The organism is Paenibacillus thalictri (assembly GCF_004307995.1).
Taxonomy (GTDB): Bacteria; Bacillota; Bacilli; order Paenibacillales; family NBRC-103111; genus Paenibacillus_AF; species Paenibacillus_AF thalictri.
The window spans coordinates 1-115,343 of sequence record NZ_SIRE01000010.1 but is presented as its reverse complement, the minus strand read 5'-3'; the positions used below and the strand labels follow the sequence as shown (position 1 = coordinate 115,343).

107 protein-coding genes, 1 other RNA gene and 1 other annotated feature (1 of these 109 running past the window's edge) are annotated in these 115,343 nt (G+C 51.2%); of the genes, 15 read left to right on the top strand and 93 right to left on the bottom strand.

Annotated features, from left to right (window positions below):
- The 7 genes from EYB31_RS15075 to EYB31_RS15045 form a co-directional block, all read right to left on the bottom strand.
- A protein-coding gene (locus tag EYB31_RS15075; protein ID WP_131014180.1) for an extracellular solute-binding protein crosses the window boundary here: on the bottom strand, positions 1-1,285 show its 5' portion. The gene continues 452 nt to the left of window position 1, outside the view; only the first 1,285 of its 1,737 coding nucleotides appear in the window; it begins with the start codon at positions 1,283-1,285; its stop codon lies off the left edge, out of view.
- Between the two features lie 235 nt (positions 1,286-1,520).
- Positions 1,521-2,414, bottom strand: a complete 894-nt coding sequence (locus EYB31_RS15070; protein ID WP_240762441.1) for a carbohydrate ABC transporter permease — start codon at positions 2,412-2,414, stop codon at positions 1,521-1,523.
- 15 nt (positions 2,415-2,429) lie between these two features.
- Positions 2,430-3,320 carry an ABC transporter permease gene (locus tag EYB31_RS15065; protein WP_165452442.1) on the bottom strand — a complete coding sequence of 297 codons (891 nt, stop codon included), beginning with the start codon at positions 3,318-3,320 and terminating at the stop codon, positions 2,430-2,432.
- Positions 3,321-3,429: 109 nt separating this feature from the next.
- Complete coding sequence (locus EYB31_RS15060; protein WP_131014179.1) at positions 3,430-4,398, bottom strand: Gfo/Idh/MocA family protein; 969 nt, start codon at positions 4,396-4,398, stop codon at positions 3,430-3,432.
- Between the two features lie 101 nt (positions 4,399-4,499).
- A complete protein-coding gene (locus tag EYB31_RS15055) occupies positions 4,500-5,291 on the bottom strand; it encodes a sugar phosphate isomerase/epimerase family protein (RefSeq protein ID WP_165452435.1) in 792 nt (263 codons plus the stop codon).
- Between the two features lie 234 nt (positions 5,292-5,525).
- Positions 5,526-6,575, bottom strand: a complete 1,050-nt coding sequence (locus EYB31_RS15050; RefSeq protein ID WP_131014177.1) for an aldo/keto reductase — start codon at positions 6,573-6,575, stop codon at positions 5,526-5,528.
- Entirely contained in the window at positions 6,572-6,997 is a 426-nt protein-coding gene (locus tag EYB31_RS15045) for an RbsD/FucU family protein (protein WP_131014176.1), read from the bottom strand. The genes EYB31_RS15050 and EYB31_RS15045 overlap by 4 nt, the downstream gene beginning before the upstream one ends.
- 215 nt (positions 6,998-7,212) lie before the next feature.
- On the opposite strand from EYB31_RS15045, the gene EYB31_RS15040 reads away from it, so the two are divergent.
- The 3 genes from EYB31_RS15040 to EYB31_RS15030 all read left to right on the top strand — a co-directional run bounded on the left by EYB31_RS15040 (position 7,213) and on the right by EYB31_RS15030 (position 10,071).
- Positions 7,213-8,361, top strand: a complete 1,149-nt coding sequence (locus EYB31_RS15040; protein WP_240762437.1) for an ROK family protein — start codon at positions 7,213-7,215, stop codon at positions 8,359-8,361.
- A gap of 43 nt (positions 8,362-8,404) precedes the next feature.
- The gene (locus EYB31_RS15035) at positions 8,405-9,139 is read left to right on the top strand and encodes a class I SAM-dependent methyltransferase (RefSeq protein WP_131014174.1); all 735 of its coding nucleotides are present in this window, start codon (positions 8,405-8,407) and stop codon (positions 9,137-9,139) included.
- A gap of 392 nt (positions 9,140-9,531) precedes the next feature.
- Positions 9,532-10,071, top strand: coding sequence for a DinB family protein (locus EYB31_RS15030; protein WP_165452434.1), 540 nt, complete (start codon positions 9,532-9,534; stop codon positions 10,069-10,071).
- A 545-nt stretch (positions 10,072-10,616) separates the two neighbouring features.
- Here EYB31_RS15030 and EYB31_RS15025 read toward each other — a convergent pair.
- Positions 10,617-11,264, bottom strand: a complete 648-nt coding sequence (locus EYB31_RS15025; protein WP_240762435.1) for a TetR/AcrR family transcriptional regulator — start codon at positions 11,262-11,264, stop codon at positions 10,617-10,619.
- 123 nt (positions 11,265-11,387) lie between these two features.
- On the opposite strand from EYB31_RS15025, the gene EYB31_RS15020 reads away from it, so the two are divergent.
- Positions 11,388-12,251, top strand: a complete 864-nt coding sequence (locus tag EYB31_RS15020) for an SDR family oxidoreductase (RefSeq protein ID WP_131014171.1) — start codon at positions 11,388-11,390, stop codon at positions 12,249-12,251.
- Positions 12,252-12,368: 117 nt separating this feature from the next.
- Here EYB31_RS15020 and EYB31_RS15015 read toward each other — a convergent pair whose 3' ends face one another.
- The 10 genes from EYB31_RS15015 to pyrR form a co-directional block, all read right to left on the bottom strand.
- A complete protein-coding gene (locus EYB31_RS15015; protein WP_131014170.1) occupies positions 12,369-13,166 on the bottom strand; it encodes an SDR family oxidoreductase in 798 nt (265 codons plus the stop codon).
- Positions 13,167-13,590: 424 nt separating this feature from the next.
- A complete protein-coding gene (locus EYB31_RS15010; RefSeq protein ID WP_131014169.1) occupies positions 13,591-14,469 on the bottom strand; it encodes a sugar phosphate isomerase/epimerase family protein in 879 nt (292 codons plus the stop codon).
- A gap of 21 nt (positions 14,470-14,490) precedes the next feature.
- On the bottom strand, positions 14,491-15,546 hold the full coding sequence (locus EYB31_RS15005; protein WP_131014168.1) for a Gfo/Idh/MocA family protein: 1,056 nt from the start codon (positions 15,544-15,546) through the stop codon (positions 14,491-14,493).
- 234 nt (positions 15,547-15,780) lie between these two features.
- A complete protein-coding gene (gene pyrE, locus EYB31_RS15000) occupies positions 15,781-16,425 on the bottom strand; it encodes an orotate phosphoribosyltransferase (protein WP_131014167.1) in 645 nt (214 codons plus the stop codon).
- A complete protein-coding gene (gene pyrF, locus EYB31_RS14995; protein ID WP_420819443.1) occupies positions 16,426-17,181 on the bottom strand; it encodes an orotidine-5'-phosphate decarboxylase in 756 nt (251 codons plus the stop codon).
- An 87-nt stretch (positions 17,182-17,268) separates the two neighbouring features.
- A complete protein-coding gene (carB, locus tag EYB31_RS14990; protein ID WP_131014166.1) occupies positions 17,269-20,481 on the bottom strand; it encodes a carbamoyl-phosphate synthase large subunit in 3,213 nt (1,070 codons plus the stop codon).
- On the bottom strand, positions 20,468-21,646 hold the full coding sequence (carA, locus tag EYB31_RS14985; RefSeq protein WP_131014165.1) for a glutamine-hydrolyzing carbamoyl-phosphate synthase small subunit: 1,179 nt from the start codon (positions 21,644-21,646) through the stop codon (positions 20,468-20,470). The genes carB and carA overlap by 14 nt, the downstream gene beginning before the upstream one ends.
- A 36-nt stretch (positions 21,647-21,682) precedes the next feature.
- Positions 21,683-22,969, bottom strand: a complete 1,287-nt coding sequence (locus EYB31_RS14980; RefSeq protein ID WP_131014164.1) for a dihydroorotase — start codon at positions 22,967-22,969, stop codon at positions 21,683-21,685.
- A 252-nt stretch (positions 22,970-23,221) separates the two neighbouring features.
- Positions 23,222-24,130 (bottom strand): aspartate carbamoyltransferase catalytic subunit, encoded by a 909-nt coding sequence (locus tag EYB31_RS14975; RefSeq protein WP_131014163.1) that lies wholly within the window; start codon positions 24,128-24,130, stop codon positions 23,222-23,224.
- The gene (gene pyrR / locus EYB31_RS14970; RefSeq protein WP_240762468.1) at positions 24,127-24,654 is read right to left on the bottom strand and encodes a bifunctional pyr operon transcriptional regulator/uracil phosphoribosyltransferase PyrR; all 528 of its coding nucleotides are present in this window, start codon (positions 24,652-24,654) and stop codon (positions 24,127-24,129) included. The genes EYB31_RS14975 and pyrR overlap by 4 nt, the downstream gene beginning before the upstream one ends.
- 519 nt (positions 24,655-25,173) lie before the next feature.
- Here pyrR and dapD point away from each other — a divergent pair.
- Both dapD and EYB31_RS14960 read left to right on the top strand, forming a co-directional pair.
- The gene (gene dapD / locus EYB31_RS14965) at positions 25,174-25,884 is read left to right on the top strand and encodes a 2,3,4,5-tetrahydropyridine-2,6-dicarboxylate N-acetyltransferase (RefSeq protein WP_131014161.1); all 711 of its coding nucleotides are present in this window, start codon (positions 25,174-25,176) and stop codon (positions 25,882-25,884) included.
- A gap of 192 nt (positions 25,885-26,076) precedes the next feature.
- Positions 26,077-27,210, top strand: a complete 1,134-nt coding sequence (locus EYB31_RS14960) for an N-acetyldiaminopimelate deacetylase (RefSeq protein ID WP_131014160.1) — start codon at positions 26,077-26,079, stop codon at positions 27,208-27,210.
- Positions 27,211-27,375: 165 nt separating this feature from the next.
- Here EYB31_RS14960 and EYB31_RS14955 read toward each other — a convergent pair whose 3' ends face one another.
- From EYB31_RS14955 to lspA, 3 genes are all read right to left on the bottom strand, one after another.
- Positions 27,376-28,542, bottom strand: a complete 1,167-nt coding sequence (locus EYB31_RS14955; protein WP_131014159.1) for an aminotransferase A — start codon at positions 28,540-28,542, stop codon at positions 27,376-27,378.
- A gap of 71 nt (positions 28,543-28,613) precedes the next feature.
- Entirely contained in the window at positions 28,614-29,555 is a 942-nt protein-coding gene (locus tag EYB31_RS14950) for an RluA family pseudouridine synthase (protein WP_131014158.1), read from the bottom strand.
- A 3-nt stretch (positions 29,556-29,558) separates the two neighbouring features.
- On the bottom strand, positions 29,559-30,044 hold the full coding sequence (lspA, locus tag EYB31_RS14945; RefSeq protein WP_131014157.1) for a signal peptidase II: 486 nt from the start codon (positions 30,042-30,044) through the stop codon (positions 29,559-29,561).
- A gap of 179 nt (positions 30,045-30,223) precedes the next feature.
- On the opposite strand from lspA, the gene EYB31_RS14940 reads away from it, so the two are divergent.
- A complete protein-coding gene (locus EYB31_RS14940) occupies positions 30,224-30,931 on the top strand; it encodes a TraR/DksA C4-type zinc finger protein (RefSeq protein ID WP_131014156.1) in 708 nt (235 codons plus the stop codon).
- Positions 30,932-31,587: 656 nt separating this feature from the next.
- Here the strand turns inward: EYB31_RS14940 and ileS are convergent.
- From ileS to EYB31_RS14870, 14 genes are all read right to left on the bottom strand, one after another.
- Positions 31,588-34,359, bottom strand: a complete 2,772-nt coding sequence (ileS, locus tag EYB31_RS14935; protein ID WP_131014155.1) for an isoleucine--tRNA ligase — start codon at positions 34,357-34,359, stop codon at positions 31,588-31,590.
- A 53-nt stretch (positions 34,360-34,412) separates the two neighbouring features.
- Positions 34,413-34,675 (bottom strand) — a binding site (T-box leader).
- A gap of 65 nt (positions 34,676-34,740) precedes the next feature.
- A complete protein-coding gene (locus EYB31_RS14930) occupies positions 34,741-35,223 on the bottom strand; it encodes a DivIVA domain-containing protein (protein ID WP_131014154.1) in 483 nt (160 codons plus the stop codon).
- 91 nt (positions 35,224-35,314) lie between these two features.
- Positions 35,315-36,100: a YlmH family RNA-binding protein gene (locus tag EYB31_RS14925; RefSeq protein WP_131014153.1), complete on the bottom strand. Its 786-nt coding sequence runs from the start codon at positions 36,098-36,100 to the stop codon at positions 35,315-35,317.
- A 5-nt stretch (positions 36,101-36,105) separates the two neighbouring features.
- Entirely contained in the window at positions 36,106-36,375 is a 270-nt protein-coding gene (locus EYB31_RS14920; RefSeq protein WP_276322048.1) for a YggT family protein, read from the bottom strand.
- A 28-nt stretch (positions 36,376-36,403) separates the two neighbouring features.
- Entirely contained in the window at positions 36,404-36,832 is a 429-nt protein-coding gene (locus tag EYB31_RS14915) for a cell division protein SepF (protein ID WP_131014152.1), read from the bottom strand.
- Positions 36,833-36,853: 21 nt separating this feature from the next.
- The gene (locus EYB31_RS14910) at positions 36,854-37,573 is read right to left on the bottom strand and encodes a YggS family pyridoxal phosphate-dependent enzyme (RefSeq protein WP_131014151.1); all 720 of its coding nucleotides are present in this window, start codon (positions 37,571-37,573) and stop codon (positions 36,854-36,856) included.
- Positions 37,563-38,426, bottom strand: a complete 864-nt coding sequence (gene pgeF / locus EYB31_RS14905) for a peptidoglycan editing factor PgeF (protein WP_131014150.1) — start codon at positions 38,424-38,426, stop codon at positions 37,563-37,565. The genes EYB31_RS14910 and pgeF overlap by 11 nt, the downstream gene beginning before the upstream one ends.
- Before the next feature lie 103 nt (positions 38,427-38,529).
- On the bottom strand, positions 38,530-38,865 hold the full coding sequence (locus tag EYB31_RS14900; RefSeq protein WP_420819442.1) for a YlmC/YmxH family sporulation protein: 336 nt from the start codon (positions 38,863-38,865) through the stop codon (positions 38,530-38,532).
- A gap of 110 nt (positions 38,866-38,975) precedes the next feature.
- The gene (gene sigG / locus EYB31_RS14895) at positions 38,976-39,758 is read right to left on the bottom strand and encodes an RNA polymerase sporulation sigma factor SigG (protein WP_131014149.1); all 783 of its coding nucleotides are present in this window, start codon (positions 39,756-39,758) and stop codon (positions 38,976-38,978) included.
- 167 nt (positions 39,759-39,925) lie between these two features.
- On the bottom strand, positions 39,926-40,648 hold the full coding sequence (gene sigE / locus EYB31_RS14890) for an RNA polymerase sporulation sigma factor SigE (protein WP_131014148.1): 723 nt from the start codon (positions 40,646-40,648) through the stop codon (positions 39,926-39,928).
- A 31-nt stretch (positions 40,649-40,679) separates the two neighbouring features.
- Positions 40,680-41,606, bottom strand: coding sequence for a sigma-E processing peptidase SpoIIGA (spoIIGA, locus tag EYB31_RS14885; protein WP_131014147.1), 927 nt, complete (start codon positions 41,604-41,606; stop codon positions 40,680-40,682).
- 400 nt (positions 41,607-42,006) lie between these two features.
- A complete protein-coding gene (gene ftsZ / locus EYB31_RS14880) occupies positions 42,007-43,143 on the bottom strand; it encodes a cell division protein FtsZ (protein WP_131014146.1) in 1,137 nt (378 codons plus the stop codon).
- Positions 43,144-43,229: 86 nt separating this feature from the next.
- Positions 43,230-44,477, bottom strand: a complete 1,248-nt coding sequence (gene ftsA, locus EYB31_RS14875; protein WP_131014145.1) for a cell division protein FtsA — start codon at positions 44,475-44,477, stop codon at positions 43,230-43,232.
- 186 nt (positions 44,478-44,663) lie between these two features.
- Entirely contained in the window at positions 44,664-45,623 is a 960-nt protein-coding gene (locus tag EYB31_RS14870; protein ID WP_131014144.1) for a cell division protein FtsQ/DivIB, read from the bottom strand.
- On the opposite strand from EYB31_RS14870, the gene EYB31_RS14865 reads away from it, so the two are divergent.
- Entirely contained in the window at positions 45,604-45,918 is a 315-nt protein-coding gene (locus EYB31_RS14865) for a hypothetical protein (protein WP_131014143.1), read from the top strand. The genes EYB31_RS14870 and EYB31_RS14865 overlap by 20 nt on opposite strands.
- Here the strand turns inward: EYB31_RS14865 and murA are convergent.
- The 27 genes from murA to EYB31_RS14730 form a co-directional block, all read right to left on the bottom strand.
- On the bottom strand, positions 45,908-47,176 hold the full coding sequence (murA, locus tag EYB31_RS14860; protein WP_131014142.1) for a UDP-N-acetylglucosamine 1-carboxyvinyltransferase: 1,269 nt from the start codon (positions 47,174-47,176) through the stop codon (positions 45,908-45,910). The genes EYB31_RS14865 and murA overlap by 11 nt on opposite strands.
- A 15-nt stretch (positions 47,177-47,191) precedes the next feature.
- Positions 47,192-48,097, bottom strand: a complete 906-nt coding sequence (gene murB, locus EYB31_RS14855; protein WP_131014141.1) for a UDP-N-acetylmuramate dehydrogenase — start codon at positions 48,095-48,097, stop codon at positions 47,192-47,194.
- Positions 48,098-48,193: 96 nt separating this feature from the next.
- Positions 48,194-48,379: a hypothetical protein gene (locus EYB31_RS14850; RefSeq protein ID WP_131014140.1), complete on the bottom strand. Its 186-nt coding sequence runs from the start codon at positions 48,377-48,379 to the stop codon at positions 48,194-48,196.
- Between the two features lie 47 nt (positions 48,380-48,426).
- Positions 48,427-49,494 carry an undecaprenyldiphospho-muramoylpentapeptide beta-N-acetylglucosaminyltransferase gene (locus EYB31_RS14845; protein WP_131014139.1) on the bottom strand — a complete coding sequence of 356 codons (1,068 nt, stop codon included), beginning with the start codon at positions 49,492-49,494 and terminating at the stop codon, positions 48,427-48,429.
- Positions 49,495-49,505: 11 nt separating this feature from the next.
- A complete protein-coding gene (gene spoVE / locus EYB31_RS14840; protein WP_131014138.1) occupies positions 49,506-50,603 on the bottom strand; it encodes a stage V sporulation protein E in 1,098 nt (365 codons plus the stop codon).
- Between the two features lie 71 nt (positions 50,604-50,674).
- Complete coding sequence (gene murD, locus EYB31_RS14835; protein WP_131014137.1) at positions 50,675-52,066, bottom strand: UDP-N-acetylmuramoyl-L-alanine--D-glutamate ligase; 1,392 nt, start codon at positions 52,064-52,066, stop codon at positions 50,675-50,677.
- A gap of 17 nt (positions 52,067-52,083) precedes the next feature.
- The gene (mraY, locus tag EYB31_RS14830) at positions 52,084-53,037 is read right to left on the bottom strand and encodes a phospho-N-acetylmuramoyl-pentapeptide-transferase (protein ID WP_131014136.1); all 954 of its coding nucleotides are present in this window, start codon (positions 53,035-53,037) and stop codon (positions 52,084-52,086) included.
- On the bottom strand, positions 53,027-54,430 hold the full coding sequence (locus EYB31_RS14825) for a UDP-N-acetylmuramoyl-tripeptide--D-alanyl-D-alanine ligase (protein WP_131014135.1): 1,404 nt from the start codon (positions 54,428-54,430) through the stop codon (positions 53,027-53,029). The genes mraY and EYB31_RS14825 overlap by 11 nt, the downstream gene beginning before the upstream one ends.
- Positions 54,427-55,917, bottom strand: a complete 1,491-nt coding sequence (locus EYB31_RS14820) for a UDP-N-acetylmuramoyl-L-alanyl-D-glutamate--2,6-diaminopimelate ligase (protein ID WP_131014134.1) — start codon at positions 55,915-55,917, stop codon at positions 54,427-54,429. The genes EYB31_RS14825 and EYB31_RS14820 overlap by 4 nt, the downstream gene beginning before the upstream one ends.
- Positions 55,918-56,103: 186 nt before the next feature.
- Positions 56,104-58,077 (bottom strand): stage V sporulation protein D, encoded by a 1,974-nt coding sequence (locus tag EYB31_RS14815; protein WP_131014133.1) that lies wholly within the window; start codon positions 58,075-58,077, stop codon positions 56,104-56,106.
- A gap of 84 nt (positions 58,078-58,161) precedes the next feature.
- Positions 58,162-60,540, bottom strand: a complete 2,379-nt coding sequence (locus EYB31_RS14810; protein ID WP_131014132.1) for a penicillin-binding transpeptidase domain-containing protein — start codon at positions 60,538-60,540, stop codon at positions 58,162-58,164.
- 59 nt (positions 60,541-60,599) lie between these two features.
- Positions 60,600-60,926 carry a cell division protein FtsL gene (gene ftsL, locus EYB31_RS14805; RefSeq protein ID WP_240762433.1) on the bottom strand — a complete coding sequence of 109 codons (327 nt, stop codon included), beginning with the start codon at positions 60,924-60,926 and terminating at the stop codon, positions 60,600-60,602.
- Between the two features lie 156 nt (positions 60,927-61,082).
- Entirely contained in the window at positions 61,083-62,033 is a 951-nt protein-coding gene (rsmH, locus tag EYB31_RS14800; RefSeq protein WP_131014130.1) for a 16S rRNA (cytosine(1402)-N(4))-methyltransferase RsmH, read from the bottom strand.
- Between the two features lie 23 nt (positions 62,034-62,056).
- Entirely contained in the window at positions 62,057-62,494 is a 438-nt protein-coding gene (gene mraZ, locus EYB31_RS14795) for a division/cell wall cluster transcriptional repressor MraZ (protein WP_131014129.1), read from the bottom strand.
- A gap of 128 nt (positions 62,495-62,622) precedes the next feature.
- The gene (locus tag EYB31_RS14790) at positions 62,623-67,119 is read right to left on the bottom strand and encodes an S-layer homology domain-containing protein (RefSeq protein WP_131014128.1); all 4,497 of its coding nucleotides are present in this window, start codon (positions 67,117-67,119) and stop codon (positions 62,623-62,625) included.
- 199 nt (positions 67,120-67,318) lie between these two features.
- Entirely contained in the window at positions 67,319-68,368 is a 1,050-nt protein-coding gene (locus EYB31_RS14785; protein ID WP_131014127.1) for a DUF4349 domain-containing protein, read from the bottom strand.
- Positions 68,369-68,541: 173 nt separating this feature from the next.
- Positions 68,542-69,804 (bottom strand): adenosylhomocysteinase, encoded by a 1,263-nt coding sequence (locus tag EYB31_RS14780; RefSeq protein WP_131014126.1) that lies wholly within the window; start codon positions 69,802-69,804, stop codon positions 68,542-68,544.
- 28 nt (positions 69,805-69,832) lie between these two features.
- On the bottom strand, positions 69,833-71,464 hold the full coding sequence (gene bshC / locus EYB31_RS14775; RefSeq protein ID WP_131014125.1) for a bacillithiol biosynthesis cysteine-adding enzyme BshC: 1,632 nt from the start codon (positions 71,462-71,464) through the stop codon (positions 69,833-69,835).
- A gap of 363 nt (positions 71,465-71,827) precedes the next feature.
- Positions 71,828-72,787, bottom strand: coding sequence for an ABC transporter ATP-binding protein (locus EYB31_RS14770; RefSeq protein WP_131014124.1), 960 nt, complete (start codon positions 72,785-72,787; stop codon positions 71,828-71,830).
- A complete protein-coding gene (locus tag EYB31_RS14765) occupies positions 72,777-73,799 on the bottom strand; it encodes an ABC transporter ATP-binding protein (protein ID WP_131014123.1) in 1,023 nt (340 codons plus the stop codon). Before EYB31_RS14765 ends, EYB31_RS14770 begins: the two co-directional genes overlap by 11 nt.
- Before the next feature lie 1,129 nt (positions 73,800-74,928).
- Positions 74,929-75,846, bottom strand: a complete 918-nt coding sequence (locus EYB31_RS14760; RefSeq protein WP_131014122.1) for an ABC transporter permease — start codon at positions 75,844-75,846, stop codon at positions 74,929-74,931.
- Complete coding sequence (locus EYB31_RS14755) at positions 75,846-76,778, bottom strand: ABC transporter permease (RefSeq protein ID WP_131014121.1); 933 nt, start codon at positions 76,776-76,778, stop codon at positions 75,846-75,848. The genes EYB31_RS14760 and EYB31_RS14755 overlap by 1 nt, the downstream gene beginning before the upstream one ends.
- A gap of 131 nt (positions 76,779-76,909) precedes the next feature.
- Entirely contained in the window at positions 76,910-78,577 is a 1,668-nt protein-coding gene (locus EYB31_RS14750; RefSeq protein ID WP_131014120.1) for a peptide ABC transporter substrate-binding protein, read from the bottom strand.
- Between the two features lie 96 nt (positions 78,578-78,673).
- Positions 78,674-78,961, bottom strand: a complete 288-nt coding sequence (locus EYB31_RS14745; RefSeq protein WP_131014119.1) for a late competence development ComFB family protein — start codon at positions 78,959-78,961, stop codon at positions 78,674-78,676.
- A gap of 17 nt (positions 78,962-78,978) precedes the next feature.
- On the bottom strand, positions 78,979-79,374 hold the full coding sequence (locus EYB31_RS14740) for a DUF3397 domain-containing protein (protein ID WP_131014118.1): 396 nt from the start codon (positions 79,372-79,374) through the stop codon (positions 78,979-78,981).
- A 23-nt stretch (positions 79,375-79,397) separates the two neighbouring features.
- The gene (locus EYB31_RS14735) at positions 79,398-80,351 is read right to left on the bottom strand and encodes a ketopantoate reductase family protein (RefSeq protein ID WP_131014117.1); all 954 of its coding nucleotides are present in this window, start codon (positions 80,349-80,351) and stop codon (positions 79,398-79,400) included.
- Positions 80,352-80,574: 223 nt separating this feature from the next.
- Entirely contained in the window at positions 80,575-81,225 is a 651-nt protein-coding gene (locus EYB31_RS14730; protein ID WP_131014116.1) for an RsfA family transcriptional regulator, read from the bottom strand.
- 320 nt (positions 81,226-81,545) lie between these two features.
- On the opposite strand from EYB31_RS14730, the gene EYB31_RS14725 reads away from it, so the two are divergent.
- A complete protein-coding gene (locus tag EYB31_RS14725) occupies positions 81,546-81,776 on the top strand; it encodes a DUF2626 domain-containing protein (RefSeq protein WP_131014115.1) in 231 nt (76 codons plus the stop codon).
- Between the two features lie 44 nt (positions 81,777-81,820).
- Here EYB31_RS14725 and EYB31_RS14720 read toward each other — a convergent pair whose 3' ends face one another.
- The gene (locus tag EYB31_RS14720) at positions 81,821-82,927 is read right to left on the bottom strand and encodes a class I SAM-dependent methyltransferase (protein WP_131014114.1); all 1,107 of its coding nucleotides are present in this window, start codon (positions 82,925-82,927) and stop codon (positions 81,821-81,823) included.
- Positions 82,928-83,041: 114 nt separating this feature from the next.
- Here EYB31_RS14720 and EYB31_RS14715 point away from each other — a divergent pair, with 114 nt between their 5' ends.
- From EYB31_RS14715 to EYB31_RS14700, 4 genes are all read left to right on the top strand, one after another.
- Positions 83,042-83,959, top strand: coding sequence for a hypothetical protein (locus EYB31_RS14715; RefSeq protein WP_131014113.1), 918 nt, complete (start codon positions 83,042-83,044; stop codon positions 83,957-83,959).
- A 154-nt stretch (positions 83,960-84,113) separates the two neighbouring features.
- Positions 84,114-84,971, top strand: coding sequence for an alpha/beta fold hydrolase (locus EYB31_RS14710; RefSeq protein ID WP_131014112.1), 858 nt, complete (start codon positions 84,114-84,116; stop codon positions 84,969-84,971).
- 192 nt (positions 84,972-85,163) lie between these two features.
- Entirely contained in the window at positions 85,164-86,285 is a 1,122-nt protein-coding gene (locus EYB31_RS14705; protein ID WP_131014111.1) for a coiled-coil domain-containing protein, read from the top strand.
- Positions 86,286-86,317: 32 nt separating this feature from the next.
- Entirely contained in the window at positions 86,318-86,794 is a 477-nt protein-coding gene (locus EYB31_RS14700; protein WP_131014110.1) for a hypothetical protein, read from the top strand.
- An 18-nt stretch (positions 86,795-86,812) separates the two neighbouring features.
- Here the strand turns inward: EYB31_RS14700 and EYB31_RS40230 are convergent, their stop codons facing one another.
- The 6 genes from EYB31_RS40230 to EYB31_RS14675 form a co-directional block, all read right to left on the bottom strand.
- Positions 86,813-86,965: a hypothetical protein gene (locus EYB31_RS40230; RefSeq protein WP_165452433.1), complete on the bottom strand. Its 153-nt coding sequence runs from the start codon at positions 86,963-86,965 to the stop codon at positions 86,813-86,815.
- 49 nt (positions 86,966-87,014) lie between these two features.
- The gene (locus EYB31_RS14695; protein ID WP_131014109.1) at positions 87,015-87,467 is read right to left on the bottom strand and encodes a hypothetical protein; all 453 of its coding nucleotides are present in this window, start codon (positions 87,465-87,467) and stop codon (positions 87,015-87,017) included.
- A gap of 36 nt (positions 87,468-87,503) precedes the next feature.
- Positions 87,504-88,040 carry an NAD(P)H-dependent oxidoreductase gene (locus EYB31_RS14690; protein WP_131014108.1) on the bottom strand — a complete coding sequence of 179 codons (537 nt, stop codon included), beginning with the start codon at positions 88,038-88,040 and terminating at the stop codon, positions 87,504-87,506.
- 26 nt (positions 88,041-88,066) lie between these two features.
- The gene (locus tag EYB31_RS14685; protein ID WP_131014107.1) at positions 88,067-89,641 is read right to left on the bottom strand and encodes a DHA2 family efflux MFS transporter permease subunit; all 1,575 of its coding nucleotides are present in this window, start codon (positions 89,639-89,641) and stop codon (positions 88,067-88,069) included.
- 12 nt (positions 89,642-89,653) lie between these two features.
- The gene (locus tag EYB31_RS14680) at positions 89,654-90,301 is read right to left on the bottom strand and encodes an efflux RND transporter periplasmic adaptor subunit (RefSeq protein ID WP_131014335.1); all 648 of its coding nucleotides are present in this window, start codon (positions 90,299-90,301) and stop codon (positions 89,654-89,656) included.
- A gap of 353 nt (positions 90,302-90,654) precedes the next feature.
- Complete coding sequence (locus EYB31_RS14675; RefSeq protein ID WP_131014106.1) at positions 90,655-91,986, bottom strand: PhoH family protein; 1,332 nt, start codon at positions 91,984-91,986, stop codon at positions 90,655-90,657.
- Between the two features lie 188 nt (positions 91,987-92,174).
- Here EYB31_RS14675 and EYB31_RS14670 point away from each other — a divergent pair, with 188 nt between their 5' ends.
- Positions 92,175-92,708, top strand: a complete 534-nt coding sequence (locus EYB31_RS14670; protein ID WP_131014105.1) for a YhcN/YlaJ family sporulation lipoprotein — start codon at positions 92,175-92,177, stop codon at positions 92,706-92,708.
- Between the two features lie 46 nt (positions 92,709-92,754).
- On the opposite strand, the gene EYB31_RS14665 is transcribed toward EYB31_RS14670, so the two are convergent.
- The 13 genes from EYB31_RS14665 to EYB31_RS14605 form a co-directional block, all read right to left on the bottom strand.
- Positions 92,755-93,207 (bottom strand): pyridoxamine 5'-phosphate oxidase family protein, encoded by a 453-nt coding sequence (locus EYB31_RS14665; RefSeq protein WP_131014104.1) that lies wholly within the window; start codon positions 93,205-93,207, stop codon positions 92,755-92,757.
- 242 nt (positions 93,208-93,449) lie between these two features.
- Positions 93,450-93,725, bottom strand: a complete 276-nt coding sequence (locus tag EYB31_RS14660) for a hypothetical protein (RefSeq protein WP_131014103.1) — start codon at positions 93,723-93,725, stop codon at positions 93,450-93,452.
- Between the two features lies 1 nt (position 93,726).
- Positions 93,727-94,161, bottom strand: coding sequence for a hypothetical protein (locus EYB31_RS14655; RefSeq protein WP_131014102.1), 435 nt, complete (start codon positions 94,159-94,161; stop codon positions 93,727-93,729).
- A gap of 22 nt (positions 94,162-94,183) precedes the next feature.
- Positions 94,184-94,456, bottom strand: coding sequence for a YlaH-like family protein (locus EYB31_RS14650; protein WP_131014334.1), 273 nt, complete (start codon positions 94,454-94,456; stop codon positions 94,184-94,186).
- Positions 94,457-94,559: 103 nt separating this feature from the next.
- Complete coding sequence (typA, locus tag EYB31_RS14645; protein ID WP_131014101.1) at positions 94,560-96,407, bottom strand: translational GTPase TypA; 1,848 nt, start codon at positions 96,405-96,407, stop codon at positions 94,560-94,562.
- 113 nt (positions 96,408-96,520) lie between these two features.
- Complete coding sequence (locus tag EYB31_RS14640; protein ID WP_131014100.1) at positions 96,521-97,003, bottom strand: hypothetical protein; 483 nt, start codon at positions 97,001-97,003, stop codon at positions 96,521-96,523.
- A gap of 133 nt (positions 97,004-97,136) precedes the next feature.
- Positions 97,137-97,808, bottom strand: coding sequence for a TerC family protein (locus EYB31_RS14635; RefSeq protein ID WP_131014099.1), 672 nt, complete (start codon positions 97,806-97,808; stop codon positions 97,137-97,139).
- A gap of 92 nt (positions 97,809-97,900) precedes the next feature.
- Positions 97,901-99,103, bottom strand: a complete 1,203-nt coding sequence (thiI, locus tag EYB31_RS14630; RefSeq protein ID WP_131014098.1) for a tRNA uracil 4-sulfurtransferase ThiI — start codon at positions 99,101-99,103, stop codon at positions 97,901-97,903.
- A 3-nt stretch (positions 99,104-99,106) separates the two neighbouring features.
- Positions 99,107-100,273, bottom strand: a complete 1,167-nt coding sequence (locus EYB31_RS14625) for a cysteine desulfurase family protein (RefSeq protein ID WP_131014097.1) — start codon at positions 100,271-100,273, stop codon at positions 99,107-99,109.
- A gap of 87 nt (positions 100,274-100,360) precedes the next feature.
- A complete protein-coding gene (locus EYB31_RS14620; RefSeq protein WP_131014096.1) occupies positions 100,361-101,050 on the bottom strand; it encodes a lytic transglycosylase domain-containing protein in 690 nt (229 codons plus the stop codon).
- A 137-nt stretch (positions 101,051-101,187) separates the two neighbouring features.
- Positions 101,188-101,565, bottom strand: a complete 378-nt coding sequence (locus EYB31_RS14615) for a hypothetical protein (protein WP_131014095.1) — start codon at positions 101,563-101,565, stop codon at positions 101,188-101,190.
- Positions 101,562-101,876 carry a DUF1540 domain-containing protein gene (locus EYB31_RS14610; protein ID WP_338119944.1) on the bottom strand — a complete coding sequence of 105 codons (315 nt, stop codon included), beginning with the start codon at positions 101,874-101,876 and terminating at the stop codon, positions 101,562-101,564. Before EYB31_RS14610 ends, EYB31_RS14615 begins: the two co-directional genes overlap by 4 nt.
- A 74-nt stretch (positions 101,877-101,950) precedes the next feature.
- Entirely contained in the window at positions 101,951-102,451 is a 501-nt protein-coding gene (locus EYB31_RS14605; RefSeq protein WP_131014094.1) for a YpuI family protein, read from the bottom strand.
- 244 nt (positions 102,452-102,695) lie between these two features.
- On the opposite strand from EYB31_RS14605, the gene EYB31_RS14600 reads away from it, so the two are divergent.
- Complete coding sequence (locus EYB31_RS14600; protein WP_131014093.1) at positions 102,696-104,570, top strand: S8 family peptidase; 1,875 nt, start codon at positions 102,696-102,698, stop codon at positions 104,568-104,570.
- Between the two features lie 205 nt (positions 104,571-104,775).
- On the opposite strand, the gene EYB31_RS14595 is transcribed toward EYB31_RS14600, so the two are convergent.
- From EYB31_RS14595 to EYB31_RS14545, 11 genes are all read right to left on the bottom strand, one after another.
- Positions 104,776-106,158: a glycosyltransferase family 8 protein gene (locus tag EYB31_RS14595; protein ID WP_165452432.1), complete on the bottom strand. Its 1,383-nt coding sequence runs from the start codon at positions 106,156-106,158 to the stop codon at positions 104,776-104,778.
- A 236-nt stretch (positions 106,159-106,394) separates the two neighbouring features.
- An RNA gene (gene rnpB, locus EYB31_RS14590) (RNase P RNA component class A) lies at positions 106,395-106,805 on the bottom strand.
- Positions 106,806-106,872: 67 nt separating this feature from the next.
- The gene (locus tag EYB31_RS14585) at positions 106,873-107,988 is read right to left on the bottom strand and encodes a Nif3-like dinuclear metal center hexameric protein (protein ID WP_131014091.1); all 1,116 of its coding nucleotides are present in this window, start codon (positions 107,986-107,988) and stop codon (positions 106,873-106,875) included.
- Positions 107,955-108,722, bottom strand: coding sequence for a tRNA (adenine(22)-N(1))-methyltransferase (locus EYB31_RS14580; protein ID WP_131014090.1), 768 nt, complete (start codon positions 108,720-108,722; stop codon positions 107,955-107,957). The genes EYB31_RS14585 and EYB31_RS14580 overlap by 34 nt, the downstream gene beginning before the upstream one ends.
- A gap of 1 nt (position 108,723) precedes the next feature.
- Positions 108,724-109,554: a hypothetical protein gene (locus tag EYB31_RS14575; protein WP_131014089.1), complete on the bottom strand. Its 831-nt coding sequence runs from the start codon at positions 109,552-109,554 to the stop codon at positions 108,724-108,726.
- Positions 109,555-109,679: 125 nt separating this feature from the next.
- The gene (gene rpoD, locus EYB31_RS14570; protein ID WP_131014088.1) at positions 109,680-110,804 is read right to left on the bottom strand and encodes an RNA polymerase sigma factor RpoD; all 1,125 of its coding nucleotides are present in this window, start codon (positions 110,802-110,804) and stop codon (positions 109,680-109,682) included.
- Between the two features lie 67 nt (positions 110,805-110,871).
- Positions 110,872-112,701, bottom strand: coding sequence for a DNA primase (dnaG, locus tag EYB31_RS14565; protein WP_131014087.1), 1,830 nt, complete (start codon positions 112,699-112,701; stop codon positions 110,872-110,874).
- 21 nt (positions 112,702-112,722) lie between these two features.
- A complete protein-coding gene (locus EYB31_RS14560) occupies positions 112,723-113,205 on the bottom strand; it encodes a YaiI/YqxD family protein (protein ID WP_131014086.1) in 483 nt (160 codons plus the stop codon).
- A gap of 97 nt (positions 113,206-113,302) precedes the next feature.
- Positions 113,303-114,142 (bottom strand): pyruvate, water dikinase regulatory protein, encoded by an 840-nt coding sequence (locus tag EYB31_RS14555; protein WP_170318233.1) that lies wholly within the window; start codon positions 114,140-114,142, stop codon positions 113,303-113,305.
- Between the two features lie 12 nt (positions 114,143-114,154).
- Entirely contained in the window at positions 114,155-114,901 is a 747-nt protein-coding gene (gene recO / locus EYB31_RS14550; protein WP_131014085.1) for a DNA repair protein RecO, read from the bottom strand.
- 34 nt (positions 114,902-114,935) lie between these two features.
- Positions 114,936-115,079 carry a YqzL family protein gene (locus EYB31_RS14545; protein ID WP_131014084.1) on the bottom strand — a complete coding sequence of 48 codons (144 nt, stop codon included), beginning with the start codon at positions 115,077-115,079 and terminating at the stop codon, positions 114,936-114,938.
- Between the last annotated feature and the right edge of the window lie 264 nt (positions 115,080-115,343).

Sequence of the window (115,343 nt, the reverse complement as noted above, 5' to 3'; positions counted from 1 at the left end):
CCGGTTCCCATGAAGATCCCTTTACACCGAAATTGGAGTACAGGTTCGCTTCAAAATCGTACATCGCGTCGGCCCATCTCATCGTGGCCTCGGGGTATTTGTTGGCGCTGGTCATGATGAAATGGCCGCCGCGAATCTTATCGTACGCAAGCCATGTCGACTTCTGGTAGCCGCTTGGCCCTTTCACCGGCGCGATCGGCTGATAATCGAGCCAGCGGTTGCTTTTGCCTTCGACGATCGTAATGTCGGATGGAGAATGCGCCGGAATCGCTCCGCCGATGGCGATATCGGGATTTTCCGCGATTTTCTTCAATCCGTCCTTGTCTAACGTAAACGACTCCTTGGACAACAAGCCGTCTTTGTACAGACGATTCAAATACTTGAGGCCCTCTTTCCACTCGGGCTTATTGTACACCACGTCGATTTTGCCGTCCTTAACCAGCATCCGCTTGTCGCCGTCGTCGTAAATAAATGAATTCATCAAAAATACGTCGATCGCCGATTTGGAAGGACCGCTTGCGGAAATGCCGCCGACGAGCGGAATTTCGTCCGCCTTGCCGTTACCGTTCGGATCTTTTTCCTTAAACGCCTTGAGCATCTCGTAAAATTCTTCCGTAGTGGTCGGTTCCTTTAGCCCCAGCTTGTCGAGCCAAGGCTTAAATACATACATTTTGTAGTCAAGCGAGCAGTGGTAGCAGTCGTTGATATAAGGCAGGCTGTAGATTTTGTTGCCGGGCGCTGTAACGGCATCCCTAGCCTCCGGCATCTCCTGGAATATTTTTTTCGTGAGATCGCCGTATTTGTCAATCAAATCGGTAAACGACACAAACGTTCCTTGATCGCCGTATATCATCTGCTGCTCGGGAGAAACGCCCGCGTTCATAATAACGTCCGGCAGATCGCCGCTGGCCAGCGCAAGATTAAGCTGATCCTTATAGTTCTTCACATCGGCGACTATCCACTTCACATGAATATTGGTTTTGTCCTCCAGCCATTTCGTATACCCGTTTGTATCAAAGTTTTCAACCAGCGCGTTGCCTGCAATAAACACTTTGAGCGTGATCTTGTCATTGACGATCGGAAACTTGCCCGGCGGATTGACCTTGGCGGCATTGGCACTTTCCTTTTTGCCGGCATCGGCCGAAGCCGGAGCCGATGGCGTCGTGGACGAAGGCGCTGACGGCGCCTGGGACGCTGTAGGAGCCGAAGCATCCTTCGAACAGGCGGACAGCAGCAGCGATGCGGCGAGCATCGCCGAAATCAGCGTCATTGCGGTCTTTTTCATTATTGGACCTCCTTAGAGCTTTCCGTAGGAAAGCTGGCATCGTAAGCATTACCGGGCTTTCCGATAGGAAAGCCAGCATCGTAAGCGTTACTAAGTTTTCCGAAGGAAAACTAGCATCGTAAGCATCTACCGGGCTTTCCGTAGGAAAGCTGGCATCGCAATCTCTTGGGCTTTCCAGCGGAAAGCCTTCTGCGCAAGTTTACTAACCCCTTCAATGTGCAACGTCATAACGTCCTTACCCTTTTATCGAACCAATCATCACCCCTTTGACAAAATGCTTTTGCACAAACGGATAAATAATCAGCACAGGGACGGTGGCAACCACAATCAGCGAATATTTCAGCAGATCGGCCAATCCCTGGCGCGCTACCAGGTCCTCTTCGCTTACCACCATACTCGGGTCGATCTGGTTTTGCACCAGAATGCTGCGCAGCACAAGTTGGAGCGGATATAAACCGCGGTCCTTCAAATAAAGCAATGCGTTAAAATAAGAGTTCCAATGACCAACCGCGTAAAACAGCGCAATGACCGCAACAATCGGACCGGATAAAGGAATGACTATGCGGGTCAGGAACTTCCAATCGCTGCAGCCGTCCACCTGCGCAGCCTCAAGCATTTCATGCGGAATGTTGGTTTGAAAATACGTCCTTGTAATAATGACGTTAAATACGCTCAGCGCCGAAGGCAAAATCATCGCCCAACGGGTATCGAGCATACCCAAGCTTTTGACAAGTAAATAGTTCGGGATGATGCCGCCGGAAAACATAATCGTAAACACAAAGATAAACATGATGCTGCCACGGAACACAAAATCTTTGCGGGACAACGGATACGCCGCAATAATCGTCAGCACGACGTTGATGACCGTGCCGACTACCGTGTAAATCAGCGAGTTCCCGAAGCCGATCCAGATAGCGTTGTATTCAAAAACCGCCTTATACCCCTTGAGCCCCGGGTCAACCGGCCACAGCCACACTTTGCCCGAAATAACCGCATCGGACGAACTGAAGGAAGCGCTCACAATATACACAAGAGGATACATCACGGTGATGAAAAACAGGCTGAGCACGGCGTAATTGACTACATTGAATATCCGGTCGCCGGTTGCTTCTTTTACGCTGTTATGCACATCGTCTCCTCCTCTTTACCATAAGCTGCTCTGGCCGAGTTTTTTGGCGATCCGGTTAACGACAACCAGCAAAATCAAATTAATGAAATTTTTAAACAAACCGATGGCGGAGGAATACGAGAAGTTAACGACATTGGATGCAAGCCCCACCTTATATACGTAGGTGTCGATTATTTCTGAGGTGCTGAGATTCAGCGGATTTTGCATGAGGAAAGACTTTTCAAAACCGATTTCGAGCATACGCCCAACATCCAGAATCAGCAGGATGACTGCGATCGGCAGTATCCCGGGAAGATCGATGTGCCACATCCGGCGCATCTTGCTTGCTCCATCGACGACCGCCGCTTCGTGAAGCGACGGATCAATGCCGGCCAGCGCCGCCAGATAGATGATACAGCTGAAGCCGACGTTCTGCCAGACGCCCGACCAGACATAGATGCTGCGGAAATAGTCGGCGTCGCCCATCCAGTTGACGGCGTCGAGACCAACCGCCTTTAACAGCACGTTGACGATCCCGATTCGTGGATCAAGCGCCTGCATGATGATGCCGACCATGACGACAACCGATATAAAATGGGGAGCATAAGTCACCATTTGCACCCATTTTTTAAACTGTTCATGCATCACATAGTTGAGGCTTAACGCCAGAAGAATGGGAAACGGAAAGCCGGCCGCAAGCTGGTAAAAGCTGAGCGCAATCGTATTCCACATAATATTCCAAAACTCGTAGGATTCGAAAAACCGGATAAATTGCGATAACCCGACCCACTGGCTGCCCCATATGCCTTTATTGGCCACAAAGTTCCGGAATGCGATCTGAGCTCCATACATAGGAAAATATTTAAAAATAATGATGTAGGCAAAAGGCAGCGCCATCAGCGCATACAACTGCCACACCCGAAGCATGTCGCGAAACAGCTTCTTTTTACTGCCGATGCCGGCCACGGCTTTTGCCGATTGCTTCTCGCTTACCGCTTCCACATTTCCACACCTCCCGTACTGCTGGTCACCGCAGCTATTTTCCCGCGAGCAGCGCCTGCGCCAATATGATTTCAGCCACTTCCATCGTTTTCAGCGCATCGCCAAAATGAGAAGGCGGTAAAGTCCGGTTTTTCACACCATCGATAAACTCGCGATTTTTCGCTTGGAACCCGCCGTATTGGAACAGCTCGCTGCCACCGCATATTTCATGTGCGTCATATTCGATCCCGGCCGTATCCCCGTCGGCGTACAAATAACCCTTCCGCTCATGCTCGGCTTCGGCGCAAATATTGGGTGCGTGCATCTCCACTTCGAAGATCCGTCTGCCGCTGGACCAGCTATTAATCAAATAACCGGTAGATCCGTTGTCAAAATGCATCGTCGCCGAAATGTAGTTGATATCCGGCACGCCGACCCGCTTGGTGGTGCTTTCGACTTTGACCACTTCTCCCCCGCACATCCAGCGTACGGTGTCGATCGAATGCACCGTGTCGTCCATCATCCGGTCGCGGGCGTGGAGGTAAGGCTCCATCTCCGATTTATAGAAGCGGCACACCGCGTGGGTAATCGGCCCTTTTTTGAGGCATTCCTCGCGCAGTTTGACAACCATCGGCGAGCTGCGGCGCTGAAAGCTGACCTGTGTGATGCACCCGTTTTTTTCAGCGGTGTACGCAAGCGCACGGGCCTGGTGAATCGTGATCCCCAGCGGTTTCTCGATACATAAGTTGATTCCGCGCTGCAGGCACCACATCCAAATATCAAACATAATGTGCGGCTGTCCGACCGCATAAACGGCATCGGGCTTCGTTTCTTCGATCATTTGACGGTAATCGGAATACCGCCCGGCAATACCGTATTTATCGGCCGTCGCCTGCAGCGCCTGCGGCGAAAGATCGCATACCGCCGCAATCTCCACATCCTCAAAGGAAGCCAGCGACGGATAATGTACTGAATTGGCCATCCTTCCGGCGCCGATCATTGCTATTTTCACTTTCTCAGTCATTGTGAAATCCCCTCTCTAAAAGAGCCTTTCTAAAATAAGCTCCATTCGCAAAATGTAGGTTTCTGTTCAATTTTCTGAAGCTTGCTTGGTTATGCCCCTATTCACGCAAACAACGATTTGGCGTATTGAATATCTTCACGGATCAATCGTTCCGTCTCCTGCTCGTTTGTGTATTCGGCCGTCAAGCAGATGACGCCTTGGTAGCTGCGTTTGTTCAAATACGCCGCAGCCCGCGACCAGGATGCAAGTCCCTGCCTGCCCGAGGTAAAGTAACGTTTCCATTCGGCCTGCTCCGCTTCCGGACCGCTTGTTCTTTTGTAATAGGCGTTTTTAAAATTAACCATGCACAGGTACGGCCACACGATATCCAGTCCGTATTCCGGCTGCTGTCCGGCCAGCGCATCGTGCGCGGTGTCCCAGATCGCGCCGACCTTGCCCGGGTCAAGTCCGTCCAGCAAATGCAGCAGGCCCATCGAGTCGATGATATGGTTGCCGTAGTGCTGCTGGTTTCCGATCTTGACACCATATTTCTCGCATAGCGGCAGCAGCGATTCCAAGTGGCGGCGCGCTTTTTGCTCGGACAACATGTAGCCGTCTTCTTGATTGATCGACGGCATAATCCGGATCATCGGAATTCCGGCTTCCGCGCAGCCGGCAAATACATGTTCATCCGGAGTGCTGGCGATGCTGAATATAGAAAGGCCGTGATCGGCAAATTGCTTTACGAGCTGAGGCAGCTGGCTGGCTTGGGCCGGCTCCAGCTGATAGCCGTCACGCAGCGGAAATTCAACCCCGTCAAAGCCCATCTCTTTCACCATTACGCACAAATCCCAAACCGACGGCGACTTCCACGGCTTAGTAAATACGGAAAACGATATATCGCGGTCAGACATGAATAAGCACATCCTTTTCACCAAAAAATGGGTATTTTCTATAATAGTAAACGCTTCCATTCAGTTAATATCATCTTAGTTCAATTCAATCATTTACGTCAATATTTAAATTAAGTTTAATTATAAAAATATTTTTAACTGGATCATTTCATCTAAATACGATAAATTTCGACGCAGAATCATACCGGAGGCGGAGACATATGTCATTATTAAAACTAATCTGGCTGCCGTTTTTTAAAACACTCTGCTGTTGTTTCTGTTCTCGTAATAATCGGGATTATCGCCCAATTTGCGCAGCACCGGATCGGTGATTTCGTTTAATTTGTCCATCGTTTCGCGGCTGATCTCATACGATGCCGCAGCCGCATTAAGCTGAAGCTGGGCCGCATTCCGGGAACCGACAATCGTTGTTGTGACCGCCTCATTGGCAATAGCCCAAGCCAGCGACAACGTAATCATATGCACGCCAAGCTCGCCCGAAAGCGCCTTAATATCCCGCAGCGCTTGAATCATTTCAGCTTCTGCGCCTTCCTCGCCATGCCGTGTCCCGGCTCCCCGGCTGTGATGAAAATGCCGTGTCCGCGCCTGCTGCGGACGAATCTCGTCCAGGCTGCCGAACTTGCCGGCAAGCAGTCCCTGCTGCAGCGGCATGTAGCCGATGATGCCGATGTTGCGTTCCCTGCACAACGGCAGCACTTTCTCTTCAATGGCCCGCGACAACAGGTTGTAGGCCAACTCGTTGGCCACTACCGGAACGCCGGTATGAGCGACCTCCTCCATCTGCTTGACGCCGTGATTGCTGATGCCGATATGGCGGATTTTTCCTTCCTGCTGGAGCGTCCGCAGCGTTTCAAACACCTCCTGCACGTTCGGAGGACTGGCGATCATCTCGGGATCGTTTGTAAAATGCTTGACGGCAAGCGGATTGATCGGCCAATGCAGCATGTACAAGTCGATGTAGTCGGTTTGCAGCCGCTTGAGGCTCGCCTCGCAATGCGCCTTGAGGACGTCCGCACGCACGTGGGCGGTGCTGATTTTGCTGCCGATGACCGCTTGATGTCTAATTCCCTTTAGCGCCTTCCCAAGCGAGATTTCACTGTCTCCGTCATTGTAAACTTCGGCCGTATCGAAGTAATTAATGCCTTGCTCCAAAGCCAGATGTACGACCTCGTCCACGTCCTTCTGGTCCTGCTCCCCCCAGTAGCTGCCTCCGCCGAACTGCCAACACCCCAGACCCAGCACGCTGACCTCCAAGCCGGACGAGCCCAGCTGACGTTTCTTCATCGAACCACGCCTTTCTTCAAAATAAGATTCCCTTTAAAAGCCCGATCGCCGGTCGCCACGATGGCGAAAGCGTTCCGCGCCCGCTCGTAGAACGCAAACCGCTCCACATAATCGTAATCCCGGAAATCGCTTTCAAAGCTTTGAATCGTTTGCTTGTACAGCTCCCACACAGGCGGCTGCTGATCCCCGTCCTGCAATGCCATGACGACAGCAGGGCGTTCGACTCTGTAATCCAGCGGAAAAAAAGGAATAATCGCCTCCAGCAGCGCGGCAATCGTATGCCCGTCGCTGCGGATCAGCCTTTGTGCGTTGCTGGCTGCCGGAAAATTGCCGTCGGCCAGTACAATTTCGTCGCCATGCCCCATCTCCATCAACGTTTTAAGCAGCTCCGGCGACAATATCGCCGGGATTCCCCTCAGCATCGACTCGCCTCCCTCTCTGACTTCCGCCCAACAAGCGGATGATCTGGGAACATTTTATCACTAGACGCAATCTTTTGTAAATATTTAAATTATGTTTATGAAATGGATTGTGCATCCAGCTATTTATGTTATAATCGTTGTACTTAATAAATAATTAGGGTGCTAAAATGACACTTCTCGAATTAAAGGATCAAAAAGGCAGCAAACTTGCAATTTTGCAAACGCTTCGAGTGCATGGCAGCATGTCGCGCATCGAACTGACCCATTTGACCGGCCTCAGCCGGGCGACCATTTCCATATCGATTGCCGAACTGATCGAATGCAATCTCGTGTATGAAACCGACAACCGCCTATCGACTAAGGGACGGCCGGCGACAACGCTGGAGCTAGTACCGAATTCCGCTTACATCATAGGGGCCGATCTGGACAATAAATCATGGACGCTGGGAGCTTTCGATTTATTGGGCAACGTCGTCAAATCGGCTAAAATTCCCGTTCAGACATTCGATCCGGAGGATTCGTTCCGGACGCTTGCCGAGGAAATCACCGTTTTTGCCGAAGGACTTGACAAAAGACCCGTCCCGCTGCTGGGGCTCGGCGTTCCCGGACTTGTCGACGCCGGACATAGCATTATCCGCAGCGCCGCCGATTTGGATTGGCAGCATGTAAATGTGGCCGAATTGATGAAGAAAGAAACCGGCTGGCCGACTGTCGTCGTCAACCGCCACCGCGCCAGAGGACTGACCGAATGCAGATATGGAGCGGGCCAGCAGTTTCGGAACATGATCTATATCGGAGTTGGGATGGGGATCGCCGCCGGACTTTATATCGACCGCCAGCTGCTTTCGGGTTCGCTTGGCGGCGCGGGCGAGATTGGCCATACGACGATCGAACCTAACGGCCCGCTGTGTCCCTGCGGCAATCACGGTTGCCTGCAGATGTTATCGGCCGGTCCTGCCATCGAACAGGAATACCGCAAGATGGTGCGGGCTTCCGACGATGACAATTACTCCGGCCAGATTGTGGATTTGCAATCGCTGAAAGCGCAGGACGTCTGCGCCGCGGCAGAGGAAGGAGACGTGCTTGCGGTTCAAGCCGTCCGAAATGCCGCAAGTTATTTGGGCATTGCCATGGCCAATCTGCTAAATACGTTTAACCCGGAAGCGGTGATTTTGGGGGGAACGGTGCCAAATGCCAGCCCGCTTTTTGTCGAGACGGCCACCAAGGTGATGAGGCAACGCGCAATGCGTCCTCTAGCGTCCGATACCATTGTCGCCACCTCACAGTTCAAAGATATCGGCGGGGCGCTTGGGGCGGCCAATTTTGCATTCGATAAAAATATATCGCTGTCCTTTTTTGCTTAAGCAAGAGGCGCGAACAATACGTTAGGAGATCACTTTAAGAGACATGAGAGAGAATAAATACGACAACCACGATTTTTTCACCAAATACAGCGCGATGGCTCGATCTGTCGACGGACTGAAAGCAGCCGGAGAATGGCCCGCCTTTCGCGCGTTGCTGCCCGATCTGAACGGCAAAAAAGTGCTTGATCTGGGCTGCGGTTTCGGCTGGCACTGCCGGTATGCGCGGGAGCAGCATGCGCGTTCGGTCGTTGGCGCCGACATATCGGAGAATATGCTGGAACGCGCCAGAGCGGCGACCGACGATGAGGCCATCGAATACCTCCGCCTGGCGATCGAGGACATCCGTTTTGCCGAAGCCGAATTTGACGTTGTGATCAGCTCGCTGGCGTTTCATTATATCGAACGTTTTGATCAAGTGTGCAAGGAAGTACATCGCTGTCTTACACCGGGCGGGACATTCGTATTTTCCGTCGAGCATCCGATTTTTACGGCGCTGGCGGCTCAAGATTGGCACTACGGCCCGCAGGGCGAACGGCAGCATTGGCCGGTTGACCATTATCAGGATGAAGGTCCGCGTTTGGCCAGATTTTTGGACACCGATGTCGTCAAATACCATCGGACGTTGGCAACACATCTGAACATCCTGACGGAATCGGGATTTAGCATCCGCAACATTTCCGAGCCGGGTCCAACCGAAGAGATGCTGGCAGCCATTCCGGAAATGAAAGACGAGACCCGCCGGCCGATGTTCCTGCTCGTTTCCGCGATCAGAGATTAGCGCCCCAATCTAAACAACCCGCCTTGGTGCAAGGGAGGCCACTGAAAAAGTGAACGCTGCATAAGCGAATCATGCTTACGATCGCCAATTGTCCCCGAATTTCTTGAATTTATCTGCTTGCGGCAGGTGAAATTCGGGGACAAAAGCGAACGCTGGCGCTTCTCCAGCATGATTTCGCTCACTTCGCTACTTTTTCAGTGGCCTCGGTGTGCAAGGCGGGCTTACATTTTGGCAGCCGGAATCTCCACGATCCGTCCTCCCGGAGTCGCGAAAGCATTCCCTCACTCTCTGGCGGAGCAAAGCGGCTTCGGATAAAGTACAATGGAATTATATCAACCCCTCAAAGTTGAGCCGCTTTGGGGAGCCAATTGCGGGGTATGGGAGGAACGCGGATGAACAATTTAGTCGCATTCACGTTGCAAATGATGGATGGAGATTTACAGAAGATAAGCGCTTCACTCCAAGGTTTGTCGGATGAGCTTGTTTGGAGGCGCTTCCGTGAATCTACCAATAGCGTCGGTAACTTAATCTTGCATTTGGCGGGAGCGGAATACCAGCGCGTCTCAAGCGCGATCGGCGGCAAAGAGTTGGTCCGCGAGCGGACGCTGGAATTCACAACCGAAGGCGGCTTAAGTGCGGCTGAGCTTTTGGAAAAGCTGCGGCTTGTAAGGACACAATCCAAAGAAATATTGGCGGCAGTCACCGACCAAGAGCTGGACCAAGAAATTCCTATGTATTTCAAGCCGGATGATTGGCAGCGTATGCTGCAGCACAGCCCGAACTATAACCCCGATCCGACCTACAAACCGCAAAAAACGCTGTTTGTCTTGTTTGGCCTAGCGAACCATTACAGCTATCATACGGGACAAATCGTTATGTTGGCCAAACAGTTTCAACAGAGCAATGAGCAAATTTTGCAGTTCAAGCACTGATCCGTTTTCGGATCAAGCATTCCAAGCTGTTCGCTTGTGCATTAAACCTGCGCTTGATTTCGAAGCAATAAAAACACGTCACAGAAGGAATATTTTGTGACGTCAGAATGTTGACAAAGCCCTGTTTTTGGGGCTTTTGTTTTTTTGGAGGGCAGAATAAGGTTAAACATGAAGAATTCTGAACTTTCCGGATAAATAACGAAAATCGCCTCTCATCTTGTTTGCTTGGCAAGATGGTTGACGATTTCAGATCACGTACATTCCGAAAGCAGTGGATATATGTAGACGTCCCGCTTGGCATTGTACTTAAATCTCCATTTTTAATAAGACCTTTGACCGATATAATGCCCTGGCACCAATCACCGTATAAATGTGCTTCCATGAAGCATCTTACAAATCGCCGAGGTAAGATATCCCGAATCTAAAGCAACGGCTTCCAGCGACGTCTCAAATCTGAATTTTTGAACCTCGTGCTCCAAACGTTCAAGATACGGCGTGGAATCGTGTGGCGGTCAAGGAGGTTCAGACCTGCTTATCCGTTCGAGTCATATTACTGGCTCTAATACCGTAGTAGCTACGGCCAGTACGTCCCGCGTCATTGCCTCAGCCGTACGCTGCCCAGGGTTGCGGCTCCACTGCACGGCTGATCCGAATATCCCCCAACTAATCACTTCCGCAGTCGTCTCGATCATCTCTTCTGCAACAGAAGCCTGCACCCTCTCCTTCTCACGGAGCCATCGGAGCAGCAGCCGTTCGATCTCCTTCTGAATTGCAACCTCGAACATCGGCTCGAATTGGACGTCACCTGGTGTCATATACTTGCGTAAACGCGCCAGAAATTCGAAAGTAACTTGAATTAGCGTTCGCAAATCGCCCGTTCCTGTAAGGGTGTAATCCGGCAAGCGCATCTCCACGATCTTGCGAAACTTGTCGCTCATCCAGCATTCCAGGAACGCGTATTTGTCTTGGAAATGAGCATAGAAGGTGGCCCGATTAACCGTCGCATGAGATGCAATATCTTGTACCGAGATAGAATAGATACTTTTCTTCTGCTCGAGCAAGTCCATAAAAGATTGCAGCAGCAGCTGACGCGTCCGCTTCACTCGAGGATCGTCTAAGTTGACTGGCATATTCGACATCGCTCCTTCCGGCGTTACAAACCCGACAAATCGGCATTCATGTCGTTTAAGCAACGGAACCGTTTAAATGCTGGTTGTTCGGATACCGCAATCCTATTACCATTTATAAAGTATAACATATCCGAAATTGACGGTTAACCAACACTGTCGAATAAAAGACAAAGAAAGGTGATTGACATGATTATTGTAACAGGAGCGAGCGGACAGCTCGGACGTATGACGGTGCAGAAGCTGCTAGAACGCATGCCAGCCGAACAGATCGGCGTAAGCGTGCGCGATCCGCAGAAAGCTTTGGAGCTGCAAGGGAAGGGCGTACGCGTACGCCAAGGTGACTTCAACGACGCCGACAGTCTCACATACGCCTTCGAAGGCGCGACACAAGTATTGATCGTCTCCGCTGATGGCTTTGGTGATGCTCTCGTTCAAAGTCATCGCACGGCGATCGAAGCAGCCAAAAAAGCCGGCGCGAGCCGAATTGTCTATACGAGCCACATGGGCTCGTCTCCGTCGTCGCATTTCGCGCCGATGAAGGATCACGCCGCCACCGAGGAGGCGCTCCAAACCTCAGGCGTGCCCTTCATATCGCTGCGCAACGGCTTTTACACGGCATCGGCACTGATGTTTCTCGGCGACGCCATCTCGACCGGCGTGCTGGCCGTTCCAGAGGACGGTCCAGTCTCCTGGACCGCACACCTTGACCTTGCCGAAGCGGCAGCCATCGCCCTGAGCGAACAGTGCTTTGACGGTTTGACGCCCGGACTCACCGCGACCGAGGCCATTGATTTCACAGGTATCGCCGCCATCGCTTCAGAGTTGTCCGGCCGCCCGATTCAGCGCGTGGTTGTTTCTGACGACACATATCGCGACACGCTTATGTTGCACGGTGTCCCCGAAGCGCACGCCAACATGCTGCTCGGCGTCTTCCGCGCCAGCCGTGAAGGCGAATTCGCGCACATCGATCCGACGCTCACCAAATTGCTCAACCGCTCGCCGCTTTCCGTGCGTGACGTCCTGAAGACGTCGATTGCCGCTGCGAATTAACCCAGGCTGACTCTAACGCCCAAAATTTGCGTCATTTATACTACGGTTCTCTGCGCTGTCGTTCTCATTTGATCCCTTACGTTCCTAAAATGGTTCCATATTATTTCCCTGCACTATTTAAAAGCCACCTCTGGAATGAATGATTTGGCCGGTAATCCATTGGGAATCGTCGCTTGCGAGAAAAGTGATTAAACGTGCTGCATCTTCAGGAAGACCGATTCGGCCCATAGGAAATCGCGGCAGCAGAGCTTTTTTTACCTCTTCGGACATCCAGCCCGAGTCGGTAGGACCGGGATCAACAGCGTTCACTGTTATACCAAGCGGTGCCAGCTCTGCGGCCAACGATTCGGTAAAAACAGAGATGGCACCTTTTGTCGCAGCGTAGGCAAGATTTCCAGGCATGGGGCCTTTACCCTGACCGGAAGTGAGGTTGATGATTCGTCCACCGAATTTGCTATGGGAGGAATGAATATTTTTCTCTGCCTCAATCATGCGGGCGAATTCAGCGGATAACATGAATGTCCCCCTAACGTTCACAGCACAATGTGCGTCGATGAGAGCCTCGTTTAATTGACGAAAATCTGCATCGACGCTATACGTAGCGTTATTAACGAGGATGGTCGGAAAACCAACCACTTTCCGTACTTCTTCCAGTAGTAGGGACCTTGAACCCGGTAAGGTAAGGTCCAACTTCATATGTCCAACTTTTATACCCAGTTGACGCAGTTCCTCAGCGAAAAGATCAGGCCAACTTTCGTCGGCATCAATTGGGTTAATGTTTTTATCGTAATCATACAAATGTGTAAAAAACAGGCTGGCGCCTTCTGCGGCAAATGCCCGGCAAATAGCAACTCCGATTCCACCGGGACGACTCGCCCCCGTGACTATGGCGATTTTTCCTTGCAATCTGGTCATTATATATTTACCTCCCGTTATGAGAAAACGAGAGCACCGTTCATCGTATGGAGATGGATTAATTCCGCCGCATATATAAAAAAGCGGATACATCAAGTATCCGCGCAACGGGTTGATCAAACGGTTGCTCGCATCCCTTGAATGGTTGAGGATCAGCATGACGAACCGGACCATTGGCAAATAACCATGACCGAGTCACGCGATCTGATACAATCAAACCATTACAAGGTAGTCCACATCGGCTAGCGAGCCCCCTTTCATTCATCTCCAATATATTTAGATTATAAAATAATTCCAACGTTAGTCAAGATGCAGCCGTTATTAGCCCAAACCTGCCAGTCAGTCTAATACTAACCCTTACATAACGCTAAAAGCCGAACCATATGCAGGTTCGGCTTTTTAGCAGGTAATTCTCTAAAGCAGTTTAACGGTAACGTTTGATAAAATCGACGGCCAGCTGAATATCCGCTTCCGGATGCTCGCCCGCTTCCCTCTCTATGGTCAAATACCCTTGATAGCCGATCTCCTGCAGCGCGGCGAAATACGCGTCAAAATCAACCTTGCCTTGCCCCAGCGGAACTTCTTCGAAAAACTTGCCTTCGTTTGCGATTTGCGCCAGCTTTTCATGACTCATTTTGGCATAACCCAGCGCCCCGTAAATTTCGCGCGGATCGACGGCCGCTAACCGGATGCCGTCTTTTACATGCGTATGTACGACATAGTCCTTCAGCAGCTTCACACCTTGCACGGGATCGTCGCCGGTCACCATCACCATGTTGGCCGGGTCAAAGTTAACCGACACTCCGCGGCTGCCCAGCGTGTCCAGAAACGCTTTCAGATGCGCCGCCGTTTCCGGTCCCGTTTCAATCGCAAAAAACGCCTTGAGCTGCGTCGCATAAGAAGCCAGCTCCTCGCAAGCCCGCTGCATCTCTTCGTAAACTTCAGGCTGCTCCTCAGGGTTCGGAACGATGCCGATGTGCGTAGTGACGATATGGGTGCCGAGATCTAACGCAAGATCGAGAATACGCTTGGATTTCTCGATTTTTTCCGGATTTGCGGTTTTATCTTGGAAGCCGTGACCGCCCAAATCGCCAACCAAAGCAGAAATCTCAAGTCCCAACGAAGCGATGTACTCGCGCAGCTCTCTGCGCGCCTGCGGCGTTAAATACGCCGGATCCATTTCGCCTTGAACCGCATAAATCTGTACTCCATCGGCTCCTACCTGCTTGGCTTTGACAAGCCCCTCACGCACGCCGCTGCGGAAGCTTTCTACAATGACACCGATTTTGTTCGTTAATTTCATCGAAAGGCCCACCCCATTGGTTTAAAATTGGATTTCGCAGCCCTTTTCCGCCGATTCATAGACCGCACACAACATTTTCATCACTTCAACGCCATCCGCCACCGGACTGATCGGCTGTTCGCCGCTTAAGCAGCAGCCCACGAAGTGGTCGATTTCGCTTTGAAACGCTTGCACAAAATCAAATGTGAGCGAGTCCACTTGCGGCTGCACATTGATGATTGTATTATGTTTTTCCGTGACGATGGCTAGTTCCGGCTCAAGTTCTGCGCCACCCTTGTCTCCGAAAATTTTGACGGAAATCTCGTCTTTTTTGGCATGCAAGGTAAAGCTGACGTCGACCATCAGCGAAGCCCCGTTCTCAAACCGGATCAAAGCGCTGGCCAAATCCTCAACATCGTTATGCAAATTGTAATCCGCCGACTTGTAGAAGGACAAATTTTGCACATTGGAGCGGTTGCCCAGCTTCGCGTATGTGTTGCCGCTAACGGACTTCACCTTCGGCCGGCCCATCAAATACCAGCAAATATCGATCACATGTACGCCAAGATCAATCAGAGGGCCGCCGCCGGAACGGGTTTTGTCCGAAAACCATCCGCCCGGATTGCCAAGCCTGCGCAGGCAAGTCGCCTTAGCGTAATAAATATCGCCCAATTCGCCGGCATCAAGAAATTTTTTGATAATCCCGGTGTTGTTGGCGTACCTGCGAACAAAACCGACTTGCAGCAGCTTGCCGGTCTCCTTCACCGTCTGCTCCACCTCAAGCGCCTGCTCCACCGTTTGGCACAGCGGTTTTTCAACCAATACGTGTTTGCCTGCCTTCAAAGCGGCGATCGCGATTTCCGCATGCGTGTTGTTCCATGTGCAGATGCTCACCGCGTCAATTTTGGAATCGGCAAGCAGATCGTGATAATTGGTGTATACTTTCTTGATCCCATACTTCTTCGCTTTGCGCTGCGCCCGGTCTTCATCCAGATCGCAAATGGCGTTCAGCTTCACCCGCTCGTTACGCTCATATGAATTCAGATGCTGCTCCGAGATCGATCCGGCGCCAATGACTCCAACGGTTAATTTGCTCACGATGCGTCGCTCTCCTTTTTTCGTGGGGATAAAGCAAAATAAACCCGGAACATGCAAATGATGTCCGGGTTCTCTCTTTGTCTCTACCCTGCGTATATGAAATATGAAATCATTTCCTGTCCACAAGTTATTGTAAAATATAACGATCCGATTGTAAACGCTTTTTCAATAAGCTCCCGCTTAAAGTGCAGTAAAAAACCCGCCCGATATCATCATCAGGCGGGTTGTGCACATTTAGTTATTGCCGTATTCCGCAGGGTTTTGGCTCCATGCTTGCAGCAGGGCCATGTCCTCCTGCTTGATTTTGCCAAGCTCAAGCGCCGTGCTGAGCAGCGTCGAGTAGCTGGACAGCGAGCCAAACGGGACGCCGGCTTCCGTAAACGCTTCTGCCGCTTTTTCGAATTCGTAGGACATGATCGCTTGCACACCCAATGTTTGGGCGCCCGCGGCGTTAACGGCCAGCGCAACTTTCAGCGAGCTGCCTCCAGTGGAGATCAGGTCTTCGACAACAACGACTTTTTGGCCTGGACGCAAAACGCCTTCAACCAAGTTTTCTTTGCCGTGGCCTTTCGCTTTGTCTCTGACGTAAATCATCGGCAGATTCATCTTTTGCGCCACCCATGCCGCGTGCGGAATACCGCCCGTTGCCGCGCCGGCAATGACTTCCACGTCCGGATACTTCTCTTGGATGACCGAAACAAAAGCGTCTGCAATCAATTCGCGGATTTCCGGGTACGAAATCGTCAGACGGTTGTCGCAATAAATCGGCGCTTTCAGGCCGGATGTCCAGGTGAACGGCTGATGCGGGCGCAGCGCGACCGCTTCGATGTTAAGCAGCGCGGCGGCGACTTTTTGTGCAATAGTTTCCGTTGTCATCATCTATATTACCTCCGTTTTTTGAAAAACAGAATGAATGGATTCCGTTATCGATTCCAAAGCCTGCCGCGGATCTTTTGCTCCGGTAATGGGTCTGCCGATTACGATATAATCGGTTCCCTGTTGAAATGCCTCCGGCGGTGTCATAATTCGCGACTGATCCCCGATATCGGAGCCTGCCGGGCGTATTCCCGGAGTTACCGTAAGGAAGGAGCTTCCGCACGCTTGCTTGATTTTGACAACTTCTTGCGGAGAAGCTACAACCCCTTGCAGCCCTGCAAGTTGCGTCATTTTCGCATAACGAATGACCGTTTCGTCCACAGGCCCGGGCACACCGATTTCATGATTCATCACCGACTGGCTTGTGCTGGTCAGTTGGGTGACCGCAATGACGATCGGCTTCGCCGATCCTTTGCTGCCGGTCAGACCTTTATCGACGCCTTCCATGGCCGCTTCCATCATCGCCGCTCCTCCGGCCGCATGCACGTTAAACATGTCCACGCCCAGCCGGGTCACGCTCTCCGAGCCCCCTTTGACCGTGTTCGGAATGTCGTGCATCTTCACATCAAGAAATACTTTGTAGCCCTGCTCCTTAAGCTTGGCGACAAACCCTGGCCCTGCCGCATAAAACAGCTGCATGCCGACCTTCATCCAGCATGGAATACCCTGCAGTTGGTTCATCAACTGCTGCGCTTCTTCCGCTGAAGCATAATCCAAAGCGACCATAATCCGCTCGGCGGCGTTTGATATTAACGTCATTTGCATCCTGCTCTCCTCTCCAAACATACGGTTAGCACAGCGGCGTGAAGCGAAAGCCTAACTGTGCTAACCAATTTGTCCGTTATGTTATACGTTAAAAACCGGCATCGGGCGCGATTGGAAATTGATCGCCTCAAGCATATGCAGCAGCGCGCGCACCGTATCCAGCGACGTCATACATACAACGCCGTTTTCCACCGCTTCGCGGCGGATACGGAAGCCGTCCCGCTCCGGAGTTTTGCCTTTCGTGAGTGTATTGACCACAAAATGCGCTTCTCCGTTGCGAATCAGATCCAATATATTCGGTTCGCCTTCGCTCAGCTTATTGACCGTAGTCACTCTCAGACCCGCGTCCTTAAGCGCTTTGGCAGTACCGCCGGTAGCGACGATCTTATATCCGAGCTTGTCGAAGCCGGACAAAATTTCAATCGCTTCCGCTTTGTCTTTATCGGCGACTGTCGCAATGATCGAACCGGTCGGCGGAATTTTCATGCCGGAACCAAGCAACCCTTTGTACAGCGCTTTGGAGAAGTTCTGGTCACGTCCCATAACTTCGCCCGTCGATTTCATTTCCGGTCCAAGCGTCGTATCTACGCGGCGCAGCTTGGCGAAGGAGAATACCGGCACCTTGACGGAAACATAGTTGTCTTCCGGCCACAATCCGGTTTCATAACCGAGCTGCTGCAGTGTTTGACCCATAATGACTTTGGTCGCTACGTTAGCCATCGGCACCTTCGTCACTTTGCTCAAGAACGGCACGGTACGCGAGGAGCGCGGGTTTACTTCGATGACGTACACTTGGTCTTGGAATATGACGAACTGAATGTTGACAAGACCGACAACTTTAAGGCCTCTGGCGATTTTTACGGTAATGTCGATAATTTGCTGCTTGATCTCGTCGGAGATCGTTTGCGGCGGATACACGGCGATCGAGTCGCCGGAGTGAACCCCAGCTCTTTCCACGTGTTCCATGATGCCCGGAATGAGCACCGTTTCCTTGTCGCAAATCGCGTCAACTTCGACTTCTTTGCCCAGCATGTAACGGTCGATCAGAACCGGATGCTCCGGATTGATTTTCACCGCATATTCCATATAACTCAACAGTTCTTCGTCGGAGTACACAATTTCCATTGCGCGTCCGCCAAGCACGTACGACGGACGGACAAGTACCGGATATCCGAATTGGGAAGCGACCGCAACCGCATCGTCCACCGAAGTGACAGTGCCGCCTGGCGGCTGTGCAATGTTCAAGCTGCGCAGCAGCGCTTCGAACTTTTTACGGTCTTCGGCAGCATCGATGCTTTCCAAATCCGTACCAAGAATGCGCACGCCCGCTTTAGACAACGGCGCCGCCAGATTGATCGCCGTTTGGCCGCCGAATTGCACGATAACGCCGATCGGCTTCTCATGTTCGATGATATTCATAACATCCTCGAAGAAAAGCGGCTCGAAATACAACCGGTCGGATGTGCTGAAGTCGGTGGAAACCGTCTCCGGGTTGTTATTGATAATAACCGCTTCGTAACCGGCGGCTTGAATCGCCCATACCGCATGTACGGTAGAGTAGTCGAATTCGATGCCTTGACCGATACGGATCGGACCGGAACCAAGCACAAGCACCTTTTCTTTGGTCGTTTGCGTTACTTCGTCTTCGGTCTCGTAAGTCGAGTAGTAATATGGAGTGGTCGCTTCGAATTCAGCGGCGCAGGTGTCAACCATTTTGTACACCGGCTTCAAGTTCAGACCGATACGGTATGCGCGAACGTCGGCTTCTTGCGTCAAGTTCAAGCCTTCGGCCTCGTGGCGGATTTCTGCGATTGCACGGTCGGTGAAACCTTTGCGTTTGGCTTCCCGCAGCAGCTCTTCGGTCAACTCCGGCTGCTTCAGCTGCTCTTCGAACTGAATCATACCTTCGAGCTTGCCAAGGAACCACCAGTCGATTTTGCTCAATTCTTGAATTTGTTCAAGTTGATAGCCGCGGCGGAATGCTTCGGCAATCAGGAACATACGTTCGTCATCCGGTTTTTGCAGACGAAGTTCGAGCGTTTCCGTATTCAGTTCCTCTGCGCCTTTCAGATACAAGCGGTGAACGCCGATTTCCAGGGAACGGATCGCTTTATGAATCGACTCTTCAAAAGTCCGGCCAATCGCCATGACTTCGCCTGTCGCTTTCATTTGCGTGCCCAGCTTGCGGTTTGCCGCTGTAAATTTATCGAACGGCCAGCGCGGAATTTTCGATACAATATAGTCAAGGGTCGGCTCGAAGCAAGCGTAAGTTTGGCCCGTAACCGGGTTAACAAGCTCATCCAGCGTGTAGCCAATCGCGATTTTCGCCGCCATTTTGGCGATCGGATAACCGGTTGCTTTGGAAGCAAGCGCCGACGAACGGCTTACGCGCGGGTTTACTTCGATGACGTAATATTGGTAGCTGAAAGGATCCAGCGCAAACTGCACGTTACATCCGCCTTCGATGTTCAGCGCACGGATGATTTTAATTGCCGCGGAACGCAGCATTTGGTACTCGCGGTCGGACAACGTTTGGCTTGGCGCCACGACGATGCTGTCGCCGGTATGTACGCCAACCGGGTCAAAGTTTTCCATGTTGCACACGACGATACAGTTATCGTTTGCGTCGCGCATCACTTCGTATTCGACTTCTTTCATGCCGGCGATGCTTTTTTCGATCAAGCATTGGCCGATAGGGCTGTAACGGATACCGGAAGCGACGGTTTCCAGCAGTTCCTCTTCCGATGCGCAGATGCCGCCGCCTGTGCCGCCAAGCGTATAAGCCGGACGTACAATGATCGGGTAACCAATCTCGTTTGCAAAATCAACAGCCTCTTGCACCGTCGTCACGATGACGCTGTCCGGCACAGGCTGTTCCAGCTCGCGCATCAAATCGCGGAACAAATCGCGGTCTTCGGCACGTTCAATCGCTGTAAGCTGCGTTCCGAGCAGCTTGACGTTCTCCCGCTCCAGCACGCCGTGGCGAGCCAGCTCAACAGCCATATTCAGTCCCGTTTGGCCGCCCAATGTCGGCAGCAAGCCGTCGGGACGTTCTTGACGAATAATTTGTGTGACAAAATCAAGGGTGATCGGTTCGATGTATACTTTATCCGCCATGTTGGTGTCGGTCATGATGGTGGCCGGGTTGCTGTTGATCAGCACCACTTCCATGCCCTCTTCTTTTAACGCTTGGCAAGCCTGTGTTCCGGCATAGTCGAATTCGGCAGCTTGGCCGATGACGATCGGGCCGGAGCCGATCACGAGAATTTTCTTCAGTTGATTATTTTTTGGCATAGTGTAATTCTCCTTTCAACTCGGCGGAAACGGGAGCCGGTTTGAATTTGGCCGCGGTGTATACCTGCGCCTGGCGCGGCAGCTGCGGGTTGTCCTGCTTGAACTTGCGGATCGATTCAAGGAAATCGTCGAACAGGTAACTTGAATCAAATGGTCCCGGAGCTGCTTCCGGATGGTACTGCACGGAGAACGCAGCATATGTTTTATGACGCAGACCTTCGATGGTCTTGTCGTTGTTGTTGATATGAGTCACTTCCAGCTCAGTGCCGGCGATGGAATCTTCTTTTACCGTGTAGCCGTGGTTTTGCGATGTGATGTAGCAGCGGCCGCTGATCAAATCTTTAACCGGGTGGTTGCCGCCGCGATGTCCGAATTTGAGCTTGTCGGTGTCGGCGCCGCAAGCCAGCGCGAACAGCTGGTGTCCAAGGCAGATGCCGAAAATCGGCAATTCGCCAAGCAGTTGACGGATCATTTCTACCGCATGAGGCACGTCTTTTGGGTCCCCAGGGCCGTTGGACAGCAGAACGCCGTCCGGCGACAAGCGGCGGATTTGATCGGCTGTAGCGTCTTGAGGCACGACAACAACGTCGCAGCCGCGTTTCACCAGATCACGTACGATGCCGCTTTTGGCTCCGAAATCAACAAGCACGATTCTTTCTTTGGAGCCTGGGCTGCTGAACACGCTTTTCGTCGATACGCGGGAGACTTGATCGGTCATCAGCGGAGTGGATTTCATCTGCTCCAGCAGTTCAGCCACCGAACGGGTCGATGTCGTCAAAATCCCTTTCATCACGCCATGGTGACGGATACGGCGGGTCAACATGCGTGTGTCGATTTCGCTGATTCCGATAATGCCGTATTCTTTCAGCAGCGTGCCGAGCGAATATTCGCCGCGCCAGTTGCTGGGCACATCTTCATGTTGTCTGACAACAAAGCCATGAATGAACGGGCGCACCGACTCGAAATCATCGCGGGTAATGCCGTAGTTGCCGATCAGCGGGTATGTCATCGTGACGATTTGTCCACAATAGGACGGGTCGGACAATACTTCCTGATAACCTGTGATACCTGTATTAAACACGACCTCGCCAACGGAGTCTCCTTCGGCTCCGAACGACTTGCCCGTAAATAAAGTGCCGTCTTCCAACAATAATCTTGCTTGCATAATTTATTTTCAGCTCCTTTGCAGTTTCGCGCTTCGTTAATTCGCCCAGACCGTTTTACCGCCTACGATCGTACGTACCGGCCAGCCTTTCAGCTGCCAACCGGTGAACGGCGTGTTGCGGCCTTTCGAAGCGAACTCCGCAGGATCAACCGCTTGTTCCGTGTCCAGATCGATAATCGTGATGTCTGCCGTTTTTCCTGTTTCCAGCGTGCCAAGCGGAAGTCCAAACACTTGCGCGGGAAGGGAAGTCATTTTGTCTACTAAAAACTGCAGCGTCCATTGTCCGGTCGCCACAAACTTGGTGTACAGCAGCGGGAACGCCGTCTCGAAACCGACGATGCCAAACGGCGCAAGCTGCATGCCGCGCGCCTTTTCTTCCTCGCTGTGCGGCGCGTGGTCAGTGACGATGATATCTATCGTGCCGTCAACCAGCCCTTCGATGACCGCTTGCACATCTCTTGGCGTACGCAGCGGCGGGTTCATTTTCCAGTTCGCATCCATGTTGTCCGGAATATCCTCATCCGACAAAATGAGATGGTGCGGGCAAACCTCCGCGGTAACTTTGATGCCAAACTGCTTGGCGTGGCGGATCAGGCGTACCGACTGCTCGGTGCTGACGTGGCATACGTGATAATGCACGCCGGTTGCTTCCGCCAGCAGTACGTCACGGCCGACATGGATCGCTTCCGATTCGTTCGGGATGCCCTTCAGCCCGTGCTTGCGGGCAAATGCGCCCTCGGACACCGCTGCGCCTTCGACCAGCGTGTTGTCTTCGCAGTGTGCGATGATCGGCAGGCCGATCGCCGCCGCTTCGCGCATCGCGTCTTTCATCATCTGTGCGCTTTGCACGCCGACGCCGTCGTCCGTGAAGCCGATGACGCCTGCATCCTTCAGCGCGGTAAAATCGGTCAGTTCGCGGCCAAGCTCGTTTTTGGTGATGCAGCCGTAAGGCAAGACGCGCACAACACCTTCCGTTTCGGCTTTGCCGAGCACATATTTCACCGTGTCTACTGTGTCGATGACCGGGCGCGTGTTCGGCATGCAAGCGATTGTCGTGAAACCGCCGCGGGCTGCCGAGCGAGTCCCCGTTGCAATCGTTTCTTTATGTTCAAAACCCGGCTCGCGCAGGTGAACGTGCATATCGATCAGTCCCGGCGTGACCAGCTTGCCCGCCGCGTCGATCGTTTCGTGTCCGGCCGTATCCGGCAGTCCGGAAGCGGCATCTACGATTTGCCCTATTTTATCGCCATCTATAAATATATGTTTGGCCGCAGTATCATTGGCGGCTTGAACTACACTTGCGTTAAGTATCCAGATGCCCATAAGTTCCTCCCGAAAATATTTACTATTTTAAAGCTGTTAGGAGTTTGGTTGTTGCTTTTGAATTTTTATTCGTGCACTGTGTATGGAGGGGTAAGGGAATGGTACGTAAAGTTTACGTCCGCTTTGAAAACCGTGTTTTTACCATAAGATCAATTCGAGAAAAACACGGTTTTCATTGGCGGTGGAGTACCGTCCCTTTCCCGTAATACACATCAGTCACGTTTAATATTTCACAATCGCCAATCAAACTCCCTAGCTCAGCGCCCGCTCGATGACCGCCATCCGAATCGGCACACCATTAGCAATCTGCGTGAACACCTTCGACTTGTCGCACTCCACCAGCGCGTCATCCAGCTCCACATCGCGGTTGATCGGTGCCGGATGCATGATGATCGTATGCGGCTGCAGCTTCGCCGCTCTTTCCACCGTCAAGCCGTACTGCTCGCGGTATTCCTCGGCCGACTTGATCATGCCGTTTTCGTGCCGTTCCAGCTGCACTCTCAGCATCATGACCACATCCGATTGCAGCGCTTCTTCCATTGATACATATGGCGCGTATTCGCCCAGCTCGGCAGCTCTCATGTTGTCCGGCGCGCAAAACTTTACCTTTGCCCCCATTGCGGTCAAACCCCATAAGTTCGATCTGGCTACCCGGCTGTGCATAATGTCGCCGATAATCGATACCGTCAGCCCTTTGATCTCGCCAAAATGCGCCTGCATTGTGTACATATCGAGCAGCGCCTGTGTCGGATGCTCGTTGTTGCCATCCCCTGCGTTGATGAGCGGGATGTTGATTTTCTCCGCGAGCTCCTGCAGCACACCTGTCGGCTTCAGCCGGATCACACCGGCGTCAATGCCCATGGACTCCAACGTTTTTACCGTGTCGTAGATGGATTCGCCCTTCTGTACGCTGGACACCGCCGCCGAGAAGTTAAGCACTTCGGCGCCCAGGCGTTTCTCCGCAACCTCGAAAGAAAATCTTGTTCTCGTGCTGTTTTCAAAAAACATATTTGCCACAAACCGGCCTTGAAGCTGATTTGTTACCTTTATGGAGTATTGTTCCCAATATGCGGCCCGATCCAATATGCTGCGAATTTCTTCTTGTCCCATCCCTTTTAAGCCAAGCAAATGTTTCTCCGTCTTCATCCGAACCATCGTCATTTGCGTTTCCCTCCTTTGGCATATAAAGCGACTTTGTCCTTCTTGTCGATTTCTTCAAGCAGCACTTCGATTCGTTCCATCTTGGAAGTCGGTACGTTCTTGCCGACGTAATCGGGCCTAATCGGCAGTTCGCGGTGTCCGCGGTCAATCAGCACGGCCAGTTGAATCATTTGCGGCCTTCCTTGATCGATCAGAGCATCCATTGCGGCCCTTACCGTACGTCCGGTATACAACACATCATCGAACAAAATGATTTTGCGATCCTGAATCGCAAGCGGTTCGCCCGTCTTGACCGACTCCACCGATGGAGCTTTCACCCGATCGTCGCGATAAGAGGTAATATCCAGCTCGCCTACAGGCACGGGGACCGATTCGATTTCATGAATCCGCTGCGCAACGCGCCGGGCCAAATAAATGCCGCGGGTGCGAATGCCGATCAGCATGCAGTTGTCCACACCTTTGTTTTTTTCCAGAATCTCGTGGGCAATCCTTGTCAGAGCGCGGCGGATTGCCGTTTCGTCCATAATGACCAGCTGTTCATCCCGTTCCAAGGTGAACACCCTCCTACAGTTGCGTCTGTGTGCCATACTTCCGGGTCCGTGAGAGCGCAGCTTCGAATATTGACCTCTGCGCAAAAAAGCTCCCTGCCCATAAGGACAAGGAGCTTTCATCCGGTAACAACCGCCAGAATGCTGCGCAGCACAAGACCAGCTTGATACGCGCACGCCTGTTCCGGTCACAGCCATAGAGATGGCGCATAACCGGGCGGTCATCAATCTTTTTAAACATCGGACACCTTGTCAGTCTCACGGGACTGTCTTTAAAGGTTCTATTCAACTAAAGGGATTATCCCACTTTCGACAAAAGAAGTCAATCCTAATTTTTTGCGGAATGGAACAACGGGCTGTCTTAATATTTTCCTTGTTTGCTTGGAAAAAATGATGCTTTCTGCTACTATATTTTAAAGAGGTAGTTCAACTTGTTACTTCATAGTATGTCGGATCAGCCGGCATCCATTTTGACGAAAAAAGGAGAATATTAGCATGTCCGAAATGAATACGATGGAAATCATCAATTTTATCAAAAACAGTGTAAAGAAAACGCCTGTCAAAGTTTACATAAAAGGCAACCTTGACGCAATCGATTTTGGCGCGGATGTAAAATCGTTTATTACAGGCAATACCGGCGTTTTATTCGGCGAATGGAGCGTCATCAGCCCTGTGATCGAAGCCAACCAACAAAACATCGAGGATTATGTCGTTGAAAACGACCGCCGCAACTCGGCGATCCCGACGCTGGACTTAAAAGGCATCAACGCTCGTATCGAGCCGGGCGCGGTCATCCGCGACATGGTGTCCATCGGCAACAACGCCATCGTCATGATGGGCGCTACAATCAACATCGGCGCATCCATCGGCGACGGTACTATGGTTGATATGAACGTCGCTATCGGCGGCCGCGTGCAAGTAGGAAAAATGTGCCATATCGGCGCAGGTTCCGTATTGGCGGGTGTCATTGAACCTCCTTCCGCACAACCTGTAGTCATTGAAGACGACGTGCTGATCGGAGCCAACGCGGTTGTTCTCGAAGGCGTACGCATCGGCAAAGGTTCCGTTATCGCCGCCGGCGCCATCGTAACTCAAGACGTTCCGGAATACAGCGTTGTTGTAGGCGCTCCGGGCCGCGTCATTAAGAAAGTGGACGATAAAACGAAATCCAAAACGGAAATTTTGCAGGAGCTTCGTCAACTGTAATATACACCGCAGGCCGGAGGGATTCCCTCCGGCCTTATTTAACGATAAGCGGCAATCCACCCCTGTTTCTGCGGCGGACCGATCCTTGTAGGATTGAGATAATTTGAAGCGGACAAGTAATTCCTTTCGGAATGGAGCGGACTTCCAAAACATGGGTTCAATTTATATAGTAAAAAAAGCGAGGATAAAACGATGACCACCCAGGCAAGCTCATTTGTAGAGCTGCGCAGGCAGCTTCATCAGATTCCGGAACCCGGCTTCCAGGAATTCAAAACACAAGCCGTTCTGCTTGAACGAATTGCCGCATTGCCCCAAGAGCATCTGGAGGTTCGGACATGGCGGACCGGCATCTTAGTCCGTGTGAAGGGCACCGCTCCGCGGCGCACATTTGGTTATCGCGCCGATATGGATGCGCTGCCGATTGAAGAAAACACTTCTTACCCGTTTCGCTCCCAGCATCCGGGTTACATGCACGCCTGCGGACACGACCTGCACATGGCCATCGGCATGGGCGTTCTGAGCGCATTTGCCAAGCAGCCAATGAGCGACGATCTTGTACTGGTGTTTCAGCCCGCCGAAGAAGGCCCGGGAGGCGCCTTGCCGATGCTGGGCAGCCAGGAACTGCAGGGCATGATGCCTGACCAGATGGTGGCGCTGCACATTGCGCCCGAATATCCGGTCGGCACCATTGCAACGAAGCCGGGTATTTTATTCGCCAATACTTCCGAATTGTTTATCGATCTAACGGGCAAAGGCGGCCATGCCGCATTTCCTCATCAAGCCAACGATATGGTGGTAGCCGCCGCGCAGCTGGTTGGCCAACTGCAAACGATCGTGGCCCGCAACATCAATCCGCTGGATTCGGTCGTCGTCACGATCGGCAAAATCGAAGGCGGCACCAAACAAAACATTATCGCCGAAAAAGCGCGCCTGGAAGGCACGATCCGCACGATGTCGATCGATACGATGAGACGTGTGAAAGCCCGGATTGAAGCGCTGGTTTCCGGTTTGGAGACCGCTTTTGACTGCAAGGCGAGTATTGATTACGGTTCGAACTACTGCCAGGTGTACAATAATCCGGCCGTTACCGAAGAATTTATGAATTTCGTCCGCACCGACGGCGCGATGAATCTGATTGAATGCACGGAAGCGATGACCGGGGAAGATTTCGGTTATTTCCTGGAACGTATCCCCGGTTTCATGTTCTGGCTTGGCGTCGACACGCCGTACGGCCTGCACCATGCCAGCATTGAACCTAACGATCAGGCGGTCGATCCGGCGATCGAAGTCATCGTCCGTTATTTACGCTGGAAATCCGCACAGTAGCGTACTATCTCCGCTATGCTCTATGTGAAAGCGAAACGCAACCCAAGCAAAAAGCCGATCAACCCCTCATTTGACAACGGGGCGATCGGCTTTTTTTATAGTGTCGGAAAGGCACGCAAGCCCCCCGCTCGTTTATCCGAGAGAGGCTCCGATTAGAAGTTTTTCTTATTTTAAGCTTTGTACAAACCGCTCCAGCCGGTTCAGCGCTTCTTTTAACGAGTCCATCGAATAAGCATATGAAATGCGGATAAATCCTTCGCCATATGATGAGAATGCATCCCCCGGCACAACGGCTACTTTTTCCTGCTCCAGCATCTTCATCGTGAAATCCATCGAACTGAGGCCAAATTGCGCAATCGACGGAAAGATGTAAAACGCCCCTTCCGGCCGTTCCGTAACCAGCCCGATTTCAGCCAGTCTGCGGTGCACAAAATCTCTGCGTTCCCGGTATGCCTCTTTCATCGGTTCCGCGTCGTTTACGCCGCCGGTTAGCGCTTCTAATGCGGCATATTGGCTGATCGAGCTGGCGCACGTCAAATTGTATTGATGCACCTTCACCATGTGCTGCGTTAAATAAGCGGGAGCAAACGTAAAACCGATCCGCCATCCGGTCATGGAATGCGATTTGGACAAGCCGTTAATGACAATTGTCTTGTCTCTCATTCCTTGGAAGGAAGCAATCGATCGATGCGGTCCGTCATAAATCAACTCGCTGTAAATTTCGTCGGAGATGACAAAAATCGATTTATCCTTAAGCAGCTTGCCGACCGCCTCCAGCTCAGCGGCATCCATCACACGGCCGGTCGGGTTGGACGGATAACACATCACGATACAACGTGTACGCGGCGTAATGGCTTTCTCAAGCAGCTCCGCAGTCAGCTTAAAACCTGTATCTTTGGTGTCCACCAATACCGGAACTCCCCCGCTTAGGCGTACTAGCGGTTCGTATCCGGGATAAATCGGCCCGGGCATAATCACTTCGTTGCCCGGCTCCAAAATCGTCCGCAGGGTGATGTCCAGTGCTTGACTGGCCCCGGCGGTAACGATGATTTCCTTGTCGGGGTCGTACGACAATTCGTATTTTCCTTCAACAAACGCCGCAGCGGCGCGGCGCAACTCAATTAAACCCGGATTGACCGTATATACGGTTTTATTGGCGTCAATCGCTTTTTTCCCCGCCTCCAATATATGTGCCGGCGTCGGGAAGTCCGGTTGGCCGATCGTCAGCGATACGACGTCCTGCATAGCCGCGACCATATTGGAAATTTTACGGATGCCGGAAATTTGAATGTTCTGCACATCTTTATTAACTAACGATTCTAAAAGTGACATGCGTCCTTCACTCCCGTTCCCCATTGAATTTGCGAAATTGCCCTGATCTTGCCGTGATGCGCGTCCTGCTCTTATTGCATTCGCAAGCGCTCCAGCAAATGTTCCATTTCTGCCGGCAGCGGCGCTTCAAACCGCAGCTGTTCCCTTGTCCTCGGATGAGTAAACCCAAGAACCGCCGCATGCAGCGCCTGTCCTTCCACGTCCATGGTGATACCTTTGCTTCTCCCGTAGGCCGGATCCCCGACAAGCGGATACCCGATAAACTTCATATGAACCCGGATCTGATGTGTTCTCCCCGTCTCCAGCTTCAGTTCCACCAGCGTATGACCTGAAGCAAACCGTTCCAGCACGACAAAATGCGTAACCGCACGTTTGCTGTTTTTTTCCGTTACCGTATACAGCTTGCGGTCCTTTAGATCGCGTCCGATCGGAGCGTCAATGGTTCCGTTATCGTGAGGCAAATTGCCATGGACAATAGCGATGTATTTCCGGTCCACGTCGTGATCTTTCAGCAATCCGGCTAAATGCTGGTGCGCCAGATCGTTTTTGGCCGCCATCAGCAGGCCCGATGTGTCTTTGTCGATCCGATGTACGATACCCGGACGCATCACTCCGTTAATGCCGCTAAGGTCCTGACAATGGTACATCAGCGCGTTAACCAAGGTACCCGAATAGTGGCCCGGAGCAGGATGCACAACCATCCCGCGCGGCTTGTTCACTACGATCACGTCAGCATCTTCATAAACGACTTCGATCGGGATCGGCTCGGCTTCGATCAGCAGCTGCTCCGGCGGAGGCTCAACCAGTTGAACGCTGTCACCTACAGCGATTTTATAGTTAGACTTGACCGTTTTGCCGTTTACCGTAACATGGCCGTCTTTAATCCACTGTTGAATCAGCGTACGCGAGACGTCCTCTTCTATCGATTCGACGACAAACTTGTCCAGCCGTTCGCCTGCATCTTCCGTATCAGCCGTCCATTCCAGCCGTTCTTGCTCTATTTCGTTAATCAAAGCTTATCTCCGTTCCCTTCTCCAACTAATCAGAGAATCCAAAAATATTAAAGCGACACCGATACAAATTGCCGAATCGGCGATATTAAAAATCGGGTACGTATAGTCCACCGCCGTGCCAAACCAGTTGAATTGAAACCGGAACTGCAAGAAATCGACCACTTGTCCAAACAACGAACGGTCGATAAAATTACCCAGCGCCCCGCCAAGCAGCAGCCCAAGCGCAATGGGCATCAACCGTTTTTTCTCACGGCGCATTTTTTCCAAGTACCAGATTACGCCAACAACAACAACCAAGGTGATGATGACAAAAAACCACCGCTGATTTTGTAGAATGCCAAAAGCGGCGCCTTTATTCCGGTGGGACGTAATTTGAAAAAACTCGCCGATCACCGGTCTAGTCTCGCCAATGGCCAGCCTGTCGACAATAAGCCACTTGGTTGCCTGATCTACAAGCAATACGATAAGTGCGTAAATATAATATCTCAAGGGTTCATCTCCTTATTCCGTTTCCCCGAAATAGCAAGGAATTACCTCTCTAAAATAAGCGCAATCCGTAAAAGCTAGCCATATGAACTTGCTGCTTCCCTTATTATCCGATAGGCGATCCGCTAAACAACCCATCTCATTTTATACATGTTCTTATGAGTTAAAAGGAGGCGTGCTTTTTGAACCCGTTATCGGCCCAACAGCTTACCGAGCTGAAGCAAGAGCTGCTCCGGCAAAAGCAAGATCTCGAACATCGTCTTGAACAAAACAAATCATACGGACTTTCAGAGTCGATTGCCGAGCAGACCGGCGAACTCGCCGCATATGACAACCACCCGGCCGATCTTGGGTCGGAAGTGTTTGAACATAGCAAAGATTTAGCCTTAAATGAAAGCTCCGAGCATCAGCTGGAAGATATCGGGGCCGCTCTTTCCCATATGGATGCGGGAAATTACGGTCAATGCGCCGTCTGCGGCAAACCGATTCCATTTGAAAGACTTCAAGCCGTGCCAACAACCGAATATTGTATCGAGCATTCCCCCGATACGCACCGCACGGATCGGCCCGTGGAGGAAAAACTGCTGTACCCTCCATTCGGGCGGACCAGTTTGGATGAGCGTTCGGATCAAAATCAATTCGACGGCGAAGACGCTTGGCAAATCGTCGAAAGCTGGGGAACCTCCAATACGCCTGCCATGCAGGAAAACCCTAATATAATCGACGGGTACAACGACATGTACATTGAATCCGACGAAAATGACGGATACGTCGAATCGCTCGAAAGCTTTCTTGCTACCGACATCTACGGCCACGACGTCATGGTGCTGAGAAATAAAGCGTACCGCGAATATATGGACGGCGGCGAAGGTGAAGGTTTGCTTGAATAGGGGGGGACGACCCCCTAAATCCCCCTGGGAGGGGGACCCCAGGCGCTGCGCCCTGGACCCGCCGCCGGTGGAGCTCCTTCGTGCCTCCCATTCAGCGTTTGTCCCGCTGCTCGTCGCTATCGCTTGAGCTTGCGGGACACGCTTTACTTTGGGCGCGATGATGCGGGGTGCTCCTTCGTGCCTCTTTTTTCAGCGTTTGTCCCGCTGCTCGTCGCTGTCGCTTGAGCTTGCGGGACACGCTTTACCTTGGGCGCGATGATGCGGGGTGCTCCTTCGTGCCTCCCATTCAGCGTTTGTCCCGCTGCTCGTCGCTATCGCTTGAGCTTGCGGGACACGCTTTACCTTGGGCGCGATGATGCGGCGTGCTCCTTCGTGCCTCTCATTCAGCGTTTGTCCCGCTGCTCATCGCTGTCGCTTGAGCTCGCGGGACACGCTTTACCTTTGGCGCGATGATGCGTGAACTGCTCTTGTGCCTCGTACCCGCGCTTGTTACGCCTGCTTATCGCTATCGCTTAAGCTCGGCGCGCCGCGCTTTACCTTTGAGCGTTCAGTTCCATTCGATCCTGCAAGCCAATTCCTTCAACTGATAAACGAGCTGTCGGCATATTCCACATAGCCGACGGCTCGTTATTTCTCTACATACCCGTTACTGCATATTACGCCTCGGTGCTGATTTTCTCCATCACGGACGCGCAGCGTTTGCACAGAGTCGGATGCTCATGGTTGTGGCCGACTTCCGGTGTAACAATCCAGCAGCGTTCGCATTTTTCACCTTCTGCCGGTACTACGAGAACGGACAGCTGTTTGAAAGCCATCGCTTCAGACGGCGCAACTGCGCCTGCTTCGAATACTTTTACTTGAGAGACGATAAACAATTGATCGAGCTCATCGAACTGCGACAGCAGTTGGGCCGTTTCGGCATCCGGGTACAAATGTACAGCGGCGCTGAGCGAGTTACCGATCAGTTTGCTTTTACGCGCTTCTTCCAGAGCTTTCAGGACGTCGTCGCGCAGGGCATTGAACTTGTCCCACTTGGCTTCGAGTTCGGCGTTATATACCGAAATGTCGACAGCCGGGAACTCGGCAAGCTGCACGCTGATTAAATCGGCACCCGGGATGTATCTCCATACTTCGTCTGCTGTGTGCGGCAAAATTGGCGCAATCAGCTTAGTTATTGCCAGAACCGTGTCGTACAATACCGTCTGTGCCGCTTTACGCTGAGCATTGCCCGGTTCGTTTACGTACATCCGGTCTTTGATGATATCCAAGTAGAACGCGCTCATTTCCACTGCGCAGAAATGGTGCACAGCTTGGTATACGATATGGAACTCGTATTCGTCATAAGCTTTGATTACACGTTCCGCCATGCGGTTTAAGCGGATGACGGCATAACGGTCCAACTCGCTTAGTTGCTCGTAAGCTACGCGGTCCGTTTGCGGATTGAAATCGGACAAGTTGCCAAGCAAGAAACGCAGCGTGTTGCGGATTTTGCGGTACACTTCGGTAATTTGGTTCAAAATGTTATCTGAAATCCGGTGATCGGCCTGATAGTCGACCGAAGATACCCATAAGCGCAAAATATCGGCGCCCAGCTTGCCGCACACGACGTTCGGATCGATCGTGTTGCCCAGCGATTTGGACATTTTCCGGCCTTCGCCGTCCAGCGTAAAGCCATGGCTCAAAATGCCTTTATAAGGTGCGCTGCCGCGTGCGGCGACGCCTGTGATCAAAGATGAGTTAAACCAGCCGCGATATTGGTCGGAGCCTTCCAGGTAAAGATCGGCCGGCCACTGCAGCTCGGGACGTGTTTCCAGAACGGCCACATGGCTGGAGCCGGAATCAAACCATACGTCCATGATGTCGGTTTCTTTACGGAAATGTGCAGTGCCGCATTTCGGACAAACCGTTCCAGCCGGCAGCAGCTCCGCTTCGTCTCTCAAGAACCAAGCATTTGAGCCTTCCTCGGCGAAAATTCCGGCTACATGTTCGATCGTCTGTTCGTTGACGATCGGCTCGTTGCAGCTGCGGCAGTAGAAAATCGGAATCGGCACGCCCCATGCCCGCTGGCGGGAAATACACCAGTCGCCGCGTTCGGCGATCATGTTGTGCAAACGCACCTCGCCCCATTCCGGCGTCCAGTTTAGATTTTTGATTTCCTCCAGCATTTGAGCGCGGAATTGATCGATCGATGCAAACCATTGCTCTGTCGCACGGTAAATGACCGGTTTTTTCGTACGCCAGTCATGCGGATATTGGTGCTGAATCATACTGAGCTTCAGCAGATGTCCGGAGTTTTCCAGCATTTCCGTAATCATTTTGTTGGCTTTATCGTAAAATACGCCTTCAAAACCCGGAGCTTCCGCCGTCATATGCCCTTGGTCGTCAACCGGACACAATACGCCCAAATTGTATTTTTGGCCAATGGCAAAGTCGTCTTCGCCGTGTCCCGGCGCCGTATGCACGCAGCCCGTACCGGCTTCCAGCGTCACATGCTCGCCGACCATCACAAGCGAGGTGCGGTCATAGAAAGGATGACGGCACAATACGCCTTCCAGCTCGCTGCCTTTGTACTCGGACAATACCGTTACATCGGACCAGCCGATTTCTTTGGCCGCCGCTTCCAGCAAACCTTTGGCCAAAACATATTTTTTCCCGCCCGTCTGTACCAGGGCATATTCATAGTCCGGATGTAGGCTGATGCCCAGATTGGCCGGCAGCGTCCAAGGGGTTGTCGTCCAGATGACAATCGACGCATCCTCCGGCAGCTTGCCTTTGCCATCCTGCACCGCAAAAGCGACATAAATCGAAGCCGAGGTTTTATCCTTGTATTCGATTTCCGCTTCGGCCAGCGCGCTTTCCGAGGATGGGGACCAATACACCGGCTTGAGTCCCTTGTAGATGTAACCTTTGCGCACCATTTCGCCGAATACCCGGATTTGCTGAGCTTCATATACCGGATTTAACGTAATATACGGTTGCTTCCAATCGCCGCGGATGCCCAGACGTTTGAATTGGGATTTTTGCTTTTCTACCGATTGCAGAGCGTACGCTTTGCAGTAATCGCGGAATTCGGGAATGCTCATTTTTTTGCGGTCCACTTTGCCGCTGTTGGCAATGGCTTGTTCGATCGGCAAGCCATGCGTATCCCAGCCGGGAACATACGGCGCGTCGTATCCCTGCATCGTTTTGGAACGGACGATAATGTCCTTCAGCGTTTTATTTAGCGCATGCCCGATATGAATGTCTCCGTTGGCATACGGAGGCCCGTCGTGCAAAATAAATTTAGTCCGGCCTTTGCGGCTCTCCTGCACTTTTGCATAGATGTCGATATCTTCCCAATGCTGCTGCATGTTGGGTTCAGCCTGCGGCAAATTCCCGCGCATCGGAAAGTCGGTTTTCAACAAGTTTAACGTTTTTCCATAATCCATGATTTTTGTTCACTCCCTTTGTCATTCACAACGCAAAAAAAAACCCTCATCCCCAAAGGGACGAGAAGTCTCGCGGTACCACCCTTATTAAGACAATGCCAGCGAAGCAGCGAGCAATCAGCCGCCTCCGCAAACAAGCCTTCACTTGAAAAGATTGATAACGGCGTCCAGCCGGTCTTCTTTACTGACGCCTTCCGGCGCGTTCAAAAGACACTCCTGGGTGATCTTCAGGCAGCACGTAAGATTAGGCTTGCACCATGACCCTAATTCGCTGACAAACGCGACGTGCCTTACTCTTCCCAGTCATCGTTTTCCTGTTGTGTTACCATGCAGTATAACCGAAATACGCGAAAATAGTCAACCTCGCGCAAAGCAAAGCTCTTATTGATTCTCTTCGATCGTCACGCGCTCCAAGGAACTCCAATCTTCCTTGCTCAGCAGCTCGAGCTGCGCTTCCAGCAAAGTGCGGAAACGTGTCCGGTAGATCGAAGCCTGCTTTTTCAATTCTTCGATTTCCATCGCAATTTTACGGGATTTAGAGATCGATTCGTTTATAATCCGATCGGCATTTTTCTCCGCTTCCTTAATGATCAGCTGCGCTTCCTTCTTGGAATTGTTCTTCACTTCGTCGGCGGCTTCCTGCGCTACGATAATCGTTTTGCTGAGCGTTTCCTCAATATTGGCAAAATGGTCAAGCCGCTCTTGGAGGACAACCAACTGACTCTGCAAGTCTTTATTTTCGCGGATAAGCGCTTCGTAGTCTTTGATTACCTGGTCCAGGAATTCATTCACATCATCTTCGTCATATCCGCGAAACGATCGGCTGAACTCTTTATTATGTATGTCGAGCGGTGTTAAAGGCATTGTGTACCCTCCTAAAAATAGGCTGTTCCATTACACGTTATTCGACATGAATATCCGTATTCCTGCCAAGTCCTGCAAAAATTAAGCCGGACTATACATATTTTCCAACCTTCACGCGAATTCTTCCTTTTTTCGACATACCTTCCACTTCCAGCAGCTTAAAACGGCCAAACCCTTGGAGCGATACGACATCGCCTTCCCTTAAAGCAGCGCTGGGATCCTCAACTTGCTTCCAGTTCACTTTGCATCGTCCGGCTTTGATCGGCAGCAATATTTTGGCCCGACTCAGCCGGTATACGTCGCTGGCGATCCCGTCAAGACGCAAAGAGGCCACCGACAGGCTCATCTGCTCCAGCTGCTCGGCTGCGGTTCGCAGCTCGGAAAGCGGCAGCAATTCGGTAAGCACATGAACGCGGTGGACCTGCTGCAAGTTCAAACGAAGATATTCCGCGATTTCCGAAGCGACTAAGATATGGGCACCGTCAGGCAAAACATGGATGTCACCTATTTTGTCGCGTTTCATTCCAAGGCCAAGCACGGACCCAAGATAATCTCCATGATCCAATGAACCGATCTTGCTGTCCTCCGAAGTTACGCTGAGGACGCTGATCGCCATATCCTCGTCGTCCAAATACCGGTATTCCGGAGCGATTACCGCCCGCTTCCGCTCGGCTTGCCCATATCCGCCGTCTAGCCGGAAATTGACATCCGGCTGCCGTTGCGCCAAAGTCGATACGATAAATGCTTGCCGCGGGTCGAGAAAGTCGGTTTTTTTCACCACATGCTCGAAAGCCGCCCGTTCGATCCACTCCGCGGCCTTATCAACAAAACGATGCTCATCCGGATGAAAATGCGAGTAAACGTTTGTTAAGTCCACTTAGATCACCTGAACACCATTTGCAGCACAGCTACAATGCCTTCGCCCACAAAACGGATCGCAATCAGCGCAACGATCGGGGAAATGTCGATCATGCCGCCGATCGGCGGAATAAACCGGCGAAAGATGGACAAATACGGCTCGACCAGCTTGCCTAAAATTTCGCCAATGAAGCTGTCTCTCGCTGCGGGGAGCCAAGAAAGCAGCACATAAGCGATAATCATGTATGTATAAATTTCTATAAGCGTTGAAATATATCCGTAAATATTGATCAAGCTGTTCACCTCGGCATTAGATTAGGCCTCAAGTCTCATTCATTATTATTTCCGAAATCGAGCCGTGAATTTCAACCGAATCGGGAGTGCACAAAAAAATGTTCGGTCCGATCTTGGAGATCGAGCCATTAAGCGCATAAACGGTTCCGCTCAAAAAATCGACAATCCGTGTCGCTTGATCGGCACGCACGCGCTGCAGATTCACGACAACCGGGCGGCGCGAACGGAGATGGTCGGCGATTTCCTGCGTTTCCTCGTAGGAACGCGGCTCGTTAAGAATGACCTTGACATTTTTTTGCGAATGAATGCTTACAACATTGTTGCCCTTATTCTTATTACGATTTTCAAACGGATTGGTTTCAGGTTCTTCAACCTGCTCTACAATTCGTTCGCGTTCAATGACTTCTTCTTCCTCCTGCAGTCCGAGAAAGTTCATAAATTTATTCATGACGCCCATGTCCTCTCCTCCTCATTTTTGTTATTTTCCGACCAACACGCTCCCAAGTCTGACCCAAGTCGCTCCTTCTTCGATCGCCACTTCAAAATCGTTAGACATGCCCATCGACAAATGGGTGGCTTCCTCAGGTAGGATCGCAGCGCGATTCAATTCATCCCTCAAGTTACGCAATTCGCGAAAAACCGGTCTTGTCGCCTCTGCTTCCGCCTCGTAAGGAGCCATCGTCATCAAACCCGCTATACGAATATGCTTGCAATTCGCAAGCTCTCTGGCAAATGAAAACAACTGATCGGGCTCCAGCCCGAATTTCGTTTCTTCCCCGGATACGTTAAGCTGGATCAAACAATCGGCCTTCAAGCCGAGTTGCCCCGCTTTCTTATCCATTTCTTTCGCTAATGATATGCGGTCAAGCGAATGTATATAAGCGAACCGGCCAATAACGTCCTTTACCTTGTTGGTTTGCAAATGGCCGATAAAATGCCATGTTCCTTGCGTTCCGAGTTTTTCCCATTTCTCCGCGGCATCCTGCCAGCGGTTTTCTCCAATATGGGACAAGCCTGCTTGCAGCGCTTGCTCGGTCGCTTCCAGCGAAACATATTTGGTGACTGCGATGACCTCAACATCCGACCGGCTGCGCCCGCTTCTTTCACAGGCTGCGGCTACACGCCTTTCCACATCTGCGATACGCTTCTCCAGCGCAGTTCTAGCTTCCTGCAAATCCAAAACCCGTTCACCTCTCATGACGCCTAATCATGCCGATCCATGCTGCCATTCTTCCTGTCGTCCCGCCTTCTTTGCGATGGGAGTAAAACCACTCGGTATGACAACTTGTGCATAAAGTAGACAATTCGATATGCGTCGGCAATATTCCTGCTTTTATCATAATTTGTCGGTTCAATTGTTGCAAGTCCAGCATATATTTCCCGCCGCCCTTATCCCGGTATACATGAGCGGCTTCGACAGGCGAAGAATCGGAAAGCTCGCGCATCGTTTCTTGGACTCGGCCGATCACCTTTTCGTCCACTTCGTAACAGCAGATGCCGATCGATGGACCGATCGCAGCATGTATTTCGGCTGGATTGGAGCCGTATTCTCTCTGCATAGCCGTTATCGTCTGACGGGCGATCTGCAATACGCTTCCTTTCCATCCCGCATGCGCCAAACCAACCGCTTGATGCACGGGATCGATGAAATACAGCGGCACACAGTCGGCGAACAGCCCATGCAAAAAAATACCCGCTTCGCAAGTAATAAAGCCGTCTTTGGCCTGAAGCGCATCTTCGCGCGAATATACGCCTTTGCCCCCATCTGCCGCGGTGACGACGGCGATCTCGCAGCCATGCACCTGCTCCGCATAAGTTGCATCCTTTGTACTAATGCCCAGTGCCTGCGCCAATCTTTCGCGGTTCAGCGCCACATCGGCGGGGCTGTCCGATACATGATAACCGCAATTTAGCGAGCCGTAGGGTCCTTGGCTGACACCGCCTATACGTGTTGTAAAACCTGCACTTACATATGGAAAACGCTCTTGCCAAGAGCGGATTGTGACCATTTCCACACCGTTGGCCGCAGCAGCGATCTTAAATGGTTCCATGCTTGTCCTCTCCCTCCACACCCACTATACAATAAAGACCGCAGAAAAATAAGCGTCCCCGGGCCCATTCAACAAAAAGCCTTAATTAACAGACCCGTGGAGCTTACCCGCGGTAAGCCTGATTATAATCGTATGTCTCGACTTCATCCGATTGTTTGTAATTTCGCGTCTCGTCAAGTTTGACAAGAACGACATCCATCCCGATCTTGACGATCTGTTTCCAAGGAATAACCATGTCCGTCGAACTTCCGAACAAACCGAAAAAACGCCCTTGATTTGGTACTACGATCGAATCGATTCGGCCGTTGCGCAAATCCAGCTCCAGATCGCTGATTTGCCCGAGTTTTTTGCCGTCCACGATATTGATTACGTCTTTTGTTTGGAAATCGGATATTTTCACAGCGATCACCACGACTTCCCGAAGATTTTGATATAACATTATATGTCGCAGCCCAGCAAAATGTCCCTTTGCCCATAAGAAAAACTAGTTAAAAAAACCGCCTCCGGCCTCAGAGGCGGAAGCGGTTCTCATATGCGCTAGTGCTGGAACTATTGCTTTACATGCTTTTGCATTTGCGATATGGCTGACTTTTCGAGACGGGATACTTGGGCTTGCGATATGCCGATTTCGTCGGCCACTTCCATCTGCGTTTTGCCGTCAAAGAAGCGCATCGAAAGGATCATTTTCTCGCGGTCATTCAGCTTCCGCATCGCCTCCCGCAAAGCAATGCCTTCGATCCAAGATATATCTTTGTTGCGGTCGTCGCTAATCTGGTCCATCACATAAATCGGATCCCCGCCGTCATGATAAATCGGTTCGAATAACGAAACCGGATCTTGAATGGCATCAAGCGCAAACACCACATCTTCTTTAGGCACATTTAGCGCTTCGGAAATTTCGTAAATAGTCGGTTCCCGCGAGTTCTGGTTTGTCAAATTATCGCGCACCTGAAGCGCCTTGTAGGCAATGTCGCGCAAAGAACGAGATACGCGAATCGGGTTGTTATCTCTTAAATACCTGCGGATCTCGCCGATAATCATCGGCACCGCATAGGTTGAGAACTTCACGTTTTGGCTTAGATCAAAGTTATCGATGGCTTTCATAAGACCGATACAGCCGACCTGGAACAAATCGTCGACAAATTCGCCGCGGTTGTTAAAGCGCTGTATGACGCTTAATACGAGCCGCAGATTGCCGTTTACCAATTTCTCTCTTGCAGATCGTTCGTTATGAGTCTGAAGCTGAACGAATAATTCACGCATTTCGGCGTTAGTCAGAACAGGCAATTTCGAGGTGTCTACTCCACAAATCTCGACTTTATTCCGTGTCACTCGTGATTACCTCCCAAGGAGAAACATTACTGTTAATTATCCCCTTGGTCCGTATTTTTATGCGTCGCGCTTTGTGCAGGCGGCATCTTTGGAAATCGCTTTCAAGCAGTAAATAGCTAGAAAGATTTCGCTTTCATCGGCTTGAAAAAAATTTATTCCCGGTCCCTTTACACCATTTTATTGAATTCCTTACGCAGCCGTTTAATGATTCTTTTTTCCAGCCGGGATATGTAAGATTGGGAAATACCCAGCATGTCGGCCACATCTTTTTGCGTCTTCTCTTCCCCGTCCTGCAAGCCGAAACGCAGCTCCATAATGACTCTTTCCCGCTCCGAAAGCTTATCCAGCGCTTTATGCAGCAGCTTGCGGTCAACCTGCTCTTCAATATTGCGGTAGATCGTATCGTTTTCGGTGCCCAGCACATCGGATAACAGCAGTTCGTTGCCGTCCCAGTCGATATTTAGCGGTTCATCAAACGATACTTCCGTACGGATCTTGCTGTTGCGGCGCAAATACATTAAAATTTCGTTTTCGATACAACGCGACGCATACGTGGCCAGCTTGATTTTTTTCTCCGGATCAAAGGTATTGACCGCTTTAATAAGCCCAATGGCCCCGATCGATACCAGGTCTTCGATATTGATCCCGGTATTTTCAAATTTCCTGGCGATATACACGACCAGCCGTAAGTTTCTTTCGATGAGCATCGCACGAATGGCTGCGTCTCCGGATGGGAGCCGTTCCAGCAAATACTCTTCTTCTTCCCTCGAAAGCGGGGGCGGCAGCGCTTCACTGCCGCCGATGTAATAAATCTCCTCGCCCTTCAGTTTTAACGCCATAAGTACACGGTAATAAGCGAGTTGTACGCGCAGCTTCCATTTTAGCAGCATAACGTAAGTGCCTCCTTGCACTGGATGTGAGTTAAGATTGAATTAGCATAGGATGAATAATAGCCTGGTACGAATTATCGGAGCTCAGCCTGCCGCCGTCCAAACCGATCAGCACCTTGGGGGAATCAAACGTTTTGTCATTGTGTGTAATAACAACCCTATCCGGTTTGATCGCAAGCATGAACTGCGTTGATTTGTTAATGCCGCGATAAGGAACCAGCCGTAACCGGTCCTGCCATATGAACGGCTCGCCGTCTTCCGTTCCGATCGCCGATATGATTTGATCGACTTCGGCTTCGCGGATTCGTTTCAGCCACGATTCGGGAATGTACGGATCCCATTCGGACGCCTCCATAATCATCACCGGGGTGCGCGTAAGCGGGTCATACAGCTGATTGCCCGTATCGATAAGTCCGCTGCAGCAAGCTTCCGCCTGATCGATAAAAATGTGAACATGTGCAATAAACGAGGACACTTCCTCCCGTTGTCTGGCGCTTTGAAGCATGCTCCGAAAAAAAAAGATTGCCGGCATCAGCAGTACAGCCACAAATGTAAATCCAATCGTCACTTCATGACTCAGTCCGCCCGACTGGCTCAGCGCAATGCCACCCAGCACTTCACTGGACGATTCCAGAAAATAATGAACTCCGAAGATCGCCCCGGCAACGGCAAAATTGATCAAATAAAACATTCCGAGATTGCGTAAAAAATACTGCAGGCTGACAAAACCAAAAGCAACTGCAAGCATAATCAACGCAAAGCCGAATTTCACAAAAAACGTAAATAAAAAAGACGTATCCGGAATAAACATGAAGACGACGTAACAAGCGCCGACAAACGCGGATACAATGAGCCGCCACCAGGCAAACCGGATTTTACGCACTTTGGCCGTTGTATACAGCAGTGCGCCGTCGATCACAAAATTAGTAAGGAAAATAAGATCAAGGTATACGATCATGTTTATTTCCCTCTCCACAATCTGGATAAAACCTCGTATTCTTTTGACTACAGACAAGTATATTAAAAACATAATCCGAAGTCTGTCTAAACGTGCCGTGGGAATCCAACTTTTTTTGTCGAAAATAGCTCATCTCATACCTTCGCGTTTACTCAATTGCCCACGCGTTGGACAAGCCGCTTCCGCAGCGCTGCATGCCTCGGAACCAGTCGCTGCGCCGGGTTTTCCGTTATCGCCAACTTCCCTTAAACGTAATCCGCAGGGGTTCGACCGACCGTCATACAACGCAACAACGCCCGCTTGTTTCCGATGTTTTCCGCTGTTTTTCCCGGTCAACGACAAAAAACCTCCTTCGGACACCCAAAGGAGGTTTTGCTCATTGGAAAAACGATAGTTTATCTTACTTATCGCTGAAATTATTGCGGTTGCGATTGCGCAAAAACGTCGGAATATCAAGCTGATCGTTAGCCGCCGGTTGTTGGCCGCCGAACGGACGTAAATTGTTGTTATTGTTATTGGCTCTTGGATCCACCGGCTCCGGTTGCGAAGTGCCGCCTTGCTTGCGGTTCAGCGGAACCACACCGCGGTGTTCAAATCCGGTTGCAATAACAGTTACCATGATTTCGTCTTTGAGACGCTCGTCGATAACAGCGCCGAAAATCATATTCACTTCCGCATCGGATGCTGTTGCCACGATATCCGCAGCTTCGTTAACTTCATACAGCGAAAGGTTCGCGCCGCCCGTTATATTCAACAGCACGCCACGTGCACCGTCGATCGACGTTTCGAGCAACGGACTGCTAATCGCTTTTTTTGCAGCTTCGGCAGCACGGCCTTCGCCGGTTGCTATTCCGATCCCCATCAAAGCTGAGCCGCGTTCGGTCATAACCGTTTTTACGTCGGCAAAATCGAGGTTAATTAAACCCGGGATTGCGATCAAGTCGGAAATCCCTTGAACACCTTGTCTCAACACATTATCCGCTTCGCGGAATGCCTCAAGCATCGGAGTTTTTTTATCAACGATTTCAAGCAGCCGGTCATTCGGGATGACAATCAGCGTATCCACTTTTTCCTTAAGCGCCAATATGCCTTGCTCGGCTTGATTTGACCGTTTTCTGCCTTCGAACGTAAACGGTCTGGTTACTACGCCTACCGTCAAAGCGCCGCATTCCTTGGCAATTTCGGCGATAACCGGCGCAGCGCCCGTACCAGTGCCTCCGCCCATACCGGCGGTAACAAACACCATATCCGCGCCGCGCAGCGTATTCATGATGAGCTCACGGGATTCCTCAGCCGCCTTCTTGCCGACTTCCGGATTTGCGCCGGCTCCGAGTCCGCGGGTCAGCTTATCGCCGATTTGCAGTCGATGCTCCGATTGAGCCATATGCAAGGCTTGAGCATCCGTATTAACCGTGATGAACTCTACGCCTTTGACTCCGTTTGTTATCATCCGGTTCACGGCATTGCTTCCGCCGCCGCCAACGCCGATTACTTTTATTTTTGCTAACTGGTCCATGTCCAGATCCAATTCAAACATAGCGGTTATAATCCTCCTAAAGATAATCTAGTGAAAAAATTTGTTCAGTCGGGCCGGCCTGCAGTAAGTACATTCATTTAATGACATTAAATAAACTCGCTCAGCCAATTTTTGAGTCTGTCAAAAAGCCCGCTTTTCTGCACATCCGAAGACGTTGTCACTTTTTTGTTGCCGCTTTTTTTCGCATGGCCTGGTTGACGGGATGATCGGATGTACTTCGAAGCGTACTGAATAATGCCTACACCGCTTGTATAGGATGGATCGCGAACGCCTATAAAATCGGGGACCGCTATGCGGACCGAAGATTGCAGTTCGGACTGGGCTATAGTCAGCATACCAGGCATGGAGACTGTCCCGCCCGTTAGAACATATCCGCCGGGAATATCTCCATACCCCATTTTTTGCACTTCAAGATGGATCAAATGAAAAATTTCTTGCACCCGAGGTTCGATAATGTTAGCCAAGTCGACTTGGGAGTACTCCTTGTCCACATTGCTGCCGATGCGATTCACCTTGAACACCTGATCCGGGGCCGCGTCCTCATATACGGCGCAGCCGAATTTCAGCTTAATTTTCTCGGCAATATCCATCTGCGTGCGCAAACCGATCGATATATCGTTCGTTATAAATTCTCCGCCGACAGGCAGTGTCGTTGTCGCCACAATATTGCTTTCTTGAAAAATGGCAATGGTGGTAGCTCCGGCGCCGATATCAACCAGCACCGTTCCGATCATTTTCTCATCTTTGGACAAAGCAAGCTGGCCGGAGGCCAGCGACATCAAGATAAGTCCGGATACTTTCAAACCAGCTTTCTCAACTACGCGAAGCAAATTATGTATGCCTGTTTTAGCGCCTGTTATAATTGTCGCTTCCACTTCAAGCCTGACGCCAATCATACCTCTAGGATCGTGAATGCCTTCCAAGCCGTCGACTAAATATTGATTGGGGACAACGCCGATAATTTCCCGTTCCGGAGGAAGAGCAATTACTTTGGCCGCCTGAATCACCCGTTCGATATCTTCTTCGCCGATCTCGCGATCTTCATTAGACACAGCAACTACGCCGTGGCTTGTTTGCAAAGCGATATGATTTCCCGAAATTCCGACGTGCACCTCCGCAATCTGGATTCCCACCATTCTTTCCGCGTGATCGATTGCGCTGCGGATGGACTGCACCGTCTGATCGATATCAACAATGGCTCCTTTGCGAATTCCTTCCGAGTCGGCAGCTCCAACTCCAATTATATTAATGGCTCCGTTAATAACTTCCCCAATAATAGCACGAACTTTGGATGTACCGATGTCCAAACTAACAATGATGTCATTGCTGCTCAACCTGTGGCACCTCCTGTAATAAAAAAGAATAATGGCTTTTGCAGCAAAGCCTTTTGTAATAATTCAACACTGTAACTGAATTCCCTCTTTTTTTCTCTATTTTTTATTGCATAAAATTAAGCGCAAAACAGACACCATACGCTCAATTCTAGCATTATTTCAAATGGTTGAGTAGTCTTTTTCTGTTTATCTCGCCGTTTCTTTTGAATTCGGCTTCGCAGTATCCTTTGGAGTAGTTTTAGCGGCATCTTTGGCCGGGTCTTTTGAAGTGTCTTTAAGCGGATCCTTCTTTGGGTCTGAAGTTGCACCCTTCCCATCAGGAGGGGTCTTTTTACCCTCTTTACCGGGTTGGGCCGCATCCTTAGACGGATCCTTTGCAGGGTCCTTAGATGCATCTTTTGTAGAATCCTTGGATGGAGTATCAAACGGCATATGATTATCCGCCTCCAGCAGCTTTAACACCCCTGTAGAAATACTATTTTCTTTCAAATTTGTAATATAGAGGTCGAGATAAGGCAGCTTATCCGGCAAATACGAAATGGTCGTCTGCACCTCGAACTGAGAGCGGGTGTACATCTTGATCTTATCCGGATACGATTCCGACGGATCGGGTTTAATTTCGGATATGTCGGAAAAATACGATGGGGATATTTTAGCCATCACCTGGCACAGTTTAACTTTATTCGGATCATCCTTAGCCCAGCCTGTAAGCAGGGGCTTGTCTATCGTCACGTTGCGCTGCTCAATGGACACCGCGCTTCCGTCGGCAAGCAGCACTTCTTTTTTTCCATCCTCTGTAAGCTGGAACGCAACTCTCGGATACTCCTTGACAACAACGTGAATGACGCCCGGAAAACGTTTGGAAACCTGTGCGCCCTGCACCATCCTCAGCTGCCCCAGCACCTTTTCCATCGTACTTGACGAAATAGCGAAGAAATGATCTCCCGGCTTAGCCGGCAGCGCCTGCTTGATAGCGTCTTCAGTCAGCATCTCGTTGCCTTCCACTTCAATTGCCGAAACTTTGCTCAAGGAAGACTGAAAAAACAATATAATTAGTAGGGTTACAAAAAAAATAAACAAAAACGCCAGCAGCTTGCGGCTGCTGCGTTTGCGCGTATTCGGCTTCTTGATTGCAGGAACTTTCATGAGCGGACTCCTCAAGGCTTGCGAAGCAAGCTGGCTTCAAAATGGATCCGGCTTGCGGGGCAAGCCTGCTTCGTATGGTGATATCGGGCTTGCGGAGCAAGCTGGCTTCATAAACGCACCGGCTTATGTAAACCGCCAAACATCCCTTGTCTTCCGTTTTCACGAAAGCAAGGGATATTTCGGCGTTCGTCTTCATACTAATAAAATAAGCGGTTCTTCAACGATTCTTTATGGAAAGCGTATCGCTTATATGGCCTATATTAATAATTTCGTTAGAATAAGTGCTATTCAGTAGGTACAGGTGAAACTCTGTGTATTTGCGCTCCCAAATGTGCCAACATCCGTTCAATACAAGCATAACCCCGATCGATATGATGAATTTGCTCCACTACCGTCGTTCCGTGTGCCGCCAAACCGGCCAGCACCAAAGCGGCTCCCGCTCGCAGGTCCGTAGCTTCCACGGTAGCTCCGTAAAGTCTCGGAACCCCTCTGATAAACGCCGAGTTCAAATCCACCCGGATATCGGCTCCCATTCTCGACAATTCGTCAACGTGTTTAAACCGGCCTTCAAATATCGTTTCTTTCACAATGCTGACACCGTCTGCAAGCGACAACAACACCATGATTTGGGCCTGCAGGTCGGTAGGAAAGGACGGATGGGGCGAAGTGATGATGCGTTCAACGGCTTTGGGACGGGCGAGGCTATTAATGTTCATTATATCACCGTTAATGGAGATTTGAACACCTGCCCGTTTTAAAACATGAACAATAGAGGTTAAATGAGAAGGATTGATATTTTCCAGTGTAACGTTTCCTCTGGTAACCGCGGCCGCTACCATAAATGTGCCGGCGACGATCCGGTCGGGAATGACGCGATAAGTACACGGAGTCAGCTTCTTAACGCCTTTGATTGTTATTGTATCGGTTCCTGCCCCGATAATCTCTGCGCCCATGGCATTTAAGAAGTTTTGCAAATCTTGTATTTCCGGTTCTCTTGCCGCATTGGAAATGATCGTATGCCCTTCGGCCATGCAAGCGGCCATCATAATATTTTCCGTCGCACCGACGCTTGGCAGATCAAGCACAATCTCCGTTCCTTTAAGTCCGTTTGAGGTGCAGACGATGGTATTGCCCGATTCCTCAATTTCTGCTCCAAGAGCCTGCAGCCCTTTGAGATGAAGATCGATTTTCCGTTCTCCGATCGCACATCCGCCCGGTTGATACACCTGCACCTTTCCGAAACGGGCAAGCAAAGGGCCCATCAAAAAAATCGACGAACGCATCTGGCTCATTAATTCTTCGGGAATATGATGCGAAAACGCAGTCGACGTATTCAGCCTTACCGTATCCTGATGGTGTTCCGCCTGACATCCCAAGGAACGCAATATGTCCAGCATTACCTGAATATCGGACAAATCAGGCACATTCACTATACTGACTACGCCGTCGGCCATCATGCTTGCTGCCAAAATGGGCAAAGCGGCATTTTTTGCGCCGTGAATCTTAATGGTTCCCGAGAGGGGCCTCCCGCCTTCGATAACCAACTTCTCCAATGTTACACCTCCGATTTACCTCTCACCCACCATTAGCACTTCCGGATGAAGCTCGATACCGTATGTTTCCAGTATCTTTGCTTGCACCTTACCTATCAGGGTGATGACGTCATCGGCTGTCGCCTGACCGGTATTTACGATAAAATTGGCGTGCAGAGTCGATACTTCCGCTCCTCCCACCCGCATTCCTTTCAAACCCGCCTGTTCGATCAGCTGCGCCGCGTGACGCCCCGCAGGATTGCGGAATACACTTCCCGCACAAGGGAGCGGCAGCGGCTGCGTGCGAAGCCGGCGGTCTTTGTATGCTGCCATCGCCGCCGCGATCTCTTTGCGGTCGCCGTACTCCAGTTCGAAGACGGCTTCTGTCACGATGCCGGGTTTTTCCTGAAGGATCGAATGTCTGTATGCGTATTTAAGATCGTCCCTCTGAAACGTTACCAATTCACCAGTATCCAGCAAGATTTCAGCCTGCTTGATTATGCGTGAAACATCCGACCCATGCGCCCCGGCATTCATGTAAACGGCTCCGCCCACACTGCCCGGAATACCTCCGGCAAATTCCAATCCGGTTAACCCTTCCTTGCCAGCCATTACCGAAAGCTTGATGAATGAATAGGCTCCCCCTACGATGACAGTGCTGCCCTCAAACCGAACGGTTTCCAATTCGGCGCCCAGCTTGATGACGACCCCCCGGATGCCTTTGTCGGCCACCAGCATATTGGAACCCCGGCCAATGACGGTCCAAGGCACACGCAGCTCGTGAAAAAGGCGAACGGCGGCGATCAGCTGATCTTTGCTGCGCGGGATCAGCAGCAGATCGGCGGGACCGCCTATTTTCCACGTCGTGTACGAAGCAAGCGGTTCGTTCAAGCGAACCTCGCCATACTTGCCGGTTTGCAATTCGTTTAAAGCTTGCTGCATTGGGTAAAACCTCCTTCACAGACCCCGGAGCGCACCTGGCGTCTGTCACGGTTATGGTGTAGTTTATGTTTGTTGGAAATAGAGTGTGACAAATGCCTAAGAGCTTTCCTGCGGAAAGCTCTCTTCGTAAGCATTTGCTGAGCTTTCCTGCGGAAAGCTCTCTTCGTAAGCATTTGCTGAGCTTTCCTGCGGAAAGCTCCCTTCGTAAGCATTTGCTGAGCTTTCCTGCGGAAAGCTCTCTTCGTAAGCATCTGCCGAGCTTTCCGCAGGAAAGCTCTTCATATAATATCAGCGACTTGTCCGTGCAAGCCGCCTCCACCCGGGTATGACTATAAGCGGGCGGCTTTGCCGATCAGCTCGACAATCTTATCGGTTCCGTTGGCGTGGCGGCTTGCCGCCATCTGCGCACGCGTCAAATCCCTTGCTTCATAAGTGGAGGCTACTTCCGATACAAGCGATTGCGGTGTAAGATCCTCTTCAAAAAGCACGCGGGCGTAGCCGATTTTGCGGAATGATTCGGCATTCAGGATCTGATCGCCACGGCTCGCTTGCCGGGTCAGCGGAATGAGCAGCATCGGCTTTTGCAGCGCCAAAAATTCAAAAATCGATGTAGAGCCGGCACGCGAAACGACCACTTCAGCCATCGCCATCAAGTCGGGAAGCTCGTCTTTCACGTACTCAAACTGCTTGTAGCCGCGTTTTTTATCCAGCTCCGGCACGGTATTGCCTTTACCGCAAATATGGATGATCTGGTACCGTTCGAGCAGTTCGTCCAACGCGCCGCGTACAGCTTCATTAATCGCCTGCGCCCCTAAGCTGCCGCCCATCACGAACAGCACGGGTTTCTGCTTATGAAAATCGCATAACGCATATCCTCGCTGAGCTTTGCCCTCCAGCATCCGATCGCGGATCGGCAGGCCGGTGCATATCGCTCTTCCGCCCTTGATATGGCGAAGCGTCTCGGGAAATGTAACGCAGACGCACGAAGCAAAAGGAATGGAAATTTTATTGGCCAGCCCTGGAGTAAAATCGGATTCATGAATAATGACGGGAATCCGGTTCAGCCAAGCTGCGACAATGACCGGAACGGACACGAAACCGCCTTTGGAAAATACGGCGCTGGGTTTAATCCGGCGCAGCAGCCTGTACGACTGCCCGACGCCTTTGATCACTTTAAACGGATCCTTTAAATTTTTCAGATCGAAATACCGGCGAAGCTTGCCGGACGAAATCGGATAAAAAGGAACTTGTTCATGACTGATAATATCCTGCTCAATACCGTCTCTGGAGCCTATGTAATGCATTTCCCAGCCGAGCTGCTTCAGCCTGGCGATCAGCGCCAAATTCGGCGTGACATGGCCGGCCGAGCCTCCGCCGGTGAATACGATTTTTTTCATGGGAGTTAAAATCACCTCGAATACCGGGATATGTTAAGCAGTACGCCGATTGAGGCGAGTATAAGCGTCAGCGACGAACCTCCTGCGCTGATCAGCGGCAGCGTAATGCCCGTTACCGGGAACATGCCGATGACGACGCCGATGTTGATGATCACCTGCACGCCGATCATACCAACGATGCCGGTTGCCAGCAAGCTGCCAAATGTGTCCGGAGCCGTGATGGCGGTGCGCATGCCTCGCCACACAAGCAGCATAAACAAGATAAGCACAAGTGCGCCGCCGATAAAACCAAGCTCTTCGGCAATAATCGAAAAAATAAAATCGGTTTGCGGTTCCGGAAGATAGCTGTATTTTTGCCGGCTCATGCCAAGGCCCAGACCGACCAATCCGCCGGGTCCGATCGCATACAGCGATTGGATCGCCTGATAACCCGCGCCAAGCGGGTCCTGCCACGGATCAAGAAACGCGGTAATCCGTTTCAGCCGGTACGGGGCGGCGATAATCAGACCGACCAATCCCGCCGCGCCAACCATGCCCAAATAAGATAAATGAAGCAAACGCGCGCCGGCGATATAAATAATAAGCAGCGACGCCCCGACAAGCACCGCGCCGGTGCCCAGATCGGGCTGCAGCATAATCAGGCCGAAGGCGAGTCCCATCAGCGCAAGCGGTGGAACGAGCCCTTTGGTAAACAGCGTAATTTTCGACTGCTGCTCGGAAAGCAGCTTGGATAAAAAAACAATCATGCCCAGCTTCATAAATTCCGACGGCTGGATGCCAAACGAGCCGATGCCCAGCCAACTGCGCGCGCCGCCGCGAATGACTCCGATCCCCGGGATCAGCACGGCGACAAGCAGCACCAAACAGACGATTAGACCAACTTTGGCGTACTTTTTCCAAATCCAATAATCCGTGTTCATCGTGACAAACATCGCGATCACGCCGAGAACCGCAAAAAGCAGCTGGCGCTTCAAATAATAAAAGTAATCGCCGTGCTCGTGAAAAGAAAGCACGGCGCTGGCGCTGTACACCATGACAAGGCCTATGGTCAGCAGCGCAAGCGTGCAAAGCGCAATCATAGCATCCGGAGCAGACCGGGCTTTTCCCATACCGCGACACCTCTACCCTTTCGGTTTAAGGAACGGGTACCATCGCCCGGCACAGGCTTGACCCAGTCCCTTTATAAAAGGTTATGCACGGACTCCTTAAACATGCGTCCCCTTTCTTCGTAAGAAGGAAACATGTCCCAGCTGGCGCAAGCCGGCGAAAGCAGCACCGCATCGCCCGGCTCGGCCATAGCGGACGCTTCGCGCGCCGCTTCCGTAATGGCGTCCTGAGCATTAGCAGTATCGACCGTTTTTACTCGGGTTAAGCCTGCAAGTTCGGCGACTGCGCGAATTTTGTGGCGTGTTTCGCCAAGCAGCACGATCCCTTTGACACGCTCGCGGAGAATTGGAAGCAGCTCCATATAATCCGAGCCGCGGTCAAGGCCTCCGGCAATTAAAATAACCGGCCGGGACAACGCATCAATTGCTTTAATCGTAGCTAAAGAATTAGTAGCTTTGGAGTTGTTGTAAAACATCACGTCGTCCCGCACGGCAACCTGCTCCAGCCTATGCTCAACGCCTTTGAATTCATGCAGCACTTTGGCAATAACGGAAAGCGGAACGCCGGATGTCAGTGCCGCAGCTGTCGCCGCAAGCGCATTTTCGGCATTAAAGCCGCCGGGAATACCCAGATCGTAAACATCGATCACCGAATGCGCCTGGCCACCTTTGCCGCGGTATGTAATTTGCTTATTTTCATCGATATAAACGCCATAAGGCAGCTGCTGTGAACCGGAGAACGGCAGCACATCCGACTTCAGCTGGGCGGCAATGGCCCGGCATACTTCATCGTCCCAATTGAGGATAGCCGTATCCTCCGCTGTCTGGTTGTCGAACAGCTTGGCTTTTGACGCAATATAGTCTTCCATCGACCCATGATAATCCAAGTGTGTCTCCGCTATATTCAGCAAGCAGGCAATACGCGGACGAAATTGATCCGTTCCTTTCAGCTGGAAGCTGCTGAGCTCGACAACCATCCGGTTGTCCGATTCGGCCTCAAGTGCCGCTTCGGTTAAAGCACGGCCGATATTGCCGGCCACAATCGGTTTTAAACCGGCCTCCTGCAGCATCAGTCCGATCCACGTCGTGGTTGTCGTTTTGCCGTTGGAACCGGTAATGCCGATGATTGGCGCTTTGCAGATCCGGTAGGCAACCTCCACTTCGGTGACAATCTCGATGTTTAAGCTGAGCGCCTTCTGAAGCGGTTCGATCGTGTAAGGGATGCCGGGATTTTTAACGACAAGCGAGACGCTTTCATTAATTAAGCCGGGCGGATGAGAGCCGCATATAACAGAAATACCCAAAGCCGTTAATTCATCGGCTTCAGGGCACTGTGAACGGTCCTTCTTATCGTTGACCAAACAAACGGCTCCCATTTCGTGAAACAGCTTGGCAACGGCCACGCCGCTTCGGGCCAATCCTAAAATAACGACCTTGCGGCCGCGATATGCGCCTAAATGCTCCATGTTGCTTTCAACACCTCTTAATAAATGTATAGTCCAATCCCTGCAAGCACGACGCCCGCCAGCCAAAAGGTGACGACCACACGCCATTCGGACCAGCCTGACAGCTCGAAATGATGATGAATCGGGCTCATTTTGAACACGCGTTTGCCTCTTGTCTTAAAGGATGTCACTTGAATAATGACGGAAAGCACTTCCACGACAAAAACGCCGCCAATCACGGCAAGCAGCACCTCTTGTTTGGTCAAAATCGCCGCCGCCGCAAGCCCGCCGCCCAAGCCAAGCGAACCCGTATCGCCCATAAACACCTTGGCCGGGTGCGCGTTAAACACGAGAAAACCAAGCACCGCGCCTACCGTCGCCGCACAAAAAATCGCCACATCCGGTTTGGTAATGTTCATCGCCACAATCGCAAACGCCCCAAAAGCGACAGCGCTTGTACCTGCCAGCAGCCCGTCAAGTCCGTCCGTGAAATTCACGGCATTGGACGTGCCCAGCATTAAGAACGCCACAAACGGATAATACAACCAGCCAAGCGGCACGTTCACGTCAAACAGCGGGATGTGAATATCGGTGCTGTGCCCTTTTTGCACAAGCAGCACGCAGACGATCACGGAGATCAACAGCTGGCCGACCAGCTTTTGGCGCGCCGTCAACCCCAAAGAACGTTTGAACAAAATTTTAATATAATCGTCTAAAAATCCGATAAAGCCGTAACCCAGCGTCGCAATGAGCAGTATCGCGGTATCCGAGCTGTTGTCGGAAAAACGCAGCACGGCAAGCATAAGCGCCAGCATAATGATCGTGCCGCCCATCGTTGGGGTTCCGGCTTTTTTCAAGTGCCCTTGCGGGCCGTCCGTACGGATCTGCTGGCCAAACTTCAATCTGCGCAGCAGCGGTATAAATAAAGGTCCCATGATGACGGCAAGCAAAAACGCCGCCCCCATAGTAAACATAACTAATTTAAACTCCACGATGCGATCCCCCCTGCAGGCCTGTTACAACCTGCTCCAGCTTCATGCCGCGCGAACCCTTGACAAGTACTACATCTTCGGGCCTGACTATCCGGGCTAAAGCCGTCACCAATTCATTTTTGTCGTCAAATGCCTTTACTTTCTCTGGATGAAATTTTTTGCTCGCTTCTTCGGCAATATGCTTGGACAACGGTCCGAATACAAATACGGTCTCCACCTCGCCGGGATCCAGCAGCGCCCCCATGCTGCGATGGAATTCCGCTTCACGCGGACCAAGCTCCAGCATATCGCCCAGCACGGCGTATTTACGGCCATAACCCTGCAGCTCGTGAAGCAGCTGCAGCGCCGCCCTCATCGAAGTCGGACTGGCGTTGTATGCGTCGTTAAGTATCGTCAAGCCGGAATCCGCCTTAATCAGCTCAATCCGCATGCTCGTAAGCTGGAGCGACTCGAGGCCTTGCGCCATCCGTTCAGCGGTGACACCCAACCGCTGTGCCAGTCCGATGACCGCTAACGCATTGATGACGTTATGTTTGCCCAGCAGCGGGATATAGAAATCGACACCGGGACAAGCGTTAACCGCAAACCGGGTTCCTTCCACTTCCGCCTGTATGCTTACCGGGTAAATATCGTTGTCTTCGGACGTTCCGAAGCGAACTTTTTCCGGTGGTGTTGATAACCCCATCTCTTGGACCGCCTGCTCGATTAATGGCTCATCACCTAAATATACGAACAACCCACCCGGTTTTAGACCGTGTAAAATTTCCGTTTTTGCTCTGGCGATCTCTTCTCTGCTGCCAAGCTGCAGCAGATGAGCCTCCCCGATATTGGTAATGATAGCCGCATCGGGCTGCGCAATATCGGACAAAAGCTCAATTTCTTTTCTGCCGCTCATGCCCATTTCCAGCACAGCCACTTCCGTGTCCTCTTCAAGCTGCAATAAGGTTAGCGGCAATCCGATATGGTTGTTCAGGTTGCCCATCGTTTTATGAACACGGTATGTCGTCGACAGGACAGCGGCAAGCATGTCTTTGGTTGTCGTTTTGCCGTTGCTGCCCGTGACGCCGATAATTTTGGTATTCAACTCGGACCTGTAAGCTTTAGCCAATCTTTGCAAAGCCGCCAGCGAGTCGTCAACAAGAATAATCGGCAGGCCTGCAGGCGCTTGACCATGCCCCTCCTGCCATAACGATGCTGCCGCGCCTTTATCTATCGCATCCTGCACAAAGTCATGCCCGTCGAAATGTTCGCCGACAAGCGGCACGTACAAACTGCCCGGCTGGATCGCACGGGTATCCTTCGATACGCCGGCAATCAGCTGATCCGGGTCTGCATCAGGTACAGCAGTCCCTCCGATCATCGCAGCGATTTGCGCAAGTGTTCTCCGAATCATGGGAATCGTCTCCTTATCGCTTCTTTGGCAACTAGACGATCGTCGAAATCGTGCTTCTCGCCCATAATCTCCTGGTACGTCTCGTGGCCTTTCCCCGCAATCAATACTACATCGTTCGGGCTCGCCAAATCAATAGCCTTTTGTATCGCTTCACGGCGATCGTCAATTAATTCATACCTGTCGGACGCAATGCCCGCTTCGGTAAGTCCCGGCTCGATGTCGAGCATAATCGCATGCGGATTTTCGGATCTTGGATTGTCCGAAGTCACGATCACGTAATCGCTGTATTCGGCTGTGACTTTGCCCATCAGCGGCCGTTTCTTGCGATCGCGGTCGCCGCCGCATCCGAATACGGTAACAATTCGCCCTTCGGCAAACTGCTTGATCGTGGAAAGCGCATTGTCCAATCCGTCCGGCGTATGTGCGTAATCGACCAGGACCAAGAATGGCTGGCCCGCTTCAACGACTTCCATCCGTCCTTCTACCGCCGGCATATTCTCCAGACTTTGAGCAATCCGCTGCAGATCAATGCCTTCCACCAGCGAAGCGGCGATCGCGCCAAGCACATTGTATACGTTAAACGTGCCTACAAGCCTCATGTTTACCGGCACCGTGCCTTTAAACGTATGACATACAAAGGTAGTGCCGTTTGAGCCCATTTTGATATCGGTCGCTCTAACGTCAGCATCGCGATGAATGCCGTATGTAATGACCTGCGCCGTCGTTAATCCGGCAAAATAACCGGAAGTTTCCTCATCTGCGTTAAGAATCGCAAACTGTCGGGATTCGGCGTCCGCCGCAAACGTGTTGCCAAGCCGTGAAAACAGCAAGCCTTTTGCAGCTCTATAATTATCCATCGTCTGATGATAATCCAGATGGTCTTGGGTCAAATTGGTGAATATCGCCGTGCGGAAACGGCATCCGATCACTCTTCCCGCATCCAATCCGTTGGAGGTGACCTCCATCACGCAATAGTCGCACCCTGCATCGCGCATCTTTCTCAGGTTCCGCTGCAGATCGACAGACTCTTGGGTGTTCGTGCCCGTATTAGGAATCCGCTGCGCGCCGATTTTCGTCTCAATGTTGCCCATAAGCCCGGTAACAGCGCCGGTATCGCTTAGGATATGTTCAACAATATAACTTGTGGTCGTTTTACCGTTGGTCCCGGTAATGCCGATCACTTTCAATTCATTGCTGGGATAACCGTAAAAGTGGCTGGCCAGCACCGTCATCGCATACCGGACATTCGGCACGATGAGTTGCGGCACATCCGCATCAACCGGATGCTCGCAAAGCAGCGCAACCGCGCCGGCTTCGACGGCCTGCCGGGCGAAGCCATGTCCGTCAAACACGCGCCCTTTGACGCAAATAAACATATCGCCGGGCTGCACCTTGCGGTTATCCATCTGAAGACCGCCAATGACCGTCCGATCGTCTCCGATCACCCGGCCAAGAGCCAGTCTGGACGCCAATTCGTTAAGGTTCATGGGAAGAAGCCTCCTGAGAGCTTTCCGAAGGAAAGCTTGCTTCGTAAGGATTTGCTGAGTTTTCCGTAGGAAAACTACTTCGTAAGGGATTACTGAGCTTTCCGAAGGAAAGCTTGCTTCGGAAAACAAACGATTCTCATTATACCATTATGGACAAGATTTGTGGGCTTCAAAAAACAATTCCAATTATTGGGCTCCAGGAGCCGTTTGACCGTCGCTTGAAGGCTTATTGGGTTCCGGCTCGGACGAATCGGCCAAAAATATCCGGATCGTCGAACCGCGTTCCACACGTGTGCCCGGCTTCGGTACCTGGTTGACGACCGTGCGGCCTGCACCCGATTTGGCAAGCAGGAAATTCGAATTCAGATCCTCGTAAATGTCCTCCACCGTAGCCCCTACCAAATTCGGCACCTCCACAATCGGATTGTCGCCGTATACATACTTTCGCGGCAGCTGGTCTTGGCGTGGGGGCACCTGCAGGTAACGAAGCGATTCTTCCATAATACTTTTGACGAGCGGAGCGGCGATCAAGCCGCCGAATTGGAGGCCTTGCGGGTCGTCGACCGCTGCGTATACGACAACCTTCGGATCGTCCGCCGGGGCAAAACCGATAAACGAAACGATGTGTTCATCGGCGGAATAACGGCCGTTCACGACCTTTTGCGCGGTCCCTGTCTTGCCTCCGACCCGGTAACCGTCAATAAATGCATTTCGGCCGGTTCCGTTGGCTACGACACTTTCCAGCGTTTCTCTCACCGTTTTTGAAGTTTCCGGAGAGATCACTTGACGCACCAATTCAGGCTGCACCGTATCGACCACATCGCCGGTTTCGCCATTATACCACGCCTTAGCCACATGCGGTTTAAAAAGCTTGCCGCCGTTAATCGCTGCGGACACGGCCGTAATTTGCTGAATCGGCGTCACCGAAACGCCTTGGCCAAATGCCGTAGTCGCCAGCTCGACAGGACCGACACGCGAAGGCTTAAACATAATGCCGTTTTCCTCGCCGCCAAGGTCGATGCCGGTTTTTTTGCCGAATCCGAAGTTGCCGATGTATTCAAACAGCTTATCTTTCCCGAGGCGCTGCCCCATCACGACAAATCCGGGGTTGCACGAGTTTTCTACAACCTGCAAAAACGTCTCGCTGCCGTGCCCTCCGCGTTTCCAGCAGCGGAGCCGGGCACCGGCCACTTCGATGGAACCGGGATCGTGAAAATACTCGCTGAGCTGCACTTTTTTCTCTTCGATCGCCGCCGCCAGCGTAATGATTTTAAAGGTCGAACCGGGCTCGTAAGTCATCCAGATCGGCAAATTGCGATTGTATGTTTCCACCGGATAATCCTTGATGTGGCTTGGCTCGAATCCGGGTCTTGAGCCCATCGCCAAAATCTCGCCGTTATTCGGATCCATCATGACTGCGATAACGTCTTTGGCTTGATATTTCAGCATGGCCTGATCAAGCTCCCGCTCCAAGACGGATTGCAAATGATTATCGATGGTCAGCTGTAAGTTGAGCCCGTCTTTTGGTTTCGTATACTCGTCCGATGAGCCTGGCATCGTTCTGCCTGCCGCATCGGCCAAAAAGGAAATACTGCCCGGCAAGCCGGTCAGTTCTTTATCGTATTTGGCTTCCACTCCGGTTAATCCTTGGTTGTCGATGCCGGTAAAACCAAGCACATGGGCGGCAAGCCCGCCAAACGGATAATACCGCTTGTTGTCCTCGGCCACCACGATGCCCGGCAAACTCATCGCGCGGATTTCCTGCGCCTTTTCCTGCGTAATTTTACGCCCGGCCGGTTGAATCCGCACGATCAGTTGTCTTTTCGTAATCATGTTGAACAAATTTTGCTCGGACGTTTGCAAAGCGGCCGCCAATTTGGCGGCAGTTGCTTGGGGATCCTTGACCTGCGCCGGGATCGCCATAATCGAAGGCGAGCTGATATTGTACGCCAGCCTAACACCGTTTCTGTCGACAATCTCCCCGCGCTCTGCGGCAAACGGCACGTTTCTCCGCCATGATTGCTCTGCAAGCTCAGTTAATTCGGGGCCAATCCACATTTGTACGTAAGCCAGCCTAATCACCAAGGCGGCAAATAAAATCGTTCCTATAATCAGTGCCGCGTATAGCCGCCTGCGAACCGTAACGCCGGAAGCTCTCATGAACGTATCTACCCCTTTCTTACACTGCAAGTCCAGATCGTTTCATATCCAGACTATTCAGGACAAGTTAGGGTTAGAACAAGCTTACCGGTTTTGCGGAGCAACTTTTTTTGCCGGATCGCTCCCGCTTGTTGTATCTTTTTTGACTGCAGCGTTTTGCGGCGCCGTATTTTGCGGTTTGACGGCTCCCGGAGGCGCTTTTTTCTTCACTTGCGCCGTTTCCTGGCTTTTTGCATCTTTCGACAATGCCGGCAACTCCTGCATCAGCTCGCTGAAGGGTTTTAACTCCAGGTTCAATACCGCCGAATCGCCTTCGCCGGATAAGCTCTGCGAAGCGACATAACCTTCACCGGACGTAACACATTGCACCTTCAGGAACGAACATATTTCCAGCGCGTCCCGCACCGATTTTCCCGTCATATTCGGAATGGAGATCGCCCCATCCTCCTGCATGACGATGTAGATGTGCTGAGAGACGCCAACCTCCGTTCCCGCATCGGGAAATTGATCCACGACCTTCGGACCGTTTCCGATTGCTTCTACGGATACGCCATATTTATTTACTGCCGCTTTGGCCTGATCAAACGAAAGCCCGTTTAAATTCGGCACGCTCATTTTGCTGTCTTTATCCGTTGCTTTCATCTGCTGCGTGGAAGAGGGAACTCCCAAATAGTGAAGTGTTTGGGTTACAATTTCTTTGAAAGCGGGAGGACCGATTTCACCCCCGCGGTGCCAGTTTCCGCCAATATCAGGGTCATCGGCGATAATCGTCAGCAAAATCCGCGGATCTTCTATAGGCGCATAGCCGGCAAAGGAAACAACCCACTTGTTTTCGGCATATCCTTTTTCCCCGGGATTTACTTTGTTGGCCGTCCCGGTTTTACCTGCTACACGGTATCCATCGATATAGGCCTTGCGCCCGGTACCGATCGATTGGTCAGATACGACCTGCTCCAAATACTCCGTAACTTGCTGAGCGGTCTTTTCGGAAACGACTTGGCGTACCACTTTCGGTTCGAAAGACTGCACTACTTCCCCCGTTGTCGGATTCACAATGTCCTTCACCACGTGCGGCCACATCAGCTTCCCGCCGTTAGCGACCACGCCGTAAGCGGCAGTTTGCTGAATCGCAGTGACCGTCAAGCCTTGACCGTAGGTGGAGGTGGCGAATTCTGCGGGATATTTCATATTAACAATACCGGAAAGTTCGCCGGGGATATCTATTCCCGTTTTTTGGCCGAATCCGAATTTGGAAATGTAGCTGGACAATCTTTCCTGCCCAAGCTTCTCAAGTCCCAGCTTGACAAAAGCGACGTTACTCGAACGCTTCAATCCCTCCAGATACGTGATCGTACCCCAGCCGGACAGCTCCCAGTCGTGCAAACGGCGGCCGGGAACTTGAATGGAACCCGACACGTACTTATCGTTAGGATCAAACAAACCTTCTTCTACCGCTCCGGCCAATGTGACCAATTTAAAGGTCGAACCCGGCTCATACTGCGAAGCGATATTATGATTGATGAAATCGCTTTGCGCTTTCGTTTCCCAATATTTATTCGGATTATAGTTGGGATAACTGACCATGCCAAGGATTTCCATCGTTTTCGGATCGGCGGCGATCGCCATCATCCCTTTGGGATGATATTTTTCCTGCATTTTATCGAGTGCGTTTTCCATATAAAATTGAATGTTCTTATCAATGGTCAGCCTTACGTTGCTGCCGTCGATCGCAGGCTGAAAAACCGCTTTGCTATCCGGCAGCTCTACGCCTTTCTGGTCTTTCTGGTAGCTCAAAAAGCCCGGCGTGCCGCTGAGCACCTTGTCATAGGCGGCTTCCAGCCCCGTGACCGCCTTGCCTTCTTTATCGCTATAACCTAACAAGTGAGATGCAAGCTTGCCTCCCGGGTAAAAGCGTTTTTGATCTTCCAGTAAATAAATGCCGGTTGTTTTCGGCTTGACGCCTTTCGGGTCCCTCGCTTTTGCCGTTTCCTTCAAATCTTCGGCCAATTGGCGAACCTTGTCTGCAACTTCGGCGTCGATTTTCCAGCCTTCGTTGCGAATTTCAATTTGGGACAACAAATTGCCGTCTTTATTTTTCGTATTGATACGAGTGCGGATTTTATCTTCCAAGGCGGCGATATCTTTCGGGTCGTCGGAAATTTTCAAAATATCGGCCAAACCCTTCACCGTTTCATCCAGAACTTTCCTGTCGATAATGATTTGCGGGGCCAACGCTACCGTATAAGCCGGAGCATCTTCGGCCATCACTTTATTGTTGCGATCCAAAATTTGTCCGCGTACCGGTTTGATTTCCTTGTCGGTTTCCCATTTCTCCTTGGCGGCTGCAAGCAGCCAAGGGGATTCCACCACTTGCACCCAATACACTCGGCCTACGAGGGCAATAAAAAAGAGGGTGAATAACCCTCCCAGCAGCAACGAACGACCTTTTACCTTCTTAGTCATCGTCAGTCATCCTTTTTATTTGTATTTAGAGGTAGTTTTGAACTCGTTTAGTCACTGATCTAAGGTGTGCCTCCTGCAACCGACTTGCCGGATGTAGCAGCGCCGGCATTCCCGCTAGGTTGTCTGTTCGGAATGCGGCTGATTTGTTTATCCTCCGGCTGCACCATACCCAGCCGTTTGGCTTCCTGCAGCATGCGGCCCGGGCTGGAAAGAGCTTCCACCTTATGTTTTAAAGCGCTATTTTCAGATTCGAGCTGGCGAATGGACACTTCCATCTGTTGAATTCGGGTATTCATTTCGTATATTTGCGCGTATCTCCAAATAATGACACCGGCTACGAGAACACAGACGACAACAGTGAACAAATACAGCAGCTTTTCTTGCATCGGAAGAGATTTGCTCCTGGTTACGACCGTTTTCTTCTCTTTCACTCTGACTCGCTGGCTAGATTTTTGCTCAACCGCTAAGCTCCCATGAATATAGGCCGGCATTGTTTGACTCCCCTTTCTGATTTACCTTCCACTTTATATGTGCACCGTCAATTACAATTTTTCGGCAACTCTCAGCTTGGCCGAGCGCGCTCTTGGATTTGCCTCAAGCTCTAACTCCGTCGCTTCAATCGGCTTCCGGTTGACCAGCTTGAGAATGCCTTTTTTCTCACAAACACAGATAGGAAAATCGGGCGGGCAGGTGCACCGCTCCACATATTTCGCAAATGTCGTCTTGCAGATGCGGTCTTCGAGAGAATGAAACGTTATGACCGCAATTCTTCCGCCCGGGGCCAGACAGCGGATGCCTTGCTCAAGCGCTTCCTCAAAAGCCCCAAGCTCATCGTTGACCGCGATGCGCAGCGCCTGGAAACTTCTTTTGGCCGGATGAGGCCCGCTCCTTCTTGCCGCGGCGGGAATTCCCTCCTTGATCAACTCCACAAGCTGGCCGGTCGTTTCGATCGGCCCTTCCTCACGCGCTTTGACAATACGCGCCGCAATTTTCCGCGAAAACTTCTCCTCGCCGTATTCAAAAAGAATTTTGGCGATTTTCGCCTCTTCCCACTCGTTAACGATCTCTTTGGCCGTCAAATCCGCATTCCGGTCCATCCGCATATCAAGTTCGGCGTCGTGGTTGTAGCTAAATCCGCGATCAGCTTCGTCCAGCTGCGGGGAAGAAACGCCAAGATCGAACAAAATGCCGTCCACCTGAGGTTTCCCATCCTTGACCGCCTCGGGTATCGAATATAATTCTTCTTCCAAATGACGAAAATTGCTGCGAACCAGCTTCACCCGGTCGCGGTAGGGCGCCAGCTTGATTTGCGCATTGGCCAGTGCCGCGTCATCCTGATCGAAAGCGATCAAGAGCCCCGACTCGTTAAGCTGCGAGGCGATCAGCGAGCTGTGCCCGGCGCCTCCAAGGGTACAATCGACGTATACGCCGTCCGGCTTCATATGCAAGCCTTGAACGGACTGCTCCAACAATACAGTTATATGATGAAACAATAGCGGGTCCTCCTGTTGTGCGTTTACAGATCGAAGTTGAAATCGACCAATTTCTCGGCAATTTCATTAAATGATTCCTCCGATGCTTGAGAATAGCTTTCCCATATTTGCTTGCCCCAAATCTCCACGCGGCTCGATACGCCGATGACGACGCATTCCTTCTCCAGCTTGGCATGTTCTACAAGCATGTTAGGAATATTAATCCGCCCCTGCTTGTCCAGCTCGCATTCAGTGGCGCCCGAGAAGAAAAACCGGGTAAATGCCCGCGCATCCGATTTCATCAGAGGCAGCGCCTTCAGCTTCTGCTCCATAACGTGCCATTCGGACATCGGGTATACAAACAAACATTGGTCAAGCCCGCGTGTAACGATAAACGTGGATCCAAGCTCCTCGCGGAACTTAGCAGGGATGATCATGCGGCCTTTATCGTCGATACTGTGCTGATATTCGCCCATGAACATGCTACGTCACCCCTTTTTCACCACTTTACCCCACTTTCTACCACCATTATACCAAAATAATTCGCTACGTATATAAAAAATCCTGCCTCGGGGGCAGGATTTAGCAATTAATTTTCAAATGTTACAGGTTAATGTACGGAATTCCACACATATTGAGCGAGCAAATTGTAGATGGCTTGCGCACTTTCCGCACGGGTTGCCGGTGTGTGCGGCTCAAACTTGGCCGCGTCTTTACCTTGCAAAAGTCCGGATTTTGCAGCCGTATCCACCGCTGTTTTAGCCCAGCCGCTGATCTGCGCCTGATCGGCAAATCCGCCTTGCAGAGCGGCGGCTTGCTGCAGCTTGGCTCCCTTGTACTGCGCCGCGCGCACCAGCAGCGCCGCCATTTCCTCGCGGGAAACCGGCTCGTTCGGGGCAAAGCGGTTGTCATCTCGCCCGTTGACGATGCCTGCTTCCGCTGCCGCCGCGATACTCGCCGCATACCAGTCTGCCGGCTGCACATCGGCAAACGACGATTTTTGACTCGATGTGAGACCCAGACCACGAACGAGCAGCGTCGCGAATTCCGCACGGGTAATTTGCGCCGACGGGGCAAACTCCGTTTCATTCACGCCATTTACGATATGCTGCGCGCTCATCGTGCGAACGGCCTGCGCCGCCCAATGGCCGGCCGGCACATCGCTATACTGCTTATCGTATTCCAGCACGGCATATGGGCTGAAATGGCTTAGCTCCGCCTGCAGCATGCCGTCTTTCATCTGTCCGCCAACATATTCGGCCGTACCGTCTTCATGAATGTAATATACGCCGAGGAGTTCTGGTCTTGCGTTCGGATCCACCTTAAAAGAAACAACAATCGGCTGTTCGAATTGCGTTAAAGCGGACTGTTCCCCATTTTTTAACGTCAATGTCAGCGACAAATCGAGCATATCGCCTGCGGCTCTGACCACCGCATGTTCCGCCTGGCCTGCTTGCTGAAGCAAATTATCTCTGGTTGCCGGGTCAAGAGGGCTAAAGCCCAACGTCAGATCCGCATCCTGCAACGCTTCCGCTCCAAACGGCGCTGTCAGCTTTTGCAGTGTTTCTTTACCAATCGAGACGGTGAATTGCCCGAAATGGATCAATAAGCGGTTTTGCTGCAGTGAATTCGAAATATTGCCCGGCAAAGCGACGGCTTGTTTGTCCGCCGGCACCGTCACCGCAGTCGCGTCCTGCTCTGTTTTTAGCTCGGCGGCCGTTATCTCGAACCGGCTGCTGTCAGCCTGCGCGACTTCTCCTGCCGGAGCACCATTTGAAGCTGGCGGGCGTGAGCCTGAGCTGTATAAGCGGACAAACACCTTCAGGTTCGCATCCTGGGCATAAGCGCCGTACGTCGCATGAATCACCGTTTCTCCGGTGCTGCGCGCGGTGATAAGCCCTTGCGCGCTGATCTCGGCTACCTCAGGCGAGCTGGATGTAAAACCGCTAAACGCTGTGACATCAACGGCCGGAGCGCTGCCCCAATTTTGCATCACCGTAACTTGCGTTTGCTTCCCTATTTCCAAAGTGCTTGGCACGCCTTGGACGGCAATACCGTTATATTTCTCCCAACCGTTCAGATCGATCAACTGCATCCGGTCTATAGTCTGAAAAGCCGTTGCTCTGTACGCGTTGGCGCCCGATTCAAAAAGTACGTACAGCTTGCCCGAGCGGTCCAGCATGCCTTCCGTCATCGGAGGCGAAACCAGCACGGGGTTGACTTCTTTTTTGCTGCCGTTATCCAAGAACCATAAAGGCACTGTCGTTTGCCCGATCACAACCGTTTGGTGCGGCGCTTCGTTCAGTACATTGTTAAAACGCAGCAGGTTGCTTAACTTGGCCCGCGAGAACGATTGACTGAGGACGATCTGATCGTCCATAAAATGAACGCCTTGGATGTCCACATCCGTTGCCAGCACGTAATCGGGTACAAAAGGTTTTACCGCTCCGGTATTGGTCGTATCCAGCGGCTGATTGACAGACAACATATCGGTGTCCGGATCGAGCTTATAACCTACCAGCCAAGCTCCGAACTGTTTGCCGTCCCGGTTGTTCAGCTTATGGGAAGCATCTGTCGGATACGTCGCCGAATTTTCTTCATAAAATTCTCCCGCCCACAAAATGCCGTCCTTGTATTCAGCATAAGACGCTCTGGCGTTCGTCAAAAACCGGTCGGCAAAGCGAACTTCGCCCGCATCCGCGGCCTGCACAATATCATTCAGCGGAATACGGTACATATAACCGCCCGATGCCAGCCAAAGGTTGCTTTTGCTGATCGTCACCCCGCCGGCGTGCCCCGTATAAGGCGTATTATCTTCCTGGTACACATTGATCGATTTGATCAAAAGATTCGTTTTGGCGTCAACGACCGACAACATGCTTGGTCTGCCGTCTTCGCGATAATAAGAAACGACGATCCAGTCTCTCTCCTTGTCATACGCAACGCCTTGCGGCACAACGTCCTGGGCCAAGCCCGGAACAACAAGGCCGGGTTCGCTTAAGTTCCAAAAGTCGGGGCTTGACGTTTTATCCAAAGGCAAGCTGCGGTCGGTCTGCGTCATCTTTTGATGAGTGGGTACCGCCGTAACGGGAGTTGACTTGGGCGAAATGTTGCCATATACATCGGCCGCAGCCACCTCAAACGTATAGGTCACGTTGCCGGTCAGAGCGGGAACTGTCACTTCTTGTTTGCCGGCCGGCAAAGTTAAATCCAACACTCCGTTTTTGTAAATCCGATAAGCAGCCAAATCCGGTTCTGTATTATCCGCCCAAACCAGCTTGACCTCCCCCGCTCCAGCAGTGGCGGTAACACCCGTCGGCGCAGCCGGCGCCTGCAGATCGGAACCGCTGACATCGGGAACTTGGCCGTCCGTCAAATAACCCGGAGTCGCTTTCAGGTTGGTGTTCAGTTTTCTGACCACCTTGGTGCCGTCTGTCGGGTAACCGTAGTTGATGCCATTGTCCTGAACCACTTCTTTGCCGGACGGGTTATACGATGCTTTGACCACCTCGTTTTGGCTCGGGTCCAGCAAAGTTACCGTTTGCGGGTTCGTGTTGATCAAACCGCTTACCCCGTTCATGATGCTGATGTGATCCTCGCGTATGTACTTATCCGTGTAGGAGGCGTAATAGTAATGGTTAAAATCCGCCTTTGTCAAAGCGCTGAGCTCGCCTTTCCGCGTCCAGATCAGGAACGTTTCTTTCGGGCCGATGACGGCCGGGCCTTCAATCGCTTGTTTCCACGTGTTGGCCGGATCGGTATTGCTGATGGAAAGACTGTAACCGCTCAAATCGATGGCTGCATCGGTTGTATTGTACAGCTCTGCAAACTCATAAGCGTCGAATCCGGCGTAATGGTTATCCGTGTCGGCAACGAGCTCCGTGATCAGGATTGCCGGAATGCTGCCGACGGCCGGCACGCCACGCACCGCCGCCGATTTGGCGGACTCGTTGTTCGATTTGTCGTAAGCGGACACTGCGAAGGAATAGGCCTTGCCGGCCGTCAACGTTGTAAGCGCAGCGGAGTAGGTCGATGCGGACACGGTCTGGCTCAAAGTTCCGTCCGCATACACCTTATAACCGCCCATATCCGGCTCTGTGTTTGGCGCCCAGCTTACGGTAACCGTTCCTGACGAACTTGCCGCGGAAACGCCGCTTGGCGCTGCGGGAGCCACGGTATCCACCACTGCCGTCGGCGTCGCTTGGACGATCGAAGAGTCTGCCGATTCATAGCCGTCGGCATTGACCGCCGTAATGCGGAATTGATACTGCGTATCATTGGTCAGCCCATTTACGGTATAGGTGATGCCCGACACCGTAGCAGGTTGGGCGGCGCCCACCCGGTAGACGTTATATCCGGTGATATCGCTTTCACTATTGGCGCTCCACGTTAACGTCACTTGCTGGTTGCCGGGTTGTGCGGCAAGTCCGGTCGGCGCTTCGGATGCCAGTTGAGAATCCAGCACCATGCCGGGAGTGGCCGGCTGATTGTTGGCGATTTTGCGCATTTCGTTAGTCGCCGTCGTTGCCGGGTAGCGGTAGGTGACGCTTTTGTTCGCTTTCCCCGTTCCATCCACCTCACCGTTTTTGTTAATGTAAGCTGTCGCCACCAGATGGCTGCGGTCCGAAGCGCTGGTCGCTTTGCCGACGGCAACAAGACGTTCTGCGTTGTTGCTTAATCCTTGGGCCGAGGTTGTTAGATTAACCTCATAGACCTGTGCGGACGTCAAAGTGACTCCGTAGTTTGCATTAAAGTCGCTTAAGGCGTTTGGGCCAGAAGGATTGTTCAAATTGTCCAGTTTCTTCAGCCACAATACCATCGTGCTTTTCGGTTGAATGGTTTTGCCGAGCTGCCACGCATTGGAGGTGTAGTAAAACAAATAATACTCCGATAGATCAATCGGGTCTGTCGTATTGTTGTACAATTCGACGTACTCAAAAGCTTCATTGGCCCCGCTTGTGGCAGGTACGATCTCGGTAATCAGCAAATCCGGTTTGACAGATGCCGCATTCGCTTGTGACAGCGGATACATTCCCCCAAACGATGCGGCGAGCATCGTCATCACCAGCATGACGACCACCCATTGTTTCGCTTTTATCAGCTTCATAAACACCCTCCCTGATCTTTGGCCGAGAGAACGCAAAAAAGCCCGGTGTACGATGAACAAAACACACAACCGGAATATGATTCCGCTGTGATGTCATGCTTATCGTGCAATCCGGGCTTCTCCTGTTCTCTAGCCGATCGCAAAATGTAATTGACGAGATCAGTATACTCCCAACTGCATCATTTTGAAAAGGGGGAAATTATTCGGGCCGGTCGGCGTCCTCCGATTCGCTGCCGCTCTGCCGCAAAAAGACCTCTTTGCGCAAACTCGCTTGTTTCAGCCTTCTTGCGCGGATGAAATACCAGAACGGGGCCGCTATGACTGCAAGCAGCAGGGCAATAGGCAAAGCGCCCACGATAAAAAGGACAAGCGACTGCACAATCGTAACAATCGCCGAAATGCTGAAATCAAGCGCCCCTCCGATTCGTTTGCCGAACGGCGAGGCGTCCGACAAGCCGAAGCTGCTGGCCGCTTCCGCTTTTTGATACAGCCGGAGCTCGATTGTGGACATCGCGACATTTTGATCGATATACCTCATACGGCCTTTCATCCGTTCGATTTCTTCTTGGACTTTGGCCAGCTCATTTGAAAAAGCCAGCAGTTCATCGGTTTTTGTCGCTTTCTCCATAAACGAGAGCAGCCTTGTTTCTACAACCTGCTTCGCCTTGAGCCGTGAATCGAGATCCACGTATTCTTCGGACACATCTTGCCCCTGGACGCTGCGCTGAGAGAAAAGGGATATCGTTTCCAGCTTGTCGAGAAGCGAAGAAAATCCGCTGGCCGGCACTTTGATCGTGAAATTCCCGCTTTTTTCATTGGTGCCGGTATTTTCGCTAAATTGCAATACATATCCTCCGGATAATGCCACAACATCCTGCACTTTTGTCCGGGCTTCTCCGTAATTGTCCGTTCTCATGACAAGATTCGCTTTATACATGATTTTCCGGTTTAACGCATCGGGAATACTGGCAGTCGCACTTGGAGAAGCTGTCGCCATGGCGGAGCCTGAGCTTGATTGATTTGCTGCAGACGGTCCCCCTCCCGCCGAGACCGCTTTGGCCGCGGATTGATCGACATTCTCCGCCGTCCCATGCTGCAGCGAATCGGCTTTTGCTTCTGTGTTGTACGATGTTGACTGCGAACTCCCCGCTTGCTTGGAATCGGCACTGCTGCACCCCGCCAGCAGCGCAGTCAATAAAAGCATTCCGCACAGCGGCGCGGCTGCCTTCTGAAGCATAGTCCTTTTCATTTAAACGACCCCCTCGATTTGTTCACAACGCCTCATTTCTCCTGTTTGACGCTGTATAACTTCAGACGGAACCGATATGGAATATGTTTCATAAACAGGAAAAAAACCGCACCCCAGCTCTTCAAGAGGGAGTACGGTTTTACAATGCACATTGCTATGAAAGCTATTTCGGCTTAGTGCTCCGCCCAGCTGTCGAGGTACGCTTTTTGCTGCTCGGTCAAGCTGTCGATGCCCATGTTCATCGCAGCAAGTTTGAAGCGGGCCACTTGCTCGTCAAGCTCGTAAGGCACGTTGACGACTTTGTTGCCGATGTTTTTGTAGTTGTCGTTGACGTATTTCAAGGACATCGCTTGCAGCGCAAACGTCATGTCCATAATTTCCGCCGGGTGGCCGTCGCCGGCTGCCAAGTTGACAAGACGTCCTTCAGCCAGCAAATAAATTTTGCGGCCGTCTTTCAGCTGGTATTCTTCGATGTTGCGGCGAACGGTGCGCACCGAAGTGGACAACGCCTCAAGCTCCGGTTTGTTTACTTCCACGTCGAAATGTCCGGCATTGGACAAAATCGCGCCGTCTTTCATCACTTCGTAATGCTCGCCGCGGATTACGTCACGGTTACCTGTGACAGTGACAAAGATGTCGCCGATTTTGGCGGCTTCCAGCATCGGCAGCACAGTGAAGCCGTCCATATAAGCTTCTACCGCTTTAATGGCGTCGATTTCCGTCACGACAACGTTGGAGCCCAAACCTTTGGCACGCATAGCCACGCCTTTACCGCACCAGCCGTAGCCGTTGACCACAACGGTTTTGCCCGCAGCCACCAGGTTGGTTGTGCGGTTGATGCCATCCCATACGGATTGGCCCGTACCGTAACGGTTGTCGAACAAATATTTGCAGAATGCGTCATTAACCGCAACCATTGGGAATTTCAGTTGGCCTTGCTTTTCCATCGCTTTAAGGCGCAAAATACCGGTTGTTGTTTCTTCAGCGCCGCCGCGCACGTTTTTGAGCAGATCTTGGCGCTCCGTATGAAGCGTGGATACCAAATCGCCGCCGTCGTCGATCAGCAGATCCGGCTGCGTTTCCAGCGTCTTGACCAGCAAATCTTTGTATTCTTGCGGATCCGGGTTGTATTTAGCGAATACGGTAATGCCGTCTTCAACAAGTGCTGCGCAGACGTCGTCTTGCGTGGACAACGGGTTGCTGCCGCAAATCGCCACTTCCGCGCCGCCGGCTTGAACGACTTTAGCCAAATAAGCAGTCTTGGCCTCAAGATGGAGCGAAATCGCCACTTTTAATCCTTGAAACGGTTTTTCTTTCTCAAATTGCTCGCGGATTTTGTTCAGCACAGGCATGTGCGCATTAACCCAATCAATTTTCAGGTGCCCTTCCGGCGCCAAAGACATATCTCTTACAATGCTGCGATCTTTTGTATTCATTTACTGACCTCCATATGTATTAAAAAATTTAAAGTTCGCTAATGCGGTGAAAGCCGTCCGGCTCCAGCGGCGATTCCATCAGCTCGCGCAGCCAGCGCTCACCGTAGCGGTTTAAATATGAAACCACGTTATAAATGCGTTCTTGCGGCCGGCCTTGCGGCAAAACGGAAAGTTGAATGCGGGTAAGCTGTCTGAGCGCCGCATCAAACTGTGCACGGTAAGCGTCGGAAGCTTTTTGCTCAAGAAAATCGATCTGCTCGACAATTTTGCCGAGGTTCGTTTCGCCCAGCTTTTTAAGTCCCGGATTAATCCCGGCGATGAGGCCGACAAGCGGCTCGTAACTCGCCTTAAACTGGCGGCGCACCTGCTCGAATTGCTCGTCAAGATGGAGCGTATCTTGAGCCTGCAGCCACGATTCCCGTTTCTCTTCAAAACGGTGGATCACATCTTCGACCGTCAGCCCGTATTTGCCCATATGTTTGGTTACAGTGCCTTCCATCAGCGTCACTTCCACACGCGGAACAATCAGCGGCATGCGCATGCCGAGCTGGTGAAACGCTTCGCCCAGCTGCGCCCAATACGCAATTTCCCCGGGACCCAGCACTGTGCCAAGCACAGGAAACAAATATTCTTGCATCAAAGGACGGGTAATTACATTATTGCTCAGTTTCCCCGGCGCTTGGCGGGCGTAATCCAGCAGCTGCTCTTTGGTCAGAAAGCGGTCATGGCGGCGGGTGCTGAAGCCGTCATCCTGAGCGTATAACAATACGCGTTCCCCTTCGCTGCATACAAACAGATTGGCATTGCCTTGTTGAATTTCGACCTGCGGCGTAAAGCCAAGCTCCTGCACCTTACGGGCGCGGTTCTCAACGGCGGCCTGCAGAGGCCGGTGTTCCTCAATCAGCCGCTCGAACATCGAGCTTTCCAAAGCACGGAGATCAGGATCGTCGGAATTGATGAAAACAAGCCCGGTTTCCCGGAACAGCCAAGCCATCATTTTGCCAAAAAAATCGACGAGCGTAGCGGAACTTGCCGCAAATTCTCGCAGCTGCTCCATCAATGACGCTTTAAACTCCGTCTGCATCAAACCGGCATCGAGCTGGTCCAGCACGGATTCCCACTGTTCGGCGGCAATCTGCAGCCGGCTCACGGAACCACGCTTGTCTCCCGTTCGTTCCAGCTTGATTTTCTCAACACGAAGATCGCTTGTCAACTGAAAAATATGATTGACTTCATCGAAGTCATGGTCTTCTCCGGCGATCCAAAAAACCGGGACCACCGTCCGGCCTAATTGAGCTTCCGCTTGCTTCGCCGTCTGCAGCAGCGTAATCGCCTTGTAAATAACGAGCAACTGGCCTGTAAACAAGCCGGCCTGCTGTCCCCCTACGATCGCAAGCGTATCGGGCCGGGACAATTTGTCGATCGAAGCAAGTGCCGCTTCATCGGCGCCGATGCTCCGATTAAAACGGGTTAATACACGGCACAAGCCTTCCCGGTCGACGGAAAAACGGCGCTCGTCATCCACCCATTCGGCGCGGCGAACCCACTCTTCCTGCTGCCAGACGTTATAATCGAACAGCGGAGCTACTTTACCGAAGTCCCGCAAATAAGCTTCGGCTAAAGGCTGGGTTGATGTCCATTCCAACCTATGTATATTCATCGGTATTTTCCCCGCTCCCTTTAAGTGAGAGTTCAAAAAGTCGGCCTTTCAGCACCGAGGCTGGTAGTTCGCTTGACTGCGAACTGCTCGCCCATGCAACCAGGAAGATTGCGAGAACCTGAAGAAAGAGGAGCGGAGTGCAGGCAAAATCTGCATGAGCACCGGACCACGGACTTAGAAGGTGAACGCAAGATTCGATGCCGTTTCGTTTCCTGACTTGCTTCGTGATCAAATGACGACTTTTTGAACATCCTTTTTAATAACGAGTCACTTACTTATAGTAACATATTTGATTGTACACATATGTTGCAAAATCGTCAAAGAAATAAGACGTCCCGGAAGACGCCTTTTCGATCTGACAGGTCAGTAATATAAGTGGCACGCTACATAATGATCCGGCTCAACTTCCATATACTCCGGCATGACCTTGGCGCACTCCGGCATCGCTTTCGGGCAGCGCGTTCTGAACGGACAGCCGCTGGGCGGGTTTAACGGATTGGGTACTTCACCCTGCAAAATAATCCGCTCCCTGCGGCGTTCGATTTCCGGATCGGGAATCGGGATCGCCGACAGCAGCGAAACCGTATAAGGGTGCAGCGGATTGGCGTACAGCTTATCCGAAGACGTCACCTCGATCAGCTTGCCCAAATACATCACTCCGATCCGGTCGGAGATATGTTTAACCATGGCGAGATCGTGAGCGATAAATAAATAGGTCAGGCCGCGCTCTTTTTGCAATTTCTTAAACAGATTGACCACCTGGGCCTGAACCGAAACGTCCAAAGCGGAAATCGGCTCGTCGGCGATAATGAACTCCGGCTCGATGGCTAACGCCCGGGCGATGCCGATCCGCTGCCGCTGTCCCCCGGAAAATTCATGGGGAAACCGGCCCGCATGTTCGTCGTTTAGCCCGACGTCGCGGAGCAGCTGCAATACCCGCTCCTTGCGTTTGGCGCCGGACGACAGCCCGTGGATATCGATTCCCTCGGCAATGATGTTGCCGACGGTCATCCGGGGATTCAGCGAAGCATACGGATCCTGAAACACCATCTGCATGCTGCGGTTAAATTGCTTTAGTTCGGCACCCTTCAGATGAGTGATGTTTTTGCCGTCAAAAAGAATTTGCCCGTCCGTCGGTTCGTACAGCCGGATGATCGTCCGCCCTGCCGTCGATTTGCCGCAGCCGGATTCGCCGACCAGCCCAAACGTTTCCCCCCGATTGATCGCAAAATTCAAATCGTCCACGGCTTTTAACGTTTTCCCGCCGCCGACTTGGAAATGCTTCTTCAAGCTGCGAACTTCCAAAATAGGTTCAGCCGCCATGCTTAACACCTCCCGCTTCCGTAGGACGGTCGACTTTCGGCGCTCCCGGATGGAGCAGCCAACATGCGGCGGTATGGGTTTCGCTGACCGGAATAAGGTCCGGATCATTGTCCACGCATACCTTCATCGCATAAGGGCATCTTGCCACAAAGGAGCAACCTTTCGGGGGAGCGAACAAATCCGGAGGTGTCCCGGGGATCGGCTGCAATTCTTCATCCGCTTTCTGATCCAAACGCGGCACGGAACGGAGCAGCCCCCAAGTATAAGGATGCCTTGCCTTAAAAAACAATTCGTCAACCGTAGCTTGTTCCGCCACCTTGCCCGCGTACATGACAATAACGCGTTGCGCCGTTTCGGCCACGACGCCCAGATCGTGCGTAATCAAAATAATCGATGCGCCAAGCTGGTCGGACAGCTTTTTCATCAGCTCCATAATTTGCGCTTGAATCGTCACATCCAGTGCGGTCGTCGGTTCGTCGGCGATCAGCAGCTTCGGGTTGCAGGCCAGCGCAATCGCAATCATGACGCGCTGCCTCATCCCCCCGGAAAACTCATGAGGAAACTGGTTGATCCGCCCCTCGGGGTTGGAGATGCCAACAAGCTTTAACATCTCCACCGCGCGCTGCTCGGCTTGTTTGCCGTTCATTCCTTGATGTTTAACCAGCCCTTCGGCAATTTGTTTGCCGATCGACATCGTCGGATTCAGCGAAGTCATCGGATCCTGGAAAATCATCCCCATTTCCGAGCCGCGAATTTTCTCCATCTCTTTATTCGACAACTTGACGATATCTTTACCGTCGAATAACACGGAACCGTCCTTAATGACGCCCGGAGGCGACGGGATGAGCCGCATAATCGTCTGCGCCGTAACGGACTTGCCGCAGCCCGACTCGCCGACAATCGCCAGCACTTCGCCCTTCTTCAGGTTGAAGGTGACTCCGCGTACCGCCTGAATCTCTCCCGCGTAAGTGGAGAATGACACCTTCAAATTGTTGACTTCCAGTATATTCATAAATATTGCCCCCCTAATTCCCCCCTCGGGGGGACCCCAGGCGCTGCGCCCTGGACCCGCCTGACGGTGGAGCTACTTTTATGCCTCAAGAGTCAGCGTTTTGTCTTGCCTTGCCCTCGCTTTCGCTTGGCTTAGGCAAGACCCGCTTTTACTCCGGCGTGATGACGCATGGAGCAGCCGTGTGCCTCTTACACGCGCCTTCGGTGCGCCCTTGCTTTCGCTGGCGCTCAAGCTTCGCCGCACCCGCGCTCTACTCCGACGTGATGACACGTGGAGCAACTGCGTGCCTCTTACCCGCGCCTTCGGTGCGTCTTGCTCTCGCTGACGCTCAAGCTTTGCCGCACCCGCGCTCTACTCCGGCGTGATGACGCATGGAGCAGCCGTGTGCCTCTTCCTCGCGCCTTCGGTGCGTCTTGCTCTCGCTGGCGCTCAAACTTCGCCGCACCCGCGCTCTACTCCGGCACGATGACGCATGGAGCAACTACGTGCCTCTTGCCCGCGCCTTCGGTGCGCCTTGCTCTCGCTGGCGCTCAAGCTTCGCCGCCCCCGCGCTCTACTCCGACGTGATGACGCATGGAGTAGCCGTGTGCCTCTTACCCGCGCCTTCGGTACGCCTTGCTCTCGCTGACGCTCAGCTTCGCCGCACCCGCGCTTTACTCCGGCGTGATGACGCGTGGAGCAGCTGCGTGCCTCTTACACGCGCCTTCGGTGCGCCCTTGCTTTCGCTAAAGCTCTAGCCTCGCCGCACCCGCGCTCTACTCCGACGTGATGATGCGTGGAGCAACTGCGTGCCTCTTCCTCGCGCCTGTTGTGCCTTGCTTTTGCTTCGCTTAGCATCGGCACGCCGCGCTTTACTGCCAGCTCTTAGTTACTTACTACTACCCCTCCCGGAGGTTGCGGGAGGGGAGGGTTACCCGTGAATATGAATTCATCCCGAGGAACGGAGGGTAAGGAATAGGTGCGAAAAGTTTACGTCCGCTTTTGAAAACCGTGTTTTTACCGCTACATCCATTCCAGGAAAAACACGGTTTTCATTGGCGGTGGAGCGCCTTTCCTTACCCGCAGTTCCGCCACCCGATGAATCCATATTCCTCCACGCTCCGCTTCCCCGCCTCCCGCAACCTCCGCCTTACCTCCGCATCTTCGGATCAAGCGCGTCCCGCAGCCCGTCGCCAAGCAGATTAAAGCTGAGCAGAATCAAGCTGAACGCCAACGTCGGGATCAGCACGCGGTGCGGATGCAAGCGGATGGCCTGTACGCCGTCGGACAACAGCGAGCCAAGCGAAGCCAGCGGCACTTTAATGCCAAGTCCCAGGAAACTCAAGAACGATTCGAAGAAAATCGCATTGGGCACCGCAAACGTAAGCTGCACGATAATAAGACCCAGCGCGTTCGGAACCAAATGCCGGGCGATGATTCTTGCCGAACCCGCGCCCAGCGTTCTAGCGGCAAGCACATATTCCTGCTCCTTCAGCTGCAGGATTTGACCGCGGACAAGCCGCGCCATAGGCACCCAGCCTACGATGGCATAAGCCAAGATAATCGTCCACACCCCCGGACCGATGACCATAATAAGCAAAATGGCGATCAGCAAATAAGGAATGGAATATATGATTTCAATAAAACGCTGCATCAGATTGTCGACTTTCCCGCCGTAATAAGCGGATATGCCGCCGTATAACACGCCGAATATCAAATCGACAACGGCCGCGGTAATACCGACAAAAAGCGAAATCCGCGCACCCCACCATACGCGTACCCACATATCGCGCCCAAAATCGTCGGTGCCAAACCAATGCGCGGCGGACGGTCTTAAGTTGCGGACCGAATAGTCCTGTGTCGCATAGTCGTATTTTTGCAAAAAAGGACCAAATATCGCCAGCAGCGCGATAAGTGCCAGAACATACAAGCCAAACATGGCCAGCTTGTTTTTTTTCAGCCTTCGCCACGCATCCTGCCAAAATGTAAGCGACGGCCGGACAATGGCTTCTTTTCCGTCTCCCGTTCGGGAAAGCGGCTCAAACTGCTCTTGGGTCAACTCCATCATCAGGCCCCTCCTTTGCCGAGTCGAATTCGCGGATCCACTAAACCGTAAACAACATCGGTCAGAAAGAGGACCAGCATGAGGATAAACGAATAAAAAATCGTCAACCCCGTAATCATCGTGTAGTCGTTCGAATAGATGGATTGGACAAAATGTTTACCGAGCCCGGGTACGACAAAAATTTGCTCGACAATCAACGTCCCGGTGATCAAATTGACAAATATCGGGCCAAGCACCGTCACGACGGGCAAAATCGCGTTGCGGACCGTATGTTTGAACACAATCGAACCTCTGGAAAGCCCTTTGGCTCTTGCCGTTTTGATATAGTCTTGATTGAGCACATCAAGCATCGACGTTCTCATCATTCTCGCCACAATCGCCATCGTACCGAAAGAGAGCGCAATCGAAGGCAGGATCCGGTAGGACGGACCGTTCCACATGCCCGGAGGCAGCCAGCCCAGCTTTACCCCTACAACATAAGACAGCAGCGGCGCCAGCACAAACGAAGGGATAGAAATACCGGCAACGGACAGCAGCATCGCAATATAATCCGGGCCTTTGTTATGGTTCAAAGAGGCGATAATGCCAAGAAACAAACCGATCACTACGGAGATGAGCAGCGCCCATAAACCCAGCTCCAGCGATGCCGGAAAACTTTGCTTGATGATGCTTGTCACCTCTTGAGTCGGAAAAGAATAGGATACGCCAAGGTTGCCATGCACCGTCTCGTTCAGAAACTTCAAGTACTGCTGCCACACCGGCTTATCGAGGCCGTATTGGGCGTACAAAATCGCCCGCTGTTCGGCCGTAAGCTTCATGACTTCCTCCCCGAAGGGATCCCCGGGCAAACTTTTCATTAAGAAAAAAGTAAGCGTAACGATAAGCCATAACGTAATTACCATATACAGCAGTCTGCGCAACGTAAAACTCAGCATAGATTCCTATCCCTCAATCCGTAAATAGATTCAAGAAGCGGCGGGCTTAACGCCTGGATGCGGCAGGCTCAAGGAGAAAAAAGAGCCGTTCCAACAGTTGCAAGAACGGCCCGGAAGCTCCTAACACGCGCTTATTTAATATAGGTCCACTTGAGCTCCCATTCTTTGCTCATCGGCGGCAGGATCAAGCCCTGTACGTTCGTTTTGCGGGCATAAGGCCTTGTGCGGAAGTACAGCGGCGCCAGCGGCATATCGTTCATCAGCAGCTTTTCCGCATCGACAAGCATCTGTGTTCTTTTGGCGGCGTCGACTTCTTTATCCGCACTTGCTACAAGAGCGTCATATTGTTTGTTTTTATACTGCATATAGTTAAAGCTGGCATTGTCCGAAACCCACATGTCCAGGAAGGTCATCGGGTCGTTGTAGTCGGCTCCCCAAAGCGCGATAAGCGCTTGAAAGTCCTTTTTGTTCTGCATTTTTTCCACACGGAGCGCAAAAGGCAGCGGTTCGCCGTCAATATCCACTCCTAGATTTTGCTTCCACTGCGCTTGGATAAACTCAACCGTCTTTTTGGCGACATCGGTATCGTCAGCCGTCAGCTTGAATTTCGGCAAGGCCGACAAGCTCAGCTCCTGAAGTCCTTCCTGCAGAAGCTGCTTGGCTTTGGCCGCATCGAAGGCAGCCACCGTATCGCCCGCCGTTTTGCGGAACTCGCCTTTATTGCCGTCCGACATCGTGACCGGAACAAGGCCTGTTGCGCTCACCGAAGCGCCGCCAAGCACAATATCGATCATCGATTTTTTATCGATCGCCATGGACAAAGCTTGACGTACTTTGGCGTTTTGCAAAAACGGCGCGTATTGAGGATTTTGATTAAACATGATATACGCCGTGACAAATTCGTTTTTGATCGCCACATCCGGCTTGTCCTTGTACATGGTGACCTGATCGCCCTTTAATTCGGTCAAATCGACCTGATTGGTTTCGTATAGGTTTAGACCGGTCGAGGAGTCTTTCACGACGTTGACCACCACTTTGGTCAGCTTGACATTCGCAGCGTCCCAATATTTATCGTTTTTCACCATCACCAGCTGCTGATTGTGATCCCATTTTTCCAATTTGAATGGACCGGCCCCGATGACCGTGGTCGCTTCCGCCCCGTATTTATCGCCTTGCGCTTTCACAAAGTCCGGCTTCTGCGGGAAAAAGATCGGCATGGACAACTGATCCGTGAAGAAAGCTACGGGCTTCACCAGTGTAATCTCCAAGGTCGTATCCCCTGTCGCTTTGATGCCTAGAGCCGCTTTTTTCGCTTCAACCTCTTCGGGTTTCGCTTTGTTTAATTCGCTGCCGCCCTTAATCCAGGTCATCATCGTCGCATATTTGGCTTTGGTTGCCGGATCCAAGGTGCGTTTATAGGCGAATTCAAAATCGCTCGCCTTCAAAGGTGTGCCGTCCGCCCACGTTAACCCGTCGCGCAGCGCGATGGTGTATACAAGCCCGTCTCCAGAAATTTGCGGCATCTCCTTCGCCAGTCCCGGTGTCGGCTTCCCGTCCTTATCCAAGCGGTACAAACCTTCATTGATTGCGTTTAATATCGTAAAGGTAGGGTTGGTCGTAGCGATCGAACTGTCCAGCGCCGGCGGCTCCGCGGCAAGATTAATTCTGAACTCCTGTGCAGGGGCCGCGGTATTGGCCGACCCTCCTTGATTTTGCTGTCCACCGCCGGAGCAGCCGGCAATTGTGCCGCCCAGCAGCCCTGTTACCGCCGCTATAACGGCAAGCTTTTGAACATTCATGAAAATCCTCCCTTTGCGTGCTGTTGATCAAATTCCGGGTAAAAAAAGAAAGAAGCCTAAAATTAGGCTCCCAAGTTTTGTACTAAATATTCATGTTTATTCGTTTTTTTCCTCAAGGTCGGTTCGTTTTTTGGAATTTCTGACCTTATCAATCGCATTAGTCAGTTCTCTGTACACATCCGTTTCCACTTGCATCCGCAGCTGCGTCTTGGCGAACACTTCGCCCACGCCTGTTGAAACATACTTGGCAGGAAGCTTATTCAAGGCGATGGCCATCACGTCTTCCTGTGATTTTTCATCCATCGATTGCAGCTCCGGTTTGATGTGCATCAATTCCTTAAGACAGGTCTTTACAATTTCTTCCATCAAATTATGTACTCCCATAATTGCCCTCCTATGAATTAGCTGATATAAACATACTTGCCGACACCGATCACCAGAAGCAATATATAACATACGGAAAGCAGCATAAAACCTAACCGGAGCAGCACTTTGGCGATTTTTGCGAGATCTACGGCTCCTTTGGTTCGATTCTGCAAATTGCCAAGCAGTCCTGCACACACAAGGAAAAACAGCAGCAGAAACCAGAATCCGAAGCTTGTTCCGAAGATTTGCTTAATCATCATCGATACTGATCCGATCAGCAAAACGGCAGTCACATCCATCGACGTACGGGTGGCTCTTTTTTTATCTTTTGTTATACCATATAAGATTCCCCACAAAATAATGAACACAATAAACGGAATAACCGCCATAAACGAATAAATTTGACTAAACCACTGAACGATCGCATCCAAACGGAATCACCCGCCACTGTATATTAATGAGGTGCCTCTAACGATTTAACGATCCGGTATACCGTCTCATGAACGGGCATCGGATGAGCGTATCGCTTGGCCTCTTTCAGCAGACTGCCGGTTATGGAGTCGATTTCGGTGAGACGGCCTGCGGATAAATCCTGCAGCATGGATGACCGGTTCAGCGCTGTTTGGGCGCATACGCCCAGCAGCTGCTCCCAGGTCGGTCCGGGCGGCTGAATATGTTTCAACGACGCCAGCTGCGAAGCTTCTTGCAGCAGCTCTTTCATCAGCGATTCGGAATATGGCTGCTGCGGGAGTTCCCCGTTTCTCACCTTTAAGATGGCAGTAAGCGGATTAATTACGGAGTTTACGATTAATTTGTGCCAAATCGTGCTCAAGATGTTGTTCGACATAGAAACAGAGAATCCTGCATCATTCAACGCCGCAATCAGTTTTTTTTGCGCGTTTTCCCGAAATTCGGACGTATCGCTGCCCGCTGCCTCCGGTGAACCGATCAGTGTTGTACCTCTTCCTGTATGTTCTACCTCGCTATCGGATCGCTTGTATGCGGCCTCGGTCGTAATGGCGATCAGGATGCGCTCGGCGGGAATGTATTCCGACAACAACTCTACATGCCCAATGCCGTTCTGAAAGCAGACAACGCAGCTTTTTTCCGTCAGTTGGCGGCCGATGGAGGCGGCGAGCTGCGGTGTGATATGCGATTGTTTAACCGTGAGCAGCACATAATCAAGCTCGTAGTCCGGTTTCTCCAGTATAACGTCTTGAAATGCAATGGCTTCCGGAAATGCTTGCAGACTCCCGCCATGGGGCTCTATCACCCGGATGCCGCCGCTCTGCAGCCGTTGGGCTTGGCTTTCCGTATGCGCGACAATTTCCGTACCCGGCAGTATAACCTCCAGCCTGCCGGCAAACAGCATCCCCAGCGAGCCCGCTCCGACGATCCGGATCTTCATGCCGTTCCCCCCTTTTCTTTAGTAACATATAACACGTCCACCCAGGCAACCGCTACTTTCCAATATATCACAAAGCTCAGACACTTTGAAAAACAGCCGTTACTCATCCCGATTCGTGAATGGTTCCCGATGTCCATGAAAAAAGACCCCGGTTGCCCCTCATCTGGAGCTATCCGCGGTCTTTGTTTCTAGGAGTCTATGATTACTACTTCGGTAATTCTCCTTATTCAATACGTTCCAAATTGCCATTGGCGTCCATCTTGAACCTTGGCTTGCCTTCGTCTTCTTCTTCCACCAAAAAAGCAAGCTTGCGGGCACGGTCCATAATTTGAATCAACGCCTTGTAGTCGTCGTTGACGACACGGTAATCCGTCTCCACTTCGTTCACCTGTTTGCTAAGCCGGTCATTTTCTTCAACCAAGCGGTCCATTTCCAGCTGCTTGTCGTTCAGTTCTTTTTCCAACATTCGCAGTTGTCTGACCATCTCTTGATAGGATCCTTTCCATTGGCGCAAAAAGCGAATAACAGCGTCAATCGAAATCGACTCCTCACTGAACGCGTCTCCCCGGATAGCGCCAAATTCGGCGGTATCCAATGTGGCTACAACTCCGGACACATTCGCTATGCTGTGGCTTCTCTTATGTTGATTTCTTTTTTGTCTCTGAGCTTTGGCAATTTGGATCGCGGCTTCATATCTTTTGCGAACGAAACTGTTCCAGCGAAAACCGCAAGCAGCTGCGGTACGGCCTATTTTTTCCCCTACCTCTTCAAAAGCGGAAAGTTGAGTGCTGCCTTCGCGAATATGCCGCAAAGTTACCTCCGCCAAAATTAAATCGTCTTCATCGCTCCATGCGTCTTGTCTTATTGCTGACATGTAGTCAAGCCTCCTAACGAAAAGGTAATAACTGGAGTTCCGTTTATTAATCTCTATGCCCATAGTAGAGTTCATAGAATCTTTTTCTACTAAACGGTATTGCCAATTTTCGGGCGGCTCATACATGTTTTTGCGGTTTATGGGGTAAGCTAACGACAGCCCCGCAGACGGGAGCTTTATGAGCAAATGGACGTACACCCCGGCGCCGCTGCAAAAAGTTTAAAATTTCGTCACGAGTTTGACGTTTACACTACTAGACGCCGGAGGTATAATGTACAATAGTGAAAAATGAAAGACAGCGTAGGAGAGGGGGATTCGAAATGGATCGAATGTTCCGAGTGCTTGGTTTTTGGACGCTCGTTATCGGGCTCATGGGACTCGCAGGAGATATGGTTCCGATGGCACTGATATTTTTTGCGCAAACAGCGGTATTCGTACTGTTGGGCTACATGAAGCTAACCGAACGCAGTTACATACTGATTTTCTGGGGTTACATGTTTTTCGCTTTTCTTGGCTTTTCTTACTGGTCATTCTTTAAGCTTGAATTGTAATCCTGAGCTTACAGCTCACAAAAAAAAGGCGGTCCGCATGCGGATCACCTTTTTTTTGTTTGCACAAGCACCTTAAACAACTCGCTCATCTGGTCGCTGAGCAGAAGCTGGCGAATGGCCCGGTTTTTGCGGGCCGCCGGGTGGAAAGGATCGCCGCCGGCTACATTTTGCAGCTTGTTTAAAATGCCGCATTCAAGCAGAAATTGCTTTTGTGTCCGCAGTGAAGAAAAAAAACCATGCTCCTCTCCCTTGCGCATACAAGCACTGAAATTCACATGAGCGGTCATATCTTGTTCCCCCGGATAAGCATAAGGATCGTCGTAAGCTTGATGTCCGCGGTAACATAAAAAAGTTCCGTTCATACGGTGCGAAGCATAAAGCTCGTGGTTTGTATCGCCGTAATCGATGGAGATGATTTGACCGTCCGCCAAACAATCCGCCACTTGGCCGATCCACTCCATTGCGCCCAAATTGATCTCGATCCATTGCCCCTCAAGCGGAGTAATTCCTTCTTGTTTTATATAACCCGCAAGTACGGGGTCTTCCAGCAGGAGCAGCCGGTTTTCAAAGCTTTCTTCCGTTTCATTCCAGCCCACGTGCACGTGATGCCAATTTCCTTGAAGATACACAAGCCGATCAACCGGGAAAACGTCAAGCAGTTCATTGGACAAAATGACGTTGCCTTGGTAAGGCCCTTCCTGCAGCCATTGCTCCGGCAGCACAAACGAAGTTACGGCCGCATGGGAGGCCAAGGTTTCCCGCTGAAGCTCGCGGTGATATGCGCTGGTCTCGACACTTATGTATTTCAATCGGTCATATAATGACGGAAACTCATCTCGCAGCTGATCGAGCAATTGTCCGGCAAGCGCACCGGTGCCGCCGCCCCATTCCACGAGGGTTACCGTATCGTTCCCGCTTGTCTGCGCGGCCAAATATGCCGCCAGCATTTCCCCCATCACGCCGCCGATCGATGAGCTTGTGTAGAAATCGCCGGTTTTGCCAACTTTCGGCCGGCTGCTTGTATAATAACCAAACTTTGGGTGGTAGAGGCATAACTCCATATACCGCTTAAACGAAATCACTTGATCCGGCTGAAGCCGGATCTCGGCTTGTATCACTTCGCGGAGCGCTTGCCCGCTGCTTTCAGCCATCGTAGTCACACCTCTTCATCGTATTTCTGTTACAGACAAAAAGAAAGCAAATCGCTATAATAAGTGAATATACTGCATCATGTTCAGAACAACTTAAGGAGACCGTCAAACATTATGTTGAAGAAATCGGCAATACTAGCCGCAATTATAAGTTTAGGGCTGCTTGCTTCCGCTTGCACCGATCATGCCAAAATTAAATCCGATCTGCTGACCGCCGCGGCCAAACAATCGGAGCTGGCCAGCTACCGGTTTGAAGGTTCCGCCCTATTAAATCTGCACCTGAACGCCGATCCGTCCGCTCCGCTGACAACCGCCCTGCTTTCATTTGTAAAAACAAGCAAGCTGGAATGGAAAGGTGTTTCCAGCTCCGAACCACGCATGGAAACAACCTTGAAAATCACTCCGGAAAATGCCGGCAATACATCCATGGAAATTCCCGCCCTGTTTAAGGACGGCAAATGGTACTTCAGCTTGCCGCCGATCCATAAAAATGGCGAATTCTCGGTCTTGGATATGTCTAAAATAACCGGAAACCAAACCGGCAAACTGAGCGGTTCCGAAGATTTGATGTCCGCCTTGTTAAAGCAAGTGCTGGGCGCGGTCGACGCCAAATGGGTGAATCAAACCAAAGAGCCCGTCACGCTCCCGGACCAATCATCTGCACGGCAGTATACGATTGAAATGAACGAAAGCAATGCCAAGGAGTTAAATACGGCACTGAATGCCGCCGTACCCGGGATGACCGAATGGCTGAAAACCAACGGCTGGGCAGCCGGACTTATCAACCCCGGACAAATCGAACTTCAAGCGCCAAGCAGCTTAAGTTTTGCCGTAGACGAGAAAGGATTCATCCGCGAACAGCGGTACCAGCTGTATTTCACCTTGAAACAGTCCTCAGGCAAGCCGGAACAACAACATGTGGAACTGCGGCAGTATATATCCGATGTGAACACGTCTCCTGCGTTTGAAATGCCCGTTCCAGCCGATGCCAAACCGCTAAACCTGCCGGCGGCACCGTCCAAGCAGCCTTGACGCCTACTGGCTGTTAGGCGCGCCATAAAAACATTTCGAGCTTCAGCGTCCCATGTTGTTCCCATGCCACGGCATGGGAATTTTTTTGTGAGCATGGCCTTGTCCGCCGCGGAGAAACTATAGATGAACTTATATCTCTGCGAGGTGACTTTTTATGCCCTTTGCCAAAGTCAACGGGACACGGCTCCATTATCATACTCAAGGAGAAGGGCCGCCGATTATTTTTGTGCACCCTCCGCTTTTGTCGGGCAAAATTTTCACGTACCAGATGGTCCAGCTGTCCTTTGACCATAAAGTCATTATATTCGATATTCGCGGGCACGGCGAGAGCGCCTTGTCGGAGGCCCCTCTGACCTATCCTTTAATCGCGGAGGATATTAAACAGCTGCTTGACTATCTTGATGTTGAACAAGCTTATATTTGCGGTTATTCAACCGGAGGGTCGGTGGCTCTGGAAGCGATGCTGACGTATCCGCAAAAGTTCCTTGGCGGCATTATGGTCAGCGCCATGTCGGAGGCAAGCGATTGGATCACATCAAGCCGAATATGGCTGGCGACACAGTTCGCTCAGTTCAATGCGCATAAGCTGCTCTCTGCGGCAATTACGGCAGGCAATGCGGATATGCCGATTACATTCAAAAATTTGTATGCATCGTCGATAAAAGGAGATCCCCGGAATGCGGCGGAATACTTCAAATACAGCGGCAAATACCGCTGCACGCACCGTCTGAAGGAGATTAAAGCACCGATGCTGCTGATTTACGGGGAAAAAGATGCGGCATTCCGCAAATACGCCCGTCTGCTGCATAACGGCTTGCGCCATCCGACGCTTTATTTTGTCAAAGATATGCCTCATCAACTTCCAGCCAAGGCCGGCGACGTCATAAGCGAACTTATAGAGGGATGGATTGGGCTGCAGGAGGAAGAAGCCGCAAAGAAACTCATTGCCCAAGTTCCGGGAGATTGGATGACCGAAGGCCAAAACCAGCCTTCGCCTCATATTTACATGTAGCGTTTCGGACAAATCCGATTTTTCAGTCATGTTTTGACTGCGAATATGATAAGCTTATTGAGAACCCGAGTATCTTGTCTTAAAGCAAAAGTTTCATCAGCCAGATGAACGCCTTTGCGCTGCGGTTATCCGTTTTAGCGGCGGCGGCTTTTGCACAGCTTCATAAGATTAGGCATTTGTTTACGGGGAGCAATGAGCAGCAGACAAAATATGGAGGAGCTTGGGATGAGAAACCGTTACCGGGCTGCGTGGATGATATTGATGTGCTGTGTGCTCGGTCTGCTGCCTCTTGGTGCAGCGGCCGAGACCGGCCTGAACGAAGCGAATAGCGTGCTGCAAAAAGGGCTGACCTTATACGAAATCGATCAGGAATTGGCCCGCATCGATGCCGAGCAACAACGTTTGCAAGGCCAACAAAACGAAATCAAGCAAAATATGATCGATCAACAATCCCAAACGGAGCAGATGAGAGCGCATGCGGCCCAAGTGCTGCGCGCTTATTATATCGGGGACCGGGATGCGATCTGGATGCTGCTGTTTTCTGTCGATTCTTTATCCGATGCGCTGACAACGCTGGAATATTTAAGTATGATCATCAATAACGACCACCGTTCACTACAGCAGTTTGCCGATAAAATAAAAGAATTAAACCGGCTGCGCGTGCAGCTTGAGCAATCTCAAGCGGATTTGGATCAGACGAAAACCCGTTACATAACGCAAAAAGATCAGATCGTTGTGCTCCAGAAGCAGCTTGACGAAGAGCTCGCCAAGCAACAGGAGCCGAAACAGCTGCAGCAGCAAATCAAGGACTTGACCCAGGACTGGCAGGATAAGGGCGTCCCGCTGTTTCGAACTTATTTTCAAGCGCTGGCCGAAGCCATGAAGCAGCTTCCCGAACTGGCTACGGCAGGCAACGGCAAAAACTCCAACCTGATTTTAAACGGCTTTAATCAGACGTTCCAAATCACCGACCAGGAGCTGAACCTTTTCCTACGCCAAAAAAATAAGCTTTTCGAAAATATGTCCTTTCGGTTTACCGGACAAAAGGTCGTTGCCGAAGGCAAACAAGACGATACCGCCATATCGATCAAAGGCCATTACGTCATAGACTCGCAAAAAAACAAAAATGCGATACTTTTTGTGGTCGATGAGCTGCTGTTTAACGGCTTCCAGCTGCCGCAAACGACGATTTCCTCGCTGGAGAAAGATTTCGATCTCGGCATTTATCCGCAGAAACTCGCCTCCTTCCTGCAGGTGACAGGCATGTCGATGGAAGAAGGAAAACTCAGCATACAACTCAAATTCGCCCTTTAGACTTGAAAAGGCTGGTGCACCCATTGAAACGAATGTACGCTTTGATAATGGATCTGCCGGACGCCAAGCGTCCCGGATTTTACGCTCAGATTGTAAAAGCGCTGGCGGCAGACGCGCCGCCCTTCGATCGGGACAAAGATTTGCTTATCTACGACGAGCCGCTTATTCGCGATGAGGCGGGCGGTATCATGAACAAATACCATGTCGAATACGAAGAACTTGAGCTGATTCTGCTTGATGCCGGAACCGAGCTGGCTCCAACGTTTACCGACTTCGGTCTGGTCACTCGCCTCGAACATGCATATGTCTATGCGGACCAGATCCTTTTGTTCCGTCTTTCGGAAGGGACGGAAGACAACCGCCGGCTTGCCTTGCTGCAGATGGAGGAGCATCTGCAAGCGCGGTCCACAAGAAACGGCGAATCTTATTATGCCGTCGAAGCGCATTTGGCGGATCTGATGAGCGGCATCGCTAAGGCGTATAACTGCAGCATTCAGCTTATCGACTGATATTGGGCCGCGGCGCCCTTACAGCAGCTGATCTTGCTCCTCATCCGCTGGCTGCTGCGGGTTCAACTGTTCCACATCCATGCCTGCAAAATTTCTGATGGCTTGCCTAAACTGTTCGTCGCTGTTCATCGCTTCCAAATCCTGTTCCTCGTTTGCGAACTGATCTGCCATCGGGTATCCTCCTCTCTTTTACACTTGCATAGGGCGGCCGCGGCAAGATTTAGTCTTGTTTGGAAATCGAACGCAGCGCTTCCCGGAAATCGTCGTCTTTGTTCATGACCGGCGCTTCAGGAATCGAAGCATCCTCTTTGCCGACGCTCTCCTCTTGGGTGGAGAACTGGCGCAAAGCTTGTCTGTATTGGTTGTCGTTATGTTTTTTATAACCTTTAACCGCTTGCTGCCGGTTAGGGCCGCTTTCTTGGGCCGTCATCTCACCGCCGCTGGCCGTTTCCGTACGGTCAGGCTGGCTTGGCTCCGCTTGTAAAACCGGCTCACCCTGCTCCGGTTTGACCTGTACGCTCTCGGCCTGCACCTTGTCCATCTTCGGCTCGGCATCTGCCGTCGGTTTTCGAGCCATGTTCGCTTGGGAATTGCCCTTCTTAGCCGCCCGCATATTGTAGACGACCAAAAAAATAATTGCGACCACTACAACCGCTATAATTGTATACAACATTATGTTTTTTCACCTGCCCCGCCCGATGTTTTGTAGTTAATGCAATTTTTTGGCGAGCTCCGCCACCCGTCTGCCCAGCGCCCGGCCAAGCGCCAAATCGTTTGCCGTCGGCAAATTGGGGGGATCGGCCGGCGACAACTCCACCGGGCAGCTCACGCCTACCCCGTAATAAGACCCGTAAAGCGCGTTCTCCTTAATGTTCCCCGGCAATCCGACGATAATCATTCCCTGGTGCAGCATGGGCGTTATCAGGTTCAGGAGGGTCGTTTCAATCCCTCCATGGATCGTCGCCGTCGTACAAAATACAGCGCCCAGCTTGCCGATCAGCTTCCCGTTTGCCCACAAATACCCCAGCCGGTCAATCCATGCTTTCAGTCCCGCGCTGATCGAACCGAAATGGCCGGGACAGCCCCAGATGATCGCATCCATCTGCTCCAATTGATAGATGTCCGCTTCATGCACATGATGGATCCACACTTCAGCCCCTTCCGCTTGGCGGGCTCCTTCCGCAATGGACTGCGCCAGCGCATCGGTGTGGCCGTTTTCACTGTCGTATACAACATAGATTTTCATAATAAGCCCCTTTCTTTAACGTTAAATCATTTGACAGGTTCACCGACGAGTTCTGCTTTAGCGGTAGGGAGGCTGTGCGCCTGTTTTTTCTTCGGGTTGGAAATAAACAAAGACAGCACCAAGGAAATGATAGCGAATATGGTGGCGACGACAAATGCGTCATTGATTCCTTTGATGGTCGCTTCCTTCATAGCCAGGCCATACAATGTCGATATGGCCAGCGGTTCCGCCGCTTGAACGGGAACTCCCGCCATGGCCGCCATCGCCGCTGTAAGGCCTCCCAGCATGTCCACGATCTGCGGCTGGTTTGACGTAATATTGTTGCTGTAATCGCCCATATGCACCGTCGTACGCGAAGACATGACGGTAACCAGCAGCGCCGTGCCGATGGAAGCGGATATTTGCCGCATCGTATTCGACATCGCCGTGGCGTGAGAACTGAGCTGCTGCGGAATTTGATTCAAACCGGCCGTTTGAACGGTCATCATGATCAGCGACATGCCAAAGCTGCGCACCGTATAAAGCATTAATATATGCCCGTATGTGCTCTCGGAAGTCAGCTTGCCAAATTCCCATGTTGTCAGAGCGGTAATAATCAATCCCACTATGGCCAGCGGTCTGGCTCCTATTCTGTCGAATAAGGCTCCTGAAATCGGCGACATCACCCCCATCAGCAGCGCTCCCGGAAGCATTAACAAGCCGGACTGAAGCGGCGTAAAACCGCGAATGTTTTGCAAGTAGATCGGCAGCAGGATCATCGCCCCAAACATGGTCAAATTGATCGCCGCTCCGATAATTGTCGTTAACGTAAAAATATTGTATTGAAACACGCGCATTTCCAGCAGCGGCTGATCCACTCTCAGTTCCCTCAATACGAAGATCAGCGTAAAGATAGCCCCCAGAATCAGAAAACCGATGACCACAAAGCTGGACCAGCCCTTGCTGCCCGCTTCGCTGAAGCCGTACAACAAGCCGCCGAAACCAAGCGTCGAGGTCACTGCACCCCAGCCGTCGAATTTCGGAAAGCTTGGCTTAATGATATTGGCAATAAAGCGAAAGCCTAACGCCACGGACAATAATCCAAGCGGGACCACCATAATAAACAAGATCCGCCACGTGTAATTTTGTACGATCCAGCCGGCCAGCGTTGGCCCCACAGCCGGAGCAAAAATCATGACAATACCAATCGAGCCCATCGCCGTGCCTCTTTTTTCAGGAGGAAACACCGTCAGGAACACGCTCATGATAAGCGGCATCATGATTCCCGCCCCGCATGCCTGCAGCACGCGGCCAAGCAGCATCACCGAAAAATTCGGCGCGATCGCGCAGACGACCGACCCGATCGTGAATATACTCATCGCCAGCACAAACAACTTTTTGGTGCCTAATGTAGCGATCAGATACGCCGATATAGGGATTAACACCCCATTGACAAGCATATACGCCGTAGACAGCCATTGCGCCGTCGTTGCGGAAATATTGAAGTCTGTCATCATATGCGGAAGCGCGACATTCAGCAGCGTTTGATTCAATATGGTCACGAAAGCGCCGACCATCAAAACGGCAAGCGTTCCTCCGACTGCAACTTGCTTCTCCGCCATCTCCCGGCCCCCTTAAATATGAATACGTACCGTAACGCTCATTCCCGGAGCCAATGCCACACCTTTATAGCCGTCCAGCACAATCGTAACGGGCAGCACCTGCGCCACCTTCGTATAATTTGCGTTGGTATTGGAGGAAGGCATCAAGGAAAACGTTCCCGTTGTCGTAAGCCCGATTTTGTCCACTCTGCCGCTCAGAACCGTACCTGGAAAGGCATCGACGTATACATCGACCGTTTGGCCCAGCTTCACGTTGTTGAAGTTCTTTTCCTCAATATTGGCCGTGACCCACAAGCTGTTCAAATCGTAAGCGCGCGCTAGAGCGGAACCTGCAGACACAAACGAATTGGGCACAACGGATTGTTGAACGATCGTTCCGCTGACAGGGGCTTCAATGTCCACCTTTGTTGGAGTCGGCTGTCCGAGCAATGTCACACTGCCGACGCGTTCTCCGGAATTGAACGTTTTACCCACTTGACCGCTCCAATCGGTTAACTTTCCCGAAGTTGTAGCCGCGATCGTCACCTGTTGTCCGTCTACATGAGCATTGTCCGTACTTATGTAATTGGCGGACTGGTTGTAATAATAAACCGCAGCTCCCAACCCGGCGATGATCAGCAGGATCACGATTACGTTGACTAGCAGCATTTTCGTATTCATCATAGGCCCCCTCATTTAGATTGATTTACCAGTAGTTATGTTGTTTATTAAAGCCTTTTTTTATGCAAAAAATCCGAATTTTAGACTATAATAAAGGTGGACCGTATTTACTTAACCTATACCATTCGACAGGAGGGTCCAACCCATGCTTAAACGTTTTTATTTACCGCTGTTCATTTCCCCAGCCGCTTGGGAAAAATCGGGGATACGTAAACATTTTTACGATTATGTGGGCAGACATCACGGTTTTTATTGAAAACGTAAAGCAAAGAAGCCCCCGGGCCGCCGCATCTCTTTGTTAGAGATTGGCGGCCCGGGGGCTTTTTACTGATTATTAACTATAAATAAGTCCGTTACAATAAATCCGCGGCGAGCTGAGCCAGATGCGAGCGTTCGCCACGCTCCAGCGTAATGTGTCCACTGATCTGCTGCTCCTTAAATTTCTCGACTACATAAGTCAAACCGTTGCTGGATGCGTCCAAGTAAGGATGATCGATCTGGTCGGGATCGCCGAGCAGCACGATTTTACTGCCTTCTCCAACCCGCGAAACGATCGTTTTCACCTCATGTTTGGACAAGTTCTGCGCTTCATCGATGATGATAAACTGGCCGGGAATGGAACGGCCGCGTATATAAGTGAGCGCTTCGACCTGAATGCTGCCGAGACCGGCAAGCACCTTGTCGATGTCGCCCGGTTTTTTCGTGTCAAATAAAAACTCCAAATTATCGTAAATCGGCTGCATCCACGGACGAAGTTTCTCGTCTTTCTCGCCCGGTAAATAGCCGATATCTTTTCCCATTGGAACTACCGGTCTTGCGATCAGCAGCTTTTTATATTTCCGGTCATCCTCCACCTTCATCAAACCGGCCGCCAGCGTAAGCAGCGTCTTGCCTGTTCCGGCTTTCCCGGTTAACGTGACAAGCGGTATGTCATCGCTCAGCAGCAGCTCCAGCGCCATCCGCTGCTGCGCATTGCGGGCTGCGATTCCCCAGATCGGCTCATTGCTTAAATACAGCGGCTCCAGCTTTTTCCCCTCTGCATTTACCTTCAACAAAGCGGATTTCGAGGTGCCCATCTCGTCCCGCAAAATTACAAATTCGTGAGGATGCAGCGGGTAACCGAGATTCAGGGCAGGAACGCTTAAAAACCGGTACGTATAAAATTCGTCGATAACGGAAGGATGAACGCGAAGTGTCAAATAACCCATAAACATGTCTGAGGCATTAACGATCCGATCCGTTAAATAATCTTCTGCCGGCAGTCCGAGAACATCCGCTTTGATACGTACAAGCGTATCTTTGCTGACAATGATAACCGGCCTTGGATCGGTCTGTTCCTGCTCTTCCAGATGATAATTTAATGCAACCGCCAGAATGCGGTTGTCGCTTGTTATTTCCCCAAACACCTCTTGGAGCTTCATAAAGCTGCGGTGGTTGAGTTCTACCTTGAGCTTGCCTCCGTTGTCCAGCTTAATTCCGTCATGAATGCGGCCTCTTGTCCGCAGATTATCGAGCATCCGTGAAATTTGCCGGGCATTACGTCCGATTTCATCGGCATTCCGTTTCTTCGAGTCGATTTCTTCAAGCACGATGGCAGGTATAACCACTTCGTTATCCTCAAACGCAAAAATCGAGTTTGGATCCTGTAAAAGCACATTTGTATCCAAAACATAAATTTTTCTCATATGAGTCCCCTCCTGTGAGCTTTCCGTAAGCGGAAAGTTTGCTTCGTAAGCTTCTGCTTAAGCTATACGCGAGAAACGCTTGCTTTCAAAGCATGGCATCTTGCCTTTTGGTTATCAGCTTGCATACCAAGAATCCTGCTAGGACAAACTAACCAAAGCAATTCAGGAATAGAAAGGAACGATGGTATATGAGGATAGCTGTGTTCGTTATTCTGCTATTGGCAGTGCTGTCAGGCTGCAATCAGGCAGCGAAAAATGGAGTTTCCTCCTCCCCAGGTAGTAATCCGAACGGGCAGATACAGGTCAAGCAAACCGCCCCGCAAAAAAAACAGATAACAGACCCTCAAGCGGTAGCCCGGCATTTGGAGCAGCTTGCCGACAGCGTCCCGCAGGTAGAAGGCGCAAATTGCGTCGTATTCGGCAATACGGCCGTTGTAGGAATCAATGTTCCTCCCGATGTCGATAGAGCCCATGTCGGGACCATTAAATATTCCGTAGCCGAAGCGCTCCGCAAAGATCCTTACGGTGCCGACGCGATTGTCACAGCGGATATGGATCTGGCGCAAAGAATCAAAAACGTGCGGGATCAGACGATGAACGGGAAACCGATCAGCGGTTTCGCCCAAGAGCTCGGCGCTATCATCGGCCGCATTGTTCCGCAGATGCCGCGGGATACGTCGAATCCGCCGCCCAATCCAAAGCTGGGCGATCCTAATTTATAACCGGCGTATATCTAAATTAGACAAAAAAAGCCTGCGACTGTAAAGTCTAGGCTTTTTTCATGGCGTCAAACACCTGCGTGTCCAGCTTCTCAGCCGCACGTTTATCGTAGGTTTTTTCATATTCAGGCGCAACGGAAATACGGGCGCCGTAAAACATCGCATCGCGCACCGCAGTGATGCCGATATCAAAGCAAGCAAGTTTGAACGGGACGCCTTCAAGCGTTTCCGCTGCCACCCGGGCTTCGCCATAAATGGCATGGACCGAACCTGCGCCGACAAACGTCAAGTTGACCAGCGGATTTTTGCGGATATTCGCCACGATGCGGGAACGTTGATCCAGCGCAAACCGCACGGTTCCCGAATCCTTGGCAAAAAGCCAGGAAATCGCATTGGTGCTAGGCGCACCGCTTTCATGATCGATGGTGCTGAGCAGCGCAAAAGATTCTGCCTGCAGTTCTGCAAATAATTGCTCCGAAAGAACTGTGATTGTTTCTGCCATTAAATCTCCTCCTACAAGTTTTGCGATAGCAAAACTACTCCGAAAGCATAAGCTGAGCATTGGTGAAGCCAATGCTGACATCGTAAGCAACTGCATGTTGTTACACTAAAATTATATCATATCCGAATCCATGCTTCTACTGAGCGGATGCGCAACCTCGTACAAATAGGCATTTTATGTATCCGGTGACACTCCCTTCACGCAATATATCCTTATTGTATCGCGGGTCCCGGACAGTTATGTCATTCATTATATTTAGGATTGGAATTAATATCCGAAAGCAACTGGTCGGCGAGTTCACGGTCGAACATTTGGATTTTGCTTTTACCGTCCAGCTCGTACCTTACGTGATACATCGTTTCATCCGCACGGTCCACTAGGAAGGAATTCAGCTTATGATCGTCCCGCAATATTTCTTCAAAAAAAGCAAGCGTATCGCGGGCCGCGCCATCCTCTTCCCGGCCTTCCGCAACCAGTTTGATTTGCAGCCAATTAAACAGCGCATCCTGAAGATTCACCTTAAGTCCCCTCCTCTTGCAATAACATTACGTGGTAACCTTGATTCAGCCATGCTATCATCAGCGACAGCCAACTGCTGACCGGCTCGGCAAAAGTATCCTTGTCGAGCAGCGACAACAGCGACTGGCACTCAGCTATACCAAGCAAACGATCCATGTAGGCTTCGGCGCAATGCGACAACTCCATATCCCCCGTCGTAAAATGAATCTCTTCGCCATTATCGAGAGAGAAGGGCAGCTCATCCACCCCGCATGCCAACAAAGCATCGTCGCTCAACAGCAGATTGGCTTTAAAACTTAACAGCAGCCGCGGATGCAGCGCTGTCAATATGCGCCGAAAATGCTGCGCTTCCGCTTCCGGCTGCAGCCGGATACGCTCGGAACCCAATATGGCGCCGCTCCCGGGAACTAGCGGTGTCAACCAATATGCAGACATCCCCTTCTCCTCCTGTGCAGACTTATTTTTTTGCGGCGCGGTCCTGAACCCAATAACGGATTCGGACCATAAACATAAGTCCGATCGCAACCGCCAAACAAGGGACGATCGGCAGTTCGGCGTCAACCTGGAACACCAGCAGCATCACACTGCCCACACCCAACAGCAAATAAACGATCAAACTTTTCAGTACAGGCAGCTTGCGGGTACGGAACACTTTATTGTAAACATAAGCAACCATAATATAAATCAGTACAAAGGCCAGCCACGGATGCTGACGAAACCACTCATACACTACGGCCCCATCCTCTCTCATTTATGTCCAGCTTTCATCTTACAACAATCTTCCGGCAAAAAAAAGAAGCGCTGGCATCGGCCGGCGCTTCCTATCCGTTTGCTTAAGCGTTCGCTTCCGCCATCTTGCGGTGCTTCTCCGCTCTTTCACGTTCGCTTTTGTTTAATATTTTTTTGCGCAAGCGTACCGATTTCGGCGTAATTTCGCAATATTCGTCATCGTTCAAATATTCTAAAGCCTGCTCCAGCGAATACAGACGTGGCGTCTTCATCTTCACCGTATCTTCTTTTGTTGCGGAGCGGACGTTGGTCAGCTGCTTTTCTTTACAAATGTTAACGATGATGTCATTGTCGCGGTTATGCTCGCCAACAATCATCCCTTCGTACACTTCCGCACCCGGCTCCAGGAACAAGATGCCGCGGTCCTCTATGGACAAAATGCCGTATAACGTCGCGCTGCCGTTTTCGCTCGACACAAGCACGCCTTCATGGCGGCCGCCTACGCCGCTGCCGGCATAAGGACCATAGCTGTCGAAGGCATGGTTCATAATACCGTAACCACGCGTCAGCGTCAGGAAATTCGTCCGGTAGCCGATCAATCCGCGGGCCGGGATCAGGAATTCCAGACGCACATTGCCGCTGCCATTATTGATCATGTTCACCATTTCCGCCTTACGGCTGCCAAGGCTTTCCATAACCGAACCCATACTTTCTTCCGGCACGTCGATAATAAGGCGTTCGACCGGTTCCATCTTCTGACCGTCGACTACACGGATAATAACCTCCGGCTTGGAAACTTGCATTTCAAAGCCTTCACGGCGCATATTTTCGATCAGAATGCCCAAGTGCAGCTCGCCGCGTCCGGATACGATAAACGCGTCCGGGCTGTCGGTGTCTTCTACACGCAAGGATACGTCAGTCTCCAGCTCTTTATACAGACGCTCACGAAGCTTACGGGAAGTAACCCATTTTCCTTCACGGCCGGCAAACGGACTGTTGTTTACGAGGAAAGTCATTTGCAGCGTCGGCTCGTCGATTTTCAGAACAGGCAATGCCTCCGGATTGGCCGGATCGGCAATCGTTTCGCCGATATTGATTTCTTTAATCCCGGCAATAGCGATAATGTCGCCGGCTCCGGCTTCTTCAATCTCAACCCGCTTCAAACCTTGGAAACCAAACAACTTCTCAATCCGCGCTTGTTTCATGCCGCCTTCGCGGGTCATGACCGCTACCGGCTGGCCTTGGCGAATTTTACCGCGATTGACGCGGCCGATGCCGATACGGCCCAAATATTCGTTATAATCCATCAGCGTGACTAAAAATTGCAGCGGCAAATCCACATCTTCCGTTGGCGAAGGGATATGGCTGACAACCGTTTCATACAAAGCTTCCATGTTGGAGTCCTGCTTTTCCGGTTCCGGATGCAAGCTTGAAGTCCCCATCAAAGCAGATGCGTAAACGACCGGAAACTCCAGCTGATCGTCATTGGCGCCCAACTCGATGAAGAGGTCAAGCACCTCGTCCACCACTTCGGCAGGACGCGCGTTAGGACGGTCGATTTTGTTCACGACAACGATTGGCGTCAGGTTCTGCTCCAGCGCTTTACGTAAAACAAACTTCGTTTGCGGCATTGTGCCTTCAAACGCGTCGACAACAAGCAAAACGCCGTCAACCATTTTCATAATCCGTTCCACTTCTCCGCCGAAGTCGGCGTGTCCGGGAGTATCCACGATATTGATCAAGAAATCTTTATAATGGATTGCCGTATTTTTTGCCAGAATGGTAATGCCGCGTTCCCGTTCCAAGTCGTTGGAATCCATAGCCCGTTCTTGAACGGCTTCGTGCTCGCGGAAAGTCCCGGATTGCTGCAGCAATTTATCTACGAGTGTCGTTTTGCCATGGTCAACGTGAGCAATGATGGCAATATTGCGTATGTGATCTCTGGAATGCATTTATAATAAAACCCCTTTGTTTAATTTAAGCAAAATAAGCTCCACTTTCGTACTATACGTATATTTTACGCAAAAAGCAAGGAGATCAGCCAATATTTATATGATATTTACAATCACCATGTTTTGGAACGGCGTGTAATCAGCACAATACCCACTACCAGCAACCCGATGACGATAAAATAAACGCCTAATGTAACCAGCAGCATCATTCCGAACAATGCCGCCGATACGACAGCCAACACGATGGATGCGGTCATCACTCCTCGCGGAACAAAACGTTCGAACATCTGATATTCGTAAAGTCCCACGGCAACGCCAAAAATAAATCCCGGCCAAATATACTTCATAAGGTGCCAGCCAAACAAATTGCACAAAAAAAACATAACGGCGTATGTAATGAGCATCCCGCCGGGAATGACGACTGCAGCCGGAAGCATTTTCCCAAAATATAACCAATGTAGCAAACCACCCGCGGCCAGCACAAGCAGAGGCCAGAGCAGCCAGCCCAGAAAAGAAAACACGCCCACCTTGCCCAGCAAAAGTACAACCGCGATCGCAATAAGGATAATCCCGATAGAATAACGGTTACGCAGCATCTTTATATTCGTCCTTTCCTCTCCAAATTCGACACTCTTTCACAAATAGTGTATCCGAACCATGAATAAAATGCCAGAAAAACAAAACACCGCCTGCTCTTATCGAGCGGGCGGTTCCGGTTATGTATCCATATTAAGCATGTTTGGCTTTGCGGGAAGCAAGCCGCTTAAGCACACCGATCAAGACGACCGCAATGGTCGTTACCGCCGGAATCATCCAATGAACCATCTCCGAGTTGCCGAACAGGAAATCCACGACCGCATGGTCTTTCATGAACATTTCACCTGCGGTATATCCAAGGATCCCTGCGCCAATATAGATCAGAATCGGATACTTGTTCAGAAGATTCATGACCAGCGTACTTCCCCAGACGATAATCGGGATACTTAAGCCAATCCCGAGAATGATGACAAGCAGGTCATTATCGGCTTTGGCGGCAATTGCAAGCACATTATCCAAGCTCATGACAAAGTCTGCGACAATAATCGTCCAAACGGCTCCGCCCAGCGTAGAAGCTTCCTTCACATTCGCGTGGCTGTCATCGTCGATCAGCAGCTTAACCGCGATCCACAGCAGCAATAACGAACCTGCCGCCTGAATGTAAGGCACACTTAACACATACACCGCTACTACCGTCAGGATCAAGCGCAGCCCGACAGCGCCAAACGCTCCCCACCAAATGGCTTTATTGCGCTGGGAAATCGGCAGCTTTTTACTTGCCATGGCGATAACAACCGCGTTATCTCCGCTTAACACAATATTAATGAGCATAATTTGCAAAAACAATAAAAACCAATCCAGCATGATACGCTTCCTTTCCCTAGTTCAAAGTGACAACTTGTTTTACGCTTCCAATTTCAATATTACGCGGACGAGCGACCAGGGTTTCATCTTTTTTAAAATAAATTTTCAAACCGGTCCGGCTCGCCCGGTCCCACTTGAATCGCCTCCGTTTGCTGCACGGTTTGCTCGATCAGTTCGGGCAGCCACGGCAGGCTGCGTTCGATCGCCTGTACGACTTTCAGATTCGGGTTCGTGCTGGGCGACGGCGGCAGGAATACGGTGCAGCAATCTTCATGCGGCAGTATGGAAATCGGATAAGTTCCAATTTGCTCCGCTATCGTAATAATATCCTGTTTATCGGTAAAAATCAGCGGTTGTAACACGGGAATGCTGACCGACTGGCCGATGGCATGTAAACTGGGCAGCGTTTGGCTAGCCACTTGACCAAGGCTTTCGCCGGTGACGATCGCCATGGCCCCGCAGCTGCCTGCAATTTGTTCGGCGATGCGGAACATCGTTCTTCTCATGATCGTAATTAACAAATTATCGTTATAATCCTGTACCAGCCGGGTTTGTATTTCCGTAAAAGGCACCATATGCAGCGTAACCGGCCCCGCATATTCCGCCAGTTTGCGGACAAGATCCTTGACCTTCTCTTGCGATCTTTCACTGGTATAAGGGTAGCTGTGAAAATGAATGGCCTCCAGCTCAAGTCCCTGCTTCATCGCCAGCCAGCCGGCAACCGGGCTGTCGATCCCTCCGGAGAGCATTAGCAGCGCCTTGCCGTTGGTCCCCAGCGGGAAACCGCCGGTGCCTTCCACCATCTTGGAATACACAAAAGCTCTGTCCTCGCGAAGCTCGACGCGAATATCCACATCGGGCCGATGAACGTCCACCTTTAATCCCGGCACCGCCTGCAGGATATACCCGCCGACAAGGCGGTTCATTTCCTGCGAATCGTAAGGAAAGTTTTTGTCCGCGCGCCGTACGGTCACTTTAAATGTGCCCGGTTTGACGGATTCGCTGGTTAACAAGGATAACGCTTTGCTCCTGATCGTATCCAGTTCGGATTCCGTATAATAAACGGGACTAAACGACGAGAGACCAAACACCTTCTTGAGTTCCTGCGCGACCCCTTCGTACGGTTCTCCGTTTAACGTCACATAAACGCGGCCGAACTGCTGCTCCATGACGATTTTGCTGAAAGCTCTTGTTACTCTGCGTATATCCTTTACTATTTTATGCTCAAAACGATGGCGATTCCGCCCTTTTAAAGTCAGCTCACCTAATCTGATTACAATGCCGTCGGGCAACATGTCTTACCTCCGTCTGTTCCTCTGTCCTGTTGTCCCGCTAAGCTGCATAACAACCCGCTTCAGCGCGCTAAGCAGCATTTCCGCGTCCTGAACCGAATGCTCCAGCCCATAGCTGATACGCAACCCGCTGATGGCGTGCTCACGATCGCAGCCCATTGCGGTCAGCACCCGGCTGGGAACCGTTTCCCGGGAAGAACATGCCGAACGTGACGAGACGAAAACCCCGTGTTGTTCTAAAGCATGTACTACAACTTCCGACTTCATACCCGGATAAGAAAAATGAACAATATGCGAAGCCATGTCTTCTTCATGCTTCGAACCGTTTATTTGCAGCTCCGGGATTTGGCTGATTCCCTGAACCAATATCTTGCGCAACATGCGAGTCTGCTCCAGAAAAGTTTCCCTGCGTTCATCGGCAAGCCGCGCCGCTTTGGCCATACCCACGATGGCCGGCACATTTTCCGTGCCCGACCGCACTCCCCGTTCTTGTCCGCCGCCACGCAGCAGCGGCTCCAGTTCGAGGCCGGAACGGCAGTATAGGAAACCGGTCCCTTTGGGCCCCCGAAGTTTATGGGCGGAACACGACATCAAATCGATGCCTAGTTCCTTCGGCCGCACAGCCAGCTTGCCGTATGCCTGCACCGCGTCCACATGGAACAGCGCTTTCGGATAGCTGCGCAGCAGTTCTCCGATCTGTGCGACCGGCTGAATACGTCCCATTTCATTGTTGACATACATCACGCTGACTAATGCGGTATCCTCGGATAAACTGGCCTCAAGTGTTTTCATCCGTATTTGGCCGGTTTCATCGACAGGCAAATAAGTGACGCGAAAGCCATCCGCTTCCAATCTTTGAAATGTCTCGTAAACGGAAGCGTGTTCGATTGCAGTCGTTATAATATGCCGCCCTATGTTGCCGTTGCGGCGAAGAGCCCCGAATATGGCCAAATTGTTGCTTTCCGTACCGCTGCCTGTAAACAAAATATCGGCCGCGCTTGCGCCGATCGTTTGTGCGATCGCCTGCCGCGCCCGCTCTATCAGCGCTTCTGCATCCACTCCAAGCCGGTGAAGAGAGGAGGGATTGCCGTAATGTGTTCTCATCACTTCCGCGACCGTATCGACCACTTCATCATAAGGAGGCGTAGTTGCGGCGTAATCAAAATATAACATTCCTATCCCCCGTAAATGCAAACTTTCATGAAAACATGAAAAAAAGGCCATCTTTAAGCCTCTTTTCATTAAAGCTTAAATCAGGTCCTATGACAAGTCTGATTGGTAATTGGACTTCAAACCTAACACTTTACCGATATATTGCTGGGTTTCTTGCGGCAAAAGATGCAGCTTGCTCATCAACTCGTTGTCATTGGCGATGCCAAGCTTATCTACCCGCCCGGGCCCTGCATTATATGCGGCCAAGGCCATTCCTTCATTGCCGTTGTATTTAGCCAGCAGATGGGACAGGAACCCTGTTCCGGCCGAAATATTTTGCAGCGGGTCAAAAGGGTCCGTCACGCCGTAACCTTGGCCCGTTTCATCCATCAGCTGCATCAGCCCTTTAGCTCCGGCTCGCGAAACCGCCTGCGGATTAAATGCCGACTCGGCATGGATGACCGCTTTGACCAAACTCGACGGTACGCCAAATCTTCCGCTTGCCTGCTGTATGTAAGATTCGAAATCGGTCGGCTTACTTGCCGCCGTATTTTGGCTCCAATACCCGCTTTTTGCGAGCAATGCGTCCAGTTGTCCTTTTACTCCTGATTTGGAGGATGGCGCATCGTCTTCATTGGCAGCGGCGGCGGACGGGTTCATCAGCTGCTGAAGCATTCCGGAGAAGGTTCCTCCGCTGGTCTCATTGCCGGTACTGGTGTTTCCATTGGATAGCAGAGTAGATTTGTTCAGCAATTCCAGCTTCAAAAGCTCTTTCATGACACTCGGTTCAATGTTCATGGGCAACTCCCGGCGATTAGTATATGTCTTTATTTTACACACAACCGCGGCAAAGAACTAGCCCCTTATCTTAAAAAGCTGAAAAAGCAGAAAAAACTGCTGCCTTCTAACCGGCAGCAGCAATCCAACTGGACTTTCTACACATAATTGGACGTTAACAAAATGTACCCGCCAAGAGATATAAGCCCAAGTATCATAGCACTGGCTCCAAGGAAACGGCTGCCCTGCACAAAAGCGAAAAATCCTAGCAGAATCGCTGTAGAACCTAATGGAGCAGGCCATTGAAACAAGGAAATTACGGCAAAAATGATTGCAGCATAACCTACAGCTTTGCTTTGCGTAAATAAATTATTCCCTCTTGCAGCTTCTTCCTCCGCATGTTCCCCTCTAGGCAATACCGTACGGCCAAATGGAACGGGCGCCGCATCCGCGGCAAACTCAACGTCGGAATCCCCTAATCCTGCTTCCCGCCGGATCTGATCCTTCTGAAAGAGCGTTTTGTCATCCTCTTTCATTTCGCGGCTTTGGGCTTAAACGTATGGCAGCAAGTGCTGCGCGAGTCCGCCGCTTTGTCGGTATGATCGTCATCAAAGCTTTCTCCGGCGAATTCTTCGGTAAATGTGGCGTTGGCATGCTTGTCGATATCAATCATAATCAGATCGGCACCGCAGCGGTTCCCCTGCGCCCAGTATTCGCAGTTGGCGACGCTGCACTTCACTATCGGTTTATCCATCGTCATCACCCCGTTAACCATGGTACCCGGTTTCGGGGACAGAATATTCTCCCACCGCGCCGTACCGCCGCAGCTGGCATAATCTAACGCCAAAAGAAAAGAGATGCCCGTAAATGAGCATCTCTGACGTGTATAGTCAAGAACACTTGAGACAATTCGAATAAAACTTAAACCCGCTCGCCTTGCATTCTTTTTTGCGTAATGTAGTCGGTTTCGTAATAGGACAATTCCTCACGAAGATCTTCGAAAATTTTGGACAACTCCACAGTCAAATTCCGCACATCGCGGCTTGGCTTTTTGCGGAAACGAATGGCATCCTGACCTGTATACGCATAACGGCCATCTTCGGAATAACATTCATTTTTCGGATAAAAGAAGTTGTTGACGCAGCTGTGATACACTTCGTACAGCACTTTCTCGGCGTATTCGGTGTTGAAAGTCGGACGGCGCAAAGCGACTCCAAGCTTCTCATAAGCAACTTCGCTAAACACGAGCAAATGTCTCGTATCCTGCAAATAAGCACGGTAAAACTCTTCCATCGCCCCATCGTTTTCCACGTTGAGCAGCGGAAGCGAATGTTGGTTCAAAAACGTTTCCATTTTTTGAGTTGCTTCAGCGAGTTTCGCTCTTGTAGTTTCACATACATTTTTCACATTATGCACGGCCATTCACAAAAGACCTCCTTGAGAATCGTAAACGATAATACCACTTTGATGTTAAGCAAGTACTTTACTCTCATCCTACCACAAATCGACGTTAAAAGTAATATGTAAATAAACTATTCGACGATTTTGAAATTTTTGAACATACAATCTGCTCTCAATGGAAAAATGTGTTCCTGTAAACGGAACGACAATCGGGAATTCTAACAGCAACATGTTTGGCGTTGTCATATAAGGAGGCATTCGGCCTATGAACAAAGGAAAATACATCGTATCGTTTGCGCTTCTGCTGGCAGGCGGAGCCCTGCTTTTTCCCCGTGGGGAGCAGATCGGACCTGAGACCGTAAGTCCCGCATCCGAAATCAGCATGAAGCAGCAGCTGTTGGACCGCGACGTGTCGCTGACCGATGAGCTTTGCCGCAACCAATGCAGCATCAGCTTTCAAAATACGCTTGGCCATATCCGCCAATCCGCAGATGTAAGCAGTGCGCTGAAGCAGCTGCAGCAGCTGCATCCGCATATGCAGCTGCTGATTTATTCCTGGAAAGATCAGACTTTGGATCAAGGCGTCAAAACAGGGGAACTCGACAGCGCCGTCAGCGGACAAACACGCGAACTTATGGAACAAGCCAAGCAGTCCGCGCAAAACGGCAAGCCTTTTAAATCCCAGTCGGTCCATGTGAATGACCATACTTATTTGGTATTGGGAGAACCCTCGGAAGGCGGCGCGTCTTTAGTTGGGGTCGTTCAGCAGACGATCTTGAAAGAGGTTAGCGAACATCAGAAAAAAAACTTGCGTATTGTTCCTTATCCTTCCGATAACCGCTACAAGGTCGAATCCGTCGATTCCAGAACGCTGCAGGACGTGAAAGTGGATCATCCGGAAGATAACGAAGGAACAAGCCATTATCATACAAACCAGGTTGTGGTCAGGTTTAAACAGGAGCCTACGCAAGCGGAGCTGGCGCAAATCCAAGCGGAAATCGGGGCCGGCGGCCACCGCAAGCTTGGGTATACGTATGTATTCGAATCCGCGCACATGGAAGCAAAGCAACTGATGGCTTATTTTGAAAAATGGGACGTCGCTTATGTAGAGCCGCATTTTTTATATATGACCAACGATGTCCCGAGAATGGACTCGGAAACGCCTGCCAGCGACGCCATTGTGCCAAACGACGTATTGTATCAGCGGTATCAATGGAATTTGCCGATGATTGAAACGGAGAAGGGCTGGTCGGTTAACAAGGGGTCTAAAGATGTCGTAGTGGCAATCGTCGATACCGGGGTGGATCTGAATCATCCCGATCTGCAAGCTCAGCTGGTATCCGGCATCAACGTTGTTGATCCGAAGTCTCCGCCGCTGGACGATGTCGGTCATGGAACCCATGTCGCCGGCGTCATCTCCGCGCTGGTCAACAATAGTTTGGGCATCGCGGGCATGACTTGGAACAATCCCATCATGCCGGTCAAGGTGCTTGACCAGACCGGTGCGGGCAGCACGTATTCAGTTGCCCAAGGCATTATATGGGCTACCGATCATGGCGCTAAAGTCATTAATATGAGCCTCGGCAATTATGCGGAAGCCCAATTTTTGCATGACGCCATTCGTTACGCCTATGACCATGACGTCGTATTGATTGCCGCAAGCGGCAATGACAACACGGATCGCCCCGGCTATCCCGCGGCTTATCCAGAGGTATTTGCCGTGGCGGCCACCGATGCCAAGAACAATAAAGCCAGCTTCTCCAACTACGGCGATTATATCGATGCCGCTGCTCCCGGCGTAAACATCGCCAGTACGTATCCGCACAATCAATACGCGGCATTGTCCGGAACTTCCATGGCCAGCCCGCATGTGACGGCTTTAGCGGCATTGATCCGCTCAGTGAACCCGGCGCTGAAAAATACCGAGGTCATGGACCTCATCCGCCAAACGGCGCAAGATCTCGGTCCTCAAGGGAAAGACAAATATTTCGGATTCGGGTTGATCGACGTTGTTCAAGCGCTAAACAGCGCAGGCCAAAGCCAAAATTCGCTGACCAATTGGCCGCAAACGACCGAAAGAGAACTGGACGCCATCCGCGAAAAGTTCGGAAACGAACAACAAACGGCCCCTACCCCATAGCTGGAAACTTAAAGCCCGATATCCCTGAAAAGGGCCCATCGGGCTTTAGTTGATCTCACGGGTTATATCCTCGCCAAGGTCTGGCGCCATGCACCTTCCGTATTCCTCTCCTCCGCGCGGCAGAAGTTACAGATGAGACGAGCAGCGGCGCTGTATCTTATGAACGGTGTTTTCGACAGGTTTTCCGCATGAGGGCCAACTTGCCTTAAATGATCCAATATACTCGAGACAAAGCCGGATTGGTCCAAATTTTCCTTTTATTTGAAAGGTTAGTTTTACTTTTTGGTCTTTGGGTACTTTGATGGGGTACCGTTTTCCGTTTCGGATTCTGTATTTTTCCTCTGGCTGGCGTTACTGGGCTGTTATTTTGCTTGTTTTGCCTGGGACTCTTTTTTACAGTCTTGGCAGGAGGCGAAGCTTTTGTCATGCCGCTTTTTTGAATCGGTGCTCTTTTCACCCGTGCCGGTTGCTGGTGCCTAGGCGGCTTCTGCGCTTGGGATGCGGCGGAAGGAAACGTTTTGACTACTGTGCCGGTTTTGCCCTTTATTTCACTGCTTTGGCCTGTGGAGAGCCGTTGGGGAGGGGCCGAACCTTGCATCTCCTTGTCTTTCCGTATGTGTGAAGCCGTCATATAGGGAGAATCTCCGCTCCATTCAGCAGCTTGTTCAGTTTCGTCAGCGGCTTCAGTTTCCTTCTCCTCCCTTGATGCTTCGGGGACGGAATGTGCAAACCATTCATTTTCGCCGGATAGCTTAGCGGTATCAAACTGCTGCTCGGATAATTCAGTGTCCCCCGCTTCTATGAACATGGTTCCCCACGGAGTCATGTCAAGGTATCGCGCGTACAGCTCGGCACCGGGAGATTGTGGATGCCAGCACTTCTCAGCGCCGCTGAAATGAACGATTTTATTATCGTATTGGCGATCGGGACAGGAAAGATTAAACAGATTAAACCGCAGATCGAGCTGCAAGTAATTTTCGCCAAAAACGGAGTTCAATAAGTCCTGATCAGGCAAAGTGCTGTTAGGGTATCTCCATAAAAAGTTCAGCATGCCTTCATACCAATCACGCTTATTGCGGATATTATTCAGCTCCAGCAATAAGATTCCCGAATTAAAGTAATTCTCGGGACTCAAACCGCAAGGGATAATATCGTGTGCGACTTCATGGATCCCTTGGTCCCAGACGGCTCCTAAATACGCATCGTTTAATTCGATATTCCACAGCTCGGCTATATCCAGGTTCACCAAAACGTCGCAGTCCAAATAAATGATCTTTTCCGTTTGCACTAGCTGGGGGAGCAGCAAACGATACATACTGGCCATTGTCCATATGTTAACCGCCTTCACATTGCTGGCAGCCTCAAACAGGTCCATGGGAATGTTCACATGAATAAAGTCAATCGTCTGATGAAAGCTTTTCACCAGTTGTATAAGCTTTGTTTTGTTAGCTTCAAGCAGCGTGTCGTCATGCAAAATATGAACCCGAATTTGTGATTCTGTATTGTAAAACACGGAAGCAAGCACGACACCGGCATGTTCTGCATAACTCCCGTCCTTGTCATTAAAAGCCAACGCCAGTTCAATCAATTTCCGTATCACCTCTCCACTATCGGATGAATTGTCCCCCAAATGCGCCGGGTATATATACCTTAACCACTGTATGTTTGCCAAGCACAATTGGAGTAGACAAATTCCCTGCGAAAATCACCTATATTCCAGTCCGGTGCGCTCCATGAAAACCTTAATCAACGCAAAAAGCCAACAACCGGATACAGCCGGTTATTGGCTCAAAAAGCGTTCTGATATTTAAATAAATGCGTGGTTGGAGAAGTTTGCCGTAAGCCGGGTTCTGTGCTTCCAGTGGTCGTAACGGGTACCACCCTCCCACCATTGAAGCGACAATCATCTATCTACGCGAACCATTGCTGATCCGCTCCAGCGACCAACCCGAACGCGCCCCAGGCGAGGGCTGCCGTTCAAGAACGGCTGCGTTCCATTAGGTCTTGCTCCAGATGGGGTTTACCAGGACGTATGTCGCCATACCTCCTCGTGGTCTCTTACACCACGGTTCCACCCTTGCCTGATCGCGGAAGTACATCCGCGCCATCGGCGGTCCATTTCTGTGGCACTATCCTTCAGCTCGCGCTGACTGGACGTTATCCAGCATCCTGCCTTATGGAGCCCGGACTTTCCTCTCGCGGCCTTAAGCCGCCAGCGATTGTCTGCCAAACTTCTCTTGCGCAAAAGCCAGTATATCAGGGATTACGCCAAAATACAACTGCAACTGCTGGAACAGCTTCCTTAAACAAACTGGAACGGCTCCGTATGCACTCCCGATGCAATAACTTCAGTCGCATATTTTTGTTCAGCCAGCTTTGCCTGCAAATAGTCGGCTACGCCACGCTTCATGATTTTTTCGATATTATGACCGGGATCGATCAAAGCGATCCCTGCAGCCAGCGCATCATGCGCCGTATGATAATCGATATCGCCGGTCACCAGCACATCGGCTCCCGCAAATAACGCATGCCGGACGTAGCGGCTGCCGGAGCCTCCGAGCACGGCGACCTTTTTCACCTGGCGGTTCAAATCCCCTACCACACGGGCTGCAGGCACATCAAAAGCCTGTTTGACCAGGTCAGCCAGCTCCTGCAGCGTCACTGCTTCAGACAGCTTGCCGACACGCCCTAGGCCGAATGTACGGCCGTTCAAATCCATCGGATACAAATCGTAAGCCACTTCCTCGTAAGGGTGCGCCTTCAGCATCGCTTGAATGACTTTGCGCTCGATGCTTTGAGGCACCACGGTTTCGATTCTGAGCTCCTTGACCTGCTCCAGCTTGCCTTGCTTGCCGATAAACGGCTGTGCTCCCTCTTGCGGTAAAAATGTGCCCGTGCCTTCGATATTGAAACTGCAGTGGCTGTATTGGCCGATCCAACCGGCGCCAGCCTGAAATAACGCCATCTGCACTTTTTCGTGGTGATCCTCCGGGACAAAAACAACGAGCTTTTTCAATTTATCGGTATGCACGTCCTCCAGGTGAGACAAGCCGGTCAAACCAAGCGCTTCGGCCATCATATCGTTAATGCCGCCGTCTGCGACATCCAGATTCGTATGTGCGATATACACGGCAATATCGTGCTTAATCAGCTTCTCATAAAGCCTTCCCGCAGGCGTGTCCGTTTGCAGATTGGAGAGCGGCCGAAAAATAATCGCGTGATGCGCGATGATCAAATCGACTTGACCGCTTATCGCTTCCGCCACCACATCTTCGGTAACATCAAGGGCGACAAGCACCCTGCGAATTTCTTTTTGCAGCGAGCCTAACTGTAATCCGATCTTATCGTCCGGCACCGCGTAATGCTTCGGCGCGAGCCGTTCCATTAATTGAATGACGGTTTGACCTTTTGCAAACATGCGAGCACCTCCTCTATATGTTGCATTATTTCACGGATTTCTTGCTCCTTTTGCCGGGAGGCGGTATGTTCGGAGCGGCTTAATTGGCGGCAAATCTGTGCGAGCTTCGCCAGCTCCGACTCCCATTTTCTGATCCATACGGGGTTCGGATTTCGCAGCAAATAAGGTCCCATGCGAAGCAAATCTTGTTTGGTCACGGAAATCTCGCCATTTAGCATAAACGGTTCGTAAAGCCCGTCTCCGGAAGCACCAAGCTGCTTCGGCTGCGCGGTTAAGATCTCGTAAATTTTGCCGTCTTCCTCCAGGATCTGCTCGGATTGAAGGCTCCAATTGCTGCGCAGCAGCCATTCCCGGACAAATTCTTCGCCTACATTGGGCTGTAAAATAAGCAGCTCGACGCCGCTCAGCTTTTCTTTGCCCGCTTCCAGGATCGACGAAATCAGACTGCCGCCCATGCCGGCAATCGTAATTACATTCACCTCTCCCGGTTGTATTACCGCAAGTCCATCCCCTAATCTGGCTTGTACCTTATGCCCGACACCGGACTGCTCGATTTGTTTAGATGCCGCTTCGTAAGGGCCGGTATTCACTTCACCGGCGATCCCGCGGCTAATGGTTCCGTTTATAGCCAAATACGCAGGCAGCAGCGCATGATCGGAGCCGATATCGGCCAATTTGCCGCCGGAAGGCACCCGTTCCGCAATACGCTGCAATCGTTCAGACAACCTTATCATGTTATGCAACCCACTCTGTCCATTTTTTACGGAGCGCAAACAGCATGATGCCTCCTATGATGATCTTGCCCATCAATGAAAGCTGGAGCACTTCGCTGCCCAGCACCTCCGAATACATAATACCGTAAAATTCCGGCATAAACCAAACGATACACCCCAGCAGCAAAAAGACGATGCCGGCTTGCTTCAGCTTCTGATGCACGAGCCAGCCGATCCAAACAAACAGGAAACTCAGAGGAATCCAGCTAAGCTGCAGCGTTCCCCATGTAATCGTATCCAGCTGATGATGCAGCAGCCAGCCATAAGCGAAGACAAGCCCAACCCAGCCGCACAGCTGAAAAATGATCAGCCGGCAGGCAATGCCGCTCATAATCCAGACGAAACTGCAAAAAACAACGTGAGCGACTATCGTATTTGGCGTATTCAGATCATGCTGCTTCAGCAGGTACACGCCGATAAACAGCAAAAATAAAGACGCCACACCAAACAAAATATGGGAAAGCAACGGCGACTTTTCCCGTTTTACCGCCCCGATAACATAACAAATAATTAAAAAAACAATCGATACGCCAATTTGCAATGGAAATTCAAAAGAGTTAAAATTAAGTGAAACAAAGGATATGATTGCCAAAAGGCCAAAAACGATTATCCATATCTTCCAGTTACTGTCTCTTACTGCTTTTGGCGAAATGCCTAACCATCCACCGGATTGTTTCTGGTTATGTTCTTCCAAATACAAATTCAGCAAAAAGTCGCAATAATGCTCAGGCAGCAGCTTACTGCGCCGCCAATGCTCGATTTCCTTAACGATAATCTTCTTTTTTTCATCCACAGATCATTCACCCCGGGCGGCAATGTGCAAAAAAATTCCAACACCCTAATTTTATCGGTCGGGGCCGTAGAAAAAATTAGACCTTAATGCCGTTTCCGGCAGAAAGGTCATGGGTGAAAACTCATTTATTCCAGGAAATCCTTTAATCGTTTACTGCGGCTTGGATGTCTTAGCTTACGGAGCGCCTTGGCTTCGATTTGACGAATGCGTTCGCGGGTAACGCCGAACACTTTACCCACTTCCTCCAGCGTTCTTGTGCGGCCATCATCCAGTCCGAAGCGCAACCGAAGCACATTTTCTTCACGCTCGGTAAGCGTGTCAAGCACATCCTCCAGCTGTTCTTTCAGTAGTTCATAAGCCGCGGCGTCGGCAGGAGCAAGAGCCTCCTGATCCTCGATAAAATCACCCAAATGCGAATCGTCCTCTTCACCAATCGGCGTCTCCAGAGAAACGGGTTCTTGAGCAATTTTCATAATCTCGCGGACTTTATCCGTGCTTAAATCCATTTCCTTAGCGATTTCTTCCGGCGTTGGTTCGCGCCCCAATTCTTGCAGCAGCTGCCTGGATACGCGGATCAGTTTGTTGATCGTCTCCACCATATGTACCGGAATCCGGATCGTTCTCGCTTGATCCGCAATCGCACGGGTAATGGCTTGACGAATCCACCATGTCGCGTAGGTACTGAATTTAAACCCTTTGATATGGTCAAACTTTTCAACCGCTTTGATAAGCCCCATATTTCCTTCCTGTATCAAATCGAGGAACAACATCCCCCGACCCACATAACGCTTGGCGATACTGACTACCAGACGCAAGTTCGCTTCCGCCAATCGGCGTTTCGCTTCTTCGTCGCCTTTTTCAATCCGCTTCGCCAAATCGATTTCGTCTTCCGCAGACAAGAGCGGCACACGTCCGATTTCCTTTAGGTACATACGGACAGGGTCGTTGATTTTAATACCGGGAGGTAACGACAGATCGTCGTCAAAGTTGAATTCGTCATGCTCGTGATCGTCGGGATTAAGCACCGGATCTTCATCATCATCGGACTCGTTGCCTACGTCAATCCCCAGCTCGGAAAGATGCTCAAAAAATTCATCGATTTGCTCTGGATCTTGATCGAAAGGAGCAAGTTTCTCCATAATATCTTTGTATGTCAGGGACGAGCGTTTCTTTCCCTGCTCGATCAGTTGTTCTTTGACCTGCTCGAGGGTCAATTCTGTCTCTATTTCTGTGCGCTGATCGTTCGCCATAAACGTGTGCTCCCTCCTCCCTAAGAATAAGATGAGGCCATCTTCTAAAGAAGTTCCGACTGTTCTCCTAGGGTAATAATCTTTTGGCCTTAATCAGTTCCAGGCCGATTTGTGCTGCTAACAATACATTTCCTGAACGTTCTGCTTCAGTTCTTGCTTCTTCTTTTCGCTTTAATTCCTCTTGGTAATAATGCTGCTTGATCGATTTGATATAATCGTCAATCACTTTCTCGCTGGTTGCGTGACTTACCCCCATATCGGCAATAAAACAAGCTGCGCTGACCAAACCTTCATCTTGCAGCGTTGAAATGTAGCTGCTTACGTTAGGTTCATTCCCTTGCGCATAATAAGAGTATAAGTAAGCAGCGAGCGCTGCATGAGCTTCCACGTGAAATTGCCCGCCAAGATGCTGCTCCACGTACTGCGAAATTTCGCGGTCGTGCATCATCACTGCCAGAAGCTTCTGCTCTGCGTTATGGTATGCCGGATGCAGCGAGGGGGCCCGTTCTTTCACGGGTCCATTATTCATAACATTATTCCACGGTTTGGCGTTATTATCCCCATGATTTTTGTTTTTTTCTGTCTGAAGCCGGATTTCATTTAAGTTTTGCCATAAAATTTCATAGGAATAATGAAACTCAGAAGACAACTCCTTCACGTAATGTTCCCGTTCAACGGGTGACGTTACGCCGGCAACGATCTTCAGCGCATGCTGGATATAACGTAGTTTCTCCCCATCCTCCTGCAGCTTATAATTTTTGCGAAAATAAAGAAGCTTATATTTGATCGACGACACGGAAGCTTCGATAATCTCCCGTGCAAATCGTTCAGAACCGTAAGTTTTAATGTACTCATCCGGATCAAGACCACTCGGCAGCACGGCTACCTTCACTTGGCATCCGACTTTTTCGAGGATCGCGATGCTTTTATAAGCGGCGTTCTGACCGGCGTTGTCCCCATCATAAGAGACGATCACTCGCTCGGCATTGTTGCGGATTACCTTCGCCTGCTCATCGGTAAGTGCGGTCCCCATCGTAGCGATGCCATTTTCCACACCCGCTTCCCATGCTTTAATCACATCGACGTAACCTTCGAATAATACGAGTTCCCCCGACTTGCGAATATGCGGTCTGGCCATATGAAAATTGTACAAGGTGCGGCTTTTGTTAAACAGAATGGACTCCGGACTGTTTAAATATTTCGGCTGCACGTCGCCAAGCGCCCGCCCGCCGAATGCAATAACGGCTCCCTTGGCATCGCAGATCGGAAACATGATGCGGTCGCGGAATTTGTCCACATACCCGCCGGCCTCCTGCCTTGCGCTGAGCAGACCTCCTTTTTCCATCAAAGCAAGATCGAAACCGCGTTTCTCCAGCAGCTGTGCGAGTGTATCCCATCTAGGGGGCGCATAACCGATTTGAAACGTGTCAATCAGCTTGTCGGAAAATCCGCGTGAACGCAAATAATTCATCGCAGGTTTGCCCTCATCCGTATTTTTCAAAATATACGGGTAAAGCTTGGAAGTAAATTCGTAAGCGGCCAGCAGCGACGTTTTCTCAACATTTTGCTTAATAGCCTGTTCGCTTGGCTCATCTCCAACCCCTACTTCAATACCTGCTTCCTTAGCTAGCTCGCGGACCGCTTCGCCAAAGCTGTAGCCTTCAACGCCCATAATAAAATGAATGGCGCTCCCGCCTGCGCCACACCCAAAGCAGTGAAAAATCTGTCTTTCCGGAGTTACGGTAAACGACGGTGTTTTTTCCGAATGGAATGGGCACAGCCCTTTTAAATAATGCCCCTGCTTGGTCAAATGAACATATCTGCCGACCACGTCTACAATGTCGTGGCGTTTCAGAACGGAATCAATGACGTCATTGGGAATACGCCCGTTACTCATCCTTACCACCTTCAAAATGGGTTAACACTTAGGTATATTCGCCTTGTCTCCCTCATTCTCCTGCAAGAGAACCAAAAGTTTTGTCAAACTTTGTAGAAATGTTTTCCGATCGTCCGCTGAAAACGCTCTTGGCCCTTTCGTATGGTGCCCCGCTCTGCGTTTTTTTGCCTGTTCATGTCGACGGTCCAGTAAATAATCGATCGTTTTGTCGGTATATTCCTGCCCTCTGTTGGACAACACAAACGCTTTTTTTCCGAGTCCAATGGCTGCCAGACCAAAGTCCTGAGTCACGAGAATATCGCCCGCTGAAATCCGGTTGGCGATGAATAAATCGACCGATTGATCCGAACGGTCCACCTGAACGATTTCTACCCCTTCCGCGGCGGCAAGCCGATGATCGAAAGAAGCCACCATCATCACGGGGACATGAAACATGGCGGCTGTGCTCACAATTTCAGATTTCACCGGACAGGCGTCAGCGTCGACAATGATTTTGAAACTCATCTTTCGTCCCACCGATTCTTGTGTAACTCTCTTACCGTAATATTATATACGCTGAAAACTTAAAAAATCCTGCTTGAACGTAATGAAAAAACAAAACTCAGCCGATGCGCTCTAAAATGACACTTGCCGTTTCTTCCACCGCCTTGTTGGTCACATCAATGACCGTACAGCCGATGCGGCTCATAATTTGCTGCGCAAATTCGAGCTCCTGGCTGATCCGCTCCAAATTGGCATAGCTTGCGTTACCGGGAAGCCCCAGCATTTTTAACCGCTCGCTGCGGATTTTATTTAATTTGTCAGGGTTGATCGTAAGCCCGAATATCTTCTTGTTGTTGACCGTATACAACAGATCGGGCGGCGTGATTTCCGGAACAAGCGGGACGTTGGCCACCTTGTACGTTTTGTGGGCGAGAAACATCGACAGCGGAGTTTTGGAGGTGCGGGATACGCCAACCAGCACGATATCCGCCTGCAGAATTCCGGTAAAGTCGCGTCCGTCGTCGTATTTCACGGCAAACTCAACCGCTTCCACCTTCTTGAAGTAATCTTCGTCGAGCGGATGAATCATTCCCGGTTTATGACGCGCTTCCTGGCCAAACGAATGCTCCATCGTCTGCAGCAAATTGCCCATTAAATCGATGGTCTTGATATGATGCTTACGGGCTTTCACCAGCAAATATTCGCGAAGCTCGGGTACTACAAGAGTAAATACGATAATGGCGTGCTCGCGTTTCGCGGCTTGAATTAAAAGTTCGATTGCGCCGCTATCTTGAATAAAAGCTATTCGCCGAATTTCGACCACTTTTGGATAAAATTGCGTCGCAGCCGCTTTAACCACAGCTTCGCCGGTTTCACCAGCGGAGTCGGAGGCGACAAATATGATAAGTTTTTGCTGACTCAATATAGGATTGACCACCTTCCCGCGGGATAATTCCATTATATGTCACGTTTATAATCCGTATTTCTCCATTTGCTCCAGAAAATTTCGCGATTTTAGCCGAAGTCCAAGATGGTTGTCCATGTAGCCGCGCAGAAGCGTTTTCAATTGTTGCTTTGTTTCCGGTTTCACATCCGTTTGCCCTAAACGCCGTATATCCATTCTCGAAAAAAGCCGCAGTAGCTTAAGCACCGCGCCGCTTAGCGGCACCGTCTGCGGGTCCGATCTGCGGCACGATTTGCACAGTATGCCTCCCAAACCGAAGCTGAATGCCATTTCGCCCGCTGTTTCCCCGCAGGATACGCATTGATCCAATTGCGGGGTATATCCGGCGATCGCCAGCATCTTCATTTCGTAGATATGTACGATAATATCTGCGTCTTTGCCTTCGGTCATCGCTTGAAACGCGGCTTTCAGCTGCTCATACCAATAAGGTTCGTTCTCCTGCTCGCCGATCAGTCGGTCCGTCAGTTCGGCCAAGTATGAGCAGCAGGCCGCCATCAGCAAATCTTCTCTGAGCATGTGGTAAGATTGTATGATTTCAGCATTGTTTAACGTGCCCATCTGTCCGTTTTTGAAAAACACAAATTGTCCGCAGGTAAAAGGCTGCACAACCGCGGCATACCGGCTGTTCATCTTTTTGGCTCCGCGGACCATTACGCTAACCTTTCCCGCTTCTCTGCTGAACAAGGTAACAATTTTGTTGCCTTCCCCGTAATCTGTGCTGCGGATGACGATGGCCTCCACTCGATACAGCATCCGGCACTCCTCCAATAACCCCGTACCTAATAATTTAAAAAATCAGTTCGTCCGGATCTTCTTCCGGTTCCTCGCCAGGCTCGTCTTCATCGGGCTCTTGACCCCCTGCCTGCTTGTACAACAGGTAAGCATCGACATCCCCAGTCATTGCGAAATACTTCCAGGAAAAATCTCTCATGGGTATCATCCTTTCCGGAAAATGCCTGTGGCTGTAACACTTATTAGGATGATACTTGCGGGAAGGAAGTATGCGATGAAATTTCTGGGGGGAGGGGACCCCCTAAATCCCCTAGCAGGGGGACCCCAGGCGCTGCGCCAATGTTGTCAGGTTAAGCTTATTTTATAAGTTGCGTCTTTTTGTTTGTGTAAATCGGTTGGCTTTGCTTTGTTTTTCACGTTTGAAATTTCGGTTGGGGATGACAGGTACTACATTACGTTGTAG

Bases quoted from the DNA above. Each gene is read 5' to 3' on its own strand.
- EYB31_RS15065 (WP_165452442.1), bottom strand. From the start codon at position 3,320: ATGCTTCGGGTGTGGCAGTTGTATGCGCTGATGGCGCTGCCTTTTGCC.
- EYB31_RS15060 (WP_131014179.1), bottom strand. From the start codon at position 4,398: ATGACTGAGAAAGTGAAAATAGCAATGATCGGCGCCGGAAGGATGGCC.
- EYB31_RS15055 (WP_165452435.1), bottom strand. From the start codon at position 5,291: ATGTCTGACCGCGATATATCGTTTTCCGTATTTACTAAGCCGTGGAAG.
- EYB31_RS15050 (WP_131014177.1), bottom strand. From the start codon at position 6,575: ATGAAGAAACGTCAGCTGGGCTCGTCCGGCTTGGAGGTCAGCGTGCTG.
- EYB31_RS15045 (WP_131014176.1), bottom strand. From the start codon at position 6,997: ATGCTGAGGGGAATCCCGGCGATATTGTCGCCGGAGCTGCTTAAAACG.
- EYB31_RS15035 (WP_131014174.1), top strand. From the start codon at position 8,405: ATGAGAGAGAATAAATACGACAACCACGATTTTTTCACCAAATACAGC.
- EYB31_RS15030 (WP_165452434.1), top strand. From the start codon at position 9,532: ATGAACAATTTAGTCGCATTCACGTTGCAAATGATGGATGGAGATTTA.
- EYB31_RS15020 (WP_131014171.1), top strand. From the start codon at position 11,388: ATGATTATTGTAACAGGAGCGAGCGGACAGCTCGGACGTATGACGGTG.
- EYB31_RS15015 (WP_131014170.1), bottom strand. From the start codon at position 13,166: ATGACCAGATTGCAAGGAAAAATCGCCATAGTCACGGGGGCGAGTCGT.
- EYB31_RS15010 (WP_131014169.1), bottom strand. From the start codon at position 14,469: ATGAAATTAACGAACAAAATCGGTGTCATTGTAGAAAGCTTCCGCAGC.
- pyrE (WP_131014167.1), bottom strand. From the start codon at position 16,425: ATGATGACAACGGAAACTATTGCACAAAAAGTCGCCGCCGCGCTGCTT.
- pyrF (WP_420819443.1), bottom strand. From the start codon at position 17,181: ATGACGTTAATATCAAACGCCGCCGAGCGGATTATGGTCGCTTTGGAT.
- carB (WP_131014166.1), bottom strand. From the start codon at position 20,481: ATGCCAAAAAATAATCAACTGAAGAAAATTCTCGTGATCGGCTCCGGC.
- carA (WP_131014165.1), bottom strand. From the start codon at position 21,646: ATGCAAGCAAGATTATTGTTGGAAGACGGCACTTTATTTACGGGCAAG.
- EYB31_RS14980 (WP_131014164.1), bottom strand. From the start codon at position 22,969: ATGGGCATCTGGATACTTAACGCAAGTGTAGTTCAAGCCGCCAATGAT.
- EYB31_RS14975 (WP_131014163.1), bottom strand. From the start codon at position 24,130: ATGACGATGGTTCGGATGAAGACGGAGAAACATTTGCTTGGCTTAAAA.
- pyrR (WP_240762468.1), bottom strand. From the start codon at position 24,654: ATGGACGAAACGGCAATCCGCCGCGCTCTGACAAGGATTGCCCACGAG.
- dapD (WP_131014161.1), top strand. From the start codon at position 25,174: ATGTCCGAAATGAATACGATGGAAATCATCAATTTTATCAAAAACAGT.
- EYB31_RS14960 (WP_131014160.1), top strand. From the start codon at position 26,077: ATGACCACCCAGGCAAGCTCATTTGTAGAGCTGCGCAGGCAGCTTCAT.
- EYB31_RS14955 (WP_131014159.1), bottom strand. From the start codon at position 28,542: ATGTCACTTTTAGAATCGTTAGTTAATAAAGATGTGCAGAACATTCAA.
- ileS (WP_131014155.1), bottom strand. From the start codon at position 34,359: ATGGATTATGGAAAAACGTTAAACTTGTTGAAAACCGACTTTCCGATG.
- EYB31_RS14930 (WP_131014154.1), bottom strand. From the start codon at position 35,223: ATGCCTTTAACACCGCTCGACATACATAATAAAGAGTTCAGCCGATCG.
- EYB31_RS14915 (WP_131014152.1), bottom strand. From the start codon at position 36,832: ATGGGCGTCATGAATAAATTTATGAACTTTCTCGGACTGCAGGAGGAA.
- EYB31_RS14910 (WP_131014151.1), bottom strand. From the start codon at position 37,573: ATGAGAGGTGAACGGGTTTTGGATTTGCAGGAAGCTAGAACTGCGCTG.
- pgeF (WP_131014150.1), bottom strand. From the start codon at position 38,426: ATGGAACCATTTAAGATCGCTGCTGCGGCCAACGGTGTGGAAATGGTC.
- EYB31_RS14900 (WP_420819442.1), bottom strand. From the start codon at position 38,865: ATGTTATATCAAAATCTTCGGGAAGTCGTGGTGATCGCTGTGAAAATA.
- sigE (WP_131014148.1), bottom strand. From the start codon at position 40,648: ATGCTGCTAAAATGGAAGCTGCGCGTACAACTCGCTTATTACCGTGTA.
- spoIIGA (WP_131014147.1), bottom strand. From the start codon at position 41,606: ATGATCGTATACCTTGATCTTATTTTCCTTACTAATTTTGTGATCGAC.
- ftsZ (WP_131014146.1), bottom strand. From the start codon at position 43,143: ATGTTTGAATTGGATCTGGACATGGACCAGTTAGCAAAAATAAAAGTA.
- EYB31_RS14870 (WP_131014144.1), bottom strand. From the start codon at position 45,623: ATGAAAGTTCCTGCAATCAAGAAGCCGAATACGCGCAAACGCAGCAGC.
- murB (WP_131014141.1), bottom strand. From the start codon at position 48,097: ATGCAGCAAGCTTTAAACGAATTGCAAACCGGCAAGTATGGCGAGGTT.
- EYB31_RS14850 (WP_131014140.1), bottom strand. From the start codon at position 48,379: ATGAAGAGCTTTCCTGCGGAAAGCTCGGCAGATGCTTACGAAGAGAGC.
- EYB31_RS14845 (WP_131014139.1), bottom strand. From the start codon at position 49,494: ATGAAAAAAATCGTATTCACCGGCGGAGGCTCGGCCGGCCATGTCACG.
- spoVE (WP_131014138.1), bottom strand. From the start codon at position 50,603: ATGGGAAAAGCCCGGTCTGCTCCGGATGCTATGATTGCGCTTTGCACG.
- murD (WP_131014137.1), bottom strand. From the start codon at position 52,066: ATGGAGCATTTAGGCGCATATCGCGGCCGCAAGGTCGTTATTTTAGGA.
- EYB31_RS14825 (WP_131014135.1), bottom strand. From the start codon at position 54,430: ATGATTCGGAGAACACTTGCGCAAATCGCTGCGATGATCGGAGGGACT.
- EYB31_RS14820 (WP_131014134.1), bottom strand. From the start codon at position 55,917: ATGAACCTTAACGAATTGGCGTCCAGACTGGCTCTTGGCCGGGTGATC.
- EYB31_RS14815 (WP_131014133.1), bottom strand. From the start codon at position 58,077: ATGAGAGCTTCCGGCGTTACGGTTCGCAGGCGGCTATACGCGGCACTG.
- EYB31_RS14810 (WP_131014132.1), bottom strand. From the start codon at position 60,540: ATGACTAAGAAGGTAAAAGGTCGTTCGTTGCTGCTGGGAGGGTTATTC.
- ftsL (WP_240762433.1), bottom strand. From the start codon at position 60,926: ATGCAAGAAAAGCTGCTGTATTTGTTCACTGTTGTCGTCTGTGTTCTC.
- mraZ (WP_131014129.1), bottom strand. From the start codon at position 62,494: ATGTTCATGGGCGAATATCAGCACAGTATCGACGATAAAGGCCGCATG.
- EYB31_RS14790 (WP_131014128.1), bottom strand. From the start codon at position 67,119: ATGAAGCTGATAAAAGCGAAACAATGGGTGGTCGTCATGCTGGTGATG.
- EYB31_RS14785 (WP_131014127.1), bottom strand. From the start codon at position 68,368: ATGAAAAGGACTATGCTTCAGAAGGCAGCCGCGCCGCTGTGCGGAATG.
- EYB31_RS14780 (WP_131014126.1), bottom strand. From the start codon at position 69,804: ATGAATACAAAAGATCGCAGCATTGTAAGAGATATGTCTTTGGCGCCG.
- bshC (WP_131014125.1), bottom strand. From the start codon at position 71,464: ATGAATATACATAGGTTGGAATGGACATCAACCCAGCCTTTAGCCGAA.
- EYB31_RS14770 (WP_131014124.1), bottom strand. From the start codon at position 72,787: ATGGCGGCTGAACCTATTTTGGAAGTTCGCAGCTTGAAGAAGCATTTC.
- EYB31_RS14765 (WP_131014123.1), bottom strand. From the start codon at position 73,799: ATGAATATACTGGAAGTCAACAATTTGAAGGTGTCATTCTCCACTTAC.
- EYB31_RS14760 (WP_131014122.1), bottom strand. From the start codon at position 75,846: ATGATGGAGTTGACCCAAGAGCAGTTTGAGCCGCTTTCCCGAACGGGA.
- EYB31_RS14755 (WP_131014121.1), bottom strand. From the start codon at position 76,778: ATGCTGAGTTTTACGTTGCGCAGACTGCTGTATATGGTAATTACGTTA.
- EYB31_RS14750 (WP_131014120.1), bottom strand. From the start codon at position 78,577: ATGAATGTTCAAAAGCTTGCCGTTATAGCGGCGGTAACAGGGCTGCTG.
- EYB31_RS14745 (WP_131014119.1), bottom strand. From the start codon at position 78,961: ATGGGAGTACATAATTTGATGGAAGAAATTGTAAAGACCTGTCTTAAG.
- EYB31_RS14735 (WP_131014117.1), bottom strand. From the start codon at position 80,351: ATGAAGATCCGGATCGTCGGAGCGGGCTCGCTGGGGATGCTGTTTGCC.
- EYB31_RS14730 (WP_131014116.1), bottom strand. From the start codon at position 81,225: ATGTCAGCAATAAGACAAGACGCATGGAGCGATGAAGACGATTTAATT.
- EYB31_RS14725 (WP_131014115.1), top strand. From the start codon at position 81,546: ATGGATCGAATGTTCCGAGTGCTTGGTTTTTGGACGCTCGTTATCGGG.
- EYB31_RS14720 (WP_131014114.1), bottom strand. From the start codon at position 82,927: ATGGCTGAAAGCAGCGGGCAAGCGCTCCGCGAAGTGATACAAGCCGAG.
- EYB31_RS14715 (WP_131014113.1), top strand. From the start codon at position 83,042: ATGTTGAAGAAATCGGCAATACTAGCCGCAATTATAAGTTTAGGGCTG.
- EYB31_RS14710 (WP_131014112.1), top strand. From the start codon at position 84,114: ATGCCCTTTGCCAAAGTCAACGGGACACGGCTCCATTATCATACTCAA.
- EYB31_RS14705 (WP_131014111.1), top strand. From the start codon at position 85,164: ATGAGCAGCAGACAAAATATGGAGGAGCTTGGGATGAGAAACCGTTAC.
- EYB31_RS14700 (WP_131014110.1), top strand. From the start codon at position 86,318: ATGTACGCTTTGATAATGGATCTGCCGGACGCCAAGCGTCCCGGATTT.
- EYB31_RS40230 (WP_165452433.1), bottom strand. From the start codon at position 86,965: ATGGCAGATCAGTTCGCAAACGAGGAACAGGATTTGGAAGCGATGAAC.
- EYB31_RS14695 (WP_131014109.1), bottom strand. From the start codon at position 87,467: ATGTTGTATACAATTATAGCGGTTGTAGTGGTCGCAATTATTTTTTTG.
- EYB31_RS14690 (WP_131014108.1), bottom strand. From the start codon at position 88,040: ATGAAAATCTATGTTGTATACGACAGTGAAAACGGCCACACCGATGCG.
- EYB31_RS14685 (WP_131014107.1), bottom strand. From the start codon at position 89,641: ATGGCGGAGAAGCAAGTTGCAGTCGGAGGAACGCTTGCCGTTTTGATG.
- EYB31_RS14680 (WP_131014335.1), bottom strand. From the start codon at position 90,301: ATGAATACGAAAATGCTGCTAGTCAACGTAATCGTGATCCTGCTGATC.
- EYB31_RS14675 (WP_131014106.1), bottom strand. From the start codon at position 91,986: ATGAGAAAAATTTATGTTTTGGATACAAATGTGCTTTTACAGGATCCA.
- EYB31_RS14670 (WP_131014105.1), top strand. From the start codon at position 92,175: ATGAGGATAGCTGTGTTCGTTATTCTGCTATTGGCAGTGCTGTCAGGC.
- EYB31_RS14665 (WP_131014104.1), bottom strand. From the start codon at position 93,207: ATGGCAGAAACAATCACAGTTCTTTCGGAGCAATTATTTGCAGAACTG.
- EYB31_RS14655 (WP_131014102.1), bottom strand. From the start codon at position 94,161: ATGTCTGCATATTGGTTGACACCGCTAGTTCCCGGGAGCGGCGCCATA.
- typA (WP_131014101.1), bottom strand. From the start codon at position 96,407: ATGCATTCCAGAGATCACATACGCAATATTGCCATCATTGCTCACGTT.
- EYB31_RS14640 (WP_131014100.1), bottom strand. From the start codon at position 97,003: ATGCTGCGTAACCGTTATTCTATCGGGATTATCCTTATTGCGATCGCG.
- EYB31_RS14635 (WP_131014099.1), bottom strand. From the start codon at position 97,808: ATGCTGGATTGGTTTTTATTGTTTTTGCAAATTATGCTCATTAATATT.
- thiI (WP_131014098.1), bottom strand. From the start codon at position 99,103: ATGTTGCCCGACGGCATTGTAATCAGATTAGGTGAGCTGACTTTAAAA.
- EYB31_RS14625 (WP_131014097.1), bottom strand. From the start codon at position 100,273: ATGTTATATTTTGATTACGCCGCAACTACGCCTCCTTATGATGAAGTG.
- EYB31_RS14620 (WP_131014096.1), bottom strand. From the start codon at position 101,050: ATGAACATTGAACCGAGTGTCATGAAAGAGCTTTTGAAGCTGGAATTG.
- EYB31_RS14615 (WP_131014095.1), bottom strand. From the start codon at position 101,565: ATGAAAGAGGATGACAAAACGCTCTTTCAGAAGGATCAGATCCGGCGG.
- EYB31_RS14605 (WP_131014094.1), bottom strand. From the start codon at position 102,451: ATGGCCGTGCATAATGTGAAAAATGTATGTGAAACTACAAGAGCGAAA.
- EYB31_RS14600 (WP_131014093.1), top strand. From the start codon at position 102,696: ATGAACAAAGGAAAATACATCGTATCGTTTGCGCTTCTGCTGGCAGGC.
- EYB31_RS14585 (WP_131014091.1), bottom strand. From the start codon at position 107,988: ATGTTTGCAAAAGGTCAAACCGTCATTCAATTAATGGAACGGCTCGCG.
- EYB31_RS14580 (WP_131014090.1), bottom strand. From the start codon at position 108,722: ATGATAAGGTTGTCTGAACGATTGCAGCGTATTGCGGAACGGGTGCCT.
- rpoD (WP_131014088.1), bottom strand. From the start codon at position 110,804: ATGGCGAACGATCAGCGCACAGAAATAGAGACAGAATTGACCCTCGAG.
- dnaG (WP_131014087.1), bottom strand. From the start codon at position 112,701: ATGAGTAACGGGCGTATTCCCAATGACGTCATTGATTCCGTTCTGAAA.
- EYB31_RS14560 (WP_131014086.1), bottom strand. From the start codon at position 113,205: ATGAGTTTCAAAATCATTGTCGACGCTGACGCCTGTCCGGTGAAATCT.
- EYB31_RS14555 (WP_170318233.1), bottom strand. From the start codon at position 114,142: ATGGAATTATCCCGCGGGAAGGTGGTCAATCCTATATTGAGTCAGCAA.
- recO (WP_131014085.1), bottom strand. From the start codon at position 114,901: ATGCTGTATCGAGTGGAGGCCATCGTCATCCGCAGCACAGATTACGGG.
- EYB31_RS14545 (WP_131014084.1), bottom strand. From the start codon at position 115,079: ATGAGAGATTTTTCCTGGAAGTATTTCGCAATGACTGGGGATGTCGAT.